This is a genomic window from Streptomyces roseochromogenus subsp. oscitans DS 12.976 (assembly GCF_000497445.1).
Lineage (GTDB): Bacteria > Actinomycetota > Actinomycetes > Streptomycetales > Streptomycetaceae > Streptomyces > Streptomyces oscitans.
In genome coordinates this window covers 2,178,091-2,293,433 of sequence record NZ_CM002285.1, presented here as the reverse complement: position 1 = coordinate 2,293,433, position 115,343 = coordinate 2,178,091, and the positions used below count along the sequence as shown (strand labels likewise).

Below are 115,343 nucleotides of genomic sequence, written 5' to 3'. Positions count from 1 at the left end.
ATACGGGTCGCCAACGGATCGACCTGAGCGTCCCCCAGGTCGCGGGCAGTGCCCTGGCGGCGGTCGTGGCGGCCAAACTGGCGTCGTACTTCGGGGTGTACGGCACGATCCTCGGCGCGGGAGTCGTCAGCATCGTCGCCACCTGCGGGGGCACGCTGTTCCAGCACTTCTTCAAGCGGACCGGGGAGCAGCTGAGGGAGGCGACGGTCGTGGGCCGCCCCGGCGAACACGTGCCGGACGGCAGCGGCCGGTCCCGCACCCGGGCACAAGTGCCGTCGGCGCCGGGCGAGTTCACCGAGGGCACCGTCTACCGCGCGCGTGTGAAGAGCTGGCGCCGGCCGGCGGTCGCGGCCGCCCTTGTGTTCGGGGTGACGATGGCCGGGATCACGACGTACGAGCTGGTGTCCGGCAGCAGCTTCAGCGGCGGTACGGGCACGACGGTCAGCGACGCCGTCACCTTCCGGGGCTCGTCCGCCTCCACAACCGAATCCCCTTCCGAGTCCGACGGGTCACCGCGCCCTTCGGAGACGCCGTCCCGCCGGCACGCGCCCGACCCAGGCGGTGGTACGACCCATAGCGCGACCCCGACGCCCGGGAACTCCCCGAGCGGGGAGCCGGGCGACGGCCCGAGCCCGTCTTCCCCGACCCCCACGCCCAGCGGGTCCGCCGCGACGCCTACGCCCCCAGAACCCTCCGCAAGTAGTCGTTCTGGAACAGCCGTTCCGGATCAAGGCGGTCCCTCAGCGCAGTGAACTCGCCGAAGCGCGGGTACACACGTGCGAAGTACTCGGCGTCCCGGGTGTGCACCTTGCCCCAGTGCGGCCGGCCCTCGTGCGCCGTGAAGATCCGCTCGGCCGCGGTGAAGTAGGCCTGGTACGGCGTGCCCCGGAACATATGGACGGCGATGTAGGCGCTGTCCCGCCCGGAGGCGGTGGACAGCGTGATGTCGTCGGCCGGGGCGGTGCGCACCTCGACCGGGAAGCTGACGCGCAGCCCCGAGCGCTCGACCATGGTCTTCAGCTCGCGCAGCGTCTCCACCAGGGCCGCGCGCGGGACGGCGTACTCCATCTCCACGAAGCGCACCCGGCGTGGCGAGGTGAAGACCTTGTACGGGATGTCCGTGTACGTTCGCGCGGAGAGAGCCTTGCTGGAGATCTGGGCGATGGCGGGAATGGCGGCGGGGGCCGCGCGGCCGACCCATTGGGCCACCTGGAAGACGCCGTTGGAGAGGAATTCGTCCTCGAACCAGCCGGCCAGCTGCCCTACGGGCTGCTCGGGACCGGCGCTGCGGTTGTTCCGCTTGGTGTTGGTGTTGCCGGTGTGCGGGAACCAGTAGAACTCGAAGTGCTCGTTCTCCGCCCACAGTTGATCGAACTCGGCGAGGACCCGTTCGAAGGGCATCGGCTCCTCGCGCGCGGTGAGCAGGAACAGCGGCTCCACGGCGAAGGTGATCGCGGTGACGATGCCGAGGGCGCCGAGGCCTATTCGGGCGGCCGCGAAGACGGCGCGTTCTTCGGCGGTCCCCTCCTCGGAGCACGTGAGCACGGAACCGTCGGCCGTGACGAGTTCGAGCCCTGTGATCTGGGCGGCGATGGAGGCGGACTCCCGGCCCGTGCCGTGCGTGCCGGTGCTGGTGGCGCCGGAGACGGTCTGCTCCATGATGTCGCCCATGTTGGCCAGCGACAGACCCTCGCGGGCCAGAGCCGCATTGAGTCTCTTGAGCGGGGTGCCGGCCTCGACCGTGACGGTCATGGCTTCCCGGTCAATGTTGCGGATACCGGTCAACAGTTGAGGGCGGATCAACACACCGTCGGTGGCCGCTATCGACGTGAAGGAGTGGCCGGTCCCGACCGCCTTCACCTTCAGGCCGTCCTCGGCGGCCCGGCGCACCGCCGCGGCCAGCTCCTCCACCGACGCCGGCGCGACCTGCCGGGCGGGCCGGGCGGTGACGTTCCCGCCCCAGTTACGCCAGGTGCCGTTCTTCCCGTTCGCCGTGCTGCTCAACGGTGCCTCCCCGACCCGCGGCCGGCCTGCGCAGCCGGCGGTACCCGAGGAAACCCACCGCGACCGCGGCGGCCCCGGACACGGCCGGAACCCCGTACCCGGCCCGCGCGCCGGCTGCGTCGATCACCGAGCCGGCCACGGACGAGCCGAGCGCGACCCCGACCGCGAGGCCGGTGCTCACCCAGGTCATGCCTTCGGTGATCTTCGCGCGAGGTACGTGCTCTTCGATGAGGGACATCGTCGTGATCATCGTCGGTGCGATGGACAGCCCCGCAACGAACAGCGCCACGGCCAGAAGCGGCAAGTTTCCGACCAGTAGGAGGGGGATCATACTCACGGCCATGGCTGCCACGCCCAGCAGCCAGCGGCGTTCCGGTGCCCCGGCGAACTTCAGCAGCCCGAAGACCACCCCGGCCACACACGAACCGGACGCGTACAACGCGAGGACCACGCTGGCCGCGCCCTTGTGGCCGCGCTCGTCGGCGAAGGCGACGGTGACCACGTCCACCGACCCGAAGATCGCGCCGGTCGCCATGAAGGTGGCCACCAGGACCTGCAGCCCCGCCGAGCGCAGTGCCGTACCACCGCCGTGGTGCTCGCGCGGGTGCGGCGCCGGCTCGGTGGCGCGCTGGGCGGTGAGCCAGAAGACGCCGGTGGCCAGGGAGCAGGCGGCGAGCAGCGGCCCGGCCTCCGGGAACCAGACCGTGGACAGTCCGATGGAGATGATCGGGCCGAAGATGAAGCAGATCTCGTCGACGACCGACTCGAACGAATAGGCGGTGTGCAGCTTCTCGGTGCCCCGGTACAGCGCCGCCCAGCGGGCCCGGATCATCGCGCCCAGGCTAGGCACCGAGCCGATCCCGGCCGCGCACACGAACAGCACCCAGTCCGGCCACCGGAAGTGCGCGGCCAGCAGCAGCCCGGCCGCCGCGGTGAGCGCCACCAGGGTCGCGGGACGCAGCACCCGGCGCTGCCCGTGCTGGTCCACCAGCCGGGATATCTGGGGCCCGATCGCCGCGGCGGCCAGCGCGATGGTGGCCGACAGCGCGCCCGCGAGCCCGTACCGCCCGGTCAGCTGGGAGATCATGGTGACCACGCCGATGCCCATCATCGACAGCGGCATCCGGCCGACGAATCCCGCGGCGGAGAAGCCCTTGGTGCCGGGCATGGCGAACAGGGCTCTGTAGGGGCTGGGCACGTGGTCTCCGGGGCGGCTCGGTAAGGCGCGAATGCGGCTGATACAGCTTACGAGTTAGGGGACCCTAATGGCACCCCGGATGACCAGGGAATGGCTGAGGAATGACCGGGGATTGACTGGGTAAAAACCGGTCTAAACCTACTGGAACCCGACTCGTCACCCCGCTGTTCCCCGGCTGTCAGAGGCGGGTGGCAGGATCGAGACATGCCAGACGCGCTCGATGCCACCCCGTACGACGCCCTGCTCCTGCTCTCCTTCGGCGGCCCCGAAGGCCCGGACGACGTGGTCCCCTTCCTGGAGAACGTCACACGCGGGCGCGGCATCCCGAAGGAACGCCTGAAGGAAGTCGGGCAGCACTACTTCCTGTTCGGTGGGGTTAGCCCCATCAACGACCAGAACCGCGCCCTGCTGGACGCCTTGCGCAAGGACTTCGCCGAGCACGGCCTCGACCTGCCCGTCTACTGGGGCAACCGCAACTGGGCGCCGTATCTGACGGACACCCTGCGCGAGATGGTCGCCGACGGCCGCCGCCGCATCCTCGTGCTCGCCACCAGCGCCTACGCCTCCTACTCGGGCTGCCGTCAGTACCGCGAGAACCTCGCGGACGCGCTCGCGACGCTGGAGACGGAGGGCCTGGAGCTGCCGAAGATCGACAAACTCCGCCACTACTTCAACCACCCGGGCTTCGTCGAGCCCATGATCGACGGCGTGCTGCGCTCCCTCGAAGAGCTCCCCGAGGACGTCCGCGCGGGCGCTCATATCGCCTTCACCACGCACTCCATCCCGACCTCCGCCGCCGACACCTCCGGCCCCGTCGAGGTCCACGGGGAGGGCGGAGCCTACGTCGAGCAGCATCTGGACGTGGCCCAGCTGATCGCCGACGCCGTCCGCGAGCGCACCGGGATCGACCACCCCTGGCGGCTGGTCTACCAGTCCCGCTCCGGCGCCCCGCACATCCCGTGGCTGGAGCCGGACATCTGCGACCACCTGGAGGCGGCGCACACCCAGGGCGTCCCCGCCGTCGTCATGGCACCCATCGGCTTCGTCTCCGATCACATGGAGGTCCTGTACGACCTCGACACCGAGGCCAAGGCCAAGGCCGAGGAACTGGGCCTGCCCCTGCGCCGCTCGGCCACGGTCGGCGCCGACCCGCGGTTCGCCGCCGCCGTCCGCGAGCTGATCACCGAGCGCGCCGCCGTGGAGCGCGGCCAGGAGGTCACCCCCTGCGCCCTGGGCGCCCTCGGCCCGTCCCACAACCTCTGCCCGGTCGGCTGCTGCCCGGCCCGCGCCTCCCACCCGGCCGCCGCCGGCGCCGACAGCCCCTACACATGAGGAGCCCCGTGACCGACCCCCTGCACCGGGAACTGCTGGAACTGGCCCAGGAGGCCGCACGCCGGGCCGGAGAGCTGTTGCGGGACGGCCGCCCGGCCGACCTGGCCGTGGCGAGGACCAAGTCCAGCCCGATCGACGTCGTCACCGAGATGGACATCGCGGCCGAGAAGCTGATCACCGACCTGATCTCCGGCCGGCGGCCCGACGACGGCTTCCTCGGCGAGGAGGGCGCCTCCAGCGCGGGCACCAGCGGCATCCGCTGGGTGATCGACCCGCTCGACGGCACGGTGAACTACCTGTACGGCCTGCCGACCTGGGCGGTGTCCATCGCCGCCGAGCAGGACGGCGAGACCGTCGCCGGGGTCGTTGCGGCTCCGATGCGCGGCGAGACGTACCACGCCGTGCGCGGGGACGGCGCGTGGGCGACGGGCGCGTGGGAGGGCGAGCGGGCACTCGCCTGCCGTCCCGCGCCGCCGCTGGACCAGGCGCTGGTCTCCACTGGCTTCAACTATGTGGCCGAGGTGCGCGCCCATCAGGCCGAGGTGGCGGGCAGGCTGATCCCCCTGCTGCGGGACATCCGGCGCAGCGGGTCGGCGGCGGTCGACCTGTGCGACGTGGCCTGCGGCCGGCTCGACGGCTACTACGAGCGGGGGCTCAACGCGTGGGACTTCGCCGCCGGGGATCTGATCGCCCGGGAGGCGGGTGCACTGGTCGGCGGGCGGCGCGGGGAGCGGCCGTCGCGGGATCTGACCGTGGCTGGGTCGCCAGGGGTGTTCGAGCCGCTGCAGGAGCTGCTGGAGGACCTCGGAGCGTGGCACGACTGAGCGCGACCGTCCCCGGCCGATGAGCGCAAAGGGACCCCGGCGCTGGATTCGCCGGGGTCCCCTCTTGTGCTTTCGGGCCGATCAGACGCGTGACGCGCCGACCTCCACACCGTGTTCGGCGGCGAGGCGTCGCAGGTCGTCGAGCTCTGCCTGCTCCACTTCGACAAGGAAGTCGTCACCCTCGTCACGAGCCCGCGACAGGTCGGACTCGGTCGCCCTTATGCGCTGCAGAAGTCCTGCGGTGAAAGCGTCCATGCTGCGCCCCCTCGTCCTGGGTCGTGGGTCGGTGGCACGGGGGTGTGCCGGTTGGGAAAGGGGCGATCACGTCTCTCACAGGTGCCCAGCGCTGCCCTGCCGGGCGGCGACGGTGCCGGACACCCGCGCCCACTCTGGCGAAGCGGATCGCGATGTACCGCATGGTGCTGCGGCACATGCAGAGCGTGATCGCGGGGTGTAAACCGTCCTCCCCCCACTCCCGCCCCCGGAAACCTCAACCGGAAGAGAAAATCTCGTATTCCTGCCCCGGAACGCGGATCCGTGCGGCCCGCAACCCGCCTTACAGCCGACTTACGGCTAAAAAGGGCAGGATGGAGGTCACACCCTACGAAGGCCCCTGCCTGCACGCGTCCACGGCGCGCTACGCGGGTGGACATGAGGAAGGACAAGCGACGTGCGCGTACTCGTCGTCGAGGACGAGCAGCTGCTCGCCGACGCGGTGGCCACCGGACTGCGCCGGGAGGCCATGGCCGTCGACGTCGTGTACGACGGTGCGGCCGCCCTGGAGCGCATCGGCGTCAACGACTATGACGTGGTCGTCCTCGACCGCGACCTCCCGCTCGTGCACGGCGACGATGTCTGCCGCAAGATCGTCGAGCTGGGCATGCCCACGCGCGTGCTCATGCTCACGGCCTCCGGCGACGTCAGCGACCGTGTCGAGGGCCTGGAGATCGGCGCCGACGACTATCTGCCCAAGCCCTTCGCGTTCAGCGAGCTGATCGCGCGCGTGCGCGCCCTCGGCCGCCGTACGAGCGTGCCCCTGCCGCCCGTCCTGGAGCGCGCCGGGATCAAGCTCGACCCCAACCGTCGCGAGGTCTTCCGCGAGGGCAAGGAGATCCAGCTCGCGCCCAAGGAGTTCGCGGTGCTGGAGGTGCTGATGCGCAGCGAGGGCGCGGTCGTCTCGGCGGAGCAGCTGCTGGAGAAGGCCTGGGACGAGAACACGGACCCGTTCACCAACGTCGTGCGCGTCACGGTGATGACCCTGCGCCGCAAGCTCGGCGAGCCGCCGGTGATCGTGACCGTCCCCGGCTCCGGCTACCGGATCTGATCCGCCATGGCCGCGACACCCGCGCCGCCGCAGGCGCCACCGAAGCCCACCTGGGACCCCAGGAGGCCGCAGGCCCCGTTCCCGTGGCTGCGCCCCACCATCCGGATACGGCTCACGCTGCTGTACGGCGGCATGTTCCTGATCGCCGGCATCCTGCTGCTGTCGATCATCTACCTGCTCGCCGCGCAGGCCATCAGCACGGGCAACCAGCCCCTGTTCAAGATCGTCAGCGGTACGTCGATACGGGTCTCCAGCGACAACTGCCCCGCGATCAACACGACCAGCCTGCCACTGTCGGACTTCAACGACGCGATCGCCCACTGCGTGGACCAGCAGCGCCAGACGGCCCTGGACGACCTGCTCAGCCGTTCGCTGCTGGCCCTGCTGGGTCTCGCCGTGATCGCCTTCGCGTTCGGCTACGCGATGGCCGGCCGGGTGCTGTCCCCGCTCGGCCGGATCACCCGCACCGCCCGTCAGGTGGCCGGCTCCGACCTGTCCCGGCGGATCGAGCTGGACGGCCCGGACGACGAGCTGAAGGAGCTGGCGGACACTTTCGACGACATGCTGGAGCGGCTGCAGCGCGCCTTCACCGCCCAGCAGCGCTTCGTCGGCAACGCCTCCCACGAGCTGCGCACCCCGCTCGCGATCAACAGAACGCTTCTCGAAGTACACTTGTCGGACCCGAACGCCCCGGTGGAGCTGCAGCAGCTCGGCAAGACGCTGCTGGCCACCAATGAACGCAGCGAGCAACTGGTAGAGGGCCTGCTGCTGCTCGCCCGCAGTGACAACCAGATCGTCGAGCGCAAGCCGGTCGACCTGGCCGAGGTGGCCACCCAGGCCATCGACCAGGTGCACGCCGAGGCCGAGGCCAAGGGCGTGAAGATCTGCGGCGAGCGCAAGCCCGCCGTGGTGCAGGGCAACGGCGTGCTGCTGGAGCGGATCGCCCTGAACCTGGTGCAGAACGCGGTGCGGTACAACGTGGGCGAGGACGGCTGGGTCGAGGTGACCACCGAGGTCCGGCACGGGCAGGCGGTGCTGACCGTCACGAACACCGGGCCGGTGGTGCCGGCGTACGAGATCGACAACCTCTTCGAGCCCTTCAGACGGCTCCGCACGGAGCGCACGGGCAGCGACAAGGGTGTCGGCCTCGGCCTGTCCATCGCCCGGTCGGTGGCCCGCGCACACGGCGGCCACATCGTGGCGCAGCCCCACGAGGGCGGCGGCCTGGTGATGCGGGTCACGCTGCCGCTGTGATTCTCGACGGGGCCGCCACGAACCGGGGGCTGACACACGCGAGGGATGTTCGCTTCAGGCGGAATTTTTCAGCCGCCGAATGAGCTTCCTGTTGTGTGATCGATCACAAAGGCGGATTTTCAGCCATGTACTCTCCGTGATCACGAAACATGCAAGAATGCCGGGAAAGTCCTAGTTTTCAGGGGTCTTGATCACGGGAAGTACACGGTGAGGCGCCTTTGAGGTGCGACATTCGAACCGTGTACGGTCCTCACCGCCATCCAAGTCGATCACTCTTGAGGGGTCGGGTTGGGTGTCGATTGAGTAACAGACCTTGATGTGAGGCAAAATCTCCGCCTCAGGTCGGGCACAAGTCCGGCCTCTCACGCGTTACGTGCGCTGGAGACACCGCAGACACCCAGAGGGGGAGAGCGATATGGCAACCGATTACGACACTCCACGCAAGACCGACGACGACGTCGACTCGGACAGTCTTGAAGAGCTGAAGGCCAGGAGGAACGACAAGTCCACCTCGTCGGTCGACGTCGACGAGTTCGAGGCCGCCGAAGGCCTCGAACTGCCCGGCGCCGACCTCTCGAACGAGGAGCTGGCCGTCCGGGTGCTGCCGAAGCAGCAGGACGAGTTCACCTGCATGAGCTGCTTCCTGGTGCACCACCGCAGCCAGCTGGCCCGTGAGAAGAACGGTCAGCCGATCTGCCGCGACTGCGACTGAGGTCGGGTCGGCCATGACTGGCTCGACCCCTCCAAGGAAGCGCCGCTTCTCCCTGGGAAAGGCGGACGAAGGGCCGTCCGACGGCTCGCACAGCGCGCGTGACGAAGGGCGGGGCTCACCGGCAGCGGTGGCCCCGTTCGAACCGGCGACCGACCGGGCCGACCACCCGGAGCCGGTGAGGCAGCCCGCGCCCGTCGCTCGGCGACGGGCCGCGGTGATGCGTGACAAAGCCCGGGACATGGCCCGGGAAGGGGTGCGCAGGGGCGGTAGCCGGGCCCGCGCGGGCCTGTCCTACCTCGCGGACCGGATCATCGACATCGCCCCTCGTGTCCCCGTACGCGACCTCGCGACTTTGCGCAGGCAGTTCCCGGGCCTCGGGCCCGAAGAACTCGCCGACAAGCTCGTGGCGGGCGCGGCGGCCGGAACATCGACGATCGGAGCCGGGATCGGAGCGGCGGCGATGCTGCCGGTGCCCCCGGCCATGCCGACCGAGCTGGCCGCGGAGATCACCGGGGTTGCCGCGATCGAGCTGAAGCTCGTCGCCGAACTCCACGAGGTCTACGGCGTACGACCGCCGGGGAGCCTGAAGAGCCGCAGCACCGCGTATCTGTCCTCCTGGTCGGGGGAGCGCGGAATAGATGTGATGAAGCCGTCGACGTACGACACGGCTCTCGGCGGCCACATGAAGCGCGAACTGCGCCAGCAGATCATGAAGCGCGTGGTCCGGGACCTGCCCAACCTCATGCCGTTCATGGTGGGCGCGGCGGTCGGCGCCGTCATGAACCGCCGGAGCACGAAGCGGCTCGCCGCCCGCATCCGTACCGACCTGCGCAGGATTCAGGTGCCCTGGGACGAGCTGGAGGAGCTCCCGCCGCTGGAGAAGCCGGCAGAGCCGTTGCAACTGCGCGACTTCCCCGAAGAGGCCGAAGAGTCTTAGGAGTTCGCCGTGCGGGCCGTCGCGATCGCTGCCGCCAGCCTCTCCGGCTCCCGCGTCGACAGATACAGGTACGGCGTCGGGTCCTGCGGGTCCGTGACCTCCACCCGCAGCGCCGTGGGGATGTAGGCCCGCAGCAGCAGGAACGCGCGCGTGTCGGCCTTGTACGTCCGCCAGGCGCGGGCCTCCTCCGCGTCCAGCACCTCAGCCTCGCCCAGCGCCGACACCGGGATCTTCGCCTCGCCCGCGATCAGTGAGTCACCCACGACACGGATGCGCAGCGAGCCGTACGCGCTCGCGACCACCGCCGCCGCGGCCGTACCGCCGACCAGGCCGCCGAGCAGCGGCAGGGTGCCGAAGGGGAGCAGGATCAAGGCGAACGAGACACCCACGAGAAAGCTGATCAACCACCACGAACGGGGGGCGGTGAGGCGTTCTTCGTACGGGGTGGCGGAGAGCTGCATGAGGCCAAGCTTGGCACGGGAACCTGATACGGCCGACGCGCGGGTAAGGTCTGCGGCTGTGAGTGGTAGTTCCGCACGTCTTCAGCCTCCCGCCGACGCGGTGAAACCGGTACGGCACCCCGACGCACCCGCGCCCGGAGAACTCCTCGGTGCCCACTACGAACACTGTTTCGGTTGTGGCCCCGGGCAGTCGCACGGACTGCACCTGGAGGCCCGGGCCGGCGAGGGTGTCTCGCTGACCGCCGAGTTCACCGTCCAGCCCGCCCACCAGGGCGCCCCGGGCCTCGCGCACGGCGGAGTGCTGACCACGGCCCTCGACGAGACCCTCGGCTCGCTGAACTGGCTGCTGCGCACCATCGCCGTCACCGGCCGGCTGGAGACCGACTTCGTGCGGCCCGTTCCGGTGGGCACCACGCTCTACTTGGAGGCCGAGGTCACCGCCGTCGCCGGGCGGAAGATCTACTCCACCGCCACCGGACGCGTCGGCGCCCCCGACGGGCCCGTCGCCGTACGCGCCGACGCCCTCTTCATCGAGGTCAAGGTCGACCACTTCATCGACCACGGCCGCAAGGAGGAGATCCAGGCCGCCATGAGCGACCCGGACCAGATCCGGCGCACCCGCGCCTTCGAGGTGAACCCGTGAGCCCTCTCGACGTACTCATCCGCCGAGTCGACCCGGACGTGCCGCTTCCGGCGTACGAGCACCCCGGGGACGCCGGAGCCGATCTGCGCACCACCGAGCCGTGCGAGCTGAAGCCCGGCGAGCGGGCTGTACTTCCCACGGGGGTGTCGATCGCCCTGCCCGAGGGGTACGCCGCCTTCGTGCATCCGCGTTCCGGCCTCGCCGCCCGCTGCGGTGTCGCCCTCGTGAATGCCCCGGGGACGGTTGATGCCGGGTACCGTGGGGAGATCAAGGTGATCGTGGTGAATCTCGACCCGCGCGACAGCGTGCGGTTCGAGCGCTTCGACCGGATTGCCCAACTGGTCGTCCAGCAGGTCGAGAGGGTCCGCTTCCAGGAGGTGGTGGAACTTCCCGGCTCGGCGCGGGCCGAGGGGGGCTTCGGGTCCACCGGTGGCCATGCCGCGGTGGGCGGCGGGAGCGGCACATGCGGTCAGGCCGCCATGGGCGGTCCGACGGGTGGGAATCGATACGCTTCGGTTGTATCCGACCGGGAAGGACAGTGACGTGTTCGGACGTCGCAAGAAGAAGGGTGCCGCCGAGGACGCGGCCGGCGAGGCCGAGCAGGTCGTCGACAGCGTCGACACCGAGGCGGACGAGGAAGCGCAAGAGGGCGGGCGCGAGCGCGTCCGGCTGGAGCCCGGGCCCCGGCCCGACGGGCCCTGGGACAGCGAAGAGGTGCGCGATGCGGCCGAGGGCCGCGTGGACCTCGGCGGGATGTTCGTCCCGGGCGTGGAAGGGATGGAGCTGCGGGTCGAGGTCGCCGGTGACGCGATCGTCGCCGCGACGGTCGTGCTGCGCGACAGCGCCATTCAGCTCCAGGCGTTCGCCGCGCCCAAGCGCGAGGGCATCTGGGGTGAGGTCCGCGAGGAGATCGGGAGCGGTATCACCCAGCAGGGTGGCATCGTCGACGAGGTCGAGGGCCCGCTCGGCTGGGAGCTGCGCGCCCAGGTGCCGGTGCAGCTGCCCGACGGCACCGGCGGCTTCCAGGTCGTACGGTTCGTCGGTGTGGACGGCCCGCGCTGGTTCCTGCGCGGTGTGATCTCCGGCCAGGGCGCCGTGCAGCCGCAGGCCGCGGGTCTGCTGGAGCAGATCTTCCGGGACACCGTCGTGGTCCGCGGCGAGGGCCCGATGGCGCCCCGAGACCCGATCGTCCTCAAGCTGCCCAACGACGCGCAGATGGTCCCCGAGGGCATCCAGCAGGAGGAGGGCTCGCGGTTCTCGGGCGGTATGGGGCAGTTGCAGCGCGGACCGGAGATCACGGAAGTCCGCTGACGGCTTCAGCAGCCGGAAACGGGCCGTGCCTTTGAGGGGTGCGGCCCGTTTTTGCGGGGGCGCGCCATCGTGGGGCCCGCCATTGCCGGGTGCGGGCCCGTGGGCGGCTGGTCGCGCAGTTCCCCGCGCCCCTTTGAAGCGCTTCCACGCCCTGCGTGACGTCTCCAGGCCCTTGAGTCACTGAGGGAGGGTCGCCTCGCCCGCGCCCTCGCCCCCCACCCGAACGCAGTGCGGGGCCGGCCTGGGCCGAGCCGGGCGGACGCCGTCCGCCCTGGTCGCCACGCACGACGCGACCCTGCTGGATCCGGCCGACCGGGTGCTGGAACTGCGGGACGGCGAGATCATCGAGCACTGAACCGGTAGCACCGGCACAGGGCGCCCACCAGGCCGTACGGCTCATCAGGGTTGCGTCAAAGTTGCCCGCTGCCCGCCCTCCTGTCCCTATTGCCGCAATTGCTGGCCGTAAGGTCGACGCTGCGTACGCAAGCGCTACTGGAAGACAATGGGGCCATGGGACGCGGCAAGCTTCGGATCTACCTCGGTGCGGCACCCGGTGTGGGCAAGACCTACGCCATGCTCGCCGAGGCACATCGCCGCGTGGAGCGGGGCACCGACTGTGTCGTGGCCTACGTGGAGCACTACGACCGGCCGCGCACCGAGGTGATGCTGCACGGCCTGGAGCTGGTGCCGCGCAAGCGTCTGGAGTACCGGGAGGCCGTCTTCACCGAGATGGACGTGGACGCCGTACTGCGCCGGGCCCCCGCCGTCGCCCTGGTGGACGAACTAGCCCACACCAACGTCCCCGGCTCCCGCAACGCCAAGCGCTGGCAGGACGTCGAGGAACTGCTCGCGGCCGGCATCGACGTGATCTCCACCGTCAACATCCAGCACCTCGAATCACTCGGCGATGTCGTGGAGTCGATCACCGGGGTGCGGCAGCAGGAGACCGTCCCGGACGAGGTCGTACGGCGGGCCGACCAGATCGAGCTGGTCGACATGTCCCCGGAGGCGCTGCGCCGCCGTATGGCGCACGGCAACATCTACCAGCCGGACAAGGTCGACGCGGCCCTGTCCAACTACTTCCGCCCCGGCAACCTGACCGCCCTGCGCGAGCTGGCCCTGCTGTGGGTGGCCGACCGGGTCGACGAGTACCTGAACGCCTACCGCAGCGAACACCGGGTCTCCAAGATCTGGGGTTCGCGGGAGCGGATCGTGGTCGGCCTGACCGGCGGCCCCGAGGGGCGCACCCTGATACGGCGTGCCTCGCGGCTCGCCGAGAAGGGCGCCGGCGGCGAGGTGCTCGCCGTCTACATCTCCCGCAGCGACGGTCTGACCTCGGCCTCTCCGAAGGAGCTGGCCGTCCAGCGGACCCTTGTGGAGGACCTCGGCGGCACCTTCCACCATGTCGTCGGCGACGACATACCGGCCGCCCTGCTGGACTTCGCGCGGGGCGTGAACGCCACCCAGATCGTGCTGGGCTCCTCGCGCCGCAAGGCCTGGCAGTACGTCCTCGGACCCGGCGTCGGCGCCACGGTCGCCCGCGAGTCCGGCCCCGACCTCGACGTCCACATCGTCACCCACGAGGAGGCCGCCAAGGGGCGCGGACTGCCCGTGGCCCGGGGCGCCCGGCTCGGCCGGGCCCGGATCATCTCGGGCTGGCTGGTCGGGCTCGGCGGCCCGGTCGCGCTGGCGGTGCTGCTGAACGCCGTCGATGTCGGCCTCGCCAACGACATGCTGCTGTTCCTGGCCGTCACGGTCGCGGCGGCCCTGCTCGGCGGCCTGCTGCCCGCGCTGGCCTCGGTGGCCTTCGGCTCGCTGCTGCTGAACTACTACTACACACCGCCGCTGCACCAGTGGACGATCGCCGACCCGAAGAACATCGTGGCCATCGCGATCTTCCTGTGCGTCGCCGTGTCGGTGGCCTCCGTCGTGGACCTCGCCGCCCGGCGCACCCACCAGGCCGCTCGGCTGCGCGCCGAGTCCGAGATCCTCTCCTTCCTCGCCGGGAACGTGCTGCGCGGCGAGACCAGCCTGGAGGAACTGCTGGAGCGGGTCCGGGAGACCTTCGCGATGGAGTCCGCCGCGCTGCTGGAGCGGGCGGGCGACGTCGAGCCGTGGACCTGCGCCGGGCGCGCCGGATTCGGGCGCCCGCTGGAGCGGCCCGAGGACGCCGACGTCGACATGCCGGTCGGCGACCACATGGCGCTCGCGCTCACCGGCCGGGTGCTGCCCGCCGAGGACCGCCGGGTGCTCGCCGCCTTCGCCGCGCAGGCCGCCATCGCCCTGGACCGCCGGCGTCTGCAGGAGGAGGCCGACCAGGCCCGTGCACTCGCCGAGGGCAACCGCATCCGCACCGCCCTGCTGGCCGCCGTCAGCCACGACCTGCGCACCCCGCTGGCCGGCATCAAGGCCGCCGTCTCCTCGCTGCGCTCCGACGACGTGGCCTGGTCCGAGGAGGACCGGGCGGAGTTGCTGGAGGGCATCGAGGAGGGCGCCGACCGGCTCGACCACCTCGTCGGCAACCTGCTGGACATGTCCCGCCTGCAGACCGGCACGGTCACCCCCATCATCCGCGAGATCGACGTGGACGAGGTGGTCCCGATGGCTCTGGGCGGCGTACCCGAGGACAGCGTCGAGCTGGACATCCCCGAGACGCTGCCGATCGTCGAGGTCGACCCCGGGCTGCTGGAGCGGTCCGTGGCCAACCTGGTGGAGAACGCCGTCAAGTACAGCCCGCGCGGGCGGCCCGTGCTGGTCTCCGCCAGCGCCATCGCCGACCGGGTCGAGGTGCGCATCGTGGACCGCGGGCCGGGCGTACCGGACGAGGCGAAGGACCGCATATTCGAACCCTTCCAGCGCTACGGCGACGCTCCGCGCGGCGCCGGGGTCGGGCTCGGACTCGCGGTCGCCCGGGGCTTCGCCGAGGCCATGGGCGGCACCCTCAACGCCGAGGACACACCGGGTGGCGGACTCACCATGGTCCTCAGCCTCCGCGCGGCAGGAGCGCGTCCCGAGCCGCTTCCCGCGGGGGAGCACACCGCAGAGCCCCCCGTCGGGGAGGACATCGCAGAACCAGAAAGGCAGACCCTATGACCCGGGTGCTCGTGGTCGACGACGAGCCGCAGATCGTGCGCGCCCTCGTGATCAACCTCAAGGCGCGCAAGTACGAGGTCGACGCGGCCGCCGACGGCAGGACCGCCCTCGAACTCGCCGCCTCCCGCCATCCCGACGTGGTCGTGCTCGACCTGGGTCTGCCCGACATGGACGGCACCGAGGTGATCAAGGGGCTGCGCGGCTGGACGCGCGTACCCATCCTGGTGCTGTCCGCCCGGCACTCCTCCGACGAGAAGGTGGAGGCGCTCGACGCGGGCGCCGACGACTACGTCACCAAGCCCTTCGGCATGGACGAGCTGCTGGCCCGGCTGCGGGCCGCCGTGCGCCGGGCCGAGCCGGTCGGACCCGGCGACGACGACCTGACGACCGTCGAGACCGAGGGCTTCACCGTCGACCTGGCCGCCAAGAAGGTCAACCGCGCCGGCAAGGACGTCCGGCTCACCCCGACCGAGTGGCATCTGCTGGAGGTGCTGGTCCGCAACACCGGCCGGCTGGTCAGCCAGAAGCAGCTGCTGCAGGAGGTGTGGGGGCCGTCGTACGGCACCGAGACCAACTACCTGCGCGTATACATGGCCCAGCTGCGCCGCAAGCTGGAGACGGACCCGTCGCACCCGAAGCACTTCATCACGGAGCCGGGGATGGGATACCGGTTCGAGAAGTGAGGGCTCGGAAGTGAGCTGGGCTACGGTGCCGTCGGTGTGCCCCGGTACGCTTCACGTATGAGTGCTGTTCCTCGATCCGAAAAGCCGGCCGGCCGGTTCCGGCGCATGCTCGACCGGCTCTCCTCGTCGCAGGAGGACCTGGAGTCCGAGGAGCTGCGCGAGGACGCCGAGACAGCGGGCTGTACCAAGATCGGTGACTGCCACGACCGGCAGATCGTCACCGTAACTGGTACCTTGCGCACGGTTACCTTGCGACCGCGCGCCGGGGTCCCCGCCCTGGAAGCCGAGCTGTTCGACGGCTCCGCCGCGCTGGACGTGGTGTGGCTCGGCAGGCGTTCCATCGTGGGCATAGAACCGGGGCGCAAGCTGATCGCATCGGGCCGGATCTCGATGAGCCGGGGCCGCCGCGTGCTGTTCAACCCCAAATACGAACTGCGACCCCTCGGACGGGAGTAGCCGGTGACGTCCCTCGACAAGCCGACCGAAGACGCCGGTCAGGCGCCGACCGACGACGCCCGGGCGGTGACCGAGGCCGCGCTGTTCGAGGCGTTCGGCGGGGTCCGTGGCATGGTCGAGACGGTCGTGCCGGGCCTGCTCTTCGTCGCGATCTTCACGGTCAACAAGAACCTGCACGTGTCGGCGATCGCCGCGCTGATCGTCTCTCTCGTCCTGGTCGTGGTCCGGCTCGCCATGAGGGACACCGTCAAGCACGCCTTCAGTGGTGTGTTCGGGGTGGCCTTCGGTGTCGTGTTCGCGATGTTCACCGGCAACGCCAAGGACTTCTACCTCCCCGGCATGCTCTACACGCTGGGCCTGGCGGTGGCGTACATCGTGACGACCCTCGCCGGTGTGCCGCTGATCGGTCTCATCCTCGGCCCGGTCTTCAAGGAGAACCTCTCCTGGCGCACCCGCAACCCCGGCCGCAAGAAGGCCTACGCGAAGGCGAGTTGGGCCTGGGGCCTGATCCTGCTCGCCAAGTGCGCGATCCTCTTCCCGCTCTACTGGTGGTCCGACACCACCAAGCTCGGCTGGGTCCTGGTCGCCCTGAAGATCCCGCCGTTCCTGCTGGCGGTCTGGCTCACCTGGGTCTTCCTGGCGAAGGCGCCCGCGCCGATCGACGTGTTCGCGGAGATGGAGGCGGAGGAGAAGGCCGAGCAGGAGCGCAAGGCCGCGCTGGCCGCCGAGGGCGGTGACGTGTCCGGCGGACGGCACCGCAGGGACGCGTAGACAGCGGTCGTACGACGGCGACGGGCGCCCCTGGCAACAGGGGCGCCCTTCGCCGTCTGCGTCAGGACTCTTCCCGCCGCACCGACAGCAGCTCCTCCAGCTGCTCCTCCCGGGCCTGAGCCGCCACGAAGAGGAGTTCGTCGCCCGCCTCCAGGGAGTCCTCCTTGGAGGGGGTCAGGACGCGGGTGCCGCGGATGATCGTGACCAGGGAGGTGTCCTCCGGCCACTCGACGTCGCCGACCTGGGTGCCGGCCAGGGCCGACTCCTCGGGCAGGGTCAGCTCGACGAGGTTGGCGTCACCGTGGCTGAAGCGGAGCAGACGGACCAGGTCGCCGACCGAGACCGCCTCCTCGACCAGGGCCGACATCAGACGCGGGGTGGAGACCGCCACGTCCACGCCCCAGGCCTCGTTGAACAGCCATTCGTTCTTCGGGTTGTTGACGCGGGCGACGACGCGCGGGACGCCGTACTCCGTCTTGGCGAGCAGCGAGACGACCAGGTTGACCTTGTCGTCGCCGGTCGCGGCGATGACGACGTTGCAGCGCTGCAGCGCCGCCTCGTCCAGGGAGGTGATCTCGCAGGCGTCGGCCAGCAGCCACTCCGCCTGCGGCACCCGCTCCACCGAGATGGCGGTCGGGGCCTTGTCGACGAGCAGGACCTCGTGGCCGTTCTCCAGCAGCTCGGCCGCGATCGAGCGGCCGACGGCGCCGGCTCCGGCAATGGCGACCCTCATCAGTGACCGCCCTCCTCTTCCGGACCCTGGGCGAACGACGCTTCGACCTCGTCCACGTCGTCCGTCCGCATCATCACGTGCACGAGGTCGCCCTCCTGCAGCACCGTCTGCGAGGTCGGCAGGATCGCCTCGCCCAGGCGGGTCAGGAACGCCACGCGGACGCCCGTCTCCTCCTGCAGCTTGCTGATCTTGTGGCCGACCCACTTGGGGGAGGCGTGCACCTCGGCGAGCTGCACCCCGCCGGTGGGGTCGCGCCACAGCGGCTCGGCACCCGACGGCAGCAGCCGGCGCAGCATCTGGTCGGCCGTCCAGCGCACCGTGGCCACGGTGGGGATGCCCAGGCGCTGGTAGACCTCGGCGCGGCGCGGGTCGTAGATACGGGCGGCGACGTTCTCCACGCCGAACATCTCGCGGGCCACACGCGCGGAGATGATGTTGGAGTTGTCACCGCTGGAGACGGCGGCGAAGGCGCCGGCCTCCTCGATGCCCGCCTCGCGCAGGGTGTCCTGGTCGAAGCCGACCCCGGTGACCCGGCGACCGCCGAATCCCGGGCCCAGTCGGCGGAAGGCGGTGGGGTCCTGGTCGATCACGGCGACCGTGTGGCCCTGTTGCTCCAGGGTCTGGGCAAGAGCGGAACCCACTCTTCCGCAGCCCATGATGACGATGTGCACGACCGTCCTTCCGGTGTCCAAAAGTTACTGCTCAGCATCAGGGTCTCAGACCGACGCCCAAAGCTACACACGCGCGCAGGGAGGTGGGCACCCCCTACGCCGGTTCGGCGTGATCACGGTCCGCGATCATGCGTGTGGGCGGCGTCAGCCGTCCGGGTCGGCGAGCGGGGTGATCGCCGGGGGCGGGCGCCGCCGAGTGATACTGCGCACGCTGCACAGGGTCAGGATTCCGAGGCCGAGCAGGGCGAGCAGTGCCCCGATCAGCTCCGCGGTCGCGGGCATGGGACCTCCGAGGTGCGATGACGGACGGGGTCTGCCATCTAGGCACGGGGAGCGCGCGGACCACGGAATCCGCAGTTCAGTGCGCCCCTGATTTCACTCGTGAGGCAGATCTCAGACACCGGGTGGGCCAGTGGCCGGTCGACGGCCTACCATCCTCTGTCGTGTCCAAACTGACCGACGTGCCCAAACGGATCCTGATCGGGCGCGCACTGCGCAGTGACCGGCTGGGCGAAACGCTCCTGCCGAAGCGCATCGCACTCCCCGTCTTCGCCTCCGACCCGCTGTCCTCCGTCGCCTACGCACCGGGCGAGGTCCTGCTGGTCCTGTCCATCGCGGGCGTGTCGGCGTACCACTTCAGCCCCTGGATCGCCGTCGCGGTCGTCGTGCTGATGTTCACCGTGGTCGCCTCCTACCGCCAGAACGTCCACGCCTACCCGAGCGGCGGTGGCGACTACGAGGTCGCCACCACCAACCTGGGCCCCAAGGCCGGCCTGACGGTCGCCAGCGCCCTGCTCGTGGACTACGTCCTCACCGTCGCCGTCTCCATCGCCTCCGGCATCGAGAACCTCGGCTCCGCGATCCCCTTCGTGGTCGAGCACAAGGTGCTGTGCGCGGTCGCCGTGATCGTGCTGCTGACGCTGATGAACCTGCGCGGCGTGAAGGAGTCCGGCAAGCTCTTCGCGATCCCGACGTACGTGTTCGTCGGCGGCGTCTTCGTCATGATCGCGTGGGGCGCGTTCCGGGGCCTGGTCCTCGGCGACACCATGCGCGCACCTACGGCGGCATTTGAGATCAAGGCCGAGCACCAGGGCCTGGCGGGCTTCGCCCTCGTCTTCCTCCTGCTGCGCGCCTTCTCCTCCGGCTGTGCCGCGCTGACCGGTGTGGAGGCGATCTCCAACGGCGTCCCGGCCTTCCGCAAGCCCAAGTCGAAGAACGCGGCGACCACGCTCGCGCTGATGGGCGGGCTTGCCGTCACCATGTTCTGCGGCATCATCGCCCTGGCCATGACGACCAAGGTCCGCATGGCCGAGAACCCGGCCACCGACCTGATCCGGGGCGGCCACCCGCTGGGCTCCGGCTATGTCCAGAACCCGGTGATCTCCCAGGTCGCCGAGGCGGTCTTCGGCAAGGGCAGCTTCCTGTTCGTCGTCCTGGCCGCGGCCACGGCCCTGGTCCTGTTCCTGGCGGCGAACACGGCGTACAACGGCTTCCCGCTGCTCGGCTCGATCCTCGCCCAGGACCGCTACCTGCCGCGCCAGCTGCACACCCGCGGCGACCGCCTCGCCTTCTCCAACGGCATCGTGCTGCTGGCCGGCGCGGCGACCCTGCTGACGGTCCTCTACGGCGCCGACTCGACCCGTCTCATCCAGCTGTACATCGTCGGCGTGTTCGTGTCCTTCACGCTCAGCCAGACCGGCATGGTCCGGCACTGGAACCGGCACCTGGCGGTCGAGAAGGACCCGGGCAAGCGCAGCCACATGATCCGCTCCCGTGCGATCAACGCGTTCGGTGCCTTCTTCACCGGTCTGGTGCTGGTCGTCGTCCTGGTCACCAAGTTCACGCACGGTGCCTGGGTGGCCCTGCTCGGCATGTGCATCTTCTACGCGACGATGACCGCGATCCGGAAGCACTACGACGGCGTGGCCGAGGAGATCGCGGCCCCCGAGGAGCCGGACGACGACGACCTGGTCCGCCCGTCCCGCGTCCACTCGGTGGTGCTGATCTCGAAGATCCACCGCCCTACCCTCCGCGCCCTGGCCTACGCCAAGCTGATGCGCTCGGACACCCTGGAGGCACTGACGGTCAACGTCGACGCGGCCGAGACCAAGGCGCTGCGCGAGGAGTGGGAGCGGCGCGGCATCGACGTACCACTGAAGGTGCTGGACTCGCCGTACCGCGAGGTCACCCGCCCGGTGATCGAGTACGTCAAGAGCCTGCGCAAGGAGTCCCCGCGCGACGCGGTCTCGGTGATCATCCCCGAGTACGTGGTCGGCCACTGGTACGAGCATCTGCTGCACAACCAGAGCGCCCTGCGCCTGAAGGGCCGCCTGCTGTTCACGCCCGGCGTGATGGTCACCTCCGTCCCCTACCAGCTGGCCTCCTCGGAGGCGGCCAAGCTGCGCGCCCGCAAGAGACAGGAGTGGAGCGCACCGGGCGCGGTGCGCCGCGGCCCGGCCGTGGAGCGACCCAAGCAGCCGTCGGCGGCGAAGGACTGAGGGGGCGCCGGCGTCGGTCTGAGCCGTCGGCGACGTAGGTCTGAGTCGTCGGTGGCGAGGTCTGGGATGTCAGTGGCCTAGGACTGAGCGGCCGTCGGCGTAGGTGTGAGCCGTCGGTGGCGAGGTCTGGGATGTCAGTGGCTCAGGACTGAGCTGCCGTCGGTGACCAAGGACTGAGCGGTCGCCGGCGAAGGACCGACCCGTCGGCGGCCGGGGACCGAGGCGGGGCGGCGAGGCCGTAGACTGGTGGGCTGTTGTCCGGCCCGCCGGTTTGCGGCCGTTTCCCTTTCTGGATCTGGAGTCACCCCGCCATGCAGGCAGAACCGACGAAGTCTCTGGTGGGCGAGGAGTACGAGGTCGAGATCGGCCCCGTCGCCCACGGCGGCCACTGCATCGCCCGTACCGCCGAGGGCCAGGTGCTGTTCGTCCGGCACGCGCTGCCGGGCGAGCGGGTGGTGGCGAAGGTGACCGAGGGTGAGGAGGGCGCCCGCTTCCTGCGCGCGGACGCCGTGCGGATCCTGGAGGCCTCCAAGGACCGCATCGAGGCCCCCTGCCCCTTCGCCGGCCCCGGCCGCTGCGGCGGCTGCGACTGGCAGCACGCCAAGCCGGGCGCCCAGCGCCGACTGAAGGGCGAGGTGATCGCCGAGCAGCTCAAGCGGCTCGCGGGTCTCACGCCCGAGGAGGCCGGCTGGGACGGCACGGTGATGCCGGCCGAGGGTGACAAGCTGCCCGCGGGCCAGGTCCCGCAGTGGCGCACCCGTGTCCAGTACGCCGTCGACGCGGAAGGCCACGCGGGCCTGCGCCGGCACCGCTCGCACGAGATCGAGCGCATCGACCACTGCATGATCGCGGCTTCCGGCGTCACCGAGCTGGGCATCGAGCGGCGGGACTGGACCGGTATGGAGTCGGTCGAGGCGATCGCGGCGACGGGTTCGCAGGACCGCCAGGTCATCCTGACCCCGCGCCCAGGCGCCCGCCTCCCCCTGGTCGAACTGGACAAGCCGGTCTCGGTCCTGCGGGTCGACGAGAAGTCCGGCGGCGTGCACCGCGTCCACGGCCGCCCGTTCGTCCGGGAACGCGCGGACGGCCGCACCCACCGCGTCGGAGGCGGCGGCTTCTGGCAGGTCCACCCGAAGGCGGCGGACACGCTGGTGACGGCGGTCATGCAAGGCCTCCTGCCGCGCAAGGGCGAGATGGCCCTGGACCTCTACTGCGGAGTCGGCCTCTTCGCCGGCGCCCTCGCCGACCGCCTCGGCGAGAAGGGCGCCGTCCTCGGCATCGAGTCCGGCAAGCGGGCGGTCGAGGACGCCCGGCACAACCTCGCCGAGTTCCCCCGGGTCCGCATCGAACAGGGCAAGGTCGAGTCGGTCCTGCCGCGCACGGGCATCACCGAGGTCGACCTGATCGTCCTGGACCCACCCCGCGCCGGCGCCGGCCGCCAGACGGTCAACCACCTCACCTCCCTGGCCGCCCGCCGCATCGCCTACGTCGCCTGCGATCCCGCTGCGCTGGCCAGGGACTTGGGGTACTTCAAGGAGGGCGGCTATCGGGTGCGGACGCTGCGGGCGTTCGATCTGTTTCCGATGACGCATCACGTGGAGTGCGTCGCGATCCTTGAGCCTGCCGAAAAGGGCCGCTGACCTGCTGTTACGTCGAGTGTGCATTATGTGCGGTGTGGGCGTTACGGGCGATATCTTGACGCATATTCGACGCATGTGACGCACGTTTGACGCACATTCTGTTTTTCGAGGTGTTTGGCGCGATAGGCGTGGGCGTATGCGGTGCGGGCTTCGTGCATGGCGGCTTCCCAGCGCCGCTGCTGCTCCTCGCGGGCTTGTTGGTCTGCGCGGCGTTTGCGTTCGGCGGCTTCGCTACGAAGGCCGACTTCCTGTGCGATTTCGGCGAGTTGGTCTTCCGATGGTCGGTCGGGGAGGTCGGCCCATTCGCTGGCGCGGTGCGGGTTGCCGCCATGGAGCATGAAACGCAGGCGGTTTGAGGGCGTGTAGTCGAAGCGGGCGATGCGCATCCATGAGTACTTCTTGGCGTCGGCGAGTTCCTTGTCGGTGGGGACGTGTTCGTTGCGGTCCTGTTCTTGAAGGACGAGGAATCCGACGCTTTCGCCTTGGGTGGTGATGGAGAAGTGCGGTGGTGCCTTGCGGCGCCGACGGAGTGGGGGAGCGCCTTGTGCGGTTCCGAGCGCTGCCTTATGGCCCTGCGCTTCGGTGGCGGTGATGAGGGCCTGGATGATGCGCAGAGCTCGGCCTTGGATGGATTTGGTCAGGCCCATGGGCTGCGGCTGCTTTTCGAGGGCGGCCACGACAGCGTGGGGTTTGCGACTCGCCTGTAGGTGATCACACAACAGGCGAGCTTCAGGAAACGCCTCGTGGATGTCGTCGCGGATCTCCCAGCGGATCCGTAGCCGTCGGAAGCCGTGGATCCATGCGTTCGTCCGCTCGACTACCCAGCGGACCGAGCCCGGGCCGGAGCCGTGCGGAACTCCGCGTCGGGCGATGACCGGCTTGATGCCGCGCTTCCACAGGAGCCGACGGTACTTGTCGAAGTCGTAGCCCCGGTAGCCCCGGTCGGCGAACAACTGCCGCGGCCAGTGACGGGGGCGATCGGTCACTCCGCGGATCCGCGGGATCGCGTCGAGCAGGGGCAGCAGCTGGGTGATGTCGTGGCGGTTGCCACCGGTCAGGGTGATGGCGAGCCGGGTGCCGCCTGCGTCGGTGATGACGTGGTGCTTCGAGCAGGGCCGGGCACGGTCGACCGGGCTCGGCCCGGTTTGGGGCCGCCCCGACGGGCCTGGTGGTGGGAGCCGTCGATCACCGCCCGGGACCAGTCCAGCTTCCCGGCACGGTGCAGCTCGGTCAGCAGCACCTGGTGCAGCCGGTCCCACACCCCGGCCTCGTGCCGGTCCCGCAGCCGGCGCCAGCACGTCATCCCGGACCCGAAGCCGAGCTCCTGCGGCAGCCACTCCCACTGGAACCCGGTGTGCAGCACGAACAGGATGCCCTGCAGGCAACCACGGTCGTCCAGTGGCAGCCGGCCGGGATGGCGCGGACGCCGCTGCCTGACCGGCAGCAACGGCTCGATCCGCCCCCACAGGTCATCCGGCACCATCCACGGAGGACCGTTCCCCTTCCTGGATGACTCGTTCAACGAGCCATCCAGGAAGGGGATATGGCTACGACCAGGCTTTCTATCAGGTGCTCTAACTCCCGCAGCTGACGGCCTGGAAAATAGGGTGCGGTCGGCTGAACTGGGGTGATAGGTAGGCGATGTGACAGAGAGTCTTGAGTATTCCGCCCTGCTGCAACTGATCGACGAGCGGTCGGCCGCGTTCCGGAGTGCGGTTGCCGCCGCGCCCAGCCTTGACGCGCCGGTCCCGTCCTGCCTCGAGTGGACGTTGTTCGATCTGGTGCAGCACCTGGGTACGGGCCAGCGCTGGTGGGCCGCGATCGTCGGCGCGGGCCCGGCCGAGGCTCCGCCGGCCAAGGATGCCGCAGAGGTGCCGCGCGAGCTCGAGGCGCTCCTGGCCTGGTACGCCGAGTCGAACGAGCTGCTGCTGAGTGCGCTGCGCGAGGCTGGCCCGGAGCGCGAGTGCTGGGCGTGGTGGGGCGCCGGCGTGTCGCCGGCGAATGCCTGGGGCGTTGCCCGGCGCCGGGTGCACGAGGTGCTGGTGCACACCTACGACGCCCAGCTCGCCGCAGGCGCCGTGCAGCCGATGCCGGCGGACGTCGCGATCGACGGCGTGGCCGAGTTTCTCGACACCTGCAACTCCACCCCGGCGGCCTGGCCGCACGAGGCCGCCACCATCCACTACCACGCCACCGAGGGCCGCTCCTGGCTCCTCGCGCTGGACGGCACCGGCGCCTGGCCCGCACCCCTCACGGACGGCGCCGCGCCCGCCTCCGCTTCGGCCACGGGCACGGCCGAGCAGCTGCTCCTCTTCGTCTGGGGCCGCCTCACGCTGAGCGACCTGAAGATCGAGGGCGACCAGCAGGTGTTCGAGCAGCTGATCGCCTGGGAGCCCGAGGAGTAGCCAGTCAATACCGCCAGCGGACGGCTCCGATGACGTCCGCGTCGGTGAACATCGCGAACAGCTCCGCCTCCGCGCGGCGGACGGCCAGTACGGCCTCGTACAGCTCGGGCCCGGGCGCCGGCGCTGAGAGACGGGGTGGCCGAGCGAAAGTCGGCGAAAAGGCGCTGCACAGTCGGCGGTGCGGTCCACCGCTCCAGATTCGGATGCGGGAATCCCACATGCCCAGACGGCGTCAGACCTTCTCGGTGGCGATCCGGGCATGGTCGGTGGTGAGCATGGCGATGTCCTCGACGTCCGAGGTCAAGATCGTGACGCGGCCAGGGTGAGCGAGGGCTGTGGCGCAGAGCATGGCGTCGATGGCGTACTTGTGGCCGTGCAGCCCGGCCGCGCGCAGCAGTGTGGCGGCGGACCGGGCGAGAGCCTGGGTGACTGGTTCGACCCGCAGTCGGGACAGCGTCCACTTCAGCGCGGCGTCGTTGATCTGCGGGTGGACCACCTCGACGAGCACCGCAGCCGAGGTGATCACCGGAAGGTCCGCGTCACGGGCGGCGGTAAGCCACTCGTGGACCTCCCGGTCGCGTTGCACAGCCTTGGCGAGGCCCTCGCTATCGAGGATGAGGGCGCCGCTCACGCGGCCGCCCCGGCCCCAGAGTCGGAGGAGGTGCCGCCGGTGAGCATGGCCCGCTTGGCCGCTACCGCATCGGGGTCGGCGGGGCCGTGAGCCTTGTCGAAGTCGGCGATCAGCTCGTCCAGGTTGTCGCGCTCGATCTGCCGTTGCGCGGCCTTCTCCAGGTACGCGGACACACCCCGCTTGCCCACCCGCTCACGGATCGCTTGCAGAGTGCCGGCCGAGAGGGAGACGGAGATGCCGCTGGTGGGGCCGCCGCCGGGCGGGAAGTCCGTGTCGTTGTCAGCCATGACACGAGTATGGCATTTCAAATGCCATACGGCGAGATTTTCGCCAGGGTCGGGGACTCGACGCCCCTCGACGGTCTCGCGGGTGCGTCGAAAGCTCGCACGTAGCGCCCATAGTGCCCGTAATGCACATTGACCTTGAGCCCGTTTTGCGTGCCGCGCACCTCTGACCTGCGGGTTTCTTTGACATGTTTTCGAGGCCGGAGAAGTACGGTCGTAGCGGCGGCTGGTGGTGGGCTCTTGCGGGGGCGTGGCTGCGATTGCCGGGGCGGACCGTGTGCTTGGGCTCGTGGGCCGCAGCAGATGACCGGTCCGCGTATGGGCCGGATCTTGGCCATGGGCCGGTCCTCGGGTGCGGCAGGCGGCGGCCATTTCTTCACACGACGAGGAGAACAAGATGGCCGTTGGCATGGTCGAGCAGGCTGCTGTCCGCTCCCAGCCTTGAGGGGGATCGCCTGCCGTCGGAAGCCGACATCCCGGCCCTGCTCCCAGCGGTCGCCGCGAGCCTGGCGCGGTGGGGAGACAGCGTTGGACGGCGTGGTGCCGGCGAAGTCCCAGGACGCGCACCTACCGGTCGCCCCATGGACCTGTGCGACTTTGACATTGCGTCATGTTCTTACGGCACCGCGGGTGCCGGCCGCTCGCCCGAGCCGCGGACGATCAGGCGGGTGGGGACGGTGACGGTGCGGGCGCGGGAGCGGTCGCCGTCGAGGCGGGACAAGGCGGTAGCCGCGGCCGTCCTGCCGATTTCCTCGGGGTCCTGGGCGACGACGGTCAGGGCCGGTTCGAGTGCCTCGGCGAGCGCCACGTCGTCGAAGGCGACGAAGGCGACGTCCTTCCGTTTGGCGCGGGAGAGTTCGGCGACCATGCCCAGCGCCACCATGTTGTTGCCGGCGAACAAGGCCGTCGGGGGATCCTCCAGGCCGAGCAGCTGGGCGGTGGCTGCGGCGGCCCCCTGCTGGTCGTGGGCGCTGGTGACCAGGGAGCGGTCGTAGGGCAGACCGGCTTCCTCCAGGGCCGAGCGGTATCCGGCGAGGCGTTCGCGCCGGGTGTACAGCTTCACGGGCAGGTCGCCGATGAAGCCGATACGCCGGTGGCCGTGGGTGATGAGATGGGCGACTCCGTCGTGGGCGCCCGCCCGGTTGGAGCTGACGACGCTGTCCGCGGACAGGCCGACGGCCGGACGGTCGATGAAGACCACGGGCAGCCCGGCGGCGCGATGGGGCTTCAGGTGGGAGTGGTCGGCGCCGACGGACGGCACGACCATCAGGATGCTGACGCGGCGGGCGAGGAACTTGGACGTCAAGTCGCGTTCGCGGCCCGGGTCTTCGCCGGACGAGCCCATGAGCAGGGTCAGGCCGCGGTCGTGGACGGTGGCCTCTATGCCGCCGGCCACGGCTCCGAAGAAGGGGTTGCCGAGGTCGGGGACGACCAGTCCGATGGTGGTGTCGGGTCCGCCGACGCGGATGTTGCGTGCCATGAGGTTCGGCTGGAAACCGAGCCTGGCTACGGCGGTGAGAACCTGTTCCCTGGTCTGCGCGGAGACGGGCCCGTCCTCGTTGAGGACACGGGAGACCGTCTTGGCACTGACCCCTACTTCTCGGGCGACATCGGCCAGGGTTGGGCGGCGGCTCGCTGCCATGGAGAAAACCGTCTCCTGGGGTGCTCCCGGATTCCGGCCGCGGCCTCGGCCGGAACATGCGAGAGCTGGTCGTGCGGTCAGGTGGCCTGGACTCCTGCGGCCTTCGCCGCCCGGGAGTCCGCTACGACAGTACCTCCGGCCTCATCGAGGGTGAGCGCCCCAGTCATGATGGCGACGACCTCCGCCATGGAGTAGTCGGAGGGCTTGATCAGAGCGGCGCGCCGGCCCAGCCGGTGGACGTGGATGCGGTCGGCGATCTCGAAGACATGGGGCATGTTGTGGCTGATCAGGATGACCGGCATGCCCTTGTCGCGGACGCGGCGGATGAGGTCGAGGACCTGGCCGGACTCCTTGACGCCGAGGGCGGCGGTGGGTTCGTCCATGACGACGACGCTGCGGGCCCAGGCGACGGAACGGGCCACCGCCACGGCCTGCCGTTGACCACCGGAGAGCGTCTCGACCGCCTGGGTGAGCGACCGCAGCCCGATCTTCAGGTCGGCCATGTGCTCGGCCGCCTCCTGACGCATGCGCTTCTTGTCGAGCATGCGGAAGACACTGCCGAGGACGCCGGGGCGGCGCAGCTCCCGGCCGAGGAACATGTTCGAGGCGATGTCCATGCAGGCGGCCACCGCGAGGTCCTGGTACACCGTCTCGATGCCGTGGGCGCGGGCGCTCTGCGGGCCGGAGAAGGTGATGGGTTCGCCGTTCAGGCGTATCTCGCCGGCGTCGGGAACCAGGGCGCCGGTGAGGGCCTTGATGAGGCTGGTCTTGCCGGCTCCGTTGTCGCCGATGACGGCGAGGACCTCGCCGGGCAGCAGGTCGAAGTCGGCGCCGTCGATGGCGGTGACATGGCCGTAGCGCTTGACCAGGCCGCGGGCCTGCAGGACAGGGATGGGGGAAGTGGTGGCGGTCATCGTGCCTTCTTCCGGGAGATCTGGTCGACGGTCACCGCGAGGATCACCAGGACGCCGGTGATCAGAGTCTGGTAGATGGAAGCGACGCCCATCAGCTGCAGGCCGTTGCGGAACACGCCGACGATGAGGACGCCGATGAAGGTGCCGAGAACCGAGCCGCGTCCGCCGAAGAGGCTGGTGCCGCCGAGGACCACGGCGGTGATGCTGTCGAGGTTGTCGGTCTGCCCGGCCTGCGGGTCGCCGACGCCGGTGCGGGAGATGAGCAGCAGGGCGGCGACGCCGTACAGCAGGCCGGCCGCGGTGTAGATACCGATGGTCAGGCGGGAGGTGCGGATGCCGTTCAGCCGCGCCGTCTCCTGGCTGTTGCCCAGTGCGTAGACGTGCCGGCCCCAGCCGGTGCTGCTCAGCGCGTACGCGAGCAGGAGGAACAGAGCGATGGTGACCAGCGAGCCGTAGGTGATGTCGGTGTGCCCGAGCGGGAAGGTCTGCCCGAGAGCCGTCAGCGGGCCGGGCAGGCTCGTGACCGTCTGCTCCTTGGAGTAGATGTGCGTCAGCGCGAACGCGACGTTGAGCATGCCGAGGGTGACGATGAACGGCGGCAGCGGGATCTTCTGCACCAGCAGTCCGTTGAGCAGTCCGAAGCCGCCGCAGACGGCCAGGCCCAGCGCGATCGCGAGGAGCGGGGACAGGGTGCCCTCGGCCGCCATCTTGGCCATCATGATGCTGCCGAACGCCATCACGGCACCGCACGACAGGTCGATGCCGGCCGTGAGGATGATCAGGGTCTGGCCGATGGCGAGCGTGCCGACGACCATCACCTGCTGCACGATCAGGGAGAAGTTCCCGCCGGTGAGGAACTGGTCGGTGGAGAGGGAGAAGTAGACACAGGCCAGCAGGAGGGCGACCAGGGGGCCGGTGGTTGGCGCCGTGAGCAGTCTGCGGGCCGTCGTAGGTGCCTTGAGCTCGGCGTACGGCGTCGTCGTGGCTGTCATGCGAAGTCCTTGTCGGAAGACAGATGTCCTTGTCGTCAGGACATGGGGGGCGGCCGTCCCGGGTCGGGGAGGTACGGGGCCGGCCGCCCCGCTGAGGGGAGAGGCGGCGGAAGTACGGTCCTCGTGGGCGGCTCAGCCCCAGCAGTTCTGCAGGCCGTAGGCGGTGTCCTTGGACGTGACCCCCGTCTGCGCCTTGTCGGTGATCAGGGTGACGCCGGTGTCGGTGTAACCGGACGCCTTCTTGCCGCTCTTGGCGTACGCCACCACGGCCTTGACGCCCTCGGCGGCCATCTTCAGCGGGTACTGCTGCGAAGTGGCGGCGATCTTGCCGTCCTTGACCGCCTGGGTGCCGGTGCAGCCGCCGTCGACGGAGACGATCAGCACGTCCTTCTCCCGGCCCTTGGCCTTCAGCGCGGTGTACGCGCCCAGGGCGGCCGGCTCGTTGATGGTGTAGACGAGGTTGATGCCGGGCGACTTCTGGAGGCAGTTCTCCATCGCGGTCTGGCCCTTGGCCTGGTCGCCGCCCGTGTCCTGGGCGCAGACGACGTCCTTGTCGGTGGCGCCGAAGCCCTTGAGGAAGCCGTCGTGCCGCTGGACGCCGACGGAGACGCCGGGTGCGAGGTCGAGCGCGGCTATCTTCGCCGTCTTGCCCTTCATCGCGGCCTTGGCGTACTCGCCGATCAGCTCGCCGGCCGTGAGGTTGTTCGTGGCGAAGAGGGCGTCGACCGCGCTCTGCGGCTCGGTCGGGGTGTCCAGGGCGATGACCAGGACGCCCTTCGCGCGGGCCTTCTGGACCGCGGGCACGATCGCCTTGGAGTCGCTCGGAGTGATCAGGATGCCTTTCACCCCGGCGGCGACCATGTTCTCGATGGCGGTGACCTGACCGGAGTTGTCCCCGTCGAACTTGCCCGCGGCGGTCATCAGCTGGACGCCGTCCGCTTTGGCCGCCTTCTCCGCCCCCTCCTTCATCTTCACGAAGAACGGATTCGTGTCGGTCTTGGTGATCAGACCGACCTTGACGCTGCCCGAGCCGGAGCCCGCCGAACCCGATCCGGAGCCGGATCCGCAGGCCGTCAGGGTGAGGGCCGCGATGCCCGTGCAGGCGGCGACTCTGAGGAGGGACGGGGTCAGACCAGTGGTGCGCGACATGAACGACTCCTGCGGGATCACGAGCGGCGCGGTCGGCATTGGAGCATGCCGTCCCGGAGATGTCATCGTTGACTTATGTCATCGTTGACACTGCATGGCGAGGATGATGGACTCCGCATCCCGGCAACGTCAATGCCCTGTACGGGACACAAGTCCGTAACGTGCCCAGCGGCTGCCCGTTTCGTGCCCGCTTTCGTTCGCACGCTCGCAGAGAAGAGCCGCCCATGAACCCGAGCCAGATCACCGTCCTGGGAGAGTGCGTCGCCGACGCCTTCGCCGCACCCGCCAGCGCCTCGAACGAACTCACCCTGCGCGTGCTGCCCGGCGGCGGACCTGCCAACACGGCCGTGTCCCTCGCCCGGCTCGGCAGCAGCGCCCGCTTCCTCGCGCGTCTGTCCGGCGATGTGTTCGGCCGCCTGTTCCGGGCTCACCTGGAGGACTCCGGGGTGGACCTTTCGTACGCCGTCCCGGCCGCCGAGCCCAGCACGCTGGCGGTGGCTGAACTGGACGCCCAGGGGCAGGCCGCGTTCTCCTTCCACGCGCAGAACACGGCCGACTGGCAGTGGACGGCTCAGGAACTGGCAGGAGTGGATCTGTCCGGAACCGCCTGTGTACACACCGGCTCCCTCGCGCTGGTCCGCGAGCCCGGCGCGGCGGTGGTGGAGGAGTTCCTGGCGGCGGCCTCCGCCCGGGCGACCATCAGTATCGACCCCAACGTAAGGCCGCTGCTGGTGCGCCCCGAGGTCTATCGCGCCCGCCTGGCGCACTGGTGCGCCCTCGCCGACGTACTGCGGCTGAGCGAGGACGACCTGGAACTGCTCCTGCCCGCAACCCCGCCCGAGCGGGCCTGCGACATCTGGCACGCCGCCGGGGCGCGGCTCGTCGTGATCACGCGCGGGTCCGACGGTGCCCTGGCCTCCCTCGACGGTGAACGGGTGCAGGTGCCGGCGGTGGCGACAGAGGTGGTCGACACGGTCGGGGCGGGAGACTCCTTCACCGCCGGCCTGCTGCACCACCTCGGCACCCGCGGACACCTCGGCGGCCGGCTGACGGGTCTCGATCTCGGCGAGGTGGCCCAGGCATGCCGGTTCGCCGTTCGGGTCGCGGCCCTGACCTGCTCGGTCGCCGGCCCCAACCCGCCCTGGCAGAGCCGGCTGGACCGGATGACGGCAGTCGGCGGCAGCTGACCCGACCGGGGCCGCGCAGGGTCAATCACGCCCGAACTGTTGACGCGTTGACCGGATGACGCTCATCATCAGGCCACTCGATGTCATCGATGACACAAGTCAACGATGACACCCTTGGTCGGCGACGTGGACGACGGCGCCGGCCGGGGCGCCACCTTTCGGTCCGTCCGTGCCGGAGTCGCACTCTCCGCCGCGCGGACGACCGCGGCACAGGAGGCCCGATGAGCTCTCGACGTGTGTTCCGGCGCGCCCGTGTGCGGACGATCGCGGCCGTGGCGACCGTCTGCGCCCTGTCCGCAGCCCCGCTCGCCCCCCAGGCCCTGGCGGCCGATACCCCGCCGTACACCGAGACCTACCGCCCCCAGTTCCACTTCACCCCGGAGAGGAACTGGATGAACGACCCCAACGGCCTCGTGTACTACAAGGGCGAGTACCACCTCTTCTACCAGTACGACCCCAACGGCAGGACCTGGGGCGACATGTCCTGGGGTCATGCGGTGAGCACGGACCTCGTGCACTGGAAGCAGCTCCCGCTCGCCCTGTCGTACGACGACAAGGAGATGGTCTTCTCGGGCAGCGCGGTGGTCGACTGGAACAACACCACCGGTTTCGGCAGCGAGCAGAACCCGCCCATGGTGGCGATCTACACCAGCTACTCCAAGTCCACCGGCACACAGGCCCAGTCACTCGCCTACAGCACCGACCGCGGCCGTACCTGGACCAAGTACCAGGGCAATCCCGTCATCGACATCGGCTCCAAGGACTTCCGCGACCCCAAGGTCCAGTGGTACGCCCCCACCAAGAGCTGGCTCATGACCGTGTCACTGTCCGCCGAGCACAAGGTGCGGTTCTACTCGTCCAAGAACCTCAAGGACTGGGAGCTGCTCAGCGAGTTCGGGCCGGCCGGCGCGACGGGCGGTGTGTGGGAGTGCCCGGACCTGTTCCCCCTCGCGGTCGACGGGGACACGAAACACATCAAGTGGGTTCTGGTCGTCAACATCAACCCCGGTGGGATCACCGGCGGTTCGGGCGCCCAGTACTTCGTCGGTGACTTCGACGGCAGGACGTTCACCGCCGACGACAAGGGCACCTACACCCCGCCCGCCGGCCAGGTCGTGCAGGGCTTCGAAGGAGCCGACTACGGCACATGGACGACCACCGGCACCGCGTTCGGCGACGGTCCGGCGGCCGGGGCGCTGGACGGCCAGAGCACGGTGACCGGCTTCGACGGCAAGGGCCTCGCCAACAGCTTCCGCTCGGGCGACTCCGCCACCGGCACCCTCACCTCGCCCCCCTTCACCGTGGACAGCAAGTACCTGAACTTCAAGGTCGGTGGCGGCCGGCACCCGCACGAGGCCGGCACCGTCCTGGAGCAGGGCCCGCCGCCCGCGGGCACGGTCCTCGCCGATTTCGAGGGCGGCACCTACGGCGACTGGACAACGACCGGCGACGCCTTCGGGACCGCACCGGCCACCGGCACCCTCCCCGGCCAGCAGGAGGTCTCCGGCTTCCTCGGCAGCGGCCTGGTCAACACCTACCTGAACGGCGACTCCGCCACCGGCACCCTCACCTCGCCCGAGTTCACCATCGACAAGGACTACGTCGACTTCCTCATCGGCGGCGGCCACCACCCCGCCGGCTACGACAACCCCACCGCCGTCGAACTCCTCGTCGACGGCAACGTCGTCCGCAGCGCCACCGGACAGGACACCGAGGCGCTCGACTGGGCATCCTGGAACGTCCGCGACCTCGCCGGCAAGAAGGCGCGGATCAGGATCGTCGACAACAACACCGGTAGCTGGGGCCACATCGACGTCGACCAGATCACACTCTCCGAAACCCAGGCCCAGCCGGTCTCCCGGGAGACGTCCGTCAACCTGCTCGTCGACGGCGAGGTCGTCCGCAGCGCCACCGGCTCCGACAGCGAGACCTTGGACTGGGTCTCCTTCGACCTGCGTCCCTACGCCGGCAAGGAGGCGCAGATCCAGATCGTCGACGGCAACACCAGCGGCTGGGGCCACATCCTCGCCGACCAGTTCACCACCGCCGACGCCCCCGCCAAGTCCGTCGCACAACGCGCCGACTGGGCCGACTACGGCAAGGACTACTACGCGGCGGTGTCCTGGGAGAACGTGCCCGGCGACAAGCGGTACATGATCGGCTGGATGAACGACTGGGAGTACGGGACGTCCATCCCCACCTCACCCTGGCGCGGCGCGCAGAGCGTCCCCCGCCAGACGGCCCTGCGCACGATCGACGGCCGTATCCGGCTGACGAGCGAGCCGGTGCCCAGCCTGGTCTCGTTGCGGGAGGGCTCTGCGGCGACGGCGGCCGGCGTCACCGTCGCGAACACCTCACAGCCCCTGATCGGCCCAGCGGCCGAGGGCAAGGCACTCGACATCATGGCGACGTTCACCCTGAACGACGCCGAACGCTTCGGCCTGAAGGTGCGCACCGGCACCGGGCGAGAGGAAACCGACATCGGATACGACACCACCACACAGGAGCTGTACGTCGACCGCACCCGCTCCGGTGCCGTCGACTTCAGCAGCGCCTTCCCCGGCATCCAGACCGCGCCGCTGAAAGCCACGAACGGCAAGGTGAAACTGCGGATCCTGGTCGACTGGTCGTCCGTCGAGGTCTTCGGCGGCAGCGGCGAGGCCGTGATCACCGACCAGATCTTCCCCCACCCCGACAGCCAGGGAGTGCGGGTCTTCGCCGAGAACGGCTCGGTGAAGCTCGACAAGGCCGTCGTCTGGCACCTCGGCTCCGCACACAACTGACAAGGACACAAGACCGTGACGAAAACCCTGCTCGCCGAGTTCACCGCCCGCGAGGGAGCGGAGGGCGAAGTCGCCCGCCTGATACGGGAGTACGCACAGAAGGCACGAGACGAGGACGGCAACCTCACCTTCGGCGTGTACACCAAGGAGTCCAACCCGCGCGCCTTCTGGATCTTCGAGGTCTACCGCGACGAGGACGCATTCCAGGCACATCTGAAGGCCCCGTACGGCGGCCCGTTCAACGCCGCCCTCGCTCCGCTGATCGAGGAGGACGCCTCCGTCCTGACTTTCCTCGACCCCCTGGCCTGAGGTTCTCCGTCGACCTGGAGCAGAACAGACAGCGTCAGGCAGCCGTCTGCGCAGTCTCGGTCCGTTCCGGACGACGAGGCAGCAGTGTGAGCAGGACGACGTATCCGGCGACAGGCAGCAGACCAGCGGCCCCCGCCGACCGCGCCGGACGCGGTCGGCGGGAGGTGATCCTGCTGACTGGCGGACTGACCGCCGTTGAACGCTGCGGTGGGAGACAGCGCGAGGCGCGGGGTTCTGCCGACGCTGGTGCGTTCCTTGGTGATCAGGTTCGGGGCCGCGTTGGCCGGCACCGGGTCGCGCCCGGTCCTCAGGGCCCCGGAACCGGCGGTCCGTGCTGACGCGAGCCGTGCTCACGCGAACCGTCCCGACGCGTTCACCGACGCTCCCCATGGTGGGCAACAGCACCGGAAGCCTTCGCGCCGCCCTCACCCATGACCGCCGTCAGCGCCCCGTCGACCGCGCGGTCACCCGCGGCTCGGCGAGGGGGTGTCCTGGCCGTTCTCGCGTCGACGGCCGTGGCCGGCCACGGGTGCTTGGCCGGCCACGGCCGAGTGCTCGACCGGGGGTGGGTTACGGGATGAAGCCGTAGTCCAACTGGTGGGTGAGCCTGGTCCTGTTGCCCCGCAGCGACAGCACGAGCGTGCGGGCGAGGGTGCCGCCGAAGCGGGTCCCGCCGTCGGCGGTCGGGACGGTGTCGATGAAGCTCTCCACCAGTCCGTTGGGCATCACGTAGTGCGAGTACTGCTGCGTCGGGGCGTCCTCGGGGTTGCCCAGGACCAGCGCGCTGCCGTTGAGCGGCTGGTAGTCACCGCGCAATGCCGGGCCGACGAAGCCGTAGACGCCGTCCCAGCCGGACAGACCCGGCGCGAACGTGAACTTGTGGCTGATCGTGAACAGGTAGTACTTGCCGTCGCGGATGACCAGGTGCGGCCGTTCGGTCTGCTGGTTGACGCAGTTGGCAGAGAGAAGCGGGGGCTGCAGCTTCCAGTGGTCCATGCTGTCGCCGTCGGCCGTGGCCAGCCCGATGTTGCCCGTGTAGTACTTCGCGTTGTCCGGCACCTGGTGGCCGTAGGGGACGTCACCTATGTCGCGCTTGGTGCACTGGTATGTGCCGGCGACGCCGGCCGTGTTGCCCTCGAACAGGAGGTGGACCTTGCGATCCCGGGGGTCGCGGAAGACGAACGGATCGCGGAAGGCGTAGATGATCGGGCCCTGCTGGGACTGTTCCAGGGTCTGGTACAGCTTGCCGTCGGCCTGGGCGATGATGCGGTGGTCCTGGAAGCCGGTGAACCACACGTGGGTCGTGTCCGCGTGGATCCGGCCGGTCGCCAGCGCGAGACGCTGAAGCGGATCGTTGGGGTTGACCCCGCCGTTGTCGTGTCCGGAGGCGGTGTAGAAGGAGTACACCTTGTCGCCGACGAGCGCCGCCGAGCCGGCCCACTGACGTGAGCCGAACGCGGTGCCGGGCTGGAACAGGTCGCCGCCGTACTTCCAGCTCTTGGCGTCACGCGAGTAGTAGTAGCCGATCTTCGCGTACCAGTGCCGGTCACCGAAGGGGACAGAACGCGGGGCTGTCAGCGCGAAGATGACGTGCCAGCCCCTGTAGGTGGCGGTCTTCGTGTCGAGCTTGGTGAGCGGCCAGGTGTCCCACTGCCACACCTTGTCGGTGATCACCGGGAAGTCCGGCGACACGCGGGGTGCGGTGTTGGTCTTGTCCTGCTTGAGCTTCAGTGCGTCCGCGCGGGACCAGACGGCCGTGTAGTCGTCGTCCGCGCTGTACTGCGGCGTTTGTGGCTTCGACGGCGCTGCCGGGGCGGCAGAAGCCGGTGTCGCCAGGCCGCCCAGCGCCGCAAGGGCCATCACGCCCGTGGCCAGACGGAGCAGCACTCTTCGTGCCCTGTGCATGCGTCACCCTTCGAGAAGATGATCGAATGGAATCTTTGGAATCGGTTCCACGCGTGACAGTACCTCAACTCAGCGCACTGAAGGCAAACTTGCAGGGCCGGAGAGTGAAAAGCGAGCCTCGACGGCAGAGAAACGCTGGAAGGCTATGGAAACGTATCCAGCGCCGGTGCGCTGCTGATCAGACCCGGACGGCGGTGGTCGTACGCCTGGGCACGACCTCCAGTTCCAGCACCTGCTCGACGGGGTCGCCGAGGGGCCGGTCGATGCGTTCCAGCAGGAGGCGTGCGGCGATCTCCCCGCTGGCGCGGAGCGGCTGCCGCACGGTGGTCAGCCCCACGTAGGCCGCCACGTCGAGATCGTCGAAGCCCACGACGGACAACTCCTCCGGAATCCGCACGCCGGAGGAGGCTGCCGCCTCAAGTACCCCCAGGGCCTGGGTGTCGGAGGAGGTGACGATGGCGCTGGGGCGTTCCGGGAGCGCCAGGAGTTCGTCGGTGAGGCGGTGGGCCACCGCACGACCGTGCGGTCCGACTCGGACGTACGGCTCCTGAAGTGTCAGGCCGTGCGCCTTGAGCGCCAGCTCGCAGCCCTCGCGACGACGGGCACTGGCGGTGAAACGGAAGCGGTCGTCGGCGGTCTCGCCCATGAACGCGATCCGCCGGTGGCCGAGTTGCAGCAGGTGGCGTGTCGCCAGCATGCCGCCACGGACGTCGTCGATCACCGTGCGCGGCAGGTCCGGGTGCTCGCAGTCCAGCAGTACCGTGGGCAGACCAGCCCGTGTCAGCTGCTTCACCTCGTCGTCGGTGGGAGCGAGCGAGATCGGCAGCAGCCCGTCGAAGCGGTCGCCGGCCGCCACTGCGCGGTACTGCCGGTCACGCTGGTCCGGCGTGGCCACATCCAGCAGGATGAGATCGTGGTCGCTGCCGTGCAGGGCCTGCGAGATACCGCGCAGCCGCTCGACGACGGAAGGCTCCGTGGCGAACGGCGCGATGACGGCAACACTCTGGGAACGTCCCGTGGACAAAGCGCGCGCACGCCGGTTGGGCCGGTAGTCCAGATCGCGCATCGCGCGCAGCACCCGCTCACGGGTGTCCTCGCTGACACTCCGGCTGTCGTTCAGGACACGCGAAACCGTGCCCACGCCCACACCGGCCCGGGCAGCGACATCGCCGATGGTCGGCCGTTCTCCCACGGCCGTACGGTATCGGACGCCGCAGCTCAACCTACTGGCGAGTCCCCTCTCCTGGCCGGTGACGATCGGGCACTGAATCAGCGGCCTGCACCCGCGAGCGCAGACGGTCAGCTACATCCGCAAGCGCGGTGTGCAGGCAATTCGCCCTCATCTCTCCTGCAGCTGGCCGGAGTTCATGCCGACCCCAGATCAACCGCGGTCACCTGCCCGTCATCTGGGGGCAACCCGGATGTTGCCATGCCATCCGTATGGTCATCGCTCTGAATGTCAACGATGACATCTGCGTCAGGTGTGCGGAGGTGCATGTCATGGGGCGTCCCGAGAGACCGGTGGACCCACAGGCCGGTCCCGTCCAGCGGCTCGCGTACGAGCTGCGTGAGCTGCGGAAGGCCGCCGGAAGTCCCTCGTACCGGACGATGGCGAAGGCGGCGGGCTTCTCGGCGACCGCGCTGTCCAGCGGCCGGTCGGGGAGGTCGGCCCATTCGCTGGCGCGATGCGGGCTGCCGCCGCTGAGGATGAATCGCAGACGGTTGGAGGGGGTGTAGTCGAAGCGGGGGATGATCGGGGCGGGGCGGGCTGTCACAGACGGTCCGCACCGCCCTGGGCGGGCTCGCCCTCGGCCCGGAACCGCACGGCCCTCAGTGCCGGAGGCCGCCCGCCCGGTCCAGTGCGGTGGCCAGGCTGCCCGGGGCCGGCGGAGCAGGCGGCTGCTCGGCCCGTACCCGGTCCACGGGCGCCCGCGACCAGTCCAGGCCTGCCAGGTGAGCGGTCAGCAGCTCGACCCGCTCGCGGTAGAGGGCGGCCACGTCGAGGTCCATGAAGGCAGGCGGCACAGGCTCGCGGAGTTCCTCGTACTGCTCGGCCGCCGCCGCGAGCAGGCTGCGGAGGACCCTCTCCCAGGTGACCCCGTGCAGGCCGATGGTCAGGTGCAGCGAAGGCTCGTCGGTGGTGTCGCCGACGTGCACGAAGCCGTGCGGGACATAGAGGCACTCGCCTTCCTTGAGCACCACGTCGAGCAGCGGCTCGCCGACCTCGGCCGGATCCACCGCCTCCACCCGGCTCGGCCAGCGCCGCACCGGGGCACTGATCCGCCACCGCTTGGAGCCGTGCAGCTGCCGGAGAAAGACACCCAACAGGTCGTAATGCGGTGCGACGCCGCGAGCCCGCGGCGGCGTCAGGAAGGCCGTGGCATCGACCTCGTAGCCGGTCTCCAGGGCGACCTGTGCGGCGAACGCGGCCACTTCGGGGCAGTGCGTCTGCAGTTCCTCGAGCGCCAGGGTGGCTCCCTGGGCGACCAGGTCGGTGATCCGGCCGCCGTCGGCCAGCTTCTCCCGGCTTCTCGGGCTGCTGCCGCGACTGCGCAGCATGACCTCGGACGGCAGTCGCCGCCCGTCCCGGAACAGCCGCACCGCGGTCAGCGGCAGACCGCTGTGGATCAGCCGCTCCGCCGACTCCAGTGAGAAGACGTCGCCGAAGTCGTCGAGTCCGGTGCTGACGAAGGGCTCGCGGTCCCAGGCCTGCCGGAGCACCCGGAGGTCGTCCACGAGCCGGAGCAGACTGTCCACTGGGGCCTCCCGTGGTGGTCGGTACCGCGACCGGACCGGCTTGTGCCGGCACTGCCCGCACAAGCCGGCCGGTCCGCGCCCATCGGAACTACGCGATGCCCTGCTGAATGCCGCAGGGTGCGGCGTCCTCGTCGTCGTCCCCTGCGCTGTGCGCCTGTACGTCCGGTACGAAGCCCTGCTGGACGACGCACACCGAAGGGTTGTCGTCTTCGTCTTCGGCGCTGTGCGCCTGTACGTCCGGTACGAAGCCCTGCTGGACGCCGCACACCGAAGGGTTGTCGTCGTCGTCTTCGGCGCTGTGCGTCTCCACGTCTGGCCCGGCCATGCGCGTCTCCTCTCACTCCTCGGACGTCGTCCGACGCCACGCTGGGGAAGCTATCGGCCATCGGTTGAACTCCGGTATGTGCACGGCTTCTTGGCAGCTTGTTCGATAGAACCGCAGTTCGGCCGGATTCCTTCACAGGCCGTTCACACGCCCTTGCCAGTCCCCGGGCTGTCGAAGAAGCTGACACCCGGCACGACGACGGACGTCACAGCAGCCGGGGGGTCGGATGTCCGGGAGCAACGCCTTCGCAGGTCAGCTGCGCTTCACGATCCTCGGCCCGCTGCAGGTGTGGTCGGGCGACGTACGGCTCGAACTCGGCCCCTACAAACAGCGGTTGCTGCTCGCCGCGCTGCTGTGCCGGGTGAACACGGTGCTCTCGGTGGACCAGCTCATCGACGTGCTCTGGGGCAGTGACCGGCCCCGCACCGCACGCAAGAACCTCCAGGTGTACGTCTCCGCGCTGCGCAAGATAGCGCGCGACCACATCGGCCACCTTCCGTACGGCTACACGCTGGCGGCCACGGCCGAGCAGTCGGACCTGCTGGAGTTCGGCCAACTCGCCGCCGCCGGGCGGCAGGCGCTGCGCGAGGGGAATCCGGCCGGGGCGTCGGCGCTGCTCGGGGCCGCGGTGCGGCTGTGGCGCGACCAGCCGCTGGTCGACCTGCTGGACAGCCCGTTCGCCGCCGGGGAGTCCGAGCGGCTCACCGATCGCTTCCTCGCGGTGTACGAGGACTGGGCCGAACTGGAGGTGGAATCCGGCCGGTCGCTCGGACTGCTCGACCAGTTGGGCGAGTTGACCGGCCGGCACCCGTTCAGGGAGCGTCTGACCGCCCTGTACATGACCGCTCTCGACCAGGTCGGTGGCCGGCGCCAGGCACTCTCCTGCTTCGAGACGCACCGGCAGTTCATCGCCCGGGAGCTGGGGCTCGATCCGAGCCCGGTGCTCCAGCAGCTCTATCGGGCGATCCTGACCGGCCGGGAACCCGCCCGGCCGGGCCCCGAACGACGGCCGTTCGGCTGCAAACCGGCCCAACTGCCGCGTGATCTCCTGGATTTCACGGGCCGCAAGGAACAAGTGGAGGAGCTGGCCGCGGTCCTGACCCGAGACGGCCGGTGTCCCGACGTCGCCGTGGTCTCCGGGCCGGTCGGCGTCGGCAAGACCGCGCTCGCGGTCCACGTCGGGCACCAGGTCGCCGGGCACTTCGCGGACGGGCAGATCTTTATCTGCCTGGACCGCGCCGACGGAACCCCGCGGGGCTGGCACGAAGTCCTGGCCGAACTGCTGCGGGGCGCCGGGCTGGACGTGGTGCCGCCGCACGAAGAGCGCGCGGCACTGGCACTGTGGCGGTCGTGGGTCGCCGAGCGCCAGTTCCTGCTGGTCCTGGACGGCGCGGCCGGCGAGGTGCAGATCCGCCGGCTGCTGCCGGGACGCGGGCCCAGCCGCACGCTGGTCACCGCCAGTCGCAGACTCAGCAGCCTGGAGTGCGTACACCGCCTGGAACTCGACGATTTCACCCCGGACGAGGCTCTGGAACTGCTGACCGGAGTGCTCGGCGGTCCCCGGGCGGCGGACGCGGCCGGCGCCCTGCACCGGATCCAGCAGCTGTACGGCCTCTCACCGCTGCTGGTCCGCACCCTGGCGGCGAAGCTCACCATGCTGCGCCACCACGCCTCGTCGCGCGCGTACCTGGAACAGCTCGGCCGACTGCCCGTCGCACTCGACGAGTTCAGCGTCGGAGAGCTGTCGGTCCGCGAACGCTACCAGAGGTACCGACAGGGCCTGACCCCCCTGCAGCAGGCGGCGTTCGGCGCGCTGGGCGCCCTGCCCCGCACCGGCTTCGACCGGGCCACCCTGCTGGCCGCCCTGGACGGCCTGCCGGAGTCCGCCGAGCGGGCCGTGGAGGAGCTGGTGGAGGCCAACCTGGTCGCGATCGCCGCGGACGAGCCCGGGGACGAGGTGACGGCGCACGCGGTCCGCTACCGGATGCCCGCACTGGCCTACGGGTACGTCGCCGCCCCGCACCGAGGCGGCGCGCAGGACGGCAGCTGAGACGGGGAACGCCCAGCCGGCCCGGGGAGTCCTCAGCGCACCATCCCGGCCAGCACGTCGTGCAGGGAGTCGACCAGCCGCAGCCCGGTGGCCCGCTGTTCGGCCGGCAGCTCCGCGAGGACCTGGACGATCCCGGCCAGCCGCTCGAACTGCGCGCCCCTGAGGGCCAGGGCCCGCCGGGCCGCCCGGCTGCGGACCAGGCCGTGCAGGGCGAGCCCGGCCTGCCCGGCGAAGGCCGCGAGCAGGTCCAGGTCGGCGATGCTGGACCGCGACTGGGGATGCGGATCCAGCACCTGGATCACTCCGAGGACCTCGTCCCGGTGGACCACCGGAGCCGCCATGATCGAGTCGGGTACGTAGCGGGTTCGTTCGGCCAGATCCTGTGCGAACAGCGCGCTGGCCGAGAGGTCGTCCACACTCATCGGCTCGCCGGTGTCGGCCACCCAGCCGGCGATCCCCCGGTGGGCCGGGAACCTGGTGCCGACGAGGAACTCCTCGCCCTCCCCGGAAACCGCCTCGAAGACGAGCTCGTCGCTGTCCCGGTCGAACAGGAAGACCGAACTGGCGGTCGCGCCGAAGATCGAGCGCGCCACCCGGACCACGGAGTCGAGCAACTCGCGGTCGTCCGGGCCGGGATCGGCCAGGGCGGCGGAGATCGCCGCGACCATCGCCGTGGAGTGTGCCGACTGGTCCATTTCAGGCTCCTCGCACGTTGGCTGCCGTCAGGTAGAGGATGGTCTTCAGCTCGAAGGTGGTCAGCTCCGGATGCTTGCCGAGGATCAATGCGCTCAGCCCGGTGACATGCGGCGCGGCGAAGCTGTTCCCGGTGTTCCGGGTCGTCCCGCCGTTCAGTGCCGCGACCCGTACGGCCTGGCCCCGGGCGAAGAACTCCACCGGCGGGGACGGGTTGTAGAGCACCAGGCCGGAGTCGTCCTCGGCGTGGCTGCCGACCGAGATCACCGACGAGAATCGCCAGGGGAAACTCTCGATGCGCGCGTTGTGGGCCGAGGCCACGATCACCGAGCGGCTGAAGTAGGCGTCGTCGGCCAACTCCCGCAGCGCGCGGCCGAACTGCGGACGCGTGGTGGACAGGCTCAGGTTGATCAGGTCGAAGCGCTGCCCGATCGCCCAGCGCACCCCGGTGAGCAGGGCGTCCCCCGTCCCGCCGCCGTTCTCGCCGAGGATCCGGACGCTGTGCAGCTCGCATCCCGGCGCCACCTGGCGGACGATGCCCGCGCAGGCCGTGCCGTGACCGCAGGTGTCCGCCGGCGCCACCTCTTCCACCACGAGGCCCCCGTCGCGGCTGACCACACCGTGCGAGCCGGCCAGTTCACCCACGAGCGGGTGCCCGGCCTCGATCCCGCTGTCGACGACGCACACCCGTACCCCGGTGCCGTCCACCCCGCCGTACGCCCACTCGGGCGTGACCAGTCCCGCCCCCGCGGCGTCGATCGCGATGTCGGCGGGGTGGCGGTCGAGCAGGTTCCAGGTCAGGCCGGTGTCGGGGGAGCCGGTCATCGCCCGGTGACCTCCTCCGCCAGGCGTTCGGTGTACGCCACGCCGACCAGGTGCCCCTTGGCGGCGAAGCACCGGCGGGCGGCCCGGACCGCCGTCCGCGCCCGGCCCGGGCGGCCGAGGGCCGCCCAGGTGTGCGCGAGGTCGAGGCAGGCGGTGGCCCGGTCGGTCGGCGAATCGGTGCGGTGCGCCAGTTGCACCGCCCGGCGGGCCAGTCGCAGGGCCTCCGTCTGGTCCCTGTCCAGCGCTCGGATCCTGGCCAGCAACCCGGACCGGCCCGCCTCCACCCCGGGGTACCCGTCCGCGAGAGAGGGGTCCTCGACCAGGGCGGCGGCCGCCCGCCGGTCGCCCGACGCGAGGTGGACCCGGGCGAGTTCCAGGGCAGCGGTCCGGACCAGCCCGCCGGCTTGCAGCGCGCGGGCGGCGTCCAGGGCCTGCCGCAGCGCCTCGGCGGCCTCGGCCGGACGGTCCGCCAGGGCCGCCAGGACACCGTCGAGCAGCGGCCGGAACACCCGGCCTTCGCCGTAGGTGAAGGCCGCCATCGCGCGTGCGGTGTCCGCCAGGCACGCGGCCGCTTCGTCCTCCCGGCCCTGGATGGCATGCAGCACGGTGAGGGGGAAGCCCAGGGTGACCCGTACGGCCACCCGGTCGGCGCCGTAGACGGCCAGCAGGGACTCGCACCGGGCGACGGCGGACGGAGCCGGTTCCGGTCCCCGCCACAGGGAGAGGCTGATCGCCCCGAGGATGTTGGCGAGTTCACGGTCGGCCGCGGCGGCCAGCGCGTGGGCCAGGGCCCGGTCCAGCACCGCCAGGGCCCGGGAGTGCTGCCCGCGGCGCTGGCAGGAGCCCGCCAGCACCAGGCGGCTCCGGGCCAGCCCGAGTTCGTCGCCGCCCGCCTCGAAGACGGCCAGGGCACCGGTCGCCGCCAGCTCCAGCGCCGCGTCGTCGTGTTCGCAGGCGGTGAGGTGGAGCCGGGCGTGTGCGGCCGTTGCGGCCGCTCCGGCCGCCTCCGCCTCGGCGACCGCCCGGCGCAGCACCTCGCGGGCCTCATCCGGGTGCCCCAGCGTCAGCTGCACCTCGCCCAGCTGTTGCAGCAGCCCGGGCCGGCCCGGATCGCCGGGCTGGGAAAGGTCGTTGGCGCGCTGGAGCAGGGACAGCGCCCATGGCAGGTCGACCCTTCTCAGGGCGCCGGCGCCCGCCCGGGCCAGGTGGCCGAGCGCCCGCCGGCGCAGCACCAGGCTTCGCTCGTCGAGGAGGCCGACCGCACTGCGGTGCCGGTAGGCCTGCTCCAGGTGGGTGCCGATCAGCGCGTCCGGCCGCTGGGCCTGCAGCAGGAAGTCGGCGTACCGCTCGTGGAGTTCGCTCCGGCGCAGCTTGGTCAGCCCCTGGTAGGCGACTCGCTGGGTGACGCCGTTGACGAAGCAGTAGGCCGCGGTCGCGCCGAACGGGCGGCGCAGGGGCTTCACCAGCCCGCGCCGGGTGAGTGTGCGCAGCACCGCCGTACGGTCGGCCGGGGGCTCGGTCGCGGCCAGCTGGGAGAGGTCCTCGGTGTCGAACTCCAGACCCACCACCGCCGCGTGCCGGAGTGCTGTTCGGTCCGCCTCGTCCAGCCGGTCGATCCGGGCGGCGAGCAGCGCCTGCAGGTTGGGGGGCAGTTCCCGGGCGCCGCCCGTCTCCTCGACCATGGCGGCCAACTGCTCGATGTAGAGCGGGTTGCCGTCGGTCTGGGCCACGAGCTGCTCGGTGGTGCCGATGTCGTGCAGCGCGAGATCGACCAGATGGGCGGCGAACGCGGCGGAGTCCGCGGCGGACAGTCCGGTGACGGTCACCGTGGTCGAGTTGGCGCGGCCGGTGCCCCAGGCCGGGCAGGAGTCGATCAGTTCCGGCCGGGCGAGGCACAGCACCAGGATCGGCAGCCGGCGCAGATCCTCCACCAGGCGGTCGAGCAGGTCGAGGAACGGCTGGTCCGCCCGGTGGAGGTCGTCCACGACCAGGAGCACCGGCCGCTCGCCGGTCAGCACGGTCAGCACATGGGCGACCGCCGCACAGGTGTCGTCCTCCGAGGGCGCCGGGGTGCCGTCGAGCAGCAGGCCGGTCCGCAGCAGGGCGACGGCTCGTCCCTCGCAGCCGCCGGACCGCTCCGCCTGAGCGACCAGCGGGGCCATGCACTCGGCCAGTGCCTGCAGCGAGCCACCGGTGCCGGCCGCGCGGCAGCGTCCGGCGCCGACCGGGCCGAGCGCGGCGGCGGACCGCCGCAGCCACTCGTCCACCAGCCGGGACTTCCCGATGCCCGCCTCTCCCAGCAAGGTCAGGACGTGGACGTCACCCTCCTCGGCCACCCGCCGCCAGGCGAGGTCGAGTTCGCTCAGGTACCGCTCACGGCCGACGAAAGGCACGTCGAAACGGCGGGCACTGTCCGGTTCCGGCTCCGCGAGGCCGAGCAGCCTGCAGGCCTTGACCGGCCCGGCGACTCCCTTCAGCCGCAGCGGGCCGACCTCCGCGACCGTCAGTCCGGGCGCGGCGGCCCGCCAGGTCCGGTCGCTGAGCAGGATCTCTCCCGGGCCCGCCGCCGCCTGCAGCCGGGCGGCGATGTTGACCACCTCACCGGACACCAGCGCCTCGCGCCTGGCCGGGTCGGCAGTGGTGACGACCTCGCCGGTGTGCACGCCGATCCGGGCGCCGAGCCGTACCCCGTGGTCCCGGTCCAGCTCCGTGTTGAGGCCGTCGAGCGTGGCCAGCATGTCCCGGGCCGCGTCGAGCGCCCGGCGGGCGTCGTCCTCCTGCGTGGCGGTCAGACCGAAGACGGCCATCACCGCATCGCCGATGAACTTCTCCACCGTGCCGCCGTGCGCGGTGATCCGGCGCTCCATCAGCGCGAAGTAGCGGAGCAGGATCGAGCGGAGCAGTTCGGCGTCGAGCAGACCGGAGAGCAGGGTCGAGCCGACGAGGTCGCAGAACAGCACGGTGACCACCCGGCGCTCCTCCGCCGTCGGGGGCTCCGGCGTGGCCGGGGAGCCGCACTGGGAGCAGAACCGGGCCCCGGCGGGGAGTTCCGCGGAGCAGGACGGGCAGGTCATCTCAGGGCCGTCCCCGCTCAGTGCGCCGTCATGTCGCCGATGCACCATGGTGTCTCGCCCTCGTCCGGATCGGCAGCGTGCAGGACGACCTCGGGGTCGTCGGCCGCCGGTTCGGGGGAGCCCTCCTCCTGCTCGGGGGGCAGGTCCGGGGATGCCGGCTCGGTCATGTCGATCGCACCCCTTCCATCACGTCGGGTTGCCGTCCCCGAGGCTAGGGCCGGTCAGTTGGGCTTCGGTTTGCGTCCGGTATGCCTGCTCGCCCGGGCCGGATCCCGCCGCGGCCCGACCGGCCCAGGAGGCGGCAGCCGACCGCCAACCTGCCGCATACCGAAGGCAAACCAGGTCTTTCTAGCCTCGCCCCGTGCACCCACGGCCCGTCGACGGCGGCCGTGTCCGTGGAGAGAAGGGAGGGACGATGATCGGCACCCGGCTGGACGACGTCGACGCGCCACGCCTGATCCCGAGCGACCGTGGCTGGTGGTTCATCGGCAACCACACCTGGACCCTGCTCAAACCCGAACACGTCGGCGCGGATGGCGAGTTGCGCCCGGATGTGGACGAGTTCCTGCGCAGTGAGGGCGCCTACCGCGAGCGCACCGCGAAATCCTTCTCACTGACCGTGCTCACCAGCACCGCCTGCAACCTCGGCTGCGGCTACTGCTTCCAGAACACCGCCCAGGACCCGGACGGCGGCCACCGCCCGCCCCGGATCGACGTCCGCCGGCTGCACACCCGGACCATCGACCGGATCGTGGCCTTCACCGCCGAGCGGATGGCTCAGGCCGGCCTGAACCGGCTCTACCTGCTGCTGTTCGGCGGCGAACCGCTGCTCAACCCCCGGGGCTGCCGGGAACTGCTCGACCGCTGCGCGCCGCTCGGAGCCGTCCAGGCGGCGCTGACCACCAACGGGGTGCTGCTGAGCCGCCGGCGGGCCGTCGAACTCCACGACGCCGGGCTGCGCACCGTACAGATCACCTTCGACGGGAGCAGGGCGGACCACGACGCGACCCGGGTGACCCACTCGGGCGGCGCCACCTTCGACACCATCACCGCCAACGTCGCCGCGGCGACCGCGGCCACCGGTCTGAGCTGGAACTTCCGGGTCAATGTCTCGCATCACAACGTCGACCGGATCGGCGAACTCTTCGGTCAGCTCGACGGCCTGGTGGACCCCGGTCGCTGCACCTTCACCTTCGCCTGGGTCGGCGACTCCGGGATCGGCTACCGCAACGACCTCACCCAGGCCCGCGAGGTCGAGAGCCACTTCGTCCGGTGGGCCGTCGAGGTGCTGGAGCGCGGCTACCGGTTCGTCCGGCCGAGCATGCGCACCACCTGCCAGATCTGCTCGGTCCCCGGCGGCAGGCACGGCGCCGTGGTCAACGCGGACGGCACCCTGTTCAGCAGCTGGCAGTCGGCGGGCAAGCGGGGCATGGAGGTCGGGCACATCGACCACGGCTACCTGGACCCGGCCACGGTGCCGGACCGCTGGGTGACCTGCGGTTACGACTATGAACACGCCGACGCCGAGGTGATGGCCCGGTTCCAGGACAACGTCGACGGGCGGATCCTCGACTACCTGCACGCCACCGGGCGCCTGTAGCGGCGAGGGGAGGAACAGTGCTGGCCGGGGTGCTGCGCACCAACAAGGACTACCGGAAGTCCTTCCTCGCCGACGTGGTCTCCAACTTCGGTTCGGCGCTGTCGACCCTCGCCTACCCGCTGCTGGTGCTGGGCCTCGGCGGCAACGCGGTGCAGGCGGGCTCTGTCGCCACCGTCTCCCTGGCGACCAGGCTCGGCTTCCGCCTGCCGGCCGGCACCCTCATCGACCGCTGGAACCGGCGCCGGGTGATGCTGGCGACCGACCTGGTGCGCTTCCTGGCCCTGGCCAGCATCCCGCTCGTCGCCCTCTGGGGGCCGCCGCACTACGCCCAACTCCTGGCGGTGGCCGCCGTGGAAGGGCTGGCCACCGCGATGTTCGGGCCCGCGAACACCGTGCTGATCCGCGACATCGTCGACCCGGCGGACCTGCCCGGAGCGCTCGGGCTCGGCCAGGCCGTCCTGGCCGCGGTGAACCTGGCCGGCCCGGCCACCGGCGGCGCGCTGTACGCGGCCGACCGGATGCTGCCCTTCATCGTCGACGCGCTGTCCTACGCCGTCTCGGCGCTGCTGGTCTGGCGTATCACCGTGCCGCCCACCGCGCCGGGTCCGCGCGGCGAAGACCGGGGGGTGACCGCGGGTCTGCGCTGGCTGCTGGGCCAGCGCGAGCTGTTCACCGTCCTGGCGTACGCCGCGGCGATCAACCTGGTCTCGGCCGCCCTCGACGTGACGGTCATCCTGGAACTGCGTGGCGCCGGACTGTCCGGCTCGGCGATCGGACCCGTCCTGTCCTGCGCCGGGGTGGGCGGCATCATCGGCTCGCTGCTGGCTCCCTGGCTGGTCGAACGGCTGAGCGTGCCGGCCATCCTGCTCGGGATCGGCGCCGGCTGGACGGCCGTACTGGCCGTGTTCGCCGTGGACTTCCGGCCAGCCCTGGTCGCCGTGCTGCTCACCCTCCTGATGACGCTCTCCCCGGCAGCGGGAGTGGTCGTCGGACAGGCCATGTTCGGACGGACCCCGCGGCACCTGATGGGCAGGGTGAGCGCCACCATCAGCCTGCTCCTGAACGGGCTGGCCGCCCTCGGCCCGGTCGCGGCCGGCTCGCTGTTCCAGGCTCTGGGCGGCTCCCGCGCCTGGGTGGTGCTCGCGGTGCTCACCGGGGCCGTCACCGTGGGCGGCTGGATCCCGTTGCAGGCGACCCGCCGGCTCGCCGCCGCCGGACCCGAGCCGGCGCCGGACCCGGCCGTGGTCGCCCACTCCGCCGACTCCGAGGAAGCCAAGGATGACTGACGACCGCTACCGCTGGCTTGAGGACCCGAACGCCCCGGCCGTCCTGGAGTGGACGGAGAAGCAGGAGTCGGCGTACCGGTCCGCCGCCGACGGCTGGCGGGCGCGCGAGAGCGCCGGGATGCGGCTCGCCGAACTGTCCGAGCGGCTCGGCGCCCGCTCGGCCCCGCGCCCGGTGGGAGACCGGCTGTTCCTCACCCGCTCGCGGCCCGGCGCCGAGCATCCCGAGCTGGTCGTCGTCGAGCCGTCCGGAGCGGTGCGGGTCCTGGTCGATCCGGGGGCGGCCGATCCGGCCGGCACCACCACCCTGGAGGAGTGGGAACCGTCCTGGGACGGCCGGCTACTCGCGTACCAGCTGGCGCGCGGCGGTACCGAGGACTCCAGCCTCCTGGTCCTGGACGTGGACTCGGGCCGTCCGGTCGACGGGCCGATCGACCGGGTGCGCCGCACCACGGTGGCCTGGCTGCCCGACGGCAGCGGCTTCTACTACGTCCGCCGGCTGCACCCCGCGCTCAACCCGGGCGAGGTTCAGTACCACCGCCGGGTCCGGCTCCATCTGATCGGCGCCGACCCGGACCAGGACCCGGTGGTGTTCGGCTCGGGACGGGAGAAGACCCAGCACTACGCCGTGCGGATCTCCGCCGACGGCCGCTGGCTGACCGTCAGTGCCGCCGCCGGTACGTCACCCCGCCGGGACCTCTGGATCGCCGACCTGACCGAGGGCCCGCCGCACCGGCCGCTGCTGCGCACCGTGCAGGAGGGTCTCGACGCCCGGTCTCTGCTGCAACTGCGGCCCGGCACCGCGCCGGACGACGTCTGCCGGCTCAGCACCGACCTGGGCGCGCGGCGCGGCCGGGTGGTCACCACCACGCCGGGCAACCCCGGCCCGGAGACCTGGACCGACCTGATCCCGGAGGACCCGCAGGCCGTCCTGGAGGACTTCGCGGTCCTCGACGGGCCCGAACTCGCCCGGCCGGTGACGCTGGTGGCCCGCACCCGGCACGCGGTGGGCGAACTCACCGTGCACGACCTCGCCGACGGCCGCCTGATCCGCCACGTTCCGCTCCCGCCGTGCGGCACCGTCGGAAGGATCAGGGTCGCCCCCCGGGACGCACACCAGGCCTGGTTCGTCTTCAGCACCTTCGGTACCCCGCCCACGGTCCTGCGGTACGACGCCCGGACCGGCGCTCTGGACCACTGGCCGGTTCCCGGCACCACGCCGGCCGTGCCCGAACCGGATCTCCGGACGAGCCAGTTGACCTACCACTCCCAGGATGGCACCGCCGTGCGGATGTTCGTCATCGCCCGGCGCGGGACGCCCGACCGGCCGCGGCCGACGCTGCTCACCGGCTACGGCGGCTTCGGCCAGTCGCTGGCCCCGGTGTACTCGCCGGAGGCCATCGCCTGGGTCCGGGCCGGCGGGGTGTACGCGGTGGCCAACCTGCGGGGCGGCGGCGAGGAGGGTGAGGAGTGGCACCGCGCCGGGATGCTGGACCGCAAGCAGAACACCTTCGACGACTTCCACGCCGCCGCCGGTCACCTGGTCAGCGCGGGCTGGACCACCCCGGATCAGCTCGGCATCTGGGGTGCCTCCAACGGCGGCCTGCTGGTCGGCGCCGCCCTCACCCAGTGGCCCGAGAGCTGCGCGGCGGTGGTCTGCATGGCACCCCTGCTGGACATGGCCCGCTACGAACTGTCCGGGCTGGGCCCGAGTTGGGTGGGCGAGTACGGCTCCGCCGCCGACCCCGAACAGCTCCGCCGGCTGCTGTCCTACTCGCCGTACCACCACGTCCGGGTGGGAACCGGCTACCCCGCCGTGATGTTCGCGGTGTTCGACGGCGACAGCCGGGTCGATCCGCTGCACGCACGCAAGATGTGCGCGGCCCTGCAGGACGCCACCGGCAGCGGCAGGCCCGTGCTCTTCCGCCTGGAGCGCGGCGCCGGGCACGGCGCCCGGGCAGCCTCCCGCCGGACCGCGCTGTTCGCGGACATGCTGGCCTTCTTCGCCGATCAGCTGGGGCTTGACCTCTAGCTTCGACCAACTTCGGCCTTCGTGAGCCTCCCTTCCCCCCGAGGGGGACTCCGCCCTCGTCATCCGGGAAGAGCCGTCCTCATCCGCCGGGACGGGGCGGCAACATCGGCCAGGAGGCCGACCGGATCCTGGTCCAGGTTTTGCTCGTGTGCATGATGTGCGGTGTGGACGTTACCGGCGAGATCCTGACGCCGAAATGACGCTCATTTGACGCGTATTCTGATGGGGTGTCAGGCGGTCTGCGGTGCAGGTGGTGGGCGCCTATCAGGAGGCGGGCTCGGATCAGTCGGCTTTTCCTTTGAGGCGGCACGGACGCTCGACTCACGGTTACGCCAGGCACTGCATGGATGTGCCCTCGCGGATCGAGGTTCAGGCGGGTGGGCGTCCGGTGCGGCGGCGGGCGATGGCGCCGATGAGGATGCCCATGGCGAGGGAGGCGGCGAGCGGGATGCCGAGCAACGGGACGCAGTAGGCGAGGACGGCCAGCGCGATCTGCGGGGCGAGGCCGAACAGGATGCCGGGGTGTGCGCCGATGCCGCTTGCCGCCCATGTCCATGCCCGTCATGGAGCCGTGTCCCCGTGGCTGCCGCCCACGCGCCCACCGTGCCGTGCAGGGTCAGGGCGCGCCGTCGTCCCGTGGTGCCGCGCACCGTTCGGCGGGGCGCGCCGCCGGCTGAACAACGGCACCAGTCCTCCGCCCGTGATCACCCACAGCCAGCTCGCGGCGAACTCGCTGTACAGGCGGCCGGTTCCGCTCGGGTGCAGATCGCGGTGGACCGCGTCGATCCGTCGTGATGGGCGGTTCGATGGACATGGCGGCTGCTCCTGAGCGCACCGAGGCGGCGTACGGGTGTGATGCCAGCGGTCGGATGAGCGGAGTGGTGAGTTCCGCGTTGACGGCGAGACTTGGCGCACTTGGCTGCCTCTGTCAGGTGATGCCCTGTCCGTCGGCGCGCGAAGAATGGCTGTTTGTTATGTGACGTGTGCCATGGGTGTGCTCCGGAACTCGGGCGTCCGGTGGCCCGACTCCTGAAGCGGTACGGCTCGATCAGACCGGCGCCGTACGACGTGATCGGAGACGCGGCTGATGGACGAATCCCGGCAATCCTCCTCCAACGCGGGTGCGGTGCTGCCGAAGCTGATCCCACCACCTGCCCTCTGCGGGTTCCTTCTCCTGCTGGCGCTGATGTTCGCGGTGTCGTACGCCGTCGGTGCCGCCGCCGGACCCGTCGCCCCCGGTATGCACGGCACCGGCGTACGGCCTGGCGGCGACGGCAGTGCAGGCGGAGGCGTCGACGACATGGGCGACATGCACGGGGGAGGCCACTGATGGGAGCGGAATCCGTAGGCACCCTCGTCGCGACCGACCTGACCGTCGGCGGTATGACCTGTGCGGCCTGCGTGAGGCGGGTCGAGAAGAAGCTCGGCAAGCTGGACGGGGTCACGGCGACCGTCAATCTGGCCACCGGCCGCGCCCGGGTGAGCCATCCGGCGGAGATCAGTCCGGCGGACCTCGTCGCGGCCGTCGAGAAGGCGGGTTATACGGCTGCCCTGCCTGAGCCGCCCAAGAAGCAGAAGCGCGAGGACGACGCCGAGGGCGAGGGCGCCCGGCAGGAGCGCGACCGGCTGGTGATCACCGCGCTGCTCGCGCTGCCCGTGCTGGTGCTGTCGATGGTGCCCGGCCTTCAGTTCCGGAACTGGCAGTGGCTGTGCTTCATGCTCGCGGCGCCCGTCGCGGTGTGGGGTGCCCTTCCCTTCCATCTACGGGCGGTACGCGGGCTGCGGCACTCGGCGGCGACCATGGACACCCTGGTGTCGCTGGGCGTGGTGGCCTCTTTCTCCTGGTCGGTGTACGCGCTCTTGCTCGGCGGTGCCGGTGAGCCCGGGATGCGGATGCCGTTCACCCTCGTGCCCTCGGCCTCGGACGGCGCCGCGCACATCTACCTCGAAGCGGCTGTGGGCGTACCGCTGTTCGTCCTGGCCGGCCGCTTCCTGGAAGCGCGTGCCCGGCGCGGGACGGGGGCGGCGCTGAGGTCGCTCGCCCAGCTCGCCGCCAAGGAAGTCTCCGTCCGCGAGGACGGCACCGAACGGCTGCTTCCTATCGAGCAGTTGGGTGCCGGACAGGTCTTCGTCGTACGGCCCGGAGAGAGGGTCGCCACCGACGGCGAGGTCGTGGAGGGCACCTCAGCCGTGGACCTGTCCCTGGTTACCGGTGAGAGCGAGCCGGTTGAGGTGGGTGCGGGTTCGGCCGTGGTCGGCGGGGCCGTCAACACCGGCGGCCTGTTGCTCGTACGGGCCACCGCCGTCGGCGCCGACACCCAGCTCGCCCGGATCACCCGCCTGGTCACCGAGGCGCAGGCGGGCAAGGCGCGGGCGCAGCGGCTGGCCGACTCGGTGGCCGGTGTCTTCGTACCCGTCGTGCTGGCGCTGGCCGTCACGGCGCTCGGCTTCTGGCTCGGTGCGGGAGCCGACCCGCAGGCGGCCGTCACCGCGTGCGTGGCGGTCCTCGTCGTCGCCTGTCCCTGCGCGCTCGGCCTGGCGACCCCGACCGCGCTGATGGCCGCGACCGGCCGGGGCGCCCAGTTGGGCGTTCTGGTCAGCGGACCGCAGGCTCTGGAGGGGCTGCAGCACATCGACGCGGTCGTATTGGACAAGACCGGCACCCTCACGTCCGGCCGCATGAGCGTCGCCCGGGTCACCGCTGTGCCCGGCGGGCTCGGGAAGGAAGCGGCGTTGCGGCTGGCGGGCGCGGTCGAGCGGGGCTCGGAGCATCCGCTGGGCCGGGCCATCGCCGCGTATGCCGGGCGGGCCGCGCAGGGACAGCCGACGCCGGACGTGACCGGGTTCGGCGCCACACCGGGGCAGGGGGTTCGCGGTCGGGTCGAAGGCCGCCTGGTCGAAGTCCTCGTGCCGGACGATGACTTGCCCGCGGTCCTCGCGGACGCCATGTCCAGGGCTGAGGCCGCCGCCCACACACCCGTCCTGGTCCGCGTCGACGGCGTGGCCGAGGCCCTGATCGAGGTCGGTGACGTCGTACGCCCCGGAAGCTACCGTGCCGTGGACCGCCTGCGGCGGCTCGGCGTCCGACCGGTGCTCGCCACGGGTGACCGGGAAGCGCCCGCGCGGGCCGTGGCGTCGGGCCTGGGCATCGACGAGGTGCGTGCCCGCTGCACCCCCGAGGGAAAGGCCGGCCTCGTACGGGAGTTGCAGGAGCAGGGCTACCGGGTCGCGGTCATCGGCGACGGTGTCAACGACGCCGCCGCCCTCGCCGGTGCCGACCTCGGCATCGCCATGGGCAGCGGCACCGACGTGGCCATCGGAGCCGCCGACGTGACGCTGGTGCGCGGCGACATCGAGGCCCTCGCGGACGCGGTCCGGCTGGCCCGGCGCACGCTGGGCACCATCCGCTCCAACCTGGTGTGGGCGTTCGGCTACAACGCCGTCACCGTGCCGCTCGCCATGGTCGGCCTGCTCAACCCGATGCTCGCCGCGGCCGCGATGTCGGCCAGCTCGCTGCTGGTGGTCGGCAACAGCCTGCGGCTGCGCGCCTGGCAGCCCTCGTCCGCCCGGAGGCGTACCCGATGACCGTGCAGAACCTCTGGCGGCCGTCGCGCCGCCGGCTGACCGACGCGCTGCTCGCCGCGGCCGTGCCCGTGGCCGCGTGCAGTCTCGCCCTGGGTGGCCTGACCACCTGGGTCGGGGCCGGGAAGGCGGGTAGCCCGGCGCGGATCGCCGTCACGTCCGGACGGGTCTTCCTGCCCTACGGCGGCAGCACGGAGACCGCGGCGTTCTTCGACGTCTCCAACCTCGGCGGCGCGGACGACCGGCTGGTGAAGGTGACGTCCACCGACACGCGCGGCGAGATCACCCTCAGCCGTCACGGCACCACCGGCAGCGGGGCCGCGTACAAGGCCGACGTGAAATCGGTCACCGTCCCCGCCGGTGGCGAGCTGTCCATGTCCCCGCACGGTGTGGACCTGACCCTGCGGGCGCGGGCGGGGTGGCAGGCGGGTGACCTGGTGCCGTTCACGCTGCACTTCGAGCGCAGCGCGCCGGTCAGGACGATCGCGGTGGTGATCCGCTCCGGCGACGGAGTCTCCTGATCAGCTGCCCCCGAAGAGATGTCGGGCAGGAACCCTCGTCAGTTCCGGTGTGGCGTCGTGGTCTGGATCACAGGCTGGGTATTGAGTGTGGTGCCCGGTGGATTTCCGTACCCACGCATGACGGCCGAAGCCCGGATGCGAGGATGAGGCGCCATGACTGCAGGGTGGTGTGCTCGCACGATACGGGCTGCGGTGTTCGCGGCCGTCTGTGTGCTGCTCGCCGCCCTGGGCCACGTCCTGATGTCCGGGAGCGACGTGCCCGCGTGGGCGTTGGCCGCAGGCGTGGCCGTGACCGGTGCCGTCGGCTGGTGTCTGGCGGTGCGTGAGCGCGGGCTGCCGTTGATCGTGACGGCCGTGGTCGCCGCCCAGGCCGTGCTGCACGAGGCGTTCTCCTACGCGCAGTCGGCATCCGGCGGTTCGGCCTCCGTGGACGCGAGCGGCATGGGCTCCATGGGCTCCATGGGCATGGGGCACACGGGCATGAGCCACATGGACCACGCGGGACACATGGGGCACTCCATGGACGGCGGCTCGTCGTCGTTCGGCATGCTCGCCGCTCACCTGCTCGCCGCGCTGCTGTGCGGGTTGTGGCTGGCGTACGGCGAGAAGGCCGCCTTCCGGATCCTGCGGGCGGTGGCCGGATGGCTGGCGGCGCCACTGCGACTCCTGTTCGCTTCGCCCGTCACCCCGGACCGCCCGCGCGTCCACCTGCGGCGCCGTCGCTCGGACCGGGCGCCGCGTCTGCTCCTTCTCGGCCACGCGATCACTTCTCGGGGTCCGCCCGCGGGGACGGCTGTCGTCTGAGGACAGCTGGTTTCCCGAGGCTGCCCGTCTGCGCCTCGGGCCACGGCCGTACGACCGCACAGGCGCTGTAGCGCCACAGCGACGACGTAGGGCCGTCTCTCCCACTTTCACCGGACCGCGCGCTTCGGCGCGCCCTGGCCCGGATCACGGTTGACCCTAGAAGGACTCCAGGTGATTACCTCTGCCCTGCCCGCCTCGCGCGCCAAAAGCGACAAAGCGGCAGCACTCGACGAATCGATCACCGCATGGGCGCTGGCCGCCCGAAGCGGTGACGCGGACGCGGTCGAGCAGTTCGTGGGCGCCCTGCACCGCGACGTCCAGCGCTACGTCACCCACCTGTGCGGCGATCCCCAGGCTGCGGACGATCTGGCACAGGACACGTTCCTGCGGGCACTCGGCAGCCTGCACCGGTTCGAGGGGCGTTCCTCGGCCCGGGCCTGGCTGCTGTCCATCGCCCGCCGCGCGGTGATCGACAGCTACCGGTACGCCGCAGCCCGGCCACGTCAGTCCGACGTACCGGACTGGCGTGTGGCCATCGAGCTGGCCCAGCCGTGCGACCTGCCCGGTTTCGACGACGGCATCGCCCTGCTCGATCTGCTGGCCTCACTGCCCGATGACCGGCGGGAGGCGTTCGTCCTCACGCAGCTGCTCGGCCTGCCCTATGCGGAGGCCGCCGAGGTCAGCGACTGCCCGGTCGGCGCGGTCCGCTCCCGCGTGGCCCGCGCCCGGGCGACCCTGATGGACCTGCTCGACGGTGGGGGCACCTCCCACGCCGATTAGGCAGTGAGGGAGGAGCGGCCCGCCGCGCTGGCGGCCTGATGCTCCACGAGGGTGCCGGTGCCGACCGGGAAGACCCCGGCACCGACACCCTCGTCAGCACCTGGGAACGGCTCTCCTGAGACGTGCCGCCGACTTTCCGGGAACTCACGGGAACTCGCGTGGCGTTCGCTCCGACTTCTGGAGCGGGTGACGGAGGTTCGCCCGCGTACCGAGTGGATCCGGGAGTTGTTCGATGCGTTCTCGTGTGTGGGGCTCTGCGGCGGCCGTTGTGCTCGGCGGCTTGCTGGCGGCGGGCTGCGGCGCCGGGGAGAGGAACACGGCGAGCGAGGGCGCGGGGAAGGCCGAGGACTCCGTCTCGGGCGCCTACCCGGTCTCCGTCACCGACTGCATGGGCGCCAAGACCACTTTCTCCGCCGCCCCGAAGAAGATCGTCACCAGCAACGCCTCCAGCCTCGAACTGCTGCTGCGCCTCGGCGCCGGCGACAAGGTGATCGGCACCGGCTTTCCGCCGGGCAAGGGCACCCTGCCCGGCACGCTCGACACGCAGGCGCAGGAGGTGAAGGTACTCAGCCAGAGCGTCATCCCCAAGGAGAAGCTGCTCGGCTCCGGCGCCGACCTGTACATCGACACCTTCGCCTCCATGGGCGGCATGGGCGGCGGAGGAATGGGGGAAGCGCCGACGGCGGAGGAGTTCCAGGCCGCCGGAATCAGGCACATCTACCTCAAGTCCACCGCCTGCGCCGCACAGAGCAAGAACCCCGTCACCGACCTGTCCGCCGTCGAGGCCGACATCACCTCCCTCGGCGCGGTCACCGGCACGAGCGCGCGGGCGAAGGAACTCGTCACCGCGATGAAGGAGAAGGTGGACGCCGTCCAGAAGGCGGTCGGCGGCACGGCGGAGAACAAGCGGCCGACGTACTTCTTCTTCGACTACGACGCCGGCACCAAGCAGCCCTCCGTCACTTGCAACCGCCAGGTCGCCAACGCGGTGATCACCTTGGCCGGGGCCCGCAACGTCTTCGCGGACTGCGACGGCGACTACAAGCAGGTCGGCTGGGAGGACGTGATCGCCAAGAACCCCGACTGGATCCAGCTCGGGGTCCGCGACCGGGGCAGCGAGGCGGCGAACAAGAAGGCGTTCGACGAGGCCGAACAGTGGCTGAAGTCCAACGCGGCGACCAAGGGCCTCAAGGCAGTGAAGGAAGGCCACCTCCTGCGCGTCGGCTCCGAACGGACGACCATCGCGGGAGTCGAGAACGCCGACACGGTCGAGGAGATCGCCAAGGCTCTCTACCCGGGCAAGGTCGGCTGACCATGCCCTCCACGCTGGTGCGCCGGAAAGCGTCGGCTTCGGAAGAGCGCAGTCTGCCCGCGACACCGCTGGCGGTGGTCCTCGCGGTGGCGCTGCTGGCCGCGCTGACGGCCGCGGTGGCCTGGGGCTCGACGTCCATTCCGCCCGGCGAGGTGTGGGGCGTGGTGTGGCGCAGACTGTCCGGTGAGGCGCCGCGGCCCGGCACGAACGACTTGATCATCTGGCAACTTCGCGTTCCGCGCGCCCTGCTCGCCGCTCTCGTCGGCGCCGGGCTCGGTGTCGTCGGTACGGCCGTACAGGCGCTGGTGCGCAACCCGCTGGCGGACCCGTATCTGCTGGGGATCTCCAACGGAGCCTCCCTCGGTGCGGTCGCCGCGATCGTGCTCGGTGTCGGGGCGGGCGGGGCGCTGGGTCTTGGCCTGTCCGGCGCGGCCTTCGCCGGGGCCCTGGCCACCTTCGCGCTGGTGTGGGCGGTCGCTCGGCGCGGCGGGGGCTTCGCACCGCTCAGGCTGGTGCTGGCCGGGGTGGCGATCGGCCAGTTCCTCTCCGGCTTCACCAGCTACCTGGTGCTGCAGGCCGGTGACGAGCAGCAGACGCACAGCGTGCTGTTCTGGCTCATGGGCAGCCTCAGCGGAGCGAACTGGCAGATGCTCGCGGTCCCCGCCGTCGCCGTGCCCATCGCTCTGCTCTGGCTGCAGGCGCGCGCCCGCGCACTGAACGCCCTGCTGATGGGCGACGAGACGGCGGCCGGCCTCGGCATCGACGTCACCCGGCTGCGCCGCGAACTGTTCACCGTCACCAGCGTGCTGACCGGCGTCCTGGTCGCCGTCTCCGGCGCGATCGCCTTTGTCGCGCTGATGGTGCCGCACGTCTGCCGCCTGGTCGTCGGCGGTGACCACCGGCGCCTGTTGCCGGTCTCGGCCCTGTTCGGGGCGGTGCTGCTGGTGGTGGTCGACATCGTCTGCCGTACGGCCATGGACACGCAGGAGCTGCCGGTGGGCGTGGTCACTTCGCTGCTCGGGGCTCCGGCCCTGCTGTATCTGCTGGACCGGCGTCTGGGGAGCGGCAGTTGAGGATCGACATCGAGGACCTGCACGTCGCCTACGCCGGCCGTACGGTCGTCGCGGGCGCCCACCTGATCGCCGCCGAGGGCGAGATCACCGGACTGGTCGGGCCGAACGGCAGCGGCAAGTCCACGCTCCTGCGCACCGTCTACCGGCATCTGAAGCCCACCGCCGGGCGAGTACTTCTGGCCGGCACCGATCTGCGCGAGCTGAGCGCGGTCCAGTCAGCGCGACACGTGGCGGCCCTCCCGCAGGAGCGCGGGAGCGACTTCGAGCTGAGCGTGCGCGAGGTCGTCGCCATGGGCCGCACCCCCTACAAGCGAGCCTTCGCCGGTGAGGACGCCGCCGACCGGGACATCGTCGCCCGCGCCTTGGCCGACGTCGGCATGGACGACCAAGCGGGTCGCCGGTTCACGGCCCTGTCCGGAGGGGAACGCCAACGCGTCCTGCTCGCCAGGGCCTTCGCCCAGGACCCCGACGTCCTGGTCCTCGACGAGCCGACCAATCACCTCGACATCCGCCACCAGGTCGAACTGCTCGCCCTGCTGCGTACCCAGCGCCGTACCACGCTGGTGTCGCTGCACGACCTCAACGCGGCTGCCTCCGTCTGCGACCGCCTCCACGTCCTGCACGCCGGATCCGTCGTCGCCTCCGGCCGGCCGCGCGGGGTCCTCACGCCCGCCCTGATGGCGGCGGTGTTCGGGGTGCGCGCGGCCGTGGTCGACCACCCCCTCACCGGGGATCCCTTGATCGCCTTCGACCACCGGGCACCCGCCGACGCGGAGCCGGCTGCGGCAGTGGAGACGCACACCGGCGCGTGAACACGGTGGGGAACTTCCAGCCTTTCCGTCACGCTTTTTGGGACAGGTCCGGGAACTCACGCGCGATCCCTCCCGACTTGTGGGACGAGGCTGCCTTCCGGCAGCCCGCCCACGAAGGTGAGGGGCGGAAAGGTGACAGACCACAGACCCGGCGCGGAACAGCCCGGGCACATACCCGACGGCGCTGCCGGCGAGGACCGCTGGCTGCTGGTGGCCGTGGCGGGCATGCTGTCGTTCGTGGCGATGCTCGACATGAACATCGTCAACGTGGCTCTGGCGGACATCGCCGATGGCCTGCACGTCTCTGCAGCGACCGCCCAGTGGGCCGTGCTGGGCTACCAGCTTCCCGTCGTCGCACTGCTGTTGCCCGTCGGACGCTGGCTGGACGGCGTGGGGACGCGCTCCGCCGTACTCGCCGCGACCGCCGGCTTCGCCCTGTGCAGCGCTCTGGCGGCCGCCGCTCCCTGGGCTGCCTGGCTGATAGCCGCCCGCATTGCGCAGGGCGCGTTCGGGGCGGCGCTGTTCGTGCTGATGCCGGTCCTCGCGCTGCGTTCTGTACGGCCCGGAAAGCGAGGGCGGGCGATGAGCGTGCCCGCGACCCTGGGCCCGCTGGGGGCGGTGACCGGGCCGGCCGTGGGCGGGCTGCTCCTGGACCATCTGGGCTGGCACGCCGTCTTCCTCGTCAAGATCCCCTTCTGCGTGCTCGCCCTGGTGGTGGCCTGGCGTGCGATGCCGCCGGACGGCGCCCTGCGCCGGCCCGACCGGCGCTCGGCAGCAGACGCCCTCCTGGTGGCCGCCGGTGTGACGGCGCTGCTGCTGGCGCTGACCCTGGCCTCGGACCGTCCGGCGTGGCTGGTGCTCGCGCTCGCAGCAGCACCGCCGCTGTGGTGGTGGCTGCGCGGTCCGGGCGGGCGTCCGGTGACCAGCGTGCTGGGTGTCCCGGGGCTGTTGCGGGCACACGCGGCGGTACTGGCGCTTGCGGCCGGTTTCGCCGCCATGCACTACGTCGTCGCCCTGCACCTCCAGCGCGACGACGGCGTCAGCGCCACGACCACCGGGCTCACCGTGCTCGCCTTCCCGCTCGGCATGGGCCTGGCCGGACCGCTCGGCGGACGTCTCGCCGACCTCCCCCACTCCCGGCTCCGCTCGAGCGGGGGGACCCCCGTCGGCGCCCGGCTGACAGCGGTCACCGGCGCCGCGCTCACCGCCGCCGGCCTGCTCCTCCTCGTTCCGCTGGGCGGCGACTGGTCACCGCTGGACGTCGCCTGGCGGCTGGCGCTGGCCGGTATCGGCATGGGCCTGAACGGCGGCCCGACCCAGGTCCTGGTCATGGGTGCCGCCCCGCCGGAGCGGACCGCGACTGTCGGCTCGACCGTCCAGCTCGCCCGCAGCCTCGGCTTCACCCTGGGCCCAGCCCTGGCCACCGCCGCCTGGGGCCTTGCCGGACCTGCCGACGGCGTGCACGCCGGGCTCGCCGTGGCCGCCACCGCCGCTTGCCTCGCCGTACCTCTGCTGGCAGTGCCCGCCCGACGCCCGGCCGCCGGGCCGGAGAAGACCACCGACGCGGCGTCCGCCGCCCATCGTTGAGCAAGGAGTCACCCGTATGTGCGGAATCACCGGCTGGGCGAGCTTCCACCACGACGCCCGCACCCAGGCCCCGGTCATCGAGGCCATGACCGCCACCCTCACGCCCCGCGGCCCCGACGCCGGAGGGATCTGGCTCGGCGAACGCGCAGCGATCGGCCATCGCCGCCTGGCCGTCATCGACCTCGAAGGCGGCGTACAGCCGATGCCGGATCGTCCCGAGCAGCCGGACATCGTGCTCACCTACAGCGGCGAGGTCTACAACCACCACGCACTCCGGGCCGAGCTGTGTGGCCGGGGCCATGTGTTCCGCACGCGCAGCGACACCGAGGTGGTGCTGCGGGCCTACGCGGAGTGGGGCGAGGACGTCGCCGAGCACCTGGAGGGCATGTTCGCCTTCGCCGTCTGGGACGAGCGGGCGCAGCGGCTGCTGCTGGTGCGTGACCGGCTCGGCGTGAAGCCGTTGTTCTGGGCGCTCGTCGACGGCGGCCTGGCCTTCGCCTCCGAGCCCAAGGCACTGTTCGCCCACCCTGAGATCCGGCCCCGGGTGGCTGCCGACGGGCTGCGGGAGGCGTACAGCCTGCTGTTCAACACCGGGCCGACCGTGTGGTCCGGGGTACGGGAGGTTGAACCCGGGGGGCTGCTGGTCCTGGACCGGGACGGCATCCGCGAACGCCGCTACTGGCAGCTTGAGGCCAGGGACCACGGCGACGACCGGGAAACGACGGTGGAGCGGATCCGTGCGCTGGTCGGCGCGGCGGCCCGCAGCCAGCTGGAGGCCGACGTCCCCCTGTGCAGCCTGCTCTCCGGCGGCATCGACTCCACCGTCCTGACCGCGCTGCTCGCCGACGAACTACGGCTGCGGGAGGGCGCGGAGGCGAGGATCCGTTCGTACGCCGTCGACTACAGCGACCAGGCCGAACAGTTCACCGGCGACGTCCTGCGTACCGGCCACGACACCCCGTACGCCACCGAGGCCGGAGCCTTCATCGGCACCGACCACAGCACCGTCGTCCTCGACCCGCGTGCTCTGCTCGACCCCGAGCACCGCAAGGCGGTCGTCGTGGCGCGCGACTCGCCGATCGGGGTGGGCGACATGGACACCTCTCTTTATCTGCTGTTCGGCGAGATACGGCGGCACTCCACCGTCGCCCTGTCCGGCGAGGCGGCCGACGAGGTGTTCGGCGGCTACCCCTGGTTCCACAACCCCAAGGCGCTCGCCGCGCAGACCTTCCCCTGGCTGCTGGTCACCGGCGACGAGGCCGCCATGCCCCTCAACCCCGAACTCGACCTGCGCATCGGTGAGTTCCGCGACGACACCTACCGCAGCGCGCTGGCCGCCGTACCGCACATCGACGGCGAGAGCCCCGCCGAGCACCGGCAGCGCGAGATGCAGCACCTGTCCCTCACCCGCTGGCTGCGCCAACTCCTCCACCGCAAGGACCGGCTGAGCATGGCCCAAGGGCTGGAGGTGCGCGTTCCGTACTGCGACCACCGGCTCGTCGAGTACGCCTTCTCCACGCCCTGGGCGCTGAAGAGCTTCGACGGCCGCGAGAAAAGCCTGTTGCGCGCCGTCGGCACGAGCCTCGCCCCGGACTCGGTCCTGTACCGGCCCAAGAACCACTACCCGGCCACCCACCACCCCGACTACAACCGCGGCCTGCAGGACATGGCCCGCGACGCGCTCGCCCTCGAACAGGTCCGCGCCCTGGCCGACGAGACCCGGATCAAGCCCTGCCTGGACACCCCGCCCGACCGGCTGGAGTGGGGCCACCGCCTGCGCCTCGAACGCGTCGTCGACCTCGCCCTGTGGCTGGACCACCACCGCCCCGAACTCGCCCTCTGAGGAGCCCCGTTCATGACCGTCCAAGAGCCGCCGGCCGAGCTGCTGCCCGACCCGGTCCCGCTGATGGGCTGCCCCTACAAGGCCGACCCCTACCCCCTGTACGAGCAGATGCGCGAGGCCGGCCCGGTCCACCGCGTCCTCTTCCCCAGCGGCGTGCAAGCCTGGCTCGTTACCGGCTACGACGCCGCCCACGCCGCGCTGAACGACGAGCGCCTGGGCAAGAACCACGACCGCGGCAACGACCGCTGGCGCGCCCGTGCCTCGATCATGCCCGAGCCGCAGCACTCGCAGCTCCAGATGCACCTGCTCCACCAGGACCCGCCCAAGCACACGCGTATGCGGCGCTTCGTCACCGACGCCTTCACTCCACGTCGTATCGAGAGCCTGCGCCCTCGGTTCCAGGAACTGGCGGATGCGCTGATCGACACCCTGCCCGAAACCGGCCCGGCCGACCTCGTCACCGGCTTCGCCGCCCACTTCCCCTTCCAGGTACTCGCGGAGGTCATCGGGCTTCCCCAGGATCTGGCGGCTCGCTTCGACCGCGACTGGGGCAAGGTCGTCCAGCCGGTCGGCCCCACCGACCCGGGACGCCCGCTGTACGAGGCGCGGTTGCAAGGCCTGCAGAGCTACATCGCCGACGTCGTCGCCCACAAACGCGAACACTGGGACGACGACCTGCTCAGCCGCCTCGTCATGGCCCACGCCCGCCGTGAACTGTCCCAGGAAGAGCTGGACTCGATGATCTTCCAGCTCCTCGTCGCGGGCCAGGAACCGGTCACCAACCAGATCACCACGGCTCTGATCGCGCTCTTCCGTAACCCGGACCAACTGGCCCGGCTCCGCGACGAACCGGACCTGCTGCCGCGCGCGGTCGAGGAACTCCTCCGTTACGACAGTGCCTTCGAGCTGACCACCTGGCGCTTCTTCGACAAGGACAGCGACCTGCACGGTACCGAGGTCCCGGCCGGCGACTCCGTGATCGTGTCCCTGTGCGCCGCCAACCGTGACCCGCGCCGCTTCCCCGACCCCGACACCCTCGACCTCGACCGGAGCCCGAACCCCCACCTCGCCTTCGGCCACGGCATCCACTTCTGCCCCGGCGCAGCCCTCGCCCGCGCCGAACTCCAGATCGCCCTGGGCACCCTGCTCACGAGGCTGCCCGGCCTGCATCTCGCCATCAGGGTCGAGGACATCGAGTGGATCCCCGCCGTCCTCGGTCGCGGGACGAACAGCCTGCCCGTGGGCTACGACCGACGCTTCTGACATCGACGTATCGCTGACCGGGCCCGGCCACACCGGCCGGACCGGCCTCGGCTGACCCACACCCGCTGACCACTGGCGCCTGGCGTGCACTCCCGCCACGGCGCCATGTCGACATGCCCTCGTACTCCAGGAGGAACGACATGCACCTGACGACCGCGTCAGACGCCCTCCCCACCCGCATCGGCACCGAGATCCTCAACCTGCTCCTGCCGCATCACCGCACGACCGATCCGGCTCCCGTTCCCGCCCCTGCGGAAGCGTTCCCCCATCAGCTGCGCCGCATCGCCGACTTCGTACACGAGGGCGCCCCGGTCGTCCTCACCCTGCCCGCCTTCCCCTGTAAGTCCCCCAACCCCGCCAAGGTCCTCGGTCACCTCCCCGACCAGGGCGAACGCCTCTCCCTGACGTTCCTGAACACCCTGTGCACCGAGATCGAGCGGATCTACCCGCCCGGCGCCCGGGTGATCATCTGCTCCGACGGCCACGTCTTCGGTGACCTCATCCACGTCCCCGACCACCACATCGACGCGTACGCCGACGACCTACGCATACAGATAGCTCAACTGGGCCTGGACAGACTGTCCGTCTTCGACCTGCGCGACATCCTCGGCGACCTCCCGCACGACACGAAACGCGCCCACGTCCACGACCGCCACGCCCCCACGCTGGACGCTCTGCGTGCCGAGGCCCGTACCGACGACCAGACCCTCGCCCTCTACCGGGGCATCACGCGCTTCCTCGTCGAGGACACCGCCGACTGGACCGGCACCCGCTCCGCCCTGCAGCGCGCCTGCCGACAACGCGCCTACGGCGTCATCCAGCGCAGCCGCGCCTGGGGCGACCTGATCGCCGAGCACCACCCCCACGCCGTGCGCCTCTCGATCCACCCGCAACCCGTCGGCGCACCGAAATTCGGTATCCGCCTCCTTGACGCCCCCGACGCCTGGACCACCCCCTGGCACTCCGCCGCACTCCACCGCGCCGACGGCACCTGGACGCTCGTGCCCCGGGCGACGGCGGCTCGGCTGGGCCGGCTTGTCCAACGCGACGGCAGGCCCAGCCACTTCGAGCACAACTGATCAGGCGGGCGTCGCAGCGACGGCCACGAGCCGTCAGCCGGCGTCCGCGGCGCGGGCGCTCCAGCGCTCCTCCACCTTGGCCAGACGCCAGTAGGCGATGGCCACGGCCCAGACGACAACGAACAGGCCGACGATCACATAGCCGACGTTGTCCAGGTCCAGGCTCGCGATCCAGCCGGTGATGTCATCACTCAAGCCGAGCTTGTCATGCAGAACGCCGACCAGTTCGATCGTCCCGACGAAGAAGGCCACCGCGATGGACAGCCCGGTGATCGTGAGGTTGTAGAACACCTTGCGAACGGGGTTCGAGAACGCCCACTGGTAGGCGAAGTTCATGAACGTGCCGTCGAGGGTGTCGAACAGGCTCATGCCGGCCGCGAAGAGGAGGGGCAGGCACAGGACCGCGTACCAGGGGAGGCCGGCTGCGGCGCCGTTGCCGGCCAGGGCGAGGAGCAGGACCTCGGTCGTGGTGTCGAAGCCGATGCCGAAGACGAAGCCGAGAGGGAACATCTGGCCCGGTCGGCGGATCGACTTGGTGAGCCGGCCCAGGATGCGGTTCATGAAGCCGCGCGAGTCCAGGTGGGCTTCCAGTTCCGCCTCGTCGTAGCGTCCGGCGCGCATGGCCTTGAAGACGCGCCGGATGCCGAACAGGGCGACGAGGTTGAGAGCGGCGATGAGGTACAGGAAGCCGCCGGAGACCGTGGTGCCGACGGTGCCGAGGACCTGGTGGGTCCGGGAGCCGTCGTTCATCAGGGTGCCGGCCAGCTTGGCGCCCCCGGCCACCAGCACGGCCATGACGACCACCACGCTGGAGTGCCCGAGCGCGAACCAGAAGCCCACCGACACGGGCCGCTTGCCGTCGGCCATGAGCTTGCGGGTGGTGTTGTCGATCGCGGCGATGTGGTCGGCGTCGAAGGCGTGCCGCATGCCGAGGGTGTAGGCCGTGATGCCCAAGCCGACCCCGAACGCCTTGGACCCGACCTCATAGTGACGCGGGACCACGAGGAGGAACAGAATCCCGAAGGCGACCACGTGCAGAGCGACGATCACGGCCAGCAGGCCCGCGGTTCGGACGGTGTCCTCGCGGCGCCAGCGAAAGGACGGGACGGCGGCGGTTTCGGGCACGCCAGGGGACACGGTCATACGGTTCGCTCCAGCACCTCGTGGATCAGCTTCGTGCTGCCGTGGCCGGTCTCCTGGCTGACGGGTCATCGCGCCCGCCCCTGCCTTCCCGGCCGTGAGGCCAGTGGCAATGCATGGGGCGGGAACTCCCCGATCACAGTGGCGAGGGCCGCTCCGGACTGAGCCCCTGGGGCTGTCACCGGTCTTCCCGAACACCACGGCCTGCCTACCCTAGAAGGCGGCGAGTATCAGCTGCAAGGCTGCATAACCGATCGGAAATTGAGGTGGAAACTCCCCAATCGTGATGCAATAGCCCCGCGCCCCTCACCGGCGTCAGCCATGCCACACCGGGCGCACCCACGAGCGAAGATCCGCCCGGCAGGGCCCCGGTGTCCGGCCGGGAGGACGCACATCGCCTCCCGGCCGCAGGGCTATCCCGGCGGCGGGCGTTTCCCGCCGCCGGGCTTCCACCGGCCGTTCAGCACGTCGGCTCCGGAGCCGCCGCACCGAAAGCGCGGCGGGCGGTGCGACGCCATCGGTTGGCGGGTAGTGCGGGACGCAATGCGGCGAAGGCGCTGCAGTACTTGGTGAAGACGGCGGGGCGTATCCCGTGGGCGTGCAACAGGCGGTCCGCTTCGGTGAGATGCCCGGTGGTCTTGGTCTCGACGAGCACGAGGTCGTCCGTACACCGCACGGTGCGTCCGATGCGCAGGTCGTGGCAGACCAGTGCTGCGTCGCAGGTGATGCGCTCGCCGTCGGCCACGAAGGTGGCGCGCATGTAGTCGGTACTCAAGGACGGTTCAAGGGCCGCCGGAGCACCGATGCCGTACGCGGTACGCAGGGTGTCGGTGAGGAATCCCCGGCAGTCGGGGCCGAGCGGGGTGTCAGCTCCGGTCAGCGGGCATCGGCGTTTGACGGTGTCGCCGCGCGGCCCCTTGAGCTTGATCTCGAACTGCCGCTCTCCTGTGTCCTCGTAGACCCGTTCCCGGATCTTGAAGCGGCGTCGGCGGCCCTGCCGGTGGTCGTGGAAGGAGCGGAGCTCGGGGGTGTCGTAGTAGACGGAGTGGTAGCGGAAGGCACGCCGGCCGTCGATGGCGAGGGCGCGGTAGGGGCCCCCGGGCCGGTGCGGGTGGGTGAGCCGGCCGACGACGCGCAGGAAGGTGTCCGCGGGCACGAGGTAGCTGTGGTCGAAGCGGGCGAGGAGGGATGCCCGTTCGTTGAGCTCGTCGAGCGAGACGGGGCCGGCGCCGTGGGCGGCGTCGCCGATGGCGCGGACCGCGGCGGCGGCGCGGACCGGTGCGGTGGTCATGCGGTTTCCCAGGCGGGCGTGGTCCGGGGGGCGGGTCCGGCGGCGGGCGCGGAGCCCCGGCCGGCCGGGGCCGCTGCGCTCTCGCGGTAGCGGACGTCGACGACGGTGAGGTCCCGGACGAAGTCGACTTCCATGACTGTCCAGTGGAGGGGCTCACCCAGGCGCCGTACGAGGTCGGCGTGGAGGACGGCCGGGTCCTCGTGGACGGCGTCGAGGGTGACGACGGCGCGCCGGGTGCCGGCGAGGAGGCGGGGGCTGTCGGCTGCCCAGACGATGAGGAGCAGGGTGGCACACAGCCCGGCGGTGAGCGCGAACGGCAGCCTCGGCAGTCCGCAGAGCAGGCCGAGGACCAGGGTGGTGAAGTAGTAGGCGACTTCTTGGTGTTGCACGGCGTCGGAGCGGAGTCTGACGATCGAGAGCACGCCGAAGAGACCGAAGCCCAGGGCCGCTCCCCCGCCGCCGCGCACCTCGGCGAGGGCGGTGACGACGGTGAAGAGGCCGGTGTTCAGGGCGAGATAGGCCGGCACGAGGTCGCGCCGACGGTGGCGCGGATAGTAGATGGCGAAGGTCAGCACGCCGACGGCGGCGAGGTCGAGCCCGAAGTGGGCGGCGAGATGCCGTAACGACTCCATGACTGCACTCCCTGTAGGTACGGACGCTGGAAGGCCCCGAAGAACCGGAACGAGAGACAGACGATAGGTAAACGCATGGCGAACGTGCTTTCGCTTGTGGAGAAACGATGCGCCTCCTTGATGGCCCCCGGCCCTAACTGACCGGAAGCACATACCTCCTGTCGCATTCGCCCCTCTTGCCGACCGGCTCCGACGCTCCACCGCCGGGCAAGAGAAGCCAACGACGGTGCAGTGTTCCGCCGCCGAACTCGCAACCCGCATCACCTGACGCGACGCATAGCGTCAGGCAGCACTGGGGGAGGCGGAACGCTACGCCCGGGCAGCTCACCCGACCCCGCCGGTCGTGTGCGGTCTGCTCGCGGGCAGACGACCGATGGATCTCGGTTGCCGCAGTCGGGTGGTGGTGCTGAACCGGGCTGCGCGGCGGCGCAGGTGCCGGTGGCCGAGGGCTGGTCGGGGCCGGGCCGGTGCACGCGCGGTCCGGTAGAAGATCCGCTTGCCGATCTCGACGAGGACAAGGTAGACGGCGACCATGGCGGCCACTGCGGCGAAGAAACCGGTCGGAAGGAGCCGGAAGCCGAGGACATGGGCCAGTGGAGTGGCCGGAAGGACGGTGCCGAGGGCGACGACTCCCAGCGCGGTCGACGCCAGCGGAAGGCTGGGGTGGCTGCGCCAGAAGGGGATGCGGCGGGTCCGGATGGCGAAGATCACCAGGGTCTGCGTGGCGAGGGACTCCACGAACCAGCCGGTGTGGAACTGTGCCGGGCCGGCGTGGAAGACCCACAGCATCACCGCGAAGGTCACGAAGTCGAACAGCGAGCTGATCGGTCCGAAGCACACCATGAAGCGCCGGATGAAGGCGATGTCCCAGTGCGCCGGGCGGCGCACCTGCTCCTCGTCGACCTCGTCGGTGGGGATGGTGAGCTGGCTGCTGTCGTACAGAAGGTTGTTGAGCAGGATCTGAGAGGGCAGCATCGGCAGGAACGGCAGGAACAGGGAGGCGCCGGCCGCGCTGAACATGTTGCCGAAGTTGCTGGACGTACCCATCAGCACGTACTTGATGGTGTTGGCGAAGATCCGCCGCCCCTCGGCGACGCCGTCCGCCAGGACCCCGAGGTCCTTCTCCAGAAGGATCACGTCGGCCGCGTCCTTGGCCACGTCGGTGGCTGAATCCACCGAGATTCCCACGTCGGCGGCGTGGAGTGCGAGGGCGTCGTTGACGCCGTCGCCGAGGAAGGCGACATCGCCGCCGGTCCGCCGCTGGCTGCGGACGATGCGGGCCTTGTGCTCCGGGCTGACCCGGGCGAACACGGTGGTGTGCCGGAGGGCGGCGGTGAGCTGCTCGTCGTCCATGGTGTCCAGGTCGGTCCCGGTCAGGATGCCGACGTCATTCAGCCCCAGGTCGTGGCAGACCTTGGCGGCCACCGCGGGGTTGTCCCCGGTGACGATCTTCACCGTGATGCCCAGCGCGTCCAGCCGTCCCAGTGCCTCGGCGGCGTCGGGTTTGGGCGGATCGAGGAAGACCAGCAGACCGGCCAGGCGGAGGTCGTGCTCGTCGGCGGCTGTGAGGGTGGGGGTGGCCTGGGCGGGACGGGTCGCCACGGCCACGACGCGGTTGGCGGCGGCGAACTCGGCATCCAACGCCTGACGTGCCGCCTCGGGCACCTCCACGCAGCGTTCCAGCACCGCCTCGGGGGCGCCTTTGGTGATCAGCGTGGTCGCGCCGTCGGGGTCGGTGACCATGACGGAGACCATCCGCCGGTCGTGGTCGAAGGGCAGGACGCCGATGCGCTTGAAGCCGCAGAGTGCCGAGCGCTGGAAGGCGGCGGGGGAGTCCCACAGGGCCTCGTCGAGCGGGTTGCCGCCCACCGGCCGGCCCTGGTCGTCCACCTGCGTCTCGGTGCACAGCAGCCCGAGGTGCAGCGCCTCCTCCGGCGACGTGCCGCCGACGGGCACGGCGCGCATGAAGTCGATGCGGCCATGCGTCAGCGTCCCGGTCTTGTCGGTGAACAGCACGTCGACGTCGCCGAGGTCCTCAATGCACACCAGGCGCTTGACCAGCACCTTGCGTCGGCTCATTCGCCGGGAGCCCGCGGCCAGGCTGGTCGAGACCACGGCGGGCAGCAGCTGCGGAGTGATGCCGACCGCGATGGCCAGGGAGAACAGCAGCGCGTCGATCAGCGGTTTGTGCAGTGCGACGTTGATGACGAAGATCGACGTGGTCAGTGCCCCGGCGACGTACACCAGCAGCATCGAGAACCGGCGCAGCCCCACCTGGAACTCGGTCTCCAGCTGGTGGCCGCTCAGCCCGGCGGCGATTTTTCCGAATTCGGCCTCGGCACCGGTGGCGACCACCACCCCACGCCCGCTTCCAGAGTGCACCACGGTACCCATCAGGGCGCATCCGGACAGCTCCGCGAGCGCCGTGCCGGCCGGCACAGGGGCGGTGTCTTTGGCGACCGGCAGCGACTCGCCGGTCAGTACCGACTCGCTGCACTCCAGTCCCGTGGCCTGAAGCAGCCGCAGATCGGCGGGGACGATGTCGCCCAGCCGCAACTCCACCACATCGCCCGGAACCAGGCGGGTGACCTCCACCTCCTGCGGACGGCCGTCGCGCAGCACGACCGCCCGGTGGCGGATCTTCGCGTGCAGTGACTGGGCGGTCTTCTCTGCCCGGTACTCGTTGAGGAAGCCGAGGCCGACGGACAGCGCCACGATCACCCCGATGATCAGGGCATCGCTGCGCTCACCGGCGAAGTAGGAGATGACGGCGGCGGCCAGCAGCAGGCCCAGAAGCGGGGACCGTAGCTGGTGCCACACGACGAGCCAGGCCCGGGCCCGGTGCGAGTGAACCGCGTTGGGCCCCCAGCGCCTCAGCCGCTGTTCCGCCTCGTCCGACGACAGACCGTCGCCGGTCACCCCCAGATCGCGAAGCACCCCCGCAGTGGGCCGGGCCGCGGCTGTGGCGGCACACCCCGCAGTCACCGGCCGCGCCGCGACAGTGGTCACGATCACCGACCGCCTCTCGTGTCCCTGTCCGCTCCCACAGCGGGCCGCGCCCACGCCGCGCCCGGCCCCGAGAGGCCGACACGCACCGACAGACTGACCCTGGCTACGGGGTACCGACGCGCAGATACGGGTGTCACGGCTCCACCTTCGGTCCGGTGCCGTCCCTGTCCCAAGGGGCCATCCGGGCCCTGTTTCCGGGACCTGCGTCGCAGCACTCCGCCATCGGCCGCATGCACCACTAGTCTGACTCGGACACTCCCGCCGACCGCCCGGTCGTCGGCGTCGACCACCGGTCCCGCGCCGACGTGCTCGCGCGCTGGCCGGCGTGCGACGTCGCGGTACGACAGGTCGTCTTCATGGACACGGCGGGCACGTCCGTCACGGTTCCAAACCAAGGAGAGCCTCAGGCTCGGCGGGCGGCTGCGGCGGCCGCTCCTCGGCCTCCGGCTGCGCCTTCGGGACCGGACCCGGGGCAGCCCTCGGTGCTGGGCTCGTGGGTGCGGCCGGACCTGCCGGGGCCGACGCTCGGTACCAGCATGGTCGGCCGGTCGGCTGGTCCTCGGGAAGTGTCCGGTGGCCGTCGGCGTCGAACGGCCACCGGACAGGCGTAGGGATCGACCTTCGACAACTCACGCAGAGCCTCGCGTCCGGCCGGCGGATCCGGTGGAGTACTCAACGGGCCGTGGAGCGGGTCGAGCCGTGCCGCATGCTCATCGGCCCACTCCAGCCATTCCAGCCCGTCCGCCTGGACGTCAAGAACCGGCGTGCGGCCCCCGGAGACTTCGGGCGGCTGTCTCAGTGCCGGAGGCGAGAACCGTGAGGAGCAGACCTCCTGGAGCGGGTCTTCCCCGGGTACGAGACGCCAGATGACCTTCCTGCGCCCCGGCCAGGTGGCGCTCGTGCGTCGCAGCTGGTCGGGACCGGCGCGCATCAGCGGGCCGGCGGGAACCGGCAAGACGGTGGTCGGCCTGCATCGCGCGGTATATCTGGCCGAGCGCACCACCAGGCGCATCCTGTACGTCACGTTCGCCGACAACCTGCCTCGTGTGCAGGGCACCTTCCTGAAGACCACCGCGAGCACGGCGCGAGGTCCGCCTCCATGGCGACAAGGCGGAGACCGCCTTCAGCCTGGCGTGGAAACGCACTGGTCGCGGCAGCCTCCTCGCAGAGATCGATCCCTCGCCGAGCTACTGGCGCGAGGAGACCGACCGTGTCATCAAGGGCCGGGGCCTCGCCTCTTTCAAGCCCCGGCCCCAGGAGGTGTACGTCCCTCGAACGCCGCCAGGATGCGTTCCGCAGCCAGCGTCGCGGTCAACTCCCCCTGCCTGACCTGCCGTTCGAGGTCCGGGGCCACCTCACGTACCGCCGGGGCGGTGTGCAGGCGGTCGAGGAGTTCGTCGCGGACCATCGCCCAGGTCCAGCCGACCTGCTGGTCGCGCCGCTTGGCGGTCAGCCGGCCGGCGGAGTCGAGCAGCGCACGGTGCTGTTCGAGGCGCTCCCAGACCAGTTCCAGGCCGGTCGAGTCCCGGGCGCTGCAACTGAGCACCGGCGCAGTCCAGAAGGCGTCCTTGCCGTGCATCAGCCGCAGCGCGCCCGCCAGTTCGCGGGCGGCCGCCTTCGCGTCCCGCTCGTGCGGGCCGTCCGCCTTGTTGACGGCGATCACGTCGGCCAGCTCCAGGACGCCCTTCTTGATGCCCTGCAGCTGGTCGCCGGTGCGGGCCAGGGTCAGCAGGAGGAAGGAGTCGACCATGTCGGCCACCGCGGTCTCCGACTGGCCCACGCCGACGGTCTCCACGAGGACCACGTCGTAGCCCGCCGCCTCCATGACCACCATCGACTCGCGCGTCGCCTTCGCGACCCCGCCGAGCGTGCCCGCGCTGGGGGAGGGGCGCACGAAGGCCGCCGGGTCCACCGACAGGCGTTCCATCCTCGTCTTGTCGCCCAGGATGGAGCCGCCGGTACGGGTCGAGGACGGGTCCACGGCGAGGACGGCGACCCGGTGGCCCAGCGAGGTCAGCAGCGTGCCGAACGCGTCGATGAACGTCGACTTGCCGACACCCGGCACCCCGCTCACGCCGATCCGCCGCGCCCGGCCGCTGTGCGGCAGGAGCTGTGTCAGCAACTCCTGTGCCAGCGCCCGGTGCTGGGCGCGGGTGGACTCGACGAGCGTGATCGCGCGGGCCACGATCGCCCGCTTTCCGTCGAGCACACCCTTCACATAGGCGTCGAGATCGATCGCTGCCATCGGCGCCCTACAGCTCGTGGCCGAGGTCGGCCGACAGCCGCTTCACCAGGTCGTACGCCGCGTCCGGGATCACCGTCCCGGGCGGGAACACGGCCGTGGCGCCCATCTCCAGCAGCGTCGGCACGTCCTGCGGCGGGATCACCCCGCCGACCACGATCATGATGTCCTCGCGGCCCTCCTCGGCCAGCTGCTCGCGCAGCGCCGGTACGAGAGTCAGATGGCCCGCCGCGAGTGAGGACACTCCGACCACGTGCACATCCGCCTCGACCGCCTGCCGGGCGACCTCCTCCGGCGTCTGGAACAGCGGGCCGACGTCGACGTCGAAGCCGAGGTCGGCGAAGGCAGTCGCGATCACCTTCTGGCCGCGGTCGTGGCCGTCCTGGCCCATCTTGGCGACCAGGATGCGCGGCCGGCGCCCCTCGGCCTCCTCGAAGGCGTCCACCAGGGCACGGGTGCGGTCCACGTTCGGGGACTGGCCTGCTTCGTTGCGGTACACGCCGGAAATCGTACGGATCTGGCTCGCGTGCCGGCCGTACACCTTCTCCAGGGCGTCGGAGATCTCGCCGACGGTCGCCTTGGCGCGGGCCGCGTGCACGGCCAGCTCCAGCAGGTTCTCCTTGCCGTCGGCCGCCCGCGTGAGCGCGTCCAGGGCGTCCCGGCAGGCCTGCTCGTCCCGCTCCTCCCGCAGCCGCCGCAGCTTCTCGATCTGCTGCGCGCGTACGGCGGAGTTGTCGACCTTGAGGACCTCGATCTGCTCGTCGCTGTCCACGCGGTACTTGTTGACGCCGATCACCGGCTGCCGGCCGGAGTCGATGCGCGCCTGCGTACGGGCCGCCGCCTCCTCCACGCGCAGCTTCGGGATGCCCGCGTCGATGGCCTGCGCCATACCGCCCGCCTGCTCGACCTCCTGGATGTGCGCCCAGGCCTTGCGGGCGAGGTCGTACGTCAGCTTCTCCACGTAGGCGCTGCCGCCCCACGGGTCGATGACCCGGGTGGTGCCCGACTCCTGCTGGATGAGCAGCTGGGTGTTGCGGGCGATGCGCGCGGAGAAGTCGGTCGGCAGGGCGAGTGCCTCGTCGAGGGCGTTGGTGTGCAGCGACTGGGTGTGGCCCTGGGTTGCCGCCATCGCCTCCACGGCCGTACGCGTGACGTTGTTGAACACGTCCTGCGCGGTCAGCGACCAGCCCGAGGTCTGCGAATGGGTGCGCAGGGACAGGGACTTGGTGTTCTTGGGCTCGAACTGCGAGACCAGCTTGGCCCACAGGAGCCGGGCCGCCCGCAACTTGGCGATCTCCATGAAGAAGTTCATGCCGATCGCCCAGAAGAAGGACAGACGCGGTGCGAAGGCGTCCACGTCCAGGCCCGCCTCCCGGCCCGCGCGGATGTACTCGACGCCGTCCGCGAGCGTGTACGCCAGCTCCAGGTCGGCCGTCGCGCCGGCCTCCTGGATGTGGTAGCCGGAGATGGAGATCGAGTTGTAGCGGGGCATCCGCTGTGAGGTGTAGGCGAAGATGTCGGAGATGATCCGCATCGACGGCTTCGGCGGATAGATGTAGGTGTTGCGGACCATGAACTCCTTCAGAATGTCGTTCTGAATGGTTCCGGCCAGCTTCTCGGGCGGTACGCCCTGCTCCTCCGCCGCCACGATGTACAGCGCGAGCACCGGCAGCACGGCGCCGTTCATCGTCATCGACACGGTCATCTTGTCCAGCGGGATGCCGTCGAACAGCTGCCGCATGTCGTAGATCGAGTCGATGGCCACGCCCGCCATGCCGACGTCACCGGTCACGCGCGGGTGGTCGCTGTCGTAGCCCCGGTGCGTGGGCAGGTCGAAGGCGACCGACAGGCCCTTCTGGCCGGCCGCCAGGTTGCGCCGGTAGAACGCGTTGGACTCCTCGGCGGTGGAGAAGCCCGCGTACTGGCGGATGGTCCAGGGCTGGTTGACGTACATCGTCGGGTAGGGCCCGCGCAGATACGGCGCGATGCCCGGGTAGGTGCCCAGGAAGTCCAGGCCCTCCAGGTCACGGCCGGTGTACAGCGGCTTGACCGGGATGCCCTCCGGGGTCTCCCACAGCGGCTCTTCGCTCCCGGTCGCCCGCTCGACGGCCGCCCGCCATTCCTCGGCACTGCCGTCGGCGGCCGGCGTCCCCAGCTCGATGCCGGAGAAGTCGGGGATTCCCATCAGGACACTCCCATGCGGTCGAGGGTCGCGGACAGGACGTCTGTGGCGTCGCAACCCGCGAAGACGTACGAGTCGATGCCGGCGTAGTCGCCCCGGCCCGCGAGGGACACATGGCGGGCGCCCGCCGCGCGCAGCGACTCGGCGGTCTGCGTGGCCTGTTCGGCGTACAGGGCGTCGCTGGAGCACAGCACGGCTTCGGTGGCACCGCTGTCCGCGAAGCTCCCCTCGGTGACCGGCTCGATGCCGCCCGCCTGGAAGAGGTTGGCGGCGAACGTGGCGCGCGCGGTGTAGTCGGCGGCCGAGCCCAGCGTGGCGAGGAAGATCCGGGGGCGGGAGCCGGTCGCCGCGAGGTGGGCGTCGGAGCGGGCGCGCAACTCCTCGTACGCCTCGTCCCGGCGCACCCGCGGCAGCCCGCCGGACGGCGGCTCGGGCGCGGGCGCACGCTCCACCGGCTTCTCGGCGAGCAGCGGGAACTCACTGACACCGGTGATGGGTTCACGCCGCTTGGCGAGCTTCTTGGAGCGCTCCGCCCAGGTCGTCGCGAGGTCGGTGCGCAGCCGGCCGGAGCGCAGGGCGGCCGCCTGGCCGCCGTCGCGCTCGATCGACCGGAAGAACTCCCAGGCGGCCTGGGAGAGTTCGTCGGTGAGCCGCTCGACGTACCAGGAGCCGCCCGCGGGGTCGATGACCCGGGCCAGGTGGGACTCCTCGATGAGGATCGTGGAGGTGTTGCGCGCGATACGGCGGGCGAACGCGTCGGGCAGGCCCAGCGCGTGGTCGAACGGCAGCACGGTCACGGAGTCGGCACCGCCGACCCCGGCGGCGAGCGTGGCCACCGTCGTGCGGAGCATGTTCACCCACGGGTCGCGGCGGCTCATCATCACCGGCGAGGTCACCGCGTGCTGCACCTGCGCACCCGGGGCCCCGCAGACCTCGGCGACGCGGGCCCACAGCCGGCGCGCGGCGCGCAGCTTGGCGACGGTCAGGAACTGGTCGGCGGTGGCCGCGTAGCGGAACTCCAGCTGCGCGGCGGCCTGTTCGACGCTCAGCCCCGCCTCGGTCAGCTCGCGCAGATACGCCACACCGGTGGCGAGCGAGGCGCCCAGCTCCTGCGCGGCCGAGCCGCCCGCCTCGTGGTACGGCAGCGCGTCGACGGTGAGGGCGCGCAGACCCGGGTACCGCTCGGCGCAGCTCGCGGCCAGCGCGGCGTACGGCGCGAAGTCCAGGGCGGTGCCGGTACGGGCCTCGTACCCCAGTGGGTCGCCGCCCAGATTGCCGCGTACGGCTGTGGCGTCCACGCCCTTGTCGGCGTACAGCCGCAACAGCGCCTCGGCGGCCCGCTCGGTGTCCCGGCCCGCGTCCAGGACGACCGGCGCCAGGTCGAGATAGACGCCCTCCAGCGCCCGGCCCAGCCCCTCGACCGGGAAGCCGCCCTCGCCCAGCACGAGCCACAGCGAGGTGCCGCCGTTCTCCAGGTCGGCCAGCACGGCGCCGTCGGCGAGGGCGGTGTGCCGCTGCCGTACGTCCCAGCCGCCCGCGGTGTTGCCCTCGGGGCGGCCGCCGCGCACATACGGGGCGAAGCCGGGCAGGCCGGGGTCGGGTGCGTCATCGCGCGCTGTGTAGAGGGGCCGGGTGCGCAGCCCGTCCTCCAGCGTCGTGGACAGGGCGTCCTCAGCTGCCGAGCCCGAGACTTCCTTGCCCGACTTGCGCAGCACACCCTCGACCAGGCGTTGCCACTGCTCATGCGTCGTGTCAGGGAACTCGGCGGCCAGTGAGAGCCCGTCGTCAGGCAGGACCGTCATGGCTCGGATGCTAGGGCAGGCCGGTTAAGCCGGTCATGACAATCGCCTGTGAGGTTTCTCCACTTGCGCTTGTGATCTGCGCCGCTCAGTCGCCGGACGGCTCTGTTTCCAGGTCCGGTCGGTCGCCGGCGGGCTCGGTCTCCAGGTCCGGCAGCAGCGCGCACATGGCGGCGCGCTGTTCGTCGCCCATCGAGTCGGCGAGTGCCTGCCGGACGGTTGTGGCGAGCAGGGCGGAGGTCTCGCCCAGCAGCTCGCGTGCCTTGTCGGTGAGGGCGACCTGCACGCCGCGCTTGTCGCCGCACACGGAGGTGCGGGTGACGAGACCGGACCGCTGGAGGCAGGCGATCTGGTAGGTGAGCCGGGTCTTGGGGCGGCCGAGGAGGTCGGCGACCTGGGTCATGCGCAGTCCGGTGCGGGGCTGTTCCGCCAGCAGGCACAGGATCAGGAACTCGTCGTGGGAGACGTCGAGGGTCTCCTTCACGACCGAGCGCAGCCGCTGTTCGACGGCGCCCGTCGCGGCCAGCAGGACCATCCACGCGCGCAGCTCGGCGGGCAGCAGCCCGCTCCCCGCGGCGGGGCAGACGAACTGGTCGGCGGGGTGCGTGTCGGGTGCGGACATGCGTCGAGTCTACCTGTGGTCCAAATTTGGACGAGATAATTGTTCAAGTTTGGATAAGCGGGTTGTTCAAATTTGGATGAGGGGCTAGCGTGGGCCCGGATGAGGTCATCCAAATTTGAATCACTCGATCCGGGAGTACGACCATGACCGTCGCCGTGGAAACAGGCACCTGGCAGCTCGACCCGACCGCGTCCACCGTGGGGCTGCGGCACAAGACCATGTGGGGCCTGGTCACCGTGAAGGGCGCGTTCACCACCGTCACCGGCACGGGCGAGGTCAGGCCCGACGGCTCGGCCATCGGCACGGTGACCCTGGACGCCGCCTCCCTGGACACGAAGCACGCCAAGCGGGACACCCATCTGCGCTCGGCCGACTTCTTCGACGCCGACAACCACCCGGAGATCACCTTCGCCGTCCGCGGTGCCGACCGCCTCGACGGCGACGGTGTCCGCGTCACCGGTCAGCTGACCGTCCGCGGCATCAGCAGGCCGGTGACCCTCACCGCGCGCCTGACCGGCGCGACCGCCGACGCGCTCACCCTGGAAGCCGAGTTCAGCGTGGACCGCGAGCAGTTCGGCATGGGCTGGAACCAGCTGGGCATGATGCGCGGCCTGACCACCGTGACGGCCGCGCTGCGCTTCACCCGTACGAAAGCCTGACGTCAGCCCTGGCTAGGCCTCACGTCAGCCATGGCTAGCCGTCGAGCTCGGCCCGCTTCACATCCCGTGTGGACAGCGTCTGCGGGGCCGCCGTGAACGCGCGCAGCCGCATCCGGGTTCCCTTGTTCGCCGGCACCGTGAACTTGCCGGACGGCGCCCGGAGTTCGACGGTCGCCGTGGTGTGCGCGGGGATCGTGGCCGGGCCGTGCACCTGCGACCAGTACCGGTTCATGCCCTGACCGGTGGTGATCATGTAGTACGGGGTGAGCGCGGAGTCGCCCGTGTTGGTCACCTTCAGGGTCATCGTGGAGACCGTGCCCGCCGAGGGGTGCCGGACCGCCGTGATGTCCATCGACAGCGGCGGTCTGCCCGTCACCGCGAGGGTCGCACTCACCAGCGCGGGCAGCACCAGCAGCGCCACGGCCCCGACCAGGGCGGGCCGGCGGCGCCGTCCCGTGAGCCGGCGGGGCCGCGGCTGCCACGCCTGGGAGAAGTCCGACAGGGGCACGGTGATCGCCGCCGCCAGCCACAGCGGCGTCATCATCAGGTAGTAACCGTCCTGGGACCGGGTCGCCAGGTAGAAGGCACACCAGGGCAGCACGGTCGCGGCCGGGCCCAGCCGCCGTACGAAGAGCACGAACAGCGCCAGCAGGGCCGCGGCGAGCAGCATGCTCGCGTGGCTGTACCAGTCGAGCCGGTCACTGCCGTCGGTGAAGTACAGGGAGATGCCCACCAGGCCCTGGCCGTGCAGCACCGCGCCCTGCGTCAGCGGCAGCGCGATGCCCTCCAGCCACGGACCCGGCTCGCTCACCACGAAGTAGGCGTTGATCAGCAACCAGGTGAGGACCGCGATCCCGGCGATCCGCAGCACCACCCGCGCGGCCTCGCGCCCGCCCAGCTCGCCACGGCGCACGGCGTAGATACCGGCCAGCAGGAACGGAGTGACGAACCACGGCAGCTGCTGCGCCGCGCACGCGGCGCCGAGGCACGCGGCCCGCGCGATCCCGGCGGCGGCCAGCCGGCCCCCGGCACCGAACCGCGTCCAGCGCACGACCACCGGCACCAGCAGGACCAGGCCGACGATCGCCGGATAGCCCTGACGTGCGTACATCGGCAGAAAACTGAAGCCCAGGCAGAGCATGGTGGCCGCGGAGCGCCACGGCGCAGGCAGCAGCCGCCACAGGACGACCGTGCCGACGATCAGCACGACGGTCACCGCCGCCGTCGCCGGGGCACCGTTGTGGCCGAGCCACAGGAAGGGCGCGGTGAGCAGCGGCGTCAGCGGGGGATAGCCGTAGGTGAAGTCGTAGCCGCCGGTGGTCGTCGCCGTCAGTGCGACGCCCTTGAGGCGGAAGAGCCACGGCCAGGCGTGGTCGTACACCTGGTGCCCGTGGACCATCTCCTTCGCGGCCTGCGTGGTCAGCACCGCCTCGTCGCCGCCCGTGTGGTTCAGCGCCCAGGTGCACAGGGTGAGCGCGATCGCGGTCACGAGCACGATCACGTCCAGCCGGGCCAGCGAGCGCGCCCGGCGGACCGTCAGCGTGAGCACGCCGGTCACCAGGATCGACGCGTAGCAGACGGAGATGACAGCCGCGAGGGCCAGACGATGTGTGGCCGCCTGCGTCCACACCGTGCGGGTGCCGATGAACAGGCTCACATCGGCGAGCAGCGTCAGTACGCGATGCCACTGCGCGGGAGCCCCGTGAACCTCGGCCCGGGCGACCGGGACGGCGGACACCGCCGACTGCGTCCGCCGGCCGGGTGTCACCTGCTGTGTTTCTGCCAAGTGCACGGGACCGGACGCTAGCGGCGGCGGATGGCCGACAAGTGGCCCGGGGTCAAGAGGACGGTATGAGAGAGGTAAGAGGCGATCTTTATTCGCGCATGTGCCGCAGGTCACTGACACTCCGGACGGCTTGGCACCGGATCGGTCGCGCAGTGTGTCGCTGTTGGGCCGAACGGGTGACTTGGCGTAAGAATTGGCTGGTGCAGGCATGGAGTGCGAGTCAGGTCGGGGGGAGCCGGTGAACCGTTACGACGTCACCGATGAACAGTGGGAAGGGCTCGCCCAGGTCGTGCCGTTGCGGGGGCGCGACGCCTGGCCGTCCGCGGTGAACCACCGCTCGCTGCCGGATGCCGAGACGGAGACCCGGCGCCGGTTCGTGGTCCTTCGGGTCAACGTCTTCGCGGACGCCCGTGAGGTCGCCGAGACCCTGATGGCGGGCGCGCCGGTCCTGCTCGATCTGTCCGGTGCGGAGACCGAAGTCGCCAAGCGTGTCCTCGACTTCAGCACGGGCGTGGTCTTCGGCCTGGGCAGCGGGATGCACCGCGTCGACCGCAATGTGTTCCTTCTCACCCCGCCCGGCACCGAGGTCAGCGGGCTGATGGAGGGCGCGGGCGCCTCCGGCGGCTGAACCGGGGGCCCCGGGCGGAGCGAGGCTGTGCGGGCGTCGTCGGGCTGAGTGCCTGAGTGAATGAGTGCTTGAGCGGCGGAGACGGTGCACGCCTTTCGGCTGCCCGAAGGGTGCGTTGGTGCCTTCGCGGGCTGGGCGGAGGACTGTGCGGCGGTGCGGCTGGGCGGAGGTGTCCGGGCGTGCGGCTGAGTGGGTGCCTGTGGCGGTCGAGCGTGGGCAACTCAGGCGGTGCGGCTGGGCAGAGGCATCCGAGCGGTGCGGCTGTGCGGGTGCCTGCGTCGGTGCGGCTGGGGCGATGCCGGTGGCGGTTGAGCGTGGCTACCTGCGGCGGTGCGGCTGGGCGGAGGTATCCGGGCGTGCGGCTGAGTGGGTGCCTGTGGCGGTCGAGCGCGGGTACCTCAGGCGGTGCGGCTGGGGCGATGCCTGCGGCGGTTGAGTGTGACTGCCTGTGGCGGTGCGGCTGGGCAGAGGCATCCGAGCGGTGCGGCTGTGCGGGTGCCTGCGCCGGTGCGGCTGGGGCGATGCCTGCGGCGGTTGAGCGTGGCTACCTGCGGCGGTGCGGCTGGGCAGAGGACTGTGCGCCGGTGCGGCTGGGCGGAGGCGTTTGGCGGTCGAGTGCGGGTGCCTGCGGTGGCCGTGCCCGTGGTGTTCGGGATGAGCGGGTGGCTTGGGCTTCCCTGGGCGTGCGGTCGGTTGCCCGCGGCCGGCGGGAGCCGCGGCGGTCGGCCGGTAAGCGGCCGGTGTGATTCGGCAGCAGCGGCGGGAGCGGCGGCCGTGCGGTGGTGTGCGCCGGGGGAGTCGTGTCCGGCCTCGCCGCCGGGTTCTCGGCCGCCCCGCCGGTCGGTGGCCTCCGCCGAGGCGTCGGTCGCCCGCCGTCACTCGACCGGGTGCCCCCGGCCTCGCCGGTGCCCGCCTGACCACCCGATCGTAGGAAGGCCCCGACGCGAAAACGGTTCGTCGGGTCGGCGGAGTTCTACCGTCCGGACATGGCCGTGCCCTCCGTGTCCGCTGAGCCTCCCGCGGCCGACGTGTCCGCCGCGACCGTCCCCCCGCAGTCCCGCAGCCCCCTCGACGTACGGGCCAGGATCACCGAGCTGCGGCTGTCGGCCTTCGCCGGGCATCGGCGGGCCGGGTTTCCGCTGGGGTCCGTCACCTTGTTCGCGGGGCGCAGCGGCGCGGGGAAGACGACCGCGCTCGCGGCGTACGAGGCGCTCGCCCGGCTCGGCGGCGGAGCCTCGCTCTACGAGGCGTTCCCGGACCCGGTCGCCTGTGTGCCGCAGCGGGCGCGCCCCGACGCCGACGGCCGGCGGGGTTTCCGGATCGGGTGTACGGCCGATGGCGCCGAGGGGCCGGTCCGGCTGGACATCGCCGTACAGGCCGAGCCCGACTGCAGGATCGTGGGGGAGCGGCTGACCGCAGGCGGGGTCGTGCTGCTGGAGACCGCGCTGCGTGACCCCGGGCGCCGGACCGTGCAGGCCGCCTGGCACACCGCGGGCTCCGCCCCGGTGACCCGCGCCCCGCTCCCCGACGACCGCCTCGGTACCGCGCTGCTGCCGCTGCGGGTGGCCGGCAAGACGGACGGGCAGCGCCAGGTGCTCGCCGCGGCCGAGCAGATGGTGGTCGCGCTGCGGTCGGTCTTCCCCTGCGACCCGCGCCCCGAGTGCATGCGCACGCCCGTCCCCACCGGTTCCGGCCGGCTGCTGCCCGGCTGCGACAACCTCGCCGACGTGCTGTGGCGCACCCGCGCGGAGTGCGCCCGCCGGCACGGACTGCTGGTCGAGGCACTGCACGCGGGCAGCGCGGGCCCGGTGACCGACCTGGTCGCCGAACCGCTGCCGGACGGCACGGTACGGGCCCTGCTCGACCGCGGCGAGGGCCCGCGCACCGAACTGGCTCGGCTCGGCGACGGCGAGCTGCGCTATCTCGCGCTGACGCTGGTGCTGCTGACCGGACCCGGTGTCCTGGCCCTGGACGCGCCGGGCGAGGTGCCCGACGCCCTGCGCACCCTCACCGTCCTCGCCGACGGATTCGACCGCGGCCTCGACCCGTGCCAGCGCCGGGAACTGCTGCGCACGGCGGCCCGGATGGGCGAGCGCGGGCATATCCGGTGCGTGGGCGCGGTGAGCGACGCCTCGTGGGCCGCAGGGGTCGGGGGCGTGTCAGTGGTACACCTGGACACGTGACGGAACCTCTCGACCTGGCCCGACTCCAGCGCAGACTCGCCGCGTTCGCGGCCGCACGGAACTGGCAGCCCTACCACACACCCAAGAACCTCGCCGCCGCCCTTTCGGTGGAGGCCTCCGAACTCGTCGAGATCTTCCAGTGGTTGACCCCGGAGGAGTCAGCCCGTGTGATGGCCGACCCCGGCACCGCGCACCGCGTCACGGACGAGGTCGCCGACGTCCTCGCCTATCTCCTGCAGTTCTGTGACGTCCTCGGCATCGACCCGCTGACCGCCCTGGACGCCAAGATCGCTCGCAACGAACAGCGCTTCCCGGCGCCGGGACCGGAAGACGGGGCGCAGGACCGTCAACTGCCGGAATCCTGAACTCCATTATTACTCTCCGCATTCAATTCGCCCGTCGAATCCGAATTGTTGTCCACAAATTTCCCCTCACCTCTGGCTTTTCGCCCTACACGCCTTCACTCTGGGTAGTGAACAGGGAAGTTCACGAAGGCGTGCGGGGAAGCACGCGGAAGGACGGGGGCGACGCATGGACGCGATTCGGCTCATCCTCACCAGCAGGCGCGCCCTGGCGGGCGCGGCCGACGCGGGCGAGATCATGGCGGAGGTGTGGCAGGCGCAGGCCCTGGCCCAGGCCATCGGCAGCAGGCTCGCCGTCTCCGGTCCGCCCGAGCTGCGCGGTGAGGCACTCGGCCTGACCGAACTGGCAGGCCGGGGCTGCGGAGTCCTGGACCCGCCCGAGATAGACCTGGGCGATCTGCGCGCCGCCCAGCTCACCGAGCTGGACGACGCCCGCGAGACCCTGCTCTGCCTCGGGGGTCTGCTCGGCGAGGTCGGCATAGCCCTGGTCGGCATGGCCAGCACCGCGGCCGACGAGACGACGTACTGGCAGTGCATGGAGGCCATCGACGCGGCCGACGAGTCGCGCGACCGCGTCCTGGAGATGCTGCGCAAGCTGGCGGCACGGGAGGAGGCCTTACAGGAGAACGGCAATCAGAACAGCCCGTCGGGAGCCCTGTAGGCGAGGGCGACACGGCAGGGGCGGGTCAGCCCAGTTCGCTTTCCTTGGCACCGCTCTGGCCGCCGTGCAGATCAGCCAACTCCGACAGATCCGCGTTCAACGCCGCCATCAGCTCTTCCATCTGCTCCAGCAGCCCCTTCGGCGGACCGGCGGATCCGGCACGCTGACCGGCAGAGCCACTCTCTTCGGACATGACGGCCTCCTCGGCCTCGGCCCCGCAGGGCCGGCGCGGTGACGCGCGACGGCGGCCACCGTACGGCGCGGGCGCCGGTCGGTCCGGCTCCGACGTCCCAACGATCATCACCCGAGTGGGTCACTGCTCCGCGCCGCCGCCCCGGGCCCCGCAGGCGATTTTCACCCGACCGGGGACGGCCGTGCCGGGAGGTACCGGCGAGGTTGACGGGGTGGCCGGCGTGCAGGATGGATGTATGGACCTTCGAATCTTCACCGAGCCCCAGCAGGGGGCTACCTACGACACCTTGCTCACCGTGGCGAAGGCCACCGAGGATCTTGGTTTCGACGCCTTCTTCCGCTCCGACCACTACCTCCGCATGGGCAACTCCGACGGTCTGCCCGGGCCTACGGACGCCTGGATCACGCTGGCCGGCCTGGCCCGCGAGACCAAGCGGATCCGCCTCGGCACGCTGATGACTGCCGGAACGTTCCGGCTGCCCGGCGTGCTCGCCATTCAGGTCGCCCAGGTCGACCAGATGTCCGGCGGCCGGGTGGAGCTGGGCCTCGGCACGGGCTGGTTCGAGGAGGAGCACAAGGCGTACGGCATCCCGTTCCCGAAGGAGAAGTTCCCGCGGCTGGAAGAGCAGCTCGCGATCGTCACCGGGCTGTGGGCGACCCAGGCCGGCAAGACCTTCGACTTCCACGGCGCCTACTACGACCTGACCGAGTCCCCCGCGCTGCCCAAGCCGGCCCAGCAGAAGATCCCGGTCCTCATCGGCGGCCACGGTGCGACCCGCACACCGCGGCTGGCCGCCCGGTACGCCGACGAGTTCAACATCCCGTTCGCCTCCGTCCAGGACAGCCAGCGGCAGTTCGGCCGGGTGCGCGCGGCCGCCGAGGAGGCCGGCCGCGGCGCGGACGCGCTGACGTACTCCAACGCGCTCGTCGTCTGCGTCGGCCGGGACGACCAGGAGGTCGCCCGGCGCGCCGCCGCGATCGGCCGTGAGGTGGACGAGCTGAAGGCCAACGGCCTGGCCGGCTCCCCGGCCGAGGTCGTCGACAAGATCGGCCGGTACGCCGAGATCGGCTCCCGGCGGATCTACCTGCAGGTCCTCGACCTCGACGACCTGGACCACCTGGAGCTGATCTCGGCCCAGGTCCAGTCCCAACTGTCGTAGCACGCATGGCACATGGCCGTGTTCCGCCCGTCCGGCCCGGCCCGCACGGCGCGCCGGACCGCGCGGGACACGGTCGCCCTCAAGGCCCCGCGCGCCTCCGGCCGTTCCACCTCCGGCGGTTCCACCCACGGCCGCGCCACTCGCGCCGTCATCCCTGTCGCAGGCTCATGACCAGATCGCGGGGCAGCCCGTGCGTGTCGTGGAGGTGGTGGAAGTCCTCGTCCGTCAGCGGGCCGTGGAAGCGGCGCCGGGCGAGCACCTGCCGCCCGCGCTCCAGGAGCCGGCGGAACCGGCGCTCCTCGTCGAGCAGCAGACGGCGTACAACGGCGGATTCCAGGTCCTGCCGGAAGCGGTCGAGGGTGTGCGTGAGCAGCTCGTCCGGCAGGTCGTGGAGGCTGCGCGACGGATCGTCCCGCCACAGCACCGTGAGCACCCGGCGCACCAGGCGGCGCAGGACGTAGCCCCTCCCGGTGTTGGCCGGGCGGATCCCGTCGCCGATGACCACGACGGCCGAGCGCAGATGGTCGTAGACAAGGCGCAGCGATGGTTCGTCCAGGGGCCACAGGGTCGGTACGAGACGGCGCCAGGGGTCGAAGACATCACACTCGAACACCGACGACCTGCCCTGGAGCAGCGAGGCCAGCCGCTCCACGCCCAGCCCGGTGTCGATGTTGCGCTGGGGCAGCGGCACGAGGGAACCGTCCTCGAGCCGGCGATGCCGCATCATCACGTGGTTCCACACCTCGACCCAGCGGTCGTCGCGCGTGGGCGTCGACCGGGGCGGGGTGTCGCCGGTCCACAGGAAGATCTCCGAGTCGGGCCCGCACGGGCCGACCGGGCCGTTGGACCACCAGTTGTCCTCCACCGTGAGCTCGACGGGAACACCGCGGTCCTGCCACACCCGCAGGGAAGCGGTGTCCGGGCCGACGTGTTCGTCGCCGCCATGGACGGTGGCGTGCAGCAGGCCCGGATCGATCCCCAGCCCCTCGGTGAGCAGCCCGTACCCCCAGTCGAGACTCTGCGGACCCTCGTAGTCGCCGAGCGACCAGGTGCCGAGCATCTCGAACACGGTCAGATGGGTGGCGTCGCCGACCTCCTCCAGGTCCGTGGTGCGCAGACAGCGCTGCACATTGACCAGCCGCCTGCCCCATGGATGAGGGCGCCCCTCCAGATACGGAGTGAGCGGATGCATGCCGGAGGTGGTGAACAGCACCGGGTCACCGGGTGGTGGCAGGAGGGTCGAGCCGGTGATCCGGCGATGACCGCGCTCTTCGAAGTACTCGATGAACGTGCGGATTACCCGATCCGTTTCCATGAGGGTGGCTCCTTCGCGTCTTGGCGGGGGAAGGCACCGGACAACGGGACCGCTCGGCAGCACACCGGGAAGGAAGGCGAGAACGCCACGGAGTCACACCGACGGGCCGTTTTCCGGTCGCCGGTGGAGAGAGGGACGTCAGGCGGCGGCAACCGGCGAGCTGGTCGCTCGCGCGGTCGCGCTGATGCTTCGGCCGGTGACGTTCATGAGGTGACGGTAACGCGCCGCGGCCACGGAGGCACACGAATTTCCCGCCGTGCCGCCCGTCGGTGCGAGAAGGGGCTGCCGCCGGTGCGCGGCGCCGGCGGCAGCCCGCTCACCTCAGCCGCGCTGCGCGAACCCGTAGTCCAGGATCTTCGTCGCGTCCTGGAAGCGCTGGTCCACCGAGGTGTCGGCGAGGACCGTGCCCACGACCGTACGGCCGCCGCGGGTCGCCGCGAACACGAGGCAGAACTGTGCCTCCGGCCCGGAGCCGGTCTTCACGCCGATCGCGCCCTGGTAGGTGCTGAGCAGCTTGTTGGTGTTCTCCCACGGGGCCATCGCGTGCGTTCCGCCGCCCGGCCGGTAGGACTGCATGGCGTCGTACACCTTGGTGCCGACGACCTTCCTGAACGTCGAGTTCTTCAGGGCGGCCCCGGCCAGCTTCGCCAGGTCGCGCGGCGAGGCGTAGTTGTCGCCGTTGGACACCCCGTCGAAGGAGTCGAAGTGGGTGTTGGTCAGGCCCAGTTCGCGTGCCTTGGCGTTCATCTTGGCGATGAACGACGTGGTCCGCTGGGCCGTGGTCGACCCGCTGCCGTAGGTGTCGGCGAGGGCGTAGGCCGCGTCGCAGCCCGACGGCAGGAGCAGCCCGTACAGCAGGTCGCCCACCTTCATCGAGTCGCCGAGGATCAGGTGGGCGCTCGAATAGCGCTGGGTGTGCGTGGTGGGGTCGATGACGTAGTCCGTGTACTCCTTCTTGATCGTCACCTTGCGGTTGAGGTCCAGGTGCGGCTGGGACAGCGCCACGAGCGCCGTCATGATCTTCGTCGTGGAACCGGTGCGCAGCCGTCCGTCCGGTGCCTTGCCGAACAGCGTCTTGCCGGTGGCCGGGTTCAGCGCGTACGCGCCCTGGGCCGACACCTGCGGTGCCGTGGCCGCCTGGGCGGGAGCGGCGGCGAGGACCCCCGCGGTCAGGACGGCACCCGCCAGTGCCGCGACGACGGTTCTCCTGTGGGTACGCACCCCATGGCCGTAGGTCATCGTTCCCCCTTCAGTCAGTGGTCAGTTGACGGTGGCTCACTTCACCAGGTCCGGGCCGCCGGAGCCATGGTGGAGATCACAGGGAGCAATTGCGTCATTTCCATGGACAGCATGTGCCGGAACTGTGGGCTCCATCACGGCGCCCGTGATCCCGGCCTGATCGGATGACCCGGTGCGCAAAGTCCTTCCTCTCGCCCTCACCGGCCTGTTCGCCCTGTCGGCCTGCCAGTTCGCCGGCCACGACGACCGCGCCGAGGAGGCCGGCCGCCTCAACACCATGGCGGCGCTGCCGCTGCACGCCTACCTCCCGGACCCCGCGTCGGACGGCACCAAGGCCATCACCAGGGCTCAGTGGATCCTGGGGAAGCAGTGCATGGTCCGGCTGGGCTTCACCGGCTTCGCGGTGCTCGACACCAAGTCCGTCGAGTCGACCTACCCCGTCCGGCAGGGCACGTTCACGAGCCGGGACCTGCCCGGTGACGACAGCCCGTACGGCGTCGTCGACCCCGACCTGGCGTCCGAGCACGGCTACCACAACCGGACACCGGACGGCTCCGGCCAGCCGCAGGAGTGGCCCGCCGACCAGTACGCCGCCCTCACCGGCACCTTCGAGTCCGGAGACAGCCACGTCGCGCACGGCCATCCCATCCCCGAGGGCGGCTGCCTGGGCCAGGCGGCACGGAAGCTCTACGGCCCGCCGCCCCGCGCGGCAGAGGTCAACGGCGTGAAGCTGTCCGGCTATTACTCGCTCGCCATGGAGCTGTGGTACACGTCCCACAAGGAAGCGAGCAAGGACCCGGCCTGGAAGAAGGCCGACCGCGCCTGGTCGGACTGCATGAGGAAGCAGGGCTTCCACTACTCCGACCCGGACAGGGCGTCCCTGGACGCCGGCTGGTTCGGGCACGAGAAGCCGTCCGGCAAGGAGCGGAAGACCGCGGCCGCCGACGCCCGGTGCAAGCTCGACACCGGCTACGTCCCGGCCGTACACGCCCTCGAAGCGCGCAGCCAGAAGGGCGCCATCGGCAGGAACAAGGAGAAGCTGGACGCGATGCGGGCGGCCGACGAACGGGCGATGCGGAAGGCCCGCACCATCATCGGCGACGCGTCATGAGCCGCACCAGGGGGGCGACTTCAGCAGGAGCGCGGGGAAAACCGGTGGTCAGCGGGGACTGATACCGGAAGACTCGGACATGTGTTCCTGACGATCTCCACGCGCGGCGACGCCGCCCACCCGGCCACCGATCTCGGGTATCTGCTGCACAAGCACCCCGACAAGGCGCAGAAGTTCTCCACGTCCCACGGCACGGCGCACGTCTTCTACCCCGAGGTGGACGAACGGCGCTGCACGGCCGCACTGCTGCTGGAGATCGACACGCTCGCGCTGGTCCGGCGGGGCAAGGGCAAGGGCCGCGGCGGCGCGCCCGACGCGGCGCTCGCCCAGTATGTCAACGACCGTCCGTACGCGGCCTCCTCGCTGCTCGCGGTCGCGCTCAGCGGAGTCTTCTCCAGCGCCCTGCGCGGGGTGTGCACCGCCCGCCCCGACCGGGCCGCCGCCCCGCTGCCGCTGCGCATCGAGGTACCGGCGCTGCCCGCCCGCGGCGGGCAGGACCTCGTACGACGGCTGTTCGAGCCGCTCGGCTGGACCGTGACCGCCGACCCCGTGCCGCTCGACGCCAAGTTCCCGCAGTGGGGCGACTCGCGGTACGTGCGTCTCGTCCTGGAGTCGCAGACACTGACCCTCGCCGAGGCGCTGCGTCATCTGTACGTACTGCTGCCGGTCCTCGACGACGCCAAGCACTACTGGGTCTCCTCCGACGAGGTCGACAAGCTGCTGCGGGCCGGCGAGGGCTGGCTGCCCGGCCACCCGGAGCAGCATCTGATCACCAGCCGGTATCTCTCCCGCCGCTGGTCGCTGACCCGGCAGGCCAGGGAGCGGCTGGAGCTGGTGAGGCTCGCCGAGGCCGACGACAGCGAGGTCGAGCAGATCGACAACGCGGTCCCGGAGGACACCGAGGAGACGGAGGCCGAGGAGGCCGCGGACACGGAGGCCGAGCAGAAGGCGACCCCGCTCGCCGTCCAGCGCCGGGAGGCGATCCTCGCCGCCCTGCGTGCCTCCGGCGCCGCTCGTGTCCTCGATCTCGGCTGCGGACAGGGCCAGTTGGTGCAGGCGCTGCTCAAGGACGTGCGGTTCACCGAGATCGTCGGTGTCGACGTGTCCGTGCGGGCGCTTTCCATCGCCGCCCGGCGGCTGAAGCTGGACCGCATGGGGGAGCGGCAGGCCGCCCGCGTCACGCTCTTCCAGGGCTCGCTCTCCTACACCGACAACCGGCTCAAGGGCTACGACGCCGCCGTGCTCAGCGAGGTGATCGAGCACCTCGACCTGCCCCGGCTGCCCGCCCTGGAGTACGCCGTGTTCGGGCACGCCCGCCCGCGTACGGTCCTGGTGACCACCCCGAACGTCGAGTACAACATCCGCTGGGAGTCCCTGCCCGCCGGACACGTCCGGCACGGCGACCACCGCTTCGAGTGGACCCGTGAGGAGTTCCGCAAGTGGGCGGCTACGGTCGCCGAACGGCATGGATACGACGTGGAGTTCGTACCCGTCGGGCCCGACGACCCCGAGGTCGGACCGCCCACCCAGATGGCCCTGTTCCACCGCGACGACACCGAGAAGGAGGCGAAGGCAGCATGACCGGGAACCGCACGGGACGGACCCTCCCCGTCACCGACCTCTCCCTCGTCGTCCTCGTCGGCGCCTCCGGCTCCGGCAAGTCGACGTTCGCCCGCCGGCACTTCAAGCCGACCGAGGTGATCTCCTCTGACTTCTGCCGGGGCCTCGTCTCCGACGACGAGAACGACCAGAGCGCGACCCGGGACGCCTTCGACGTCCTGCACTACATCGCCGGCAAGCGGCTGGCCGCCGGCCGCCGCACCGTCGTGGACGCCACCAGCGTGCAGCAGGACGCCCGGCGTCAGCTGATCGAGCTGGCCAAGAAGTACGACGTGCTGCCCATCGCCATCGTCCTGGACATGCCGGAGGAGGTGTGCGCCGAGCGCAACGCGGCCCGCACCGACCGTGCCGACATGCCCCGCCGGGTCATCCAGCGGCACATCCGCGAACTGCGCCGCTCCCTGAGGCACCTGGAGCGCGAGGGCTTCCGCAAGGTGCACGTCCTGCGCGGGGTCGAGGAGGCGGAGAGCGCCACGGTCGTCACCGAGAAGCGCTTCAACGACCTGACCCACCTCACCGGCCCGTTCGACATCATCGGCGACATCCACGGCTGCGCCGCCGAACTGGAGTCGCTGCTGGCCAAGTTGGGCTACGTCGACGGCGTGCACCCCGAGCGCCGTACCGCCGTGTTCGTCGGAGACCTGGTCGACCGCGGCCCGGACACCCCGGGCGTGCTGCGCCGCGTGATGACCATGGCCGAGACGGGCAACGCGCTGTGCGTGCCCGGCAACCACGAGAACAAGTACGGCCGTTATCTCAAGGGCCGCAAGGTCCAGCACACCCACGGGCTCGCCGAGACCATCGAGCAGATGGAGGGGGAGAGCGAGGAGTTCAAGGACCAGGTCCGGAAGTTCCTGGAAGGACTCGTCAGCCACTATGTCCTCGACGGCGGCAAGCTGGTCGTCTGCCACGCAGGCCTGCCCGAGAAGTACCACGGCCGCACCTCCGGCCGGGTCCGCTCGCACGCCCTGTACGGCGACACCACCGGCGAGACCGACGAGTTCGGGCTGCCGGTGCGCTACCCGTGGGCGGAGGACTACCGAGGCCGGGCGGCCGTGGTCTACGGCCACACTCCGGTCCCCGAGGCGACGTGGCTGAACAACACCATCTGCCTGGACACCGGCGCGGTCTTCGGCGGCAAGCTGACCGCGCTGCGCTGGCCGGAGCGCGAACTGGTCGACGTACCGGCCGAGCGGGTCTGGTACGAGCCGACGCGCCCGCTGCGTTCCGAGGCGCCAGGCGGTCAGGACGGCCGGCCGCTGGACCTGGCGGACGTGTACGGCCGCAGGGCGGTGGAGACCCGGCACGCGGGCATGGTGGCGGTCCGCGAGGAGAACGCGGCGGCGGCGCTGGAGGTCATGAGCCGCTTCGCGACCGACCCGCGCCTGCTGCCGTATCTGCCGCCGACCATGGCACCGACGGCGACTTCGCAGGTGGAGGCCCGCGGCGGAGCCGCTGATGGACACTTCTTGGAGCACCCGGCGGAGGCCTTCGCGCAGTACGCGGCGGACGGCGTCGAGCGGGTCGTGTGCGAGGAGAAGCACATGGGCTCGCGAGCCGTGGCCCTGGTGTGCCGGGACGCGGAGGCGGCACGCAAGCGCTTCGGAGTCGATGGCCCTACCGGGTCCCTCTACACCCGTACCGGGCGCCCCTTCTTCGACGACGAGACGGTGACCGAGGAGATCCTCGGCCGGCTGCGCTCGGCGATCTCCGACTCCGGCCTGTGGGACGAACTCGGCACCGACTGGCTGCTGCTGGACGCCGAGCTGATGCCGTGGTCGCTGAAGGCGTCCGGGCTGCTGCGGTCGCAGTACGCGGCTGTCGGTGCCGCGTCCGGCGCGGTGTTCCCGGGTGCACTGGCCGCCCTGGAAGCCGCGGCGGCGCGCGGCGCCGACGTGGGCGGCCTGCTGGACCGGCAGCGGGAACGCGCCTGCGACGCGGCCGCGTTCACCGCCGCCTACCGCCGCTACTGCTGGACCACGGACGGCCTGGACGGCGTGCGCCTGGCGCCCTTCCAGCTGCTGGCCGTCCAGGGCCGCAGCCTCGCCGCGCTGCCGCACGACGAGCAACTGGCCCTGATCGACCGGCTGGTGGAGCACGACGGCACCGGACTGCTGCAGACCACCCGGCGGCTGTACGTCGACACCGGCGAGGCGGAGTCGGTGCGCGCGGGCGTCGACTGGTGGCTGGAGATGACCGGCCGCGGCGGCGAGGGCATGGTGGTCAAGCCGGTCGGCGCGCTGGTCCGGAACAAGGACGGCCGACTGGCGCAGCCCGGCGTCAAGTGCCGGGGCCGCGAGTACCTGCGGATCATCTACGGCCCCGAGTACACCCGGCCGGACAACCTGGCGAGGCTCCGCCAGCGGTTCCTGAACCACAAGCGGTCCCTCGCCCTGCGCGAGTACGCCCTCGGCCTGGAGGCCCTGGACCGGCTCGCGGACGGGGAGCCGCTGTGGCGGGTGCACGAGGCGGTGTTCGGGGTGCTGGCCCTGGAGTCGGAGCCGGTGGACCCACGGTTGTGAGACCGGCCGGCCGTATACGAGCCCTTCCTGTTCTCGTCAATGAGACGAGAACAGGAAGGGGCGGAAACGGTCGAGAAGGGCGTGAAGACGGGCGGCTACCGCCAGGATGGAGGCATGGCATACCACGTCGACTCCGAGGCCGGGCGGCTGCGCCGCGTGATCCTGCACCGGCCCGACCTTGAGCTCAAAAGGCTCACCCCCAGCAACAAGGACGCCCTCCTCTTCGACGACGTGCTGTGGGTGCGCCGGGCGCGCGCCGAGCACGACGGGTTCGCCGACGTCCTGCGGGACCGCGGAGTCGCCGTCCACCTCTTCGGCGACCTGCTGGCCGAGACCCTGGAACTGCCCGAGGCCCGTACCCTGGTCCTCGACCGGGTCTTCCATGAGAAGGAGTACGGTCCCCTCGCCACCGACCATCTGCGCGCCGCCTTCGCCGCCCTGCCCGCGCCCGAGCTGGCCGAGGCGCTCGTGGGCGGCATGACCAAGCGGGAGTTCCTTCAGGCGCACGCGGAGCCGACTTCGGTGCGCTTCCATGTGATGGACCTCGACGACTTCCTCCTCGGGCCCCTCCCCAACCACCTCTTCACCCGCGACACCTCCGCCTGGATCTACGACGGGGTCGCCATCAACGCGATGCGGCTGCCCGCCCGCCAGCGCGAGACCGTCCACTTCGAGGCGATCTACCGCCACCACCCGCTGTTCCGCCACGAGACGTTCCACGTCTGGTCCCAGGGGCAGGCCGACCACCCCTCCACCATCGAGGGCGGCGACGTGCTGGTGATCGGCAACGGCGCGGTCCTGGTCGGCATGAGCGAACGCACCACCCCGCAGGCCGTGGAGATGCTCGCCCACAAGCTGTTCGCGGCCGGCTCGGCCCGCACCATCGTCGCGCTCGACATGCCCAAGCGGCGCGCCTTCATGCATCTCGACACCGTGATGACCATGGTCGACGGCGACACCTTCACCCAGTACGCCGGGCTCGGCATGCTGCGCTCGTACACCATCGAACCGGGGGTCGGCGAGAAGGAGCTGAAGGTCACCGACCATCCGCCGGAGCACATGCACCGCGCGATCGCCGCCGCCCTCGGCCTCGGCGAGATCCGGGTGCTGACCGCCACCCAGGACGTGCACGCCGCCGAGCGCGAGCAGTGGGACGACGGCTGCAATGTGCTCGCCGTCGAGCCGGGCGTCGTCGTCGCCTACGAGCGCAACTCGACAACCAACACACACCTGCGCAAGCAGGGCATCGAGGTGATCGAGATCCCGGGGAGCGAGCTGGGCCGGGGGCGCGGCGGCCCTCGGTGCATGAGCTGTCCCGTGGAGCGAGACGCCGTATAAAAATGTGAAAGTTCGTATAGACTTCCAGGGTCCTGTAGTCGTAGCACATCTGGAGCCCCCCATGGCGACAGTCCCGACCGCCCTCGCCGGCCGCCACTTCCTCAAGGAGCTGGACTTCACCGACGAGGAGTTCCGCGGCCTGGTCGAGCTGGCCGCGGAACTGAAGGCCGCCAAGCAGGCCGGGGCCGAGACACAGCACCTGCGCGGCAAGAACATCGCGCTGATCTTCGAGAAGACCTCGACCCGCACCCGCTGCGCGTTCGAGGTCGCCGCCGCGGACCAGGGCGCCCACACCACCTACCTCGACCCGGCCGGCTCGCAGATCGGGCACAAGGAGTCCGTGAAGGACACCGCCCGGGTCCTCGGCCGGATGTTCGACGCCATCGAGTACCGCGGGCACGGACAGGGCGTCATCGAGGAGCTGGCCACCTACGCCGGGGTCCCCGTCTACAACGGCCTGACCGACGAGTGGCACCCCACCCAGATGCTCGCCGACGTGCTCACCATGACCGAGCACACCGACAAGCCGCTGACCCAGGTCGCCTTCGCCTACCTCGGCGACGCCCGCTACAACATGGGCAACTCCTACCTGGTCACCGGCGCCCTCCTCGGCATGGACGTGCGGATCGTCGCGCCCAGGCTGCTGTGGCCGGACGAGACGATCATCGAGCTGGCCCGGCAGCTCGCCGCCGCCTCCGGTGCCCGGATCGCGCTCACCGACGATGTGAAGGAGGGCGTGCGCGGGGTCGACTTCATCGCCACCGACGTGTGGGTGTCGATGGGGGAGCCCAAGGAGGTCTGGGACGAGCGCATCGCGCTGCTCGGCCCGTACGCCGTGACCATGGACATCCTCGCCGCCACCGGCAATCCGGACGTGAAGTTCCTGCACTGTCTGCCGGCCTTCCACGACCTCGGTACCGCCGTCGGCCGCGAGATCCACGAGCGGCACGGGCTCACCGAGCTGGAGGTCACCGACGAGGTGTTCGAGTCCGAGCACTCCGTCGTCTTCGACGAGGCCGAGAACCGGATGCACACGATCAAGGCGGTCCTCGTGGCCACCCTGGCTGGTGCGTCACACAGCGTTGCCTGACCCACGCCACCAGGCCTTATCCTGACCGGCGGCCCGGCATCACCCCTAGTCCCGGGCCGCCGCCGCGACCTCATCCGGTCGCCCGCACCACCCAGAAACGAGCACCACCCGCATGCCCGCTCCCCGCATCAAGTCCCCGCATCTGCTGGTCGCCGAATCCGGCGCCGACCGCGAGGGACACGGCCTGAAGCGCACCATGGGCCTCTTCCAGCTCATCTGCTTCGGCGTCGGCGCCATCGTCGGCACCGGCATCTTCGTCGGCCTCTCCGACTCCGTCGCCCAGGCCGGTCCGGCCGTCGTCGTCTCCTTCGTCCTCGCCGCGATCACCTGCGTCTTCACCGCGTTCTCCTTCGCGGAGCTGGGCGGCGCGATCCCGGTCTCCGGCTCCTCGTACTCCTTCGCCTACGCCGGACTCGGTGAGTCCACCGCCTTCCTGGTCGGCTGGTGCCTGCTGCTGGAGTACGGCATCTCCATCTCGGCCGTAGCCGTCGGCTGGAGCCAGTACGTCAACGAACTGCTGCACAGCCTCACCGGCTGGCAGCTCCCGGCCGTGCTGTCCGCCGGTCCGGGCGACGGCGGGATCGTGAACCTCCCCGCCGTGATCGTCATCGCCATGGCCTCCGTGCTGCTGGTGCGCGGGGTGCGCGAGAGTGCCCGGGCGACGGCCGCCATGGCCGCCGTGAAGCTGGTCATCCTGCTGGCCTTCTGCGCCATCGGCTACAGCGCCTTCAAGCACGGCAACCTCACCCCGTTCTCGCCGGCCGGTCTCGGCGGCATCGGCGCGGGCACGACCGCCGCGTTCTTCTCGTACATCGGCTTCGACGCGATCACCACGGCCGGCGAGGAGGCGAAGAACCCGCGCCGGGACATCCCGATCGCGATCATGGTCTGCATGGGCCTGGTGACCCTGCTGTACTGCGCGGTCGCGGTCGCCGCGATCGGCGCCATCGGCGGCAAGCAGGTCGCCGGCCGCCCGGCGGCTCTGTCCTACGTCGTCAACGAGGTCACCGGCTCCACCGTCGGCGGCGGTGTCATCGCCTTCGGCGCGGTCGTCGCCATCGCCTCGGTCGTCCTCGCCGTGATGTACGGCCAGACCCGCATCCTGATGTCGATGTCCCGCGACGGCCTGATCCCGCGCGTCTTCGAGAAGGTCAACCCGAAGACCTCCACCCCGGTCGCCGGCACCCTGATCGTCGCCGTCGTCTTCGCGCTCCCGGCAGCCTTCGCCTCCCTCGACGCGGTGATGAACCTGTGCACCATCGGCACGCTCGCCATCATGGCCGTCGTCAACATCGTGGTCATCGCGCTGCGCCGCCGCGAGCCGGGCCTCACCCGCAGCTTCCGCGTGCCCCTCTACCCCGTGGGCCCGCTGCTCGGCGTCGCCTTCTGCCTGTACCTGATGTACGAGACCGGCTGGCAGACCTGGATCCAGTTCGCCGTGTTCCTCGCGGTGGGCCTCGCGATCTACGCCGTCTACGGCCGTCGGCACTCCACGCTGGCGCGGACAGCCGTCCCCGAGGTCACGCCGAGCGCCGCCGCTGAGCGGGAACCGCAGGCAGTCTGAACCACACCGCCTTGCCCGACGGGGTGGGGCGGTGACCGCACGACGAGCTGAGGGCGCGGATCAGCAGCAGTCCGCGCCCGCCCTCCTGCCAGGGGTCGGGCTGCTCGATCACCGGGCGGGCCAGATGGCCGGGCGGCGCCGGGTCCGGGTCGTGCACCTCGACCTGGCAGCCGGTCGGCAGCAGCTCCACCACCAGCTCTATCGGGCCACGCCCGCCGGTGTGCTCCACCGCGTTGGCCACCAGCTCCGCCGTGAGCAGCTCCGCGGTGTCGCAGTCGGCGGTGTGCTCCACCTCGGCCAGGGCCGTGCGCACCAGGGCGCGGGCCACGGGCACCGCCGCTGCGTCGTGCGGCAGCGCGATGCGCCAGGAGGCCGATTCGGCGGAGCGTTGGTGCAAGGTGAGTCCGTTCATGGAGCAGGCTGTCCTGCTTTCGACTGTAGGAATGGTACGGGCCCGGCCACAGAGGCCATGGACGGGCTTCGCCCGGGACCTTCGGCCCCGGTACCGGGCGGCTTACCCCGGCGAACGACGCGCCTAGCCGGCCCGTGCCCACTGTTACGGCGCTGTCGAGAACCGGTGACGCACGTGACCTGACCCGGCCGGTCCAGCCGAGGTATGTCGCGCTCTCATGACGACAGTCACAAATAAGTGATAACTTCATGGGACAGCGCAACGTACGGCATCGCCCCCTAGGAGGCCGCACGTCATGAGTCCCTTCACCGGCTCCGCCGCCCGCACCTCCCACTGGGAGCACCTACGGGTCCAGCTCGCCGACGGGGTCGTCACCGTCACCCTCGCCCGCCCCGACAAACTCAACGCGCTCACCTTCGGCGCCTACGCCGACCTGCGCGACCTGCTCGCCGAGCTGTCCCGGGAGCGCGCCGTACGCGCCCTGGTGCTGGCCGGTGAGGGACGGGGCTTCTGCTCCGGCGGCGACGTCGACGAGATCATCGGCGCCACCCTCGCCATGGACACGGCCCAGCTGCTCGACTTCAACCGGATGACGGGCCAGGTCGTACGGGCGATCCGCGAGTGCCCGTTCCCGGTGATCGCCGCATTGCACGGAGTGGCGGCGGGCGCCGGAGCGGTCCTGGCGTTGGCGGCCGACTTCCGCGTGGCGGACCCGAGCGCCCGCTTCGCCTTCCTCTTCACCCGCGTGGGCCTGTCCGGCGGTGACATGGGCGCGGCCTATCTGCTGCCCCGGGTCGTCGGCCTCGGCCACGCCACTCGCCTGCTCATGCTGGGCGAACCGGTCCGGGCCCCCGAGGCCGAGCGGATCGGCCTGATCAGCGAGCTGACGGAGGAGGGCCGCGCGGACGAGGCGGCGGCGTCCCTGGCCCGCCGCCTGGCCGACGGCCCCGCCCTGGCGTACGCCCAGACGAAGGCATTGCTGACGGCCGAGCTGGACATGCCTCTGGCGGCGGCGGTGGAACTGGACGCCTCGACCCAGGCCCTGCTGATGAACGGCGAGGACTACGCGGAGTTCCATGCGGCGTTCACGGAGAAGCGCCAGCCGAAGTGGCGGGGGAGGTGAGCCTTCATGCGTGTGGCGATCATCGGTGGCGGTCCGGGTGGCCTGTACGCGGCGGCGCTGCTGAAGCGACTCGACCCGACCCGTGAGATCACGGTCTGGGAACGCAACGCCCCCGACGAGACCTTCGGCTTCGGAGTCGTCCTCTCCGACGAAACACTGGGCGGCATCGAACACGCCGACCCCGTCGTCTACGACGCGCTGCAGCGGCACTTCGTCCGCTGGGACGACATCGACATCGTGCACCGGGGTGTCACACACCGCTCCGGCGGCCATGGGTTCGCCGCGCTCGGCCGCCGCCGGCTCCTGGAGATCCTGCACGACCGCTGCCGTTCCCTCGGCGTGGAGATCGGGTTCCGTACCGAGGCCCCCCACCCGGACACCCTCGCCGCCGAGTACGACCTCGTCATCGCCGCCGACGGGGTGCGCAGCACCACCCGCGAGACCTACGCCGAGGTGCTCCGCCCGCACATCGCCGAGCACCGTTGCCGCTACATCTGGCTCGCCGCCGACTTCCCCTTCGACGCCTTCCGCTTCGAGATCGCCGAGACCGAGCACGGCGTGATGCAGCTGCACGGCTATCCCTACGCGGCCGACGCCTCCACCGTGATCGTCGAGATGCGTGAGGAGGTCTGGAAGGCAGCGGGATTCGACGAAGTCACCCCGCTGGAATCGATCGAACGCTGCGCCAAGATCTTCGCCGAAGCCCTCCGCGGCCGCCCGCTGCGCTCCAACAACTCGACGTGGACCACCTTCCGTACGGTGGTCAACGACCGCTGGTCGCAACGCAACGTCGTCCTCCTCGGCGACGCCGCCCACACCGCCCACTTCTCCATCGGCTCCGGCACCAAGCTCGCCGTGGAGGACGCGCTGGCCCTGGCCGCGTGTCTTCAGGAACAGCCGGACGTGCCGAGCGCGCTGGCGGCCTACGAGGAGGAACGCAAACCCGTCGTCGCCTCCACCCAGCGCGCCGCCCGGGCCAGCCTCGAATGGTTCGAGAACCTCCCCCTCTACCTCCACCAGCCGTCCCGCCAGTTCGCCTTCAACCTGCTCACCCGCAGCCGCCGCGTCACCCACGACAACCTCCGGCTGCGCGACGCCCACTTCACCGAGGCGGTCGAGCGCGAGTTCGGCTGCCCGCCCGGCACACCCCCGATGTTCACCCCGTTCCGGCTGCGCGGCCTGACCCTGCGCAACCGGGTCGTGGTGTCGCCGATGGACATGTACTCCGCGACCGACGGCCTCCCCGGTGACTTCCATCTCGTGCATCTCGGCGCCCGCGCCCTCGGCGGGGCCGGGCTCGTCATGACCGAGATGGTGTGCGTCAGCGAGGAGGGCCGCATCACGCCGGGCTGCGCCGGTCTCTACACCGGCCGGCAGGCCGAGGCATGGCGGCGCGTCACCGACTTCGTGCACACCCAGGCGCCCGGCACCGCGATCGGCGTACAGCTCGGCCACTCCGGCCGCAAGGGCTCCACGAAACTGATGTGGGAGGGCATCGACGAGCCGCTGCCCCACGGCAACTGGCCCCTCGTCGCCGCCTCCCCGCTGCCGTACAAACCCGGCAGCCAGACTCCGCGCCAGCTCTCCCGGGCCCAACTCACCGACATCCGCGAGCAGTTCACCGCCGCCGCCTGGCGGGCCGCGCGGGCCGGCTTCGATCTGCTGGAACTGCACTGCGCGCACGGCTATCTGCTCTCCGGCTTCCTCTCCCCGCTCACCAACCGGCGCACCGACGCCTACGGCGGCTCGCCGGAGCGGCGCCTGAGGTTCCCGCTGGAGGTCTTCGACGCCGTACGCGCGGTGTGGCCGGCCGAGCGGCCCATGACGGTCCGTATCTCGGCCACGGACTGGGCCGAGGGCGGTACGACCGCCGAGGACGCGGTGCGGATCGCCCGCGCCTTCGCCGCGCACGGGGCGGATGCGATCGATGTCTCCACCGGGCAGGTCGTGGCGGAGGAACGGCCGGAGTTCGGGCGGTCGTATCAGACGCCGTTCGCCGACCGCATCCGGCACGAGGCGGGGGTCCCGGTGATCGCCGTCGGCGCGATCTCCTCCTGGGACGACGTCAACTCCCTGATCCTCGCCGGGCGTACGGACCTGTGCGCGCTGGCCCGTCCGCATCTGTACGACCCGCACTGGACGCTGCACGCGGCGGCCGAGCAGGGGTACGAGGGACCGGGCGTCGGCTGGCCCGCACCGTACCAGGCGGGCAGCAGGCGCCCGCAGACCGGACGCACGGACGCCCCGAAGCCCCGGCTGTCGCTCAGCTGAACGACCCGCCGGAAGGGGCGCCCGGGGTCCGGTCACAGGCCTTCCACGCGATCCGCACCGTTCCTGAACCGACCTGTTATCGGCCGCTGTCTAGGTTCTTCCGAGCCATTCGGAAGACGGACAGGGATCGAGACTGCGATGACTGACACCAGGCCGCTGCCCGAGCAGCCCGGATACGGATACGGCCATGCTCCGGCGCCCGGCCCTCAGTACCCGGGACCCGTGGCCCAGCCCGCCGCGCCCGCCCGGCGGCGGCCCCGGGACGGCTCGGGCACCCGGCGCACCGCGCTGGTCATCCACACGATCGCCGACGTCGCCGCGGCCTTCCTGGGGCTGTGGATCCTGCTGTACCTGCTCAAGGCCAATCAGGCCAACGTCTTCGTCGGGTTCGTGGAGGACGTGGCCGACGCACTGTCCTGGTGGTCGCGGGACATCTTCACGATGGACACCGAGAACCTCCGGGTCCTGCTCAACTACGGGCTGCCCGCGGTGCTCTACCTCGCGGTCGGGCACGGCATCGCCATGCGGCTGCGCCGCTTCTGAGCCATCGTGCGAGCCGCGCCACCCCTCACACCCCGGCGAACTCGGCCCCCGCGTCCCGCAGCCGCTCGTGCAGCCCCTGGAACACCTCCGCCGAGCGCACGCCCGGCCAGCCCGTCGGCAGCAGCTCGGTGGGCAGGCCGGGGTCGGTATAGGGCAGATGGCGCCAGGAGTCGAGGGCGAGGAGGTAGTCCCGGTAGGCCTCCTCGGGCGGGGTGCCCGTACGGCGCTCCCAGGCGCGCAGCACCGGGGCGTGCGCGTCCAGGAAGCGCTCGTGTTCCTTGGCGATCGCGGCCAGGTCCCACCAGCGGGCCACCGCCTCGGCCGTCGGCGCGAAGCCCAGGTGCTCGCCACGGAAGAAGTCGACGTACGGGTCCAGGCGCAGCCGGCGCAGGGTGTGCTGTGTCTCCTCGTAGAGGCGGGCCGGGGCGATCCACACCCCGGGGGCCGCCGTGCCGAAGCCCAGGCCCGCCAGCCGGGAGCGCAGCACATGCCGCTTCTGCCGCTCCGACTCGGGCACCGAGAACACCGCGAGCACCCAGCCCGAGTCCGCCACGGGCGCGGTCGCGTAGATCCGCCGGTCGCCGTCCTCCAGCAACTGGCGTGCCTCCGGAGAGAGTTCATAGCCGGCCGCGCCCTGCTCCGTACGGGCCGGCCGCAGCAGGCCGCGCCGTTTGAGCCGGGACACCGAGGAACGCACGGAGGGCGCGTCCACGCCGACCGCGGCCAGGAGCCGGATCAGCTCGGCGACGGGCATCGGGCCCGGCATGTAGCGGCCGTACGCGCCATAGAGCGTGACGATGAGGGACCTGGGGGCGTGCTGCTCGGACACGTTGATCATTTTAGGTCGTCGGCGTCACTGCCGGTCACCTTCGCCGCGTAGCCGGAACCGCTGCAGTTTGCCGGTGGCCGTGCGGGGCAGGGCGTCCAGGAAGACGAACTCGCGCGGACATTTGTACGGCGCCAGCTCCGCCTTGAGGAAGGCCCGCAGCGGCTCGGGGTCGCGCGGAACTCCCTCGCGCAGCACCGTGTAGGCCACGGCCACCTGTCCGCGCGCCTCGTCGGGCCGGCCCACGACCGCCGCCTCCACCACATCCGGGTGGCGCAGCAGCGCATCCTCCACCTCCGGTCCGGCGATGTTGTACCCGGCAGAGATGATCATGTCGTCGGCGCGGGCCACATAGCGGAAGTAGCCGTCGGGCTCGCGGACATAGGTGTCACCGGTGATGTTCCAGCCGCCGCGCACATACGCGCGCTGGCGCGGATCGGCGAGATAGCGGCAGCCGACGGGGCCGCGCACGGCGAGCAGCCCGGGTTCCCCGTCGGGCACCGGTGCGCCGTGCGCGTCCTGCACCCGCGCCTGCCAGCCCGGCACCGCCACGCCCGTGGTGCCCGGTCTGATGGCGTCGTCGGCGGCGGAGACGAAGATGTGCAGCAGCTCGGTGGCGCCGATGCCGTTGATGACGCGCACGCCGGTGCGCTCGTGCCAGGCCCGCCAGGTGGCCGCGGGCAGGTTCTCGCCGGCCGACACACAGCGCCGCAGCGACGAGACGTCGTGGCCGTCCAGCTCCTCCAGCATGGCGCGGTAGGCGGTCGGGGCGGTGAAGAGGACCGAGACACGGTGCTCGGCGATCGCGGGCAGCAGCTGGCGGGCGCCCGCCTGCTCCAGGAGCAGGGAGCTGGCGCCGGCCCGCATCGGGAAGATCACAAGCCCGCCCAGGCCAAAAGTGAACCCGAGCGGGGGACTGCCCGCGAACACGTCGTCCGCCCGGGGCCGCAGCACATGCCGCGAGAAGGTGTCGGCTATGGCCAGCACATCCCGGTGGAAGTGCATGCACCCTTTCGGGCGACCCGTCGTCCCCGAGGTGAACGCGATCAGGGCAACGTCGTCGGCCGCGGTGTCGACCGCCGGGTACGGCGTGCCGGGACCGGGGCGGCCGAGGAGGTCGTCCGGGCCGTCCCCGCCGTACGTCGTGATCCGCAGCCCCGGGATGTCGGCCTTCGCCAGGTCGTCCACCGCCCGGATGTCGCACAGGGCGTGCCGCACCAGCGCGATCTCGCACAGCGTGGCCAGCTCGTGCGGGCGCTGCTGGGCCAGCACCGTGACCGCGACCGCGCCCGCCTTCAGCACGGCCAGCCAGCAGGCCGCGAGCCAGGGCGTGGTCGGGCCGCGCAGCAGCACCCGGTTGCCGGGGACCACGCCCAGGTCGCCGGTGAGGACGTGCGCGATCCGGTCGACCTGCGCGCGCAGCTCGCCGTACGTCCAGGTGGGGCCGTCCGGGGTGTGGAAGACCGGGCGGGCCGGGTCCGCGTGGTCCAGCAGCTCGGCGGCGCAGTTCAGCCGGTCGGGGTAGCGCAGCTCCGGCAGGTCGAACCGCAGCTCGGGCCACTCGTCCGGCGGCGGCAGATGGTCGCGCGCGAAGGTGTCGACGTGGGCCGAGCGATGCATGGCGGTTCGCCCCCTTGCCGTGACAAACGTCGAGACGGGCGTCGTGGTGGGCACCGGCGTCCTGACGGGCACCCGTGTCCCGGCAGGCACCCGCGTCCTGGTGGGCTCGCGGATCGAGCGTATCGCCTTGGTGACGGCAGTCAACCTTTCGCGATAACGTCAGGCGGTGACGGGGGCATGCCCGAGGTCCCCGGACGGCGACGGGAGGGGTCGTGGCGGCCCGTCCCGGAGGGAGGACCGGCAGTGCCCGCATTCTCGCTCGAACCGGAGCAAACCGCCTGGTGTGCCGAGCTGCGCTCCCTGGCCGCGCAGCGGCTGCGGCCGCTCGCCGACAAGGGCGAACCAGGACACGTCAACCGGCCGCTCCTCGCCGAACTCGGCCGACTGGGCCTCCTGGAGCGGCTGTTCACCTCCGGTGCCCTGGACCTGTGCCTGATGCGGGAGTCCCTCGCCCAGGCCTGCACCGAGGCCGAGACCGCCCTCGCCCTTCAGGGCCTGGGCGCCCATCCGGTGCACGCCCACGGCAGCCCCGCCCAGCGCGAGCGCTGGCTGCCCGCTGTCACCGAGGGCAGCGCGGTCGCCGCCTTCGCACTGAGCGAGCCGGGCGCCGGTTCGGACGCGGCCGCGCTCGCCCTCGCGGCGGAGGCGGACGGTGACGGCTGGCGGCTCACCGGCGAGAAGTGCTGGATCTCCAACGCCCCCGAAGCCGACTTCTACACCGTCTTCGCCCGCACCACCCCTGGCGCCGGCGCCCGTGGCGTGACCGCCTTCCTCGTCCCGGCCGACCGGCCCGGGCTCACCGGCAGCGCGCTGGAGATGCTCTCGCCGCACCCCATCGGCGCCCTGGACTTCGACGCCGTACCGGTCACCGCCGCCGACGTTCTCGGCGAGACCGACCGCGGCTTCGCCGTCGCCATGGGCACCCTGAACCTGTTCCGCCCCAGCGTCGGCGCCTTCGCGGTCGGCATGGCCCAGGCCGCGCTGGAGGCCACCCTCGGCCACACCCGCCGCCGCGAGGCTTTCGGCGGCCCCCTGCGGGACCTGCAGACCGTCTCCCACCAGGTCGCCGAGATGGCGCTGCGCACGGAGGCGGCCCGGCTGATGGTGTACGCGGCGGCGACGGCGTACGACGCGGGCGCCGCCGATGTGCCGGGGCGCGCGGCGATGGCCAAGCTGCTCGCGACCGAGACCGCGCAGTACGTCGTCGACACCGCGGTCCAGCTGCACGGCGCCCGCGCCCTGCGCCGGGGCCACCTCCTCGAACACCTCTACCGCGAGGTGCGGGCCCCGCGCATCTACGAGGGCGCGAGCGAGGTCCAACGGGGCATCATCGCCAAGGAGTTGTACGCGAAGACCGAGGAGGGGTCCCGATGACGACCGAGCGCGTCAACCCGCCCGAGCTGTCCCCGCCCACGGGCTTCTCGCACGCCGTCGTCGCCTCCGGCTCCCGCGTGGTGTTCCTCGCCGGGCAGACCGCCCTCGACGCCGACGGCAAGGTTGTCGGCGACACGCTCCCCGAGCAGTTCGAGCGGGCCCTCGGCAACCTCCTCGCGGCCCTGCGCGCGGCCGGCGGCACCCCCGCCGACCTCGCCCGGGTCACCGTCTACGCCACGGACGTCGCCGCGTACCGCACCCACGCCGGACAACTCGGCCGCATCTGGCGGGAGTCGGCGGGACGTAACTATCCGGCGATGGCGGTCCTGGAGGTCGTACGGCTGTGGGACCAGCAGGCACTGGTGGAGCTGGACGGTTTCGCGGTGCTGCCGTAGGCCGAGCGCGTTCGTCGTACCGTGCTGGGCGCCGCGGGCTCGCCGTACCGCCGTCGTGGGCGGCGGCGGTCAGACCGCCAGCGCGGGCCGGTCCGCCGGTACCCGGCACGGCGGGATCACGCTGCCGTCCGGGTGCAGTTCGCCGCTGTCGTCGAAGACGATCGAGCCGTCGCACAGCAAGGTCCAGCCCTGCTCGGGATGGGCGGCCACCGGGTGCCGCGGGGCGGGGCCGGACGCGGGGCACGAGGACTGGTTGGAGCACATGGCGCACCTCCACAGCGGGATGTGAGGGGCCGGCGGGTGCGGCCGCCGCCCGTCATACCCAGACCATGCTCTCGCCGTGAACGCCCCGGAACCGCGCGTCGTGAAGCGTGACAACACCCGGACAACTCCCGGACGCTTCCATGACGCGCCACCGAAGGAGTGACGGTCACGCCCTGCGGCCCGGCCGCCCGGTACCAGTGGAAGCCCTCAGCACACCCCACCGGGAGGTACTCCATGCCAGCACGCTCCGCCCTCGCCGCGGCCCTCGGTGCCGTCGCCCTGCTGTGCGCCGCCGTCGCCCCGGCCGTCGCCGACTCGACCGAGTCCGTGACCATCGACAAGACCGGCCATGTCGCCAAGGACGGCACCATCACGCTCTCCGGCACCTACCGCTGCACCGGGGTCACCGGCACGGCGTTCGTCAGCTCCTCGGTCAGCCAGGGCGACCGCACCTCGGTGTACCCCGTCGGCGGTACCGCCGCCCAGTGCGACGGTGCCGAGCACCGCTGGGAGAACACCAGCAAGATCTCGCCGAACCCCCTCAAGGCCGGCAAGGCCCATGTGCAGGTGACGGTCACGGAACTGCGCTCCGGCGGCCTTCTGTTGCTGCCGGAATTCCACGCCGTCGAGGACCAGGACATCACGCTCGACCAGGGGTGAGGGACGGTTCCCCGCCGAGCGGCCGAACACACGCCCGCGCCGGGCCGCCAGGCCCTGTCGTCAAACTCCCTCTCCCACTTCCTCAAGGGTGTGGGAGGTGCCCCCACTCGCCGCCGGCCTTCGGCCGGGGGGACCCCCAGAGCACGCACCTACAGAGACATGAGCCTCCCCCACGCTCGAACAGGGCTCGCGCGGGGGCACCCCATCGCGGCGGGCACGCAGCCGTCCTCCGGGCGGACGACGCGAGTGTGACGACAGGGCCCAGCGGACTCCGCGCCGACCACACCTACCTGGTCACCGGCGGGCTCGGCGCCCTCGGCCTGGTCACCGCCCGCAGGCCGGCCGCCCCCGGCGCCCGGCACCTGACCCCGGCCAGCCGGAGCGGCCGGGCCACCGATGAGGTCTCCGCGCCGCTCGGGCAGAACATCTGTCCTCCGCCCCGGCACGTCGGCCAGGCCCCGGGAACTCCTGCTCTCTCCGCGCGGCCGTATCGCCGACCACAAGATCCCGGGCACGTACCACTTCACGGACTCCCTGCCCCGCAACCCGCCCGGCAAGATCCTGCGCCGCGCGGTGCGGGGTACTGACAACACCCCCCAGGGAGCCGCTGGGCCACGCATTATGACGGTGCATCAAAGTCACCCAGGGGAAGAGATTTGATCATGAACGGCTTGACCGTGAACGCGGAGGCCCTGCGTATCGGAATCCAGCTGCCCACCCGCGAACAGGCGATCAAGGGCAGCTACGCGGCGCGCCCCCTGCTCGACTTCGCCCGCCAGGCCGAAGCCCTCGGGTTCGACTCCCTGTGGGCCGGAGACTCCCTCACCGCCCGCCCCCGCCTGGACCCCCTGATCGTCCTGTCGGCCGCGGCGGCGGCCACCCGCCGCATCACCGTCGGCACGGCCGCCCTCACCCCGGCCCTGCGCCACCCCCTCATCGGCGCCAACATGATCACGAGCCTCAGCCATGTCGCCGCCGACAGGCTGATCCTGGGCCTCGGCTCGGGCTTCCCCTTGGCCGAGACCGAGGAGGAGTTCGCGTCGGTCGGCGCCCCCTTCCAGGGGCGCGTCGGCCGCCTGGACGAGATCACCGCACTGTGGCGCACGGCCTGGCGCTCGGGCGAGGACGGCGAGCCCACCGGGTTCGAGGGAAAGTTCTGGCAGGCGGAACACCTGGACCGGCTCCCCGTACCGGCGGTGCCCGGCGGCCCCCCGCTCTGGCTGGCCGGCAGCGACACCCCCAAGGTCCTCGCCCGCGCGGCGACCCGCTACGACGGCTGGCTCCCCTTCCTCCCGGACGTCGACGCCTACGCCCGCGCCCGCCGCCGTATCGCCGAACTCGCCGCGGAGGCGGGCCGCACGGTGACCCCCGCGCTGTACGCCACGGTCACCGTGAACAGCAGTGAATCGGCCGCCAAGGCCGAACTGGAGCACTACATCAGCCACTACTACGGCCGCTCCCTGGAGCAGATGAGCGGCATCCAGGCCTACGCCTGGGGCAGCGCCGAGAAGTGCGCCGAGTGGCTCGGCGGCTACGTCCGGGCCGGCGCCCGGCACCTGGTCGTACGGATCGGATCCCTCGAATCCGAGCCCCAGTTGAAGGAGATCGCCGAGGTGCTGCTGCCCGCGGTACGCGCCCTCGGCCCGTCCACCACCGTCGGGAGCAATCAACCGTGACCACCGCCATCGGCACTCCGGACAGTCAGATGCCCGGCGAGGGGCACTGGTTCCACCCCGTGGAGCCCGCGCCCGACACCTCGATCCGGCTGTTCCCGCTGCCCCACGCGGGCAGCGGCGCCATCATCCACCGCGACTGGGAACGGCTGCTGCCGCCGGACATCGCCCCGCGGACCGTCACCCCGCCCGGCCGCCCGCCATGACAGACAGCGCAGCTCCGGTAGTTGTGCAGCCTCCTGCGTGGGTGGCGTTCCCGGTGACGGGCGCCAGGCAGAGGTGAGCACGGTGAGCCACAGGAAGCAGAAGAGCCGGAACAGTCACCGTCGACGGCGGCGTGGTGCACGAGGGCCCCACGGTCCTCGCCCACGTCGTCTGCCCGGCTCACTGCTCGACGACGGACTGCTCGCGCGGTACGCCGCTGGATAGAGCTGGGTGGAGACGGCGGTCCCGGGCTGACGGCACTACCCCCGCCGTACCACCGCTCCCCCCGCCGGACGGCGCAACGCGGCCACGAACTTGTAGCGCGACCCCCGGTACACCGACCGTACCCACTCCACCGGCCTCCCCTCCGCGTCCCGCGAATGCCGGGACAGCAACAGCATCGGCAACCCCACGTCCGTGGCGAGCAGCTGCGCCTCGCGCGGCGTCGACAGCGAGGTCTCGATGGTCTCGTCGGCCTCCGCGAGATGGACGCCGTACACCTCGGCGAGCGCGGTGTACAGCGAGGGGTACGTGGCCAGGGAAGCACGCAGACCGGGAAAGCGGCGCGTGGAGAGATGGGTCGTCTCGATCGCCATGGGGTCGCCGCTGGCCAGCCGCAGCCGCTCGATGCGCAGCACCCGTTCGCCGATCCCGATGCCGAGCAGGCCCGCGAGCCGCTCGTCGGCCGGTACCTCCCCGACGTCCAGCACCTGTGAGGCGGGCGTGAGCCCCTGCGCGCGCATGTCCTCGGTGTGCGAGGTGAGCTGGAGCGTGCGGTACAGCTTGGGCTGGGCGACGAAGGTGCCCTTGCCCTGGATCCGGTCGAGGCGGCCCTCGCCGACCAGTTCCTGCAGCGCCTGCCGGATGGTGGTCCGGGAGGTGTCGAAGCGGACGGCGAGCAGCCGCTCGGCCGGCATGGCCGAGCCGGGCTGCAGCTCCTCGGCCATGGCGAGCAGTCGCTGTTTGATCCGGTAGTACTTCGGCACGCGCGCGGTGCGGCCGGACGCCCCTCTGTGCGGCTGGGCGCTGCTGACGTCGGTGGTCATGCCTGCCTTCCCGGCTGTGTCGACGGTCTCCCGTTATAGCGACCAACTGCTCTATGGTCTAGTCCAACTCGCTGCCGCGGGTACGGTCCAGCCGGACGCCCGGGCGAAAGGGGCGGATCCGGACGGACGCGCTCCGGTGACGTTCTCGTAACGGCCGCAATCGCCGTCCAGGACCACCCTTGACACCCTGAAAGGTCTAGGCCAAGCTCCACCGTACTGGTCTACACCATTAGTGGCCAGGTCCCGAGCCCTACGTGCAACAGCGTCGTACGCAGGTCACCGCCGAGGGCGTGGGGGGTTAGAGGCATCCCTGAGGAGGGTGGCGTGAAGCGCAAGCTCGCTGCCGCGATCACGATCGCGGGCATGATGGTCTCCGTTGCGGCGTGTGGCGGAAACAGCGGCAAGGACAGCGGCAAGGACGCGGGACCGGACAGCTGGAAGGGCCAGACGCTGACGGTCTGGACCATGGACGGCTCCGCGCCGCCGCAGTGGACGAAGGACGTCCAGGCCGCCTTCGAGAAGAAGACCGGCGCGAAGGTGAAGTTCGAGATCCAGAAGTGGGACGGGATCCAGCAGAAGATCACCACCGCCCTCTCCGAGGACAACCCGCCGGACGTCCTGGAGGTCGGCAACACCCAGACCCCCGCCTACGCGGCCACCGGCGGCCTCGCCGACCTCGCCGACGTCAAGAAGGACATCGGCGCCGACTGGACGCCGTCGGTCTCCCAGTCCTCCGTGTACGAGGGCAAGCAGTACGCCGCGCCCTGGTACTTCGCCAACCGCGTCGTCATCTACAACAAGGCGATCTGGGCGAAGGCCGGCATCACGTCCACCCCGAAGACCCGCGACGAGTTCTTCAAGGACCTCGACACCATCGGCAAGAAGACCGACGCCGAGCCGCTCTACCTGCCGGGCCAGAACTGGTACTTCCTCGACGGCCTGATCATCGGCCAGGGCGGCGACCTGGTGAAGAAGCAGGGCGACAAGTACGTCTCCAACCTCGCCGACCCGAAGGTCGCCGCGGCCATGGAGACCTACAAGAAGTACGCCTCCTACTCCAAGGCACCCAAGGACAAGGACGAGGCCACCCCGCAGCAGGCCACGATCTTCGCCAAGGGCAAGACCGGCGCGTTCATCGGCATGGGCTGGGAGGCCGCCACCGCCATCCAGGCCGACAAGTCCATCGAGAAGGACCTCGGCTACTTCACCATCCCCGGCGCCACCGCCGACAAGCCCGAGGGTGTCTTCCTCGGCGGCTCCAACCTCGCCGTCGCCCAGAACAGCAAGAAGCAGTCCCTGGCCAAGGAGTTCCTGAAGGTCGCCCTGTCCGACCAGTACGAGGGCGAACTGGCCAAGCTCAGCGGCATCGTCCCGAACAAGACGTCCCTGGAGGGCAACGTCAAGGGCAACCCCGCCGCCGAGGCCGCCGCGCCCGCCGCCGCGGGGGGTGGCACCACTCCGCTGATCCCCGCGTGGGCCGCGGTGGAGAACACCCCGAACCCGATCAAGTCCTACATGACCGCGGTGCTCACCGGCAAGGACCCGGCGGCGGCCGCCAAGGACGTCGAGGGCGAGATCAACAAGCGCCTGGCCCAGCAGAACTGATGACCCGCCGGGGGTGCCACGACGGGCGCCCCCGGCTCCGTGTGCCGTCCGCACGTACGGCACACGGAGTTCGTACGGCCACGGAAGAGATGGCAATTCATGTCAGTGCAGACCGAAGGCACGGACACGGCCGGGGAGCCCGCTGTCCGCAAGGCCCGGATACCGGGGCCGCCGCGGGGTGCGGACCGTGACTCCGGGTCCCCGTCCCGCCGCGGCGTAGCCGCCCCCTACCTGCTCCTGCTGCCCGCACTGCTGGCCACAGTGGTCCTGCTCGGCTGGCCCCTGGTCAAGAACGGCATGCTGTCGTTCCAGAACCTCAACCCGCGGCAGCTCATCCAGCACCTCACCGAGTGGAACGGCGTCGACAACTACAGGAAAGTCCTGACCGGTTCGGACTTCTGGAAGGTCGTCGAGCGCTCGGTCTTCTTCACCGCCGCCAACGTCGTCCTGATCATGGTGTTCGGCACCCTGATCGGGCTGCTGCTGGCCCGCCTCGGCAAGAAGATGCGGCTCACGCTCCTGGTGGGCCTCGTCCTCGCCTGGGCCATGCCCTACATCGCGGCCACCACCGTCTACCAGTGGCTGTTCGCCCAGCGCTTCGGCGTCGTCAACTGGGTCCTGGACAAGCTCGGCTGGCACTCCATGGCCGACTACAACTGGATGGGCAGCCAGTTCTCCACCTTCTCCGTGATCATCCTGCTCATCGTGTGGCAGTCGGTCCCGTTCGTCGCGATCAACCTGTACGCCGCCACCACCACCATCCCCAAGGAGCTGTACGAGGCCGCCGCCCTGGACGGCGCCGGCGCCTGGCAGAGCTTCACCTCCGTGACCCTGCCCTTCCTGCGGCCGTTCCTCTACTCCACGACCTTCCTGGAGGTCATCTGGGTCTTCAAGGCGTTCCCGCAGGTCTTCGCCATCAACGAGGGCGGCCCCGACCGCCTCACCGAGACCCTGCCGATCTACGCCTATGTCGAGGGCGTCGGCAACCAGCACTTCGGAGTCGGCGCGGCGATCTCCTTCCTGACCATCCTGGCGCTGCTCGTCATCACCTCGTACTACCTGCGCATGGTGCTCAAGCAAGAGGAGGACGAGCTGTGAAGCGCTCGCTCTTCGGCCGTATCTGGCCCAACGCGACCGCCGTCATCCTCTTCGCCGGCTTCGTGTTCCCCGTCTACTGGATGTTCGCGACGGCCTTCAAGCCCACGGGCGACATCATCTCCGAGAACCCGGTGTGGTTCCCGACGAACGTCACCTTCAGCCACTTCACGAAGGCCGTCCACGCCGACCACTTCTGGACGCTGGTCCTCAACTCCGTCACCGTCACGGTCTGTTCGGTGCTGTGCTCGCTCGTCATCGCCCTGTTCGCCGCGTTCGCCCTGGCGCGGATGCGGTTCCGGGGGCGACGCGGGCTCATCGTGACCTTCATGCTGGCGCAGATGGCCCCCTGGGAGGTCATGATCATCGCCATCTACATGATCGTCCGCGATGACGACATGCTCAACAGCCTGGTCCCGCTCACCGTCTTCTACACGATGATGGTGCTGCCCCTCACCATCCTGACGCTGCGCGGCTACGTCGCCGCCGTGCCGAAGGAGCTGGAGGAGTCGGCGATGGTCGACGGCTGCACCCGGATGCAGGCCTTCCGCAAGGTGATCTTCCCGCTGCTGGCGCCCGGCCTCATGGCCACCTCGCTGTTCGGGTTCATCACCGCCTGGAACGAGTTCCCGCTCGCCCTGATCCTCAACAAGGACATCGAGAAGCAGACGCTGCCGCTGTGGCTGTCGCAGTTCCAGACCGCCTTCGGCGACGACTGGGGCGCCACGATGGCCGCCTCGTCGCTGTTCGCGCTGCCCATCCTGATCCTCTTCATCTTCCTGCAACGCAAGGCCGTCAGCGGCCTGACCGACGGCGCCGTGAAGGGATGACCCCGCCGATGACCACACTCGCCACCGGCCCTGACACCCTCACCCGGGACGCCCTCGCCGTCCTCCAGCCGGGGTTCGACGGCACCACCGCGCCCGACTGGGTGCGCCGCCGTCTCGGTGAGGGCCTCGCCTCCGTCGCCCTGTTCGGCCGCAACGTCGTCACCGAGGACCAAGTCGCCGCCCTCACCGCCCAGTTGAGGGCCGAGCGGGACGACCTGCTGGTCGCCATCGACGAGGAGAGCGGCGACGTCACCCGCCTCGACGTGCGCACCGGCTCCTCCTTCCCCGGCAACCACGCCCTCGGAGCCGTGGACGACCCCGGCCTCACCCGGGCCGTCTCCCGCGAGCTGGGCCGGCGCCTGGCCGCCTGCGGCGTCAACTTCGACTGGGCGCCCTCCGCCGACGTCAACGCCAACCCCGACAACCCCGTCATCGGCGTCCGCTCCTTCGGCGCGAGCACCGACCTGGTCGCCCGGCACACCGCCGCCTGGGTGGAGGGCCTCCAGTCCACCGGCGTGGCCGCCTGCACCAAGCACTTCCCTGGCCACGGCGACACCAACGTCGACTCCCACCACGCCGTACCCCGCATCGACGTCGACGCCGACACCCTCTACGCCCGTGAGCTGCCCCCGTTCCGTGCGGCCATCGCCGCCGGCACCCGGGCGATCATGAGCGCGCACATCCTCGTGCCCGCCCTCGACCCGGACCGCCCCGGCACCCTCTCCCGCCGCATCCTCACCGAGCTGCTGCGTGACGAACTCGGCTACCAGGGCCTGATCGTCACCGACGGCATGGAGATGCGCGCGATCTCCGGCACCTACGGCCTGGAGCACGGCGTGGTCCTCGCGATCGCGGCCGGCGCCGATGCCATCTGCGTCGGCGGCGGACTGTGCGACGAGGGTACGGTCCTGGGGCTCAGGGACGCGCTCGTGGCCGCCGTACGCTCCGGCGAACTGCCCGAGGAACGGCTCGCCGACGCGGCCGCCCGGGTGCGCGACCTGGCCCGCTGGACCG

Annotated in this window: 100 protein-coding genes, 3 pseudogenes and 1 riboswitch (1 of these 104 running past the window's edge); of the genes and pseudogenes, 62 read left to right on the top strand and 41 right to left on the bottom strand. The window is 71.0% G+C overall.

What is annotated here, in order from left to right; translation table 11 throughout:
- Window positions 1-752, top strand: partial view of a hypothetical protein gene (locus M878_RS94005; RefSeq protein WP_078630241.1) — the 3' portion only. Its footprint begins 16 nt before the window's first position; 752 of the gene's 768 nt are visible here — the last part of the coding sequence; its start codon lies off the left edge, out of view; its stop codon occupies window positions 750-752.
- Here M878_RS94005 and M878_RS59875 read toward each other — a convergent pair.
- Both M878_RS59875 and M878_RS59870 read right to left on the bottom strand, forming a co-directional pair.
- On the bottom strand, window positions 676-2,004 hold the full coding sequence (locus tag M878_RS59875) for a D-arabinono-1,4-lactone oxidase (protein ID WP_023546091.1): 1,329 nt from the start codon (window positions 2,002-2,004) through the stop codon (window positions 676-678). The genes M878_RS94005 and M878_RS59875 overlap by 77 nt on opposite strands.
- Window positions 1,964-3,202 (bottom strand): MFS transporter, encoded by a 1,239-nt coding sequence (locus tag M878_RS59870; RefSeq protein WP_023546090.1) that lies wholly within the window; start codon window positions 3,200-3,202, stop codon window positions 1,964-1,966. Before M878_RS59870 ends, M878_RS59875 begins: the two co-directional genes overlap by 41 nt.
- Window positions 3,203-3,406: 204 nt before the next feature.
- Here M878_RS59870 and M878_RS59865 point away from each other — a divergent pair, with 204 nt between their 5' ends.
- Window positions 3,407-4,534, top strand: coding sequence for a ferrochelatase (locus M878_RS59865; protein WP_023546089.1), 1,128 nt, complete (start codon window positions 3,407-3,409; stop codon window positions 4,532-4,534).
- Window positions 4,535-4,542: 8 nt separating this feature from the next.
- Window positions 4,543-5,358 (top strand): inositol monophosphatase family protein, encoded by an 816-nt coding sequence (locus tag M878_RS59860; RefSeq protein WP_023546088.1) that lies wholly within the window; start codon window positions 4,543-4,545, stop codon window positions 5,356-5,358.
- An 81-nt stretch (window positions 5,359-5,439) separates the two neighbouring features.
- Here the strand turns inward: M878_RS59860 and M878_RS98305 are convergent, their stop codons facing one another.
- The gene (locus M878_RS98305; RefSeq protein WP_023546087.1) at window positions 5,440-5,613 is read right to left on the bottom strand and encodes a hypothetical protein; all 174 of its coding nucleotides are present in this window, start codon (window positions 5,611-5,613) and stop codon (window positions 5,440-5,442) included.
- A gap of 415 nt (window positions 5,614-6,028) precedes the next feature.
- On the opposite strand from M878_RS98305, the gene M878_RS59855 reads away from it, so the two are divergent.
- The 4 genes from M878_RS59855 to M878_RS59840 all read left to right on the top strand — a co-directional run bounded on the left by M878_RS59855 (window position 6,029) and on the right by M878_RS59840 (window position 9,585).
- Complete coding sequence (locus M878_RS59855) at window positions 6,029-6,682, top strand: response regulator transcription factor (RefSeq protein WP_023546086.1); 654 nt, start codon at window positions 6,029-6,031, stop codon at window positions 6,680-6,682.
- Between the two features lie 6 nt (window positions 6,683-6,688).
- A complete protein-coding gene (locus M878_RS59850) occupies window positions 6,689-7,936 on the top strand; it encodes a sensor histidine kinase (protein ID WP_023546085.1) in 1,248 nt (415 codons plus the stop codon).
- A 415-nt stretch (window positions 7,937-8,351) separates the two neighbouring features.
- Complete coding sequence (locus M878_RS59845) at window positions 8,352-8,648, top strand: DUF4193 domain-containing protein (RefSeq protein WP_003997302.1); 297 nt, start codon at window positions 8,352-8,354, stop codon at window positions 8,646-8,648.
- A 13-nt stretch (window positions 8,649-8,661) separates the two neighbouring features.
- Window positions 8,662-9,585, top strand: a complete 924-nt coding sequence (locus tag M878_RS59840; RefSeq protein ID WP_209445510.1) for a hypothetical protein — start codon at window positions 8,662-8,664, stop codon at window positions 9,583-9,585.
- Here the strand turns inward: M878_RS59840 and M878_RS59835 are convergent.
- Entirely contained in the window at window positions 9,582-10,046 is a 465-nt protein-coding gene (locus M878_RS59835) for a DUF3093 domain-containing protein (RefSeq protein ID WP_023546083.1), read from the bottom strand. The two genes, M878_RS59840 and M878_RS59835, sit on opposite strands and share 4 nt — an antisense overlap.
- Before the next feature lie 58 nt (window positions 10,047-10,104).
- Between M878_RS59835 and M878_RS59830 the strand changes: the two genes are divergently transcribed.
- From M878_RS59830 to M878_RS59800, 8 genes and pseudogenes are all read left to right on the top strand, one after another.
- Entirely contained in the window at window positions 10,105-10,689 is a 585-nt protein-coding gene (locus M878_RS59830) for a PaaI family thioesterase (RefSeq protein ID WP_031224638.1), read from the top strand.
- Window positions 10,686-11,231 carry a dUTP diphosphatase gene (gene dut, locus M878_RS59825; protein WP_023546081.1) on the top strand — a complete coding sequence of 182 codons (546 nt, stop codon included), beginning with the start codon at window positions 10,686-10,688 and terminating at the stop codon, window positions 11,229-11,231. The genes M878_RS59830 and dut overlap by 4 nt, the downstream gene beginning before the upstream one ends.
- A 1-nt stretch (window position 11,232) precedes the next feature.
- Window positions 11,233-12,000, top strand: a complete 768-nt coding sequence (locus M878_RS59820; protein ID WP_023546080.1) for a DUF3710 domain-containing protein — start codon at window positions 11,233-11,235, stop codon at window positions 11,998-12,000.
- Between the two features lie 265 nt (window positions 12,001-12,265).
- Window positions 12,266-12,355: pseudogene (locus tag M878_RS99730) on the top strand (ABC transporter ATP-binding protein); the annotation flags it as partial.
- Window positions 12,356-12,510: 155 nt separating this feature from the next.
- Complete coding sequence (locus M878_RS59815) at window positions 12,511-15,093, top strand: sensor histidine kinase (protein ID WP_023546079.1); 2,583 nt, start codon at window positions 12,511-12,513, stop codon at window positions 15,091-15,093.
- Window positions 15,090-15,776 carry a response regulator gene (locus M878_RS59810; RefSeq protein ID WP_023546078.1) on the top strand — a complete coding sequence of 229 codons (687 nt, stop codon included), beginning with the start codon at window positions 15,090-15,092 and terminating at the stop codon, window positions 15,774-15,776. The genes M878_RS59815 and M878_RS59810 overlap by 4 nt, the downstream gene beginning before the upstream one ends.
- A gap of 57 nt (window positions 15,777-15,833) precedes the next feature.
- Window positions 15,834-16,232 (top strand): OB-fold nucleic acid binding domain-containing protein, encoded by a 399-nt coding sequence (locus M878_RS59805; RefSeq protein WP_076095565.1) that lies wholly within the window; start codon window positions 15,834-15,836, stop codon window positions 16,230-16,232.
- A 3-nt stretch (window positions 16,233-16,235) separates the two neighbouring features.
- Window positions 16,236-17,003: a DUF3159 domain-containing protein gene (locus tag M878_RS59800; RefSeq protein ID WP_023546076.1), complete on the top strand. Its 768-nt coding sequence runs from the start codon at window positions 16,236-16,238 to the stop codon at window positions 17,001-17,003.
- Between the two features lie 61 nt (window positions 17,004-17,064).
- Here M878_RS59800 and M878_RS59795 read toward each other — a convergent pair whose 3' ends face one another.
- The 3 genes from M878_RS59795 to M878_RS98300 all read right to left on the bottom strand — a co-directional run bounded on the left by M878_RS59795 (window position 17,065) and on the right by M878_RS98300 (window position 18,689).
- On the bottom strand, window positions 17,065-17,736 hold the full coding sequence (locus M878_RS59795) for a potassium channel family protein (protein ID WP_023546075.1): 672 nt from the start codon (window positions 17,734-17,736) through the stop codon (window positions 17,065-17,067).
- Window positions 17,736-18,407: a potassium channel family protein gene (locus tag M878_RS59790; protein WP_023546074.1), complete on the bottom strand. Its 672-nt coding sequence runs from the start codon at window positions 18,405-18,407 to the stop codon at window positions 17,736-17,738. The genes M878_RS59795 and M878_RS59790 overlap by 1 nt, the downstream gene beginning before the upstream one ends.
- Window positions 18,408-18,551: 144 nt before the next feature.
- Window positions 18,552-18,689: a hypothetical protein gene (locus M878_RS98300; protein WP_023546073.1), complete on the bottom strand. Its 138-nt coding sequence runs from the start codon at window positions 18,687-18,689 to the stop codon at window positions 18,552-18,554.
- Between the two features lie 161 nt (window positions 18,690-18,850).
- Between M878_RS98300 and M878_RS59785 the strand changes: the two genes are divergently transcribed.
- Both M878_RS59785 and M878_RS59780 read left to right on the top strand, forming a co-directional pair.
- A complete protein-coding gene (locus M878_RS59785) occupies window positions 18,851-20,905 on the top strand; it encodes an APC family permease (RefSeq protein ID WP_031224637.1) in 2,055 nt (684 codons plus the stop codon).
- Window positions 20,906-21,216: 311 nt separating this feature from the next.
- Window positions 21,217-22,545: a class I SAM-dependent RNA methyltransferase gene (locus tag M878_RS59780; RefSeq protein WP_023546071.1), complete on the top strand. Its 1,329-nt coding sequence runs from the start codon at window positions 21,217-21,219 to the stop codon at window positions 22,543-22,545.
- Window positions 22,546-22,586: 41 nt separating this feature from the next.
- Here M878_RS59780 and M878_RS98295 read toward each other — a convergent pair whose 3' ends face one another.
- Together M878_RS98295 and M878_RS94000 are read right to left on the bottom strand one after the other, a co-directional pair.
- Complete coding sequence (locus M878_RS98295; RefSeq protein ID WP_167345798.1) at window positions 22,587-23,192, bottom strand: hypothetical protein; 606 nt, start codon at window positions 23,190-23,192, stop codon at window positions 22,587-22,589.
- Window positions 23,183-24,028: pseudogene (locus M878_RS94000) on the bottom strand (IS5 family transposase). Before M878_RS94000 ends, M878_RS98295 begins: the two are co-directional and overlap by 10 nt.
- 160 nt (window positions 24,029-24,188) lie before the next feature.
- Here M878_RS94000 and M878_RS59760 point away from each other — a divergent pair.
- Entirely contained in the window at window positions 24,189-24,950 is a 762-nt protein-coding gene (locus M878_RS59760) for a maleylpyruvate isomerase family mycothiol-dependent enzyme (protein WP_023546067.1), read from the top strand.
- A gap of 232 nt (window positions 24,951-25,182) precedes the next feature.
- On the opposite strand, the gene M878_RS59750 is transcribed toward M878_RS59760, so the two are convergent.
- The 6 genes from M878_RS59750 to M878_RS59725 all read right to left on the bottom strand — a co-directional run bounded on the left by M878_RS59750 (window position 25,183) and on the right by M878_RS59725 (window position 30,562).
- On the bottom strand, window positions 25,183-25,581 hold the full coding sequence (locus M878_RS59750; RefSeq protein WP_023546065.1) for a type II toxin-antitoxin system VapC family toxin: 399 nt from the start codon (window positions 25,579-25,581) through the stop codon (window positions 25,183-25,185).
- Window positions 25,578-25,868, bottom strand: coding sequence for a hypothetical protein (locus tag M878_RS59745; protein WP_023546064.1), 291 nt, complete (start codon window positions 25,866-25,868; stop codon window positions 25,578-25,580). Before M878_RS59745 ends, M878_RS59750 begins: the two co-directional genes overlap by 4 nt.
- Before the next feature lie 613 nt (window positions 25,869-26,481).
- The gene (locus M878_RS59740; RefSeq protein ID WP_023546063.1) at window positions 26,482-27,507 is read right to left on the bottom strand and encodes a LacI family DNA-binding transcriptional regulator; all 1,026 of its coding nucleotides are present in this window, start codon (window positions 27,505-27,507) and stop codon (window positions 26,482-26,484) included.
- A gap of 77 nt (window positions 27,508-27,584) precedes the next feature.
- The gene (locus tag M878_RS59735; protein ID WP_023546062.1) at window positions 27,585-28,421 is read right to left on the bottom strand and encodes an ATP-binding cassette domain-containing protein; all 837 of its coding nucleotides are present in this window, start codon (window positions 28,419-28,421) and stop codon (window positions 27,585-27,587) included.
- Window positions 28,418-29,413 carry an ABC transporter permease gene (locus tag M878_RS59730; RefSeq protein ID WP_023546061.1) on the bottom strand — a complete coding sequence of 332 codons (996 nt, stop codon included), beginning with the start codon at window positions 29,411-29,413 and terminating at the stop codon, window positions 28,418-28,420. Before M878_RS59730 ends, M878_RS59735 begins: the two co-directional genes overlap by 4 nt.
- A gap of 132 nt (window positions 29,414-29,545) precedes the next feature.
- Window positions 29,546-30,562, bottom strand: coding sequence for a sugar ABC transporter substrate-binding protein (locus M878_RS59725; protein WP_031224635.1), 1,017 nt, complete (start codon window positions 30,560-30,562; stop codon window positions 29,546-29,548).
- A 224-nt stretch (window positions 30,563-30,786) separates the two neighbouring features.
- On the opposite strand from M878_RS59725, the gene M878_RS59720 reads away from it, so the two are divergent.
- From M878_RS59720 to M878_RS59710, 3 genes are all read left to right on the top strand, one after another.
- Entirely contained in the window at window positions 30,787-31,749 is a 963-nt protein-coding gene (locus M878_RS59720; RefSeq protein WP_023546059.1) for a carbohydrate kinase family protein, read from the top strand.
- A gap of 221 nt (window positions 31,750-31,970) precedes the next feature.
- Window positions 31,971-34,532 (top strand): glycoside hydrolase family 32 protein, encoded by a 2,562-nt coding sequence (locus M878_RS59715; protein WP_031224634.1) that lies wholly within the window; start codon window positions 31,971-31,973, stop codon window positions 34,530-34,532.
- Window positions 34,533-34,547: 15 nt separating this feature from the next.
- Entirely contained in the window at window positions 34,548-34,841 is a 294-nt protein-coding gene (locus M878_RS59710; protein ID WP_023546056.1) for a putative quinol monooxygenase, read from the top strand.
- Between the two features lie 570 nt (window positions 34,842-35,411).
- Here M878_RS59710 and M878_RS59705 read toward each other — a convergent pair.
- From M878_RS59705 to M878_RS59690, 4 genes are all read right to left on the bottom strand, one after another.
- Entirely contained in the window at window positions 35,412-36,746 is a 1,335-nt protein-coding gene (locus M878_RS59705) for a glycoside hydrolase family 68 protein (protein WP_167345797.1), read from the bottom strand.
- 178 nt (window positions 36,747-36,924) lie between these two features.
- Complete coding sequence (locus M878_RS59700; protein ID WP_023546054.1) at window positions 36,925-37,938, bottom strand: LacI family DNA-binding transcriptional regulator; 1,014 nt, start codon at window positions 37,936-37,938, stop codon at window positions 36,925-36,927.
- Window positions 37,939-38,576: 638 nt separating this feature from the next.
- Entirely contained in the window at window positions 38,577-39,503 is a 927-nt protein-coding gene (locus M878_RS59695; protein ID WP_023546052.1) for a JmjC domain-containing protein, read from the bottom strand.
- 88 nt (window positions 39,504-39,591) lie between these two features.
- Window positions 39,592-39,828: a hypothetical protein gene (locus M878_RS59690; RefSeq protein ID WP_023546051.1), complete on the bottom strand. Its 237-nt coding sequence runs from the start codon at window positions 39,826-39,828 to the stop codon at window positions 39,592-39,594.
- A 226-nt stretch (window positions 39,829-40,054) separates the two neighbouring features.
- On the opposite strand from M878_RS59690, the gene M878_RS59685 reads away from it, so the two are divergent.
- On the top strand, window positions 40,055-41,878 hold the full coding sequence (locus M878_RS59685) for an AfsR/SARP family transcriptional regulator (protein ID WP_023546050.1): 1,824 nt from the start codon (window positions 40,055-40,057) through the stop codon (window positions 41,876-41,878).
- A 32-nt stretch (window positions 41,879-41,910) separates the two neighbouring features.
- Here the strand turns inward: M878_RS59685 and M878_RS47475 are convergent, their stop codons facing one another.
- From M878_RS47475 to M878_RS97430, 4 genes are read right to left on the bottom strand one after another with little or no spacing between them, the layout of a single operon-like run.
- Window positions 41,911-42,573: a GAF domain-containing protein gene (locus M878_RS47475; protein ID WP_023546049.1), complete on the bottom strand. Its 663-nt coding sequence runs from the start codon at window positions 42,571-42,573 to the stop codon at window positions 41,911-41,913.
- Between the two features lies 1 nt (window position 42,574).
- The gene (locus M878_RS59680; RefSeq protein ID WP_023546048.1) at window positions 42,575-43,396 is read right to left on the bottom strand and encodes a S8 family peptidase; all 822 of its coding nucleotides are present in this window, start codon (window positions 43,394-43,396) and stop codon (window positions 42,575-42,577) included.
- Complete coding sequence (locus M878_RS59675) at window positions 43,393-46,470, bottom strand: adenylate/guanylate cyclase domain-containing protein (RefSeq protein WP_023546047.1); 3,078 nt, start codon at window positions 46,468-46,470, stop codon at window positions 43,393-43,395. The genes M878_RS59680 and M878_RS59675 overlap by 4 nt, the downstream gene beginning before the upstream one ends.
- A 17-nt stretch (window positions 46,471-46,487) precedes the next feature.
- Entirely contained in the window at window positions 46,488-46,637 is a 150-nt protein-coding gene (locus M878_RS97430; protein ID WP_023546046.1) for a hypothetical protein, read from the bottom strand.
- A gap of 248 nt (window positions 46,638-46,885) precedes the next feature.
- On the opposite strand from M878_RS97430, the gene M878_RS59670 reads away from it, so the two are divergent.
- The 3 genes from M878_RS59670 to M878_RS59660 are packed head-to-tail and all read left to right on the top strand — an operon-like array spanning window position 46,886 to window position 51,385.
- Window positions 46,886-48,070, top strand: coding sequence for a radical SAM protein (locus tag M878_RS59670; RefSeq protein ID WP_023546045.1), 1,185 nt, complete (start codon window positions 46,886-46,888; stop codon window positions 48,068-48,070).
- 17 nt (window positions 48,071-48,087) lie between these two features.
- Window positions 48,088-49,356, top strand: a complete 1,269-nt coding sequence (locus tag M878_RS59665) for an MFS transporter (RefSeq protein ID WP_023546044.1) — start codon at window positions 48,088-48,090, stop codon at window positions 49,354-49,356.
- A complete protein-coding gene (locus tag M878_RS59660; protein ID WP_023546043.1) occupies window positions 49,349-51,385 on the top strand; it encodes a prolyl oligopeptidase family serine peptidase in 2,037 nt (678 codons plus the stop codon). Before M878_RS59665 ends, M878_RS59660 begins: the two co-directional genes overlap by 8 nt.
- A gap of 581 nt (window positions 51,386-51,966) precedes the next feature.
- Here the strand turns inward: M878_RS59660 and M878_RS000000101385 are convergent.
- Window positions 51,967-52,300 (bottom strand): annotated as a pseudogene (locus tag M878_RS000000101385) (PepSY-associated TM helix domain-containing protein); the annotation flags it as partial.
- A gap of 172 nt (window positions 52,301-52,472) precedes the next feature.
- Between M878_RS000000101385 and M878_RS59650 the strand changes: the two are divergent.
- The 12 genes from M878_RS59650 (at window position 52,473) to M878_RS59595 (ending at window position 66,041) form a co-directional block, all read left to right on the top strand.
- Window positions 52,473-52,715, top strand: a complete 243-nt coding sequence (locus M878_RS59650; protein WP_023546041.1) for a hypothetical protein — start codon at window positions 52,473-52,475, stop codon at window positions 52,713-52,715.
- Window positions 52,715-54,970, top strand: a complete 2,256-nt coding sequence (locus tag M878_RS59645; RefSeq protein ID WP_023546040.1) for a heavy metal translocating P-type ATPase — start codon at window positions 52,715-52,717, stop codon at window positions 54,968-54,970. The genes M878_RS59650 and M878_RS59645 overlap by 1 nt, the downstream gene beginning before the upstream one ends.
- Window positions 54,967-55,488 (top strand): copper chaperone PCu(A)C, encoded by a 522-nt coding sequence (locus tag M878_RS59640; RefSeq protein ID WP_023546039.1) that lies wholly within the window; start codon window positions 54,967-54,969, stop codon window positions 55,486-55,488. Before M878_RS59645 ends, M878_RS59640 begins: the two co-directional genes overlap by 4 nt.
- A 153-nt stretch (window positions 55,489-55,641) precedes the next feature.
- Entirely contained in the window at window positions 55,642-56,292 is a 651-nt protein-coding gene (locus tag M878_RS59635; protein ID WP_031224626.1) for a hypothetical protein, read from the top strand.
- Between the two features lie 171 nt (window positions 56,293-56,463).
- A complete protein-coding gene (locus tag M878_RS59630) occupies window positions 56,464-57,072 on the top strand; it encodes a sigma-70 family RNA polymerase sigma factor (RefSeq protein ID WP_023546037.1) in 609 nt (202 codons plus the stop codon).
- Between the two features lie 232 nt (window positions 57,073-57,304).
- On the top strand, window positions 57,305-58,384 hold the full coding sequence (locus M878_RS59625; RefSeq protein ID WP_031224625.1) for an ABC transporter substrate-binding protein: 1,080 nt from the start codon (window positions 57,305-57,307) through the stop codon (window positions 58,382-58,384).
- 2 nt (window positions 58,385-58,386) lie between these two features.
- Window positions 58,387-59,457 carry a FecCD family ABC transporter permease gene (locus M878_RS59620; RefSeq protein ID WP_023546035.1) on the top strand — a complete coding sequence of 357 codons (1,071 nt, stop codon included), beginning with the start codon at window positions 58,387-58,389 and terminating at the stop codon, window positions 59,455-59,457.
- Window positions 59,454-60,269, top strand: a complete 816-nt coding sequence (locus tag M878_RS59615; RefSeq protein ID WP_023546034.1) for an ABC transporter ATP-binding protein — start codon at window positions 59,454-59,456, stop codon at window positions 60,267-60,269. Before M878_RS59620 ends, M878_RS59615 begins: the two co-directional genes overlap by 4 nt.
- Before the next feature lie 132 nt (window positions 60,270-60,401).
- Window positions 60,402-61,856: an MFS transporter gene (locus tag M878_RS59610; protein ID WP_023546033.1), complete on the top strand. Its 1,455-nt coding sequence runs from the start codon at window positions 60,402-60,404 to the stop codon at window positions 61,854-61,856.
- A gap of 16 nt (window positions 61,857-61,872) precedes the next feature.
- Window positions 61,873-63,699, top strand: a complete 1,827-nt coding sequence (gene asnB / locus M878_RS59605; protein WP_023546032.1) for an asparagine synthase (glutamine-hydrolyzing) — start codon at window positions 61,873-61,875, stop codon at window positions 63,697-63,699.
- A gap of 12 nt (window positions 63,700-63,711) precedes the next feature.
- Entirely contained in the window at window positions 63,712-64,962 is a 1,251-nt protein-coding gene (locus M878_RS59600; RefSeq protein WP_023546031.1) for a cytochrome P450 family protein, read from the top strand.
- Window positions 64,963-65,102: 140 nt separating this feature from the next.
- Window positions 65,103-66,041, top strand: a complete 939-nt coding sequence (locus tag M878_RS59595) for an L-tyrosine/L-tryptophan isonitrile synthase family protein (RefSeq protein WP_023546030.1) — start codon at window positions 65,103-65,105, stop codon at window positions 66,039-66,041.
- 33 nt (window positions 66,042-66,074) lie between these two features.
- Here the strand turns inward: M878_RS59595 and nicT are convergent, their stop codons facing one another.
- From nicT to M878_RS59555, 8 genes are all read right to left on the bottom strand, one after another.
- A complete protein-coding gene (nicT, locus tag M878_RS59590; RefSeq protein ID WP_023546029.1) occupies window positions 66,075-67,184 on the bottom strand; it encodes a Nickel transporter NicT in 1,110 nt (369 codons plus the stop codon).
- Window positions 67,185-67,210: 26 nt separating this feature from the next.
- A riboswitch (cobalamin riboswitch) is annotated at window positions 67,211-67,398 on the bottom strand.
- Window positions 67,399-67,641: 243 nt separating this feature from the next.
- The gene (locus M878_RS59585; protein WP_023546028.1) at window positions 67,642-68,472 is read right to left on the bottom strand and encodes a VTC domain-containing protein; all 831 of its coding nucleotides are present in this window, start codon (window positions 68,470-68,472) and stop codon (window positions 67,642-67,644) included.
- The gene (locus tag M878_RS59580) at window positions 68,469-69,104 is read right to left on the bottom strand and encodes a DUF4956 domain-containing protein (RefSeq protein ID WP_023546027.1); all 636 of its coding nucleotides are present in this window, start codon (window positions 69,102-69,104) and stop codon (window positions 68,469-68,471) included. Before M878_RS59580 ends, M878_RS59585 begins: the two co-directional genes overlap by 4 nt.
- Before the next feature lie 324 nt (window positions 69,105-69,428).
- Entirely contained in the window at window positions 69,429-72,041 is a 2,613-nt protein-coding gene (gene mgtA, locus M878_RS59575; RefSeq protein ID WP_245238073.1) for a magnesium-translocating P-type ATPase, read from the bottom strand.
- Between the two features lie 1,312 nt (window positions 72,042-73,353).
- Complete coding sequence (gene meaB / locus M878_RS59570) at window positions 73,354-74,358, bottom strand: methylmalonyl Co-A mutase-associated GTPase MeaB (RefSeq protein ID WP_023546025.1); 1,005 nt, start codon at window positions 74,356-74,358, stop codon at window positions 73,354-73,356.
- 7 nt (window positions 74,359-74,365) lie between these two features.
- Window positions 74,366-76,540: a methylmalonyl-CoA mutase gene (scpA, locus tag M878_RS59565; protein WP_023546024.1), complete on the bottom strand. Its 2,175-nt coding sequence runs from the start codon at window positions 76,538-76,540 to the stop codon at window positions 74,366-74,368.
- Complete coding sequence (locus M878_RS59560; RefSeq protein WP_023546023.1) at window positions 76,540-78,339, bottom strand: methylmalonyl-CoA mutase family protein; 1,800 nt, start codon at window positions 78,337-78,339, stop codon at window positions 76,540-76,542. Before M878_RS59560 ends, scpA begins: the two co-directional genes overlap by 1 nt.
- A gap of 85 nt (window positions 78,340-78,424) precedes the next feature.
- Window positions 78,425-78,958: a MarR family winged helix-turn-helix transcriptional regulator gene (locus tag M878_RS59555; RefSeq protein ID WP_023546022.1), complete on the bottom strand. Its 534-nt coding sequence runs from the start codon at window positions 78,956-78,958 to the stop codon at window positions 78,425-78,427.
- 143 nt (window positions 78,959-79,101) lie between these two features.
- Between M878_RS59555 and M878_RS59550 the strand changes: the two genes are divergently transcribed.
- On the top strand, window positions 79,102-79,617 hold the full coding sequence (locus tag M878_RS59550) for a YceI family protein (protein ID WP_023546021.1): 516 nt from the start codon (window positions 79,102-79,104) through the stop codon (window positions 79,615-79,617).
- 34 nt (window positions 79,618-79,651) lie between these two features.
- On the opposite strand, the gene M878_RS59545 is transcribed toward M878_RS59550, so the two are convergent.
- Entirely contained in the window at window positions 79,652-81,409 is a 1,758-nt protein-coding gene (locus M878_RS59545; RefSeq protein WP_425347894.1) for a hypothetical protein, read from the bottom strand.
- Between the two features lie 202 nt (window positions 81,410-81,611).
- Here M878_RS59545 and M878_RS59540 point away from each other — a divergent pair, with 202 nt between their 5' ends.
- The 4 genes from M878_RS59540 to M878_RS59525 all read left to right on the top strand — a co-directional run bounded on the left by M878_RS59540 (window position 81,612) and on the right by M878_RS59525 (window position 85,237).
- Window positions 81,612-82,031 carry a cell division protein SepF gene (locus tag M878_RS59540; RefSeq protein ID WP_037730095.1) on the top strand — a complete coding sequence of 140 codons (420 nt, stop codon included), beginning with the start codon at window positions 81,612-81,614 and terminating at the stop codon, window positions 82,029-82,031.
- Window positions 82,032-83,017: 986 nt separating this feature from the next.
- A complete protein-coding gene (locus M878_RS59535) occupies window positions 83,018-84,214 on the top strand; it encodes an AAA family ATPase (RefSeq protein ID WP_023546018.1) in 1,197 nt (398 codons plus the stop codon).
- The gene (locus M878_RS59530) at window positions 84,211-84,579 is read left to right on the top strand and encodes a nucleotide pyrophosphohydrolase (RefSeq protein ID WP_023546017.1); all 369 of its coding nucleotides are present in this window, start codon (window positions 84,211-84,213) and stop codon (window positions 84,577-84,579) included. Before M878_RS59535 ends, M878_RS59530 begins: the two co-directional genes overlap by 4 nt.
- Before the next feature lie 166 nt (window positions 84,580-84,745).
- On the top strand, window positions 84,746-85,237 hold the full coding sequence (locus M878_RS59525) for a DUF6099 family protein (protein WP_023546016.1): 492 nt from the start codon (window positions 84,746-84,748) through the stop codon (window positions 85,235-85,237).
- Window positions 85,238-85,262: 25 nt separating this feature from the next.
- On the opposite strand, the gene M878_RS98290 is transcribed toward M878_RS59525, so the two are convergent.
- Window positions 85,263-85,430, bottom strand: a complete 168-nt coding sequence (locus tag M878_RS98290; RefSeq protein ID WP_023546015.1) for a hypothetical protein — start codon at window positions 85,428-85,430, stop codon at window positions 85,263-85,265.
- A 235-nt stretch (window positions 85,431-85,665) separates the two neighbouring features.
- Here M878_RS98290 and M878_RS59520 point away from each other — a divergent pair, with 235 nt between their 5' ends.
- The gene (locus M878_RS59520) at window positions 85,666-86,589 is read left to right on the top strand and encodes an LLM class F420-dependent oxidoreductase (protein WP_023546014.1); all 924 of its coding nucleotides are present in this window, start codon (window positions 85,666-85,668) and stop codon (window positions 86,587-86,589) included.
- A 148-nt stretch (window positions 86,590-86,737) separates the two neighbouring features.
- On the opposite strand, the gene M878_RS59515 is transcribed toward M878_RS59520, so the two are convergent.
- Window positions 86,738-87,904 (bottom strand): alanine--tRNA ligase-related protein, encoded by a 1,167-nt coding sequence (locus tag M878_RS59515; RefSeq protein ID WP_023546013.1) that lies wholly within the window; start codon window positions 87,902-87,904, stop codon window positions 86,738-86,740.
- A 321-nt stretch (window positions 87,905-88,225) separates the two neighbouring features.
- Window positions 88,226-89,143 carry a D-alanyl-D-alanine carboxypeptidase family protein gene (locus M878_RS59510; RefSeq protein WP_023546012.1) on the bottom strand — a complete coding sequence of 306 codons (918 nt, stop codon included), beginning with the start codon at window positions 89,141-89,143 and terminating at the stop codon, window positions 88,226-88,228.
- A 172-nt stretch (window positions 89,144-89,315) separates the two neighbouring features.
- On the opposite strand from M878_RS59510, the gene M878_RS59505 reads away from it, so the two are divergent.
- The 6 genes from M878_RS59505 to M878_RS59480 all read left to right on the top strand — a co-directional run bounded on the left by M878_RS59505 (window position 89,316) and on the right by M878_RS59480 (window position 98,388).
- Entirely contained in the window at window positions 89,316-90,254 is a 939-nt protein-coding gene (locus tag M878_RS59505) for a hypothetical protein (RefSeq protein WP_023546011.1), read from the top strand.
- Window positions 90,255-90,335: 81 nt separating this feature from the next.
- Window positions 90,336-91,835 (top strand): 3' terminal RNA ribose 2'-O-methyltransferase Hen1, encoded by a 1,500-nt coding sequence (locus M878_RS59500; protein ID WP_023546010.1) that lies wholly within the window; start codon window positions 90,336-90,338, stop codon window positions 91,833-91,835.
- Window positions 91,832-94,396, top strand: a complete 2,565-nt coding sequence (locus tag M878_RS59495) for a polynucleotide kinase-phosphatase (protein WP_023546009.1) — start codon at window positions 91,832-91,834, stop codon at window positions 94,394-94,396. The genes M878_RS59500 and M878_RS59495 overlap by 4 nt, the downstream gene beginning before the upstream one ends.
- A 114-nt stretch (window positions 94,397-94,510) precedes the next feature.
- Window positions 94,511-95,734, top strand: a complete 1,224-nt coding sequence (locus M878_RS59490; protein ID WP_031224620.1) for an arginine deiminase — start codon at window positions 94,511-94,513, stop codon at window positions 95,732-95,734.
- A gap of 61 nt (window positions 95,735-95,795) precedes the next feature.
- Entirely contained in the window at window positions 95,796-96,824 is a 1,029-nt protein-coding gene (gene argF / locus M878_RS59485) for an ornithine carbamoyltransferase (protein WP_023546007.1), read from the top strand.
- Window positions 96,825-96,936: 112 nt separating this feature from the next.
- Entirely contained in the window at window positions 96,937-98,388 is a 1,452-nt protein-coding gene (locus tag M878_RS59480; protein WP_023546006.1) for an amino acid permease, read from the top strand.
- On the opposite strand, the gene M878_RS59475 is transcribed toward M878_RS59480, so the two are convergent.
- A complete protein-coding gene (locus tag M878_RS59475; protein ID WP_023546005.1) occupies window positions 98,345-98,800 on the bottom strand; it encodes an ATP-binding protein in 456 nt (151 codons plus the stop codon). The genes M878_RS59480 and M878_RS59475 overlap by 44 nt on opposite strands.
- A 295-nt stretch (window positions 98,801-99,095) precedes the next feature.
- Between M878_RS59475 and M878_RS59470 the strand changes: the two genes are divergently transcribed.
- From M878_RS59470 to M878_RS59460, 3 genes are all read left to right on the top strand, one after another.
- Window positions 99,096-99,923, top strand: a complete 828-nt coding sequence (locus M878_RS59470; protein WP_023546004.1) for an enoyl-CoA hydratase family protein — start codon at window positions 99,096-99,098, stop codon at window positions 99,921-99,923.
- A 6-nt stretch (window positions 99,924-99,929) separates the two neighbouring features.
- Window positions 99,930-102,194 (top strand): bifunctional salicylyl-CoA 5-hydroxylase/oxidoreductase, encoded by a 2,265-nt coding sequence (locus M878_RS59465; RefSeq protein ID WP_023546003.1) that lies wholly within the window; start codon window positions 99,930-99,932, stop codon window positions 102,192-102,194.
- Window positions 102,195-102,332: 138 nt separating this feature from the next.
- A complete protein-coding gene (locus M878_RS59460; protein WP_023546002.1) occupies window positions 102,333-102,737 on the top strand; it encodes a hypothetical protein in 405 nt (134 codons plus the stop codon).
- Window positions 102,738-102,762: 25 nt separating this feature from the next.
- Here the strand turns inward: M878_RS59460 and M878_RS59455 are convergent, their stop codons facing one another.
- Entirely contained in the window at window positions 102,763-103,575 is an 813-nt protein-coding gene (locus tag M878_RS59455) for a PaaX family transcriptional regulator (protein WP_023546001.1), read from the bottom strand.
- A 15-nt stretch (window positions 103,576-103,590) separates the two neighbouring features.
- Complete coding sequence (locus tag M878_RS59450) at window positions 103,591-105,183, bottom strand: AMP-binding protein (RefSeq protein ID WP_023546000.1); 1,593 nt, start codon at window positions 105,181-105,183, stop codon at window positions 103,591-103,593.
- Between the two features lie 243 nt (window positions 105,184-105,426).
- On the opposite strand from M878_RS59450, the gene M878_RS59445 reads away from it, so the two are divergent.
- Entirely contained in the window at window positions 105,427-106,557 is a 1,131-nt protein-coding gene (locus M878_RS59445) for an acyl-CoA dehydrogenase family protein (RefSeq protein ID WP_023545998.1), read from the top strand.
- Window positions 106,554-106,952: a RidA family protein gene (locus M878_RS59440; RefSeq protein ID WP_023545997.1), complete on the top strand. Its 399-nt coding sequence runs from the start codon at window positions 106,554-106,556 to the stop codon at window positions 106,950-106,952. Before M878_RS59445 ends, M878_RS59440 begins: the two co-directional genes overlap by 4 nt.
- Before the next feature lie 69 nt (window positions 106,953-107,021).
- Here the strand turns inward: M878_RS59440 and M878_RS59435 are convergent, their stop codons facing one another.
- The gene (locus tag M878_RS59435; RefSeq protein WP_023545996.1) at window positions 107,022-107,216 is read right to left on the bottom strand and encodes a DUF5999 family protein; all 195 of its coding nucleotides are present in this window, start codon (window positions 107,214-107,216) and stop codon (window positions 107,022-107,024) included.
- Between the two features lie 234 nt (window positions 107,217-107,450).
- On the opposite strand from M878_RS59435, the gene M878_RS59430 reads away from it, so the two are divergent.
- From M878_RS59430 to M878_RS59420, 4 genes are all read left to right on the top strand, one after another.
- Entirely contained in the window at window positions 107,451-107,876 is a 426-nt protein-coding gene (locus M878_RS59430) for a DUF6299 family protein (RefSeq protein WP_023545995.1), read from the top strand.
- Entirely contained in the window at window positions 107,873-108,463 is a 591-nt protein-coding gene (locus tag M878_RS000000101800) for a KR domain-containing protein (RefSeq protein WP_425347893.1), read from the top strand. The genes M878_RS59430 and M878_RS000000101800 overlap by 4 nt, the downstream gene beginning before the upstream one ends.
- Before the next feature lie 75 nt (window positions 108,464-108,538).
- A complete protein-coding gene (locus M878_RS59425) occupies window positions 108,539-109,552 on the top strand; it encodes an LLM class flavin-dependent oxidoreductase (RefSeq protein ID WP_023545994.1) in 1,014 nt (337 codons plus the stop codon).
- The gene (locus M878_RS59420; protein WP_023545993.1) at window positions 109,549-109,755 is read left to right on the top strand and encodes a hypothetical protein; all 207 of its coding nucleotides are present in this window, start codon (window positions 109,549-109,551) and stop codon (window positions 109,753-109,755) included. Before M878_RS59425 ends, M878_RS59420 begins: the two co-directional genes overlap by 4 nt.
- Window positions 109,756-110,013: 258 nt before the next feature.
- On the opposite strand, the gene M878_RS59415 is transcribed toward M878_RS59420, so the two are convergent.
- Window positions 110,014-110,799 carry a GntR family transcriptional regulator gene (locus M878_RS59415; protein WP_023545992.1) on the bottom strand — a complete coding sequence of 262 codons (786 nt, stop codon included), beginning with the start codon at window positions 110,797-110,799 and terminating at the stop codon, window positions 110,014-110,016.
- A gap of 324 nt (window positions 110,800-111,123) precedes the next feature.
- On the opposite strand from M878_RS59415, the gene M878_RS59410 reads away from it, so the two are divergent.
- The 4 genes from M878_RS59410 to M878_RS59395 form a co-directional block, all read left to right on the top strand.
- The gene (locus tag M878_RS59410) at window positions 111,124-112,404 is read left to right on the top strand and encodes an extracellular solute-binding protein (RefSeq protein ID WP_023545991.1); all 1,281 of its coding nucleotides are present in this window, start codon (window positions 111,124-111,126) and stop codon (window positions 112,402-112,404) included.
- 99 nt (window positions 112,405-112,503) lie between these two features.
- The gene (locus M878_RS59405; RefSeq protein ID WP_023545990.1) at window positions 112,504-113,502 is read left to right on the top strand and encodes a carbohydrate ABC transporter permease; all 999 of its coding nucleotides are present in this window, start codon (window positions 112,504-112,506) and stop codon (window positions 113,500-113,502) included.
- On the top strand, window positions 113,499-114,329 hold the full coding sequence (locus M878_RS59400) for a carbohydrate ABC transporter permease (RefSeq protein WP_023545989.1): 831 nt from the start codon (window positions 113,499-113,501) through the stop codon (window positions 114,327-114,329). Before M878_RS59405 ends, M878_RS59400 begins: the two co-directional genes overlap by 4 nt.
- An 8-nt stretch (window positions 114,330-114,337) precedes the next feature.
- The coding region (locus M878_RS59395; RefSeq protein ID WP_023545988.1) for a glycoside hydrolase family 3 protein at window positions 114,338-115,343 on the top strand (1,006 nt) is incomplete at its 3' end.

Excerpts from the sequence above, each read along its gene's own strand:
- M878_RS59865 (WP_023546089.1), top strand. The coding sequence starts at position 3,407 with ATGCCAGACGCGCTCGATGCCACCCCGTACGACGCCCTGCTCCTGCTC.
- M878_RS98305 (WP_023546087.1), bottom strand. The coding sequence starts at position 5,613 with ATGGACGCTTTCACCGCAGGACTTCTGCAGCGCATAAGGGCGACCGAG.
- M878_RS59850 (WP_023546085.1), top strand. The coding sequence starts at position 6,689 with ATGGCCGCGACACCCGCGCCGCCGCAGGCGCCACCGAAGCCCACCTGG.
- M878_RS59845 (WP_003997302.1), top strand. The coding sequence starts at position 8,352 with ATGGCAACCGATTACGACACTCCACGCAAGACCGACGACGACGTCGAC.
- M878_RS59840 (WP_209445510.1), top strand. The coding sequence starts at position 8,662 with ATGACTGGCTCGACCCCTCCAAGGAAGCGCCGCTTCTCCCTGGGAAAG.
- M878_RS59835 (WP_023546083.1), bottom strand. The coding sequence starts at position 10,046 with ATGCAGCTCTCCGCCACCCCGTACGAAGAACGCCTCACCGCCCCCCGT.
- M878_RS59815 (WP_023546079.1), top strand. The coding sequence starts at position 12,511 with ATGGGACGCGGCAAGCTTCGGATCTACCTCGGTGCGGCACCCGGTGTG.
- M878_RS59810 (WP_023546078.1), top strand. The coding sequence starts at position 15,090 with ATGACCCGGGTGCTCGTGGTCGACGACGAGCCGCAGATCGTGCGCGCC.
- M878_RS59805 (WP_076095565.1), top strand. The coding sequence starts at position 15,834 with ATGAGTGCTGTTCCTCGATCCGAAAAGCCGGCCGGCCGGTTCCGGCGC.
- M878_RS59795 (WP_023546075.1), bottom strand. The coding sequence starts at position 17,736 with ATGAGGGTCGCCATTGCCGGAGCCGGCGCCGTCGGCCGCTCGATCGCG.
- M878_RS98300 (WP_023546073.1), bottom strand. The coding sequence starts at position 18,689 with ATGCCCGCGACCGCGGAGCTGATCGGGGCACTGCTCGCCCTGCTCGGC.
- M878_RS59780 (WP_023546071.1), top strand. The coding sequence starts at position 21,217 with ATGCAGGCAGAACCGACGAAGTCTCTGGTGGGCGAGGAGTACGAGGTC.
- M878_RS98295 (WP_167345798.1), bottom strand. The coding sequence starts at position 23,192 with ATGGGCCTGACCAAATCCATCCAAGGCCGAGCTCTGCGCATCATCCAG.
- M878_RS59745 (WP_023546064.1), bottom strand. The coding sequence starts at position 25,868 with ATGGCTGACAACGACACGGACTTCCCGCCCGGCGGCGGCCCCACCAGC.
- M878_RS59740 (WP_023546063.1), bottom strand. The coding sequence starts at position 27,507 with ATGGCAGCGAGCCGCCGCCCAACCCTGGCCGATGTCGCCCGAGAAGTA.
- M878_RS59735 (WP_023546062.1), bottom strand. The coding sequence starts at position 28,421 with ATGACCGCCACCACTTCCCCCATCCCTGTCCTGCAGGCCCGCGGCCTG.
- M878_RS59730 (WP_023546061.1), bottom strand. The coding sequence starts at position 29,413 with ATGACAGCCACGACGACGCCGTACGCCGAGCTCAAGGCACCTACGACG.
- M878_RS59725 (WP_031224635.1), bottom strand. The coding sequence starts at position 30,562 with ATGTCGCGCACCACTGGTCTGACCCCGTCCCTCCTCAGAGTCGCCGCC.
- M878_RS59720 (WP_023546059.1), top strand. The coding sequence starts at position 30,787 with ATGAACCCGAGCCAGATCACCGTCCTGGGAGAGTGCGTCGCCGACGCC.
- M878_RS59715 (WP_031224634.1), top strand. The coding sequence starts at position 31,971 with ATGAGCTCTCGACGTGTGTTCCGGCGCGCCCGTGTGCGGACGATCGCG.
- M878_RS59705 (WP_167345797.1), bottom strand. The coding sequence starts at position 36,746 with ATGCACAGGGCACGAAGAGTGCTGCTCCGTCTGGCCACGGGCGTGATG.
- M878_RS59690 (WP_023546051.1), bottom strand. The coding sequence starts at position 39,828 with ATGGCCGGGCCAGACGTGGAGACGCACAGCGCCGAAGACGACGACGAC.
- M878_RS59685 (WP_023546050.1), top strand. The coding sequence starts at position 40,055 with ATGTCCGGGAGCAACGCCTTCGCAGGTCAGCTGCGCTTCACGATCCTC.
- M878_RS47475 (WP_023546049.1), bottom strand. The coding sequence starts at position 42,573 with ATGGACCAGTCGGCACACTCCACGGCGATGGTCGCGGCGATCTCCGCC.
- M878_RS59680 (WP_023546048.1), bottom strand. The coding sequence starts at position 43,396 with ATGACCGGCTCCCCCGACACCGGCCTGACCTGGAACCTGCTCGACCGC.
- M878_RS59675 (WP_023546047.1), bottom strand. The coding sequence starts at position 46,470 with ATGACCTGCCCGTCCTGCTCCGCGGAACTCCCCGCCGGGGCCCGGTTC.
- M878_RS97430 (WP_023546046.1), bottom strand. The coding sequence starts at position 46,637 with ATGACCGAGCCGGCATCCCCGGACCTGCCCCCCGAGCAGGAGGAGGGC.
- M878_RS59670 (WP_023546045.1), top strand. The coding sequence starts at position 46,886 with ATGATCGGCACCCGGCTGGACGACGTCGACGCGCCACGCCTGATCCCG.
- M878_RS59660 (WP_023546043.1), top strand. The coding sequence starts at position 49,349 with ATGACTGACGACCGCTACCGCTGGCTTGAGGACCCGAACGCCCCGGCC.
- M878_RS59650 (WP_023546041.1), top strand. The coding sequence starts at position 52,473 with ATGGACGAATCCCGGCAATCCTCCTCCAACGCGGGTGCGGTGCTGCCG.
- M878_RS59645 (WP_023546040.1), top strand. The coding sequence starts at position 52,715 with ATGGGAGCGGAATCCGTAGGCACCCTCGTCGCGACCGACCTGACCGTC.
- M878_RS59640 (WP_023546039.1), top strand. The coding sequence starts at position 54,967 with ATGACCGTGCAGAACCTCTGGCGGCCGTCGCGCCGCCGGCTGACCGAC.
- M878_RS59635 (WP_031224626.1), top strand. The coding sequence starts at position 55,642 with ATGACTGCAGGGTGGTGTGCTCGCACGATACGGGCTGCGGTGTTCGCG.
- M878_RS59625 (WP_031224625.1), top strand. The coding sequence starts at position 57,305 with ATGCGTTCTCGTGTGTGGGGCTCTGCGGCGGCCGTTGTGCTCGGCGGC.
- M878_RS59620 (WP_023546035.1), top strand. The coding sequence starts at position 58,387 with ATGCCCTCCACGCTGGTGCGCCGGAAAGCGTCGGCTTCGGAAGAGCGC.
- asnB (WP_023546032.1), top strand. The coding sequence starts at position 61,873 with ATGTGCGGAATCACCGGCTGGGCGAGCTTCCACCACGACGCCCGCACC.
- M878_RS59600 (WP_023546031.1), top strand. The coding sequence starts at position 63,712 with ATGACCGTCCAAGAGCCGCCGGCCGAGCTGCTGCCCGACCCGGTCCCG.
- M878_RS59595 (WP_023546030.1), top strand. The coding sequence starts at position 65,103 with ATGCACCTGACGACCGCGTCAGACGCCCTCCCCACCCGCATCGGCACC.
- nicT (WP_023546029.1), bottom strand. The coding sequence starts at position 67,184 with ATGACCGTGTCCCCTGGCGTGCCCGAAACCGCCGCCGTCCCGTCCTTT.
- M878_RS59585 (WP_023546028.1), bottom strand. The coding sequence starts at position 68,472 with ATGACCACCGCACCGGTCCGCGCCGCCGCCGCGGTCCGCGCCATCGGC.
- M878_RS59580 (WP_023546027.1), bottom strand. The coding sequence starts at position 69,104 with ATGGAGTCGTTACGGCATCTCGCCGCCCACTTCGGGCTCGACCTCGCC.
- meaB (WP_023546025.1), bottom strand. The coding sequence starts at position 74,358 with ATGGCAGCGATCGATCTCGACGCCTATGTGAAGGGTGTGCTCGACGGA.
- scpA (WP_023546024.1), bottom strand. The coding sequence starts at position 76,540 with ATGGGAATCCCCGACTTCTCCGGCATCGAGCTGGGGACGCCGGCCGCC.
- M878_RS59560 (WP_023546023.1), bottom strand. The coding sequence starts at position 78,339 with ATGACGGTCCTGCCTGACGACGGGCTCTCACTGGCCGCCGAGTTCCCT.
- M878_RS59555 (WP_023546022.1), bottom strand. The coding sequence starts at position 78,958 with ATGTCCGCACCCGACACGCACCCCGCCGACCAGTTCGTCTGCCCCGCC.
- M878_RS59550 (WP_023546021.1), top strand. The coding sequence starts at position 79,102 with ATGACCGTCGCCGTGGAAACAGGCACCTGGCAGCTCGACCCGACCGCG.
- M878_RS59540 (WP_037730095.1), top strand. The coding sequence starts at position 81,612 with ATGGAGTGCGAGTCAGGTCGGGGGGAGCCGGTGAACCGTTACGACGTC.
- M878_RS59535 (WP_023546018.1), top strand. The coding sequence starts at position 83,018 with ATGGCCGTGCCCTCCGTGTCCGCTGAGCCTCCCGCGGCCGACGTGTCC.
- M878_RS59525 (WP_023546016.1), top strand. The coding sequence starts at position 84,746 with ATGGACGCGATTCGGCTCATCCTCACCAGCAGGCGCGCCCTGGCGGGC.
- M878_RS98290 (WP_023546015.1), bottom strand. The coding sequence starts at position 85,430 with ATGTCCGAAGAGAGTGGCTCTGCCGGTCAGCGTGCCGGATCCGCCGGT.
- M878_RS59520 (WP_023546014.1), top strand. The coding sequence starts at position 85,666 with ATGGACCTTCGAATCTTCACCGAGCCCCAGCAGGGGGCTACCTACGAC.
- M878_RS59515 (WP_023546013.1), bottom strand. The coding sequence starts at position 87,904 with ATGGAAACGGATCGGGTAATCCGCACGTTCATCGAGTACTTCGAAGAG.
- M878_RS59510 (WP_023546012.1), bottom strand. The coding sequence starts at position 89,143 with ATGACCTACGGCCATGGGGTGCGTACCCACAGGAGAACCGTCGTCGCG.
- M878_RS59495 (WP_023546009.1), top strand. The coding sequence starts at position 91,832 with ATGACCGGGAACCGCACGGGACGGACCCTCCCCGTCACCGACCTCTCC.
- M878_RS59490 (WP_031224620.1), top strand. The coding sequence starts at position 94,511 with ATGGCATACCACGTCGACTCCGAGGCCGGGCGGCTGCGCCGCGTGATC.
- argF (WP_023546007.1), top strand. The coding sequence starts at position 95,796 with ATGGCGACAGTCCCGACCGCCCTCGCCGGCCGCCACTTCCTCAAGGAG.
- M878_RS59480 (WP_023546006.1), top strand. The coding sequence starts at position 96,937 with ATGCCCGCTCCCCGCATCAAGTCCCCGCATCTGCTGGTCGCCGAATCC.
- M878_RS59475 (WP_023546005.1), bottom strand. The coding sequence starts at position 98,800 with ATGAACGGACTCACCTTGCACCAACGCTCCGCCGAATCGGCCTCCTGG.
- M878_RS59470 (WP_023546004.1), top strand. The coding sequence starts at position 99,096 with ATGAGTCCCTTCACCGGCTCCGCCGCCCGCACCTCCCACTGGGAGCAC.
- M878_RS59465 (WP_023546003.1), top strand. The coding sequence starts at position 99,930 with ATGCGTGTGGCGATCATCGGTGGCGGTCCGGGTGGCCTGTACGCGGCG.
- M878_RS59460 (WP_023546002.1), top strand. The coding sequence starts at position 102,333 with ATGACTGACACCAGGCCGCTGCCCGAGCAGCCCGGATACGGATACGGC.
- M878_RS59455 (WP_023546001.1), bottom strand. The coding sequence starts at position 103,575 with ATGATCAACGTGTCCGAGCAGCACGCCCCCAGGTCCCTCATCGTCACG.
- M878_RS59450 (WP_023546000.1), bottom strand. The coding sequence starts at position 105,183 with ATGCATCGCTCGGCCCACGTCGACACCTTCGCGCGCGACCATCTGCCG.
- M878_RS59440 (WP_023545997.1), top strand. The coding sequence starts at position 106,554 with ATGACGACCGAGCGCGTCAACCCGCCCGAGCTGTCCCCGCCCACGGGC.
- M878_RS59435 (WP_023545996.1), bottom strand. The coding sequence starts at position 107,216 with ATGTGCTCCAACCAGTCCTCGTGCCCCGCGTCCGGCCCCGCCCCGCGG.
- M878_RS59430 (WP_023545995.1), top strand. The coding sequence starts at position 107,451 with ATGCCAGCACGCTCCGCCCTCGCCGCGGCCCTCGGTGCCGTCGCCCTG.
- M878_RS59425 (WP_023545994.1), top strand. The coding sequence starts at position 108,539 with ATGAACGGCTTGACCGTGAACGCGGAGGCCCTGCGTATCGGAATCCAG.
- M878_RS59415 (WP_023545992.1), bottom strand. The coding sequence starts at position 110,799 with ATGACCACCGACGTCAGCAGCGCCCAGCCGCACAGAGGGGCGTCCGGC.
- M878_RS59405 (WP_023545990.1), top strand. The coding sequence starts at position 112,504 with ATGTCAGTGCAGACCGAAGGCACGGACACGGCCGGGGAGCCCGCTGTC.